This window comes from Pantoea sp. M_10, from assembly GCF_008631515.1.
Lineage (GTDB): Bacteria > Pseudomonadota > Gammaproteobacteria > Enterobacterales > Enterobacteriaceae > Pantoea > Pantoea anthophila.
In genome coordinates this window covers 227,905-340,965 of sequence record NZ_VWUL01000001.1, presented here as the reverse complement: position 1 = coordinate 340,965, position 113,061 = coordinate 227,905, and the positions used below count along the sequence as shown (strand labels likewise).

Here is a 113,061-nt window from a genome sequence, read left to right as displayed (position 1 = left end):
CTGGCGGACGGTGATACCACTGAGCAGGTGCTGCATCAGGTTAAGGAAGCCCTTAAACAGGGTGCAACGCTGTGCCAGATGGGCACCATCGGGGTGGAAAAAACGGACGCGCTGATCGCCTTTTTCGCAGAGGACCGTCCCGATCTGCTGTTTATTGATGCGCCGGTTTCCGGCACCAAGGCACCGGCCGAAAACGCACAGATTCTGGTGCTCGCCAGTGGCGATCAGAGCCGGGCGCAGGCGGCAGAAGCGGTGTTTGCCGCCATCGGTAAAGGTACGCAGTGGCTGGGCGAAGCGGGTAAAAGCAGTCGTATGAAGCTGGTGATCAACAGCTGGCTGATTGGCATGATGCAGAGCCTGGCAGAGAGTACCCAGCTGGCAGCGCAGTTCGGCTTCTCCACCGACGATCTCTGGCAGGTGCTGGAGGGCGGTCCGCTCGCGGCCCCTTATGCAAAAATGAAGCTGGAGATGATGGCCCGCGATGACTACACCCCGCAGATGCATCTGGTCTGGGCGCTGAAGGATGCCCGACTGGCGCTGGATGCCGCAGAAACGCCGCTGCCAGCGCTGGAGAATATTTCCCGGCTCTGGCAGCAGGCGGTTGATGAAGGACACGGTGAAGAGGATCTGGCGGTGATCTACCGCTATCTGAAAGCGCAATGAGCCAGCAGCCGGTTGACTTCAGCCATCGTCCGCTGGTGCCGCTGGCGCACGACTACCTGCACGGTGCCAGTGAGCCCTGGCACCACCATACCTGCGCACAGCTGATCCACACGCTGAGCGGCGTGGTGCGGGTGGAAACGGAGTATGGCAGCTGGATCGTGCCACCCAGCCGCGGCGTCTGGCTGCCCGCGTTTACCCGTCATGCGTTGCAGATTACCGGCAGCGTCGCGGCGCGCACGCTGTTTATCGATCCGCTGGCACGCGCCGATCTGCCCGCCAGCTGTCAGGTGGTGCAGATCTCGCCGTTGCTGCGTGAGCTGATTGTTACCGCACTCGCGCTGCCGGTGCATTACGAGGCAGGCAGCCGGGCTGAGCGGGTAATGGAGTTGATTCTGGATGAAATTCGCGGTATGGATGTGCTGCCATTTGCGCTGCCAACGCCACACAGCGCCCGGCTTCAGGCGCTGTGTGAGCGGATCCAGCAGACCCCCGGCGAAAACTGGACGCTACTGCGCGCCAGTACCCACCTGAACGTCTCGGGCCGGACGCTGGCCCGCCATTTTATGCGCGAAACCGGATTGCAGTTCAGCGACTGGGTGCGACGCGCCCGGCTGGCGATCGCCCTGACGCGACTGGCGCAGGGCGATGCGGTGCTGCGGGTGGCGCTGGAGCTGGGCTATGAAAGCCCCAGCGCCTTCAGTGCGATGTTTCGTCGTCTGCTGGGCGTGTCACCGACGGACTACTTTCCGCCGCCAGAAAGCAGCCCGCCGCGCTGAGCAGTGCCTGCAGGGCCGCACGAGTCGTGTCGTTGTCGATGCTCACACCCCAGGCCCGCACCCCACGCGCATCCACACAGCTGATATAGGCCACGGAACGGCTGTCACTGCGCCGCCCCAGCGTATGTTCATGATAATCCTCAATGGTCAGATGAAGATCGAACGCGCCAGCGAGGGCATTGACCGCCGCCGACAGCCAGCCATTGCCCCGGCCGGTGAGCGTCACCGGACGCTCCTGACAGCGGACGCTGGCGCGCATCTGCGTCTGTCCGGTGCTGTCGCTCTGGCTGTCAGCCTGCTCCAGGGTGATTGCAGGCTGCGTCACACCATAGCGGCGGCAAAAGAGCTGCCACAGCGCGTAGTGCGTCATCTCTCCACCGTGCCGGTCTGTCTCCTGCTGCACACAGCGGCTGAAATCCTGCTGCAGGGCACGCGGCAGCTGTAAACCGTGATTCTGTTCCAGCAGCCAGGCGGCTCCGCTTTTGCCTGACTGGCTGTTGACACGGATCACCGCCTCATAGCTGCAGCCGATGTCGGCCGGGTCAAGGGGCAGGTAGGGCATCTGCCACAGCGTCTCCTGCTGTTCGGCGCGAATGGCGAACCCTTTTTTGATCGCGTCCTGATGCGAACCGGAGAAGGCGGTGAAGACCAGCTCCCCCGCGTAGGGATGGCGGGGATGCACCGGCAACTGGTTGCAGCGGGTCACCACCTCAATCACCTCCTGCATTTTGCTGAAGTCGAGATGCGGCGAAACGCCCTGCGTGTAGAGATTCAGCGCCAGCGTGACCAGATCGACATTGCCGGTGCGCTCGCCGTTGCCAAACAGGCAGCCTTCAACCCGGTCAGCGCCCGCCAGCAGAGCCAGCTCCGCGCAGGCGACGCCGGTGCCGCGATCGTTATGCGGATGGACGCTGATACAGACGGCATCGCGGCGGCTGAAGTGGCGACAGAAATACTCGATCTGATCGGCATAGACATTCGGCGTATTCACCTCCACCGTGGCGGGCAGGTTGATGATCATTGGCCGCGTGGCATCGGGCTGCCAGACATCCGCCACCGCCTCGCAAATCTCCAGAACGAACGCCGGTTCGGTGAAACAGAACGTCTCGGGTGAATATTGAAAGGTCCAGTGGGTTGCCGGCTGCGCCTCGCATCCGGCGCGGATCTGCCGCGCGCCTGCGGTGGCGAGGGCGATAATCTCCGCTTTGCTCTGTTTAAAAACTCGTTCGCGAAACAGCGGTGCAGTGGCGTTATAGAGATGCACAATGGCGCGCGGCACCCCCTGCAGCGATTCGAAGGTGCGGGCGATCAGATCGGCGCGCGCCTGCGTCAGCACCTGCAGCGTCACATCCTGCGGAATGCGCCGCTGTTCAATCAGATCGCGAACGAAATCAAAATCTGTCTGCGATGCTGAGGGAAAGGCGACCTCGATCTCCCGGAAACCGCAGCGCAGCAGCAGATCCCAGAAGGCCATTTTGCGCTCGCGATCCATCGGTTCCGCCAGCGCCTGATTGCCATCGCGCAGATCGGTAGAGAGCCAGCGCGGTGCCTGAGTGAGCTGGCGTGAAGGCCACTGACGATCGGGCAGCGACATCAGCGGGGCGGGACGGTATTTATCAGCGGGTTGCGTCAGCATAGGGTTCTCCTTGTTTTTTTATCAGTCTGCCGCCAGCGCCTCTCCGCCGCGCGCGCAATGCTGACAACCTGATGCGCAAAAGTGACAACACACAGCAAGGTGAATATGCAAGCAGCGCTGTTCCGCCTGAAGACGAAGAAGGCTGAAAAGGGAAGGCTGTGAGTTGATGTCAGATGGGTGAGCAACAGGCGCTGTAGTCAAAGACGATGCCTGCAGCGTGGGCTGGTAAGATTACGTCGGGATCAGTGTCGTTCTCACCTGAGGACAATCAGAGTCAGAACAGCGAGCGCTGTGCCGAGATAGCAGATTCCTGCAAACATCCACAGACGCACTAACGAGATCATCCAGCGGCTGACGGTGAGTCTGTTTTCGCCGAAAAAGGAGTAAGCAGGACTCTCCTTGCTGAGGGAGGCTATTGGTTTATTCCTGCTGAGATTAATGAAAAATCTGCACACCTGATATGCGCCAAAAAAACCGGCCATGTGATAGAACGAACAGGGTGGCGGAAACTGATATTTCTCCAGGAACAGGGAAATGAGTCTGTCATACGCTTTTCTGTTAAAAGCGTACAGGAAGAAAGAGATGAAAATCAGAAAGCTACCAGCGAGGCCAGAAATCAGCCCCGCTCTTGAGATATAAAACTCAGTCACCTGTTGACCCCAGTAAATAATCCACTTCAGACCGGCGCATAAGAAATGTTCTCTGCACTCTATCCTGAAATATTCAGGACAACACCCTGTGTGCGCTCCGGTTTGATGAATCTGCCAGGCGGGGGTAGCATGATCGCCTGTTTCTCCGGGTGAACACTTATGCTGATTTTTGACGGTCACAACGACCTGCTGCTTAACCTCTGGCTGCACCATCGCGATGCGCCTGTGCAGGCGTTTTATCAGGGTATTGAACGGGGCCACCTCGATTTCCCGCGCATTCAGCAGGGGGGCTTTGGCGGCGGGCTGTTTGCGATTTTTGTGCCGCCGCAGGAGTACATTGCCCGCACCGTGCCAGCCCGTGCCGGTGAACCCTGGCAACCGCTTGAGATCATGTGGCAGCAGCTGCAGATCCTGCAGCAACTGGCCGATGAATCAGGGGGCCGGGCGCGTCTCTGCCGCAGCGTGGAGGAGATTGCAGAGTGCCGGGCGGCGGGTGTGCTGGCGATGGTGGCGCATATCGAAGGGGCCGATGCGCTGGATGAAGAGGGCGAACAGCTGCACGCTTTCTGGCAGGCGGGGGTGCGCAGCATCGGGCCGTTCTGGAATCTGCCTAACCGCTTTGGTCAGGGCGTCAGCGGCAGCTTCCCCGGCTCACCCGATACCGGGCCGGGGCTGACCCCGGCCGGTGAACGGCTGATCCAGCAGGCCAGCGCGCTCAATATGATGATCGACGTCTCTCACATGAATGAAAAGGCCTTCCAGGACACTGCCCGGATCGCCGCTGCGCCGCTGGTTGCTAGCCACTCTAACGCGCACGCCCTCTGCCCGCAGCCGCGCAATCTCACGGATGCGCAGCTGATGGCGATCCGCGACAGTGGGGGGCTGGTCGGCATCAACTTCGGCAACGCGTTTCTGCGGACGGACGGTAAACGCGATGCCGACACGCCATTAACAGAAATTGTTAAGCATTGTGATCACCTGTTGAGGATAATGGGCAGCGACCATGTGGCCTTTGGCTCCGATTTCGACGGCATCACCCCGCCGGATGCGCTGGGGGATGTCGGCGGGATGCCGCGTCTGCTCGCAGCTTTCCGGGAAGCGGGCTATGATCAGACACTGACAGAGAAGCTGGCATGGGGAAACTGGCAGCGGGTTTTACGTCTGACCGGGCTGTGATAACAATTTCCTTACGTCCGGACTTGATCCCGACGCGCCATTGGCGCACCATCTGCCTGGAAATTGTGACAGTGCTCTCATTTAATCGCTGTCACGCTGATTCCAGGCAGCTAAATTACTGTTAATAAAGAGGATATAAATTATGTGGAAAAAACCAACCTTCGTTGATCTGCGTCTCGGTCTGGAAGTGACTCTCTACATCTCCAACCGTTAATCGTTATGCCCGCCTTCTGAGCGGGCATTTTTTCAACTTCTGGTTTTTCTCTATGTTTATCAAAATCCTCGGTTCGGCCGCGGGTGGCGGGTTTCCGCAGTGGAACTGCAACTGCGCCAACTGCCACGGCGTGCGAAACGGCACGATTCAGGCCAGCATGCGTACACAGTCGTCGATTATCCTCAGCGATAACGGCGAGGACTGGGTGCTGTGCAATGCCTCTCCCGATATCAGTCAACAGATCCTGCATACGCCCGAGCTGACCCGCAAAGGGGTACTGCGCGGCACCGCGATAGGTGCCATTATCCTGACCGACAGTCAGATCGATCACACCACCGGGCTGCTCAGCCTGCGTGAAGGCTGTCCGCATCAGGTATGGTGCACCCCTGAGGTGCATGCCGACCTCAGCACCGGCTTCCCCATTTTTCCGATGCTCAGCCACTGGAACGGCGGCTTACAGCACCGGCCCATTGCGCCACTGACGCCGTTCAGCGTTGATGTCTGTCGCGATCTGGAGTTTACCGCGATTCCGATCATCAGTAACGCGCCGCCATACTCGCCCTATCGCGATCGGCCGCTGCCGGGTCACAACGTGGCGCTGTTTATCGAAAACCGCGCCAGCGGCCAGACGCTGCTCTATGCACCCGGTCTGGGAGAGCCTGATGACGTCATCCTGCCGTGGCTGCACAGGGCAGACTGCCTGCTGATTGACGGCACCGTCTGGCAGGATGATGAGCTGCTCGCCACCGGCGTAGGCCACAACACCGGCAAGGCGATGGGCCATCTGGCACTGGCAGAAGAGCAGGGGCTGATGGCGCTGCTGGCGTCGCTGCCGGCAAAACGCAAAATTCTGATCCACATTAACAACACCAATCCGATCCTTAACGAGCAGTCACCCCAGCGTCAGTTTCTGACAGAGCAGGGCATCGAGGTGAGCTGGGACGGAATGGCGATCCACCTTCAGGGCTAAATCATGCAGATCACCGAAACGCTGTCGCCACAGGCTTTTGAACAGGCTCTGCGCGACAAGGGTGCGTACTACCACATTTATCACCCTTATCACATTGCGATGCACAACGGTCAGGCGACCCGCGAGCAGATTCAGGGCTGGGTGGCTAACCGCTTCTATTACCAGACCACCATTCCGCTGAAAGATGCGGCGATCATGGCGAATTGTCCCGATCCGGCTACCCGGCGCAAATGGGTGCAGCGCATCCTTGACCATGACGGCAGTAATGGCGAAGAGGGCGGCATCGAAGCCTGGCTGCGGCTGGGCGAGGCGGTCGGTCTGACGCGTGAGGAACTGCTGTCGGAGCAACACGTGCTGCCCGGCGTGCGTTTTGCGGTGGATGCCTACATTAACTTTGCCCGCCGCGCCAACTGGCAGGAGGCCGCGTGCAGTTCCCTGACCGAGCTGTTCGCGCCGCAGATCCATCAGTCGCGCCTCGACAGCTGGCCGCAGCACTATCCATGGATTAAAGAAGAGGGCTACTTCTACTTCCGCAGCCGCCTGGGTCAGGCGAACCGCGATGTGGAACATGGCCTGGCGCTGGCGCTGGACTTTTTCACCACCGCAGAGAGCCAGAACCGCATGCTGGAAATTTTGCAGTTTAAGCTCGATATTTTATGGAGCATGCTGGATGCGATGACCATGGCTTACGAGCTGAAACGTCCGCCTTATCACACCGTCACTGACAAGGCGGCGTGGCACACCACCCGACTGGTATAACCGATGAATGAAAACTCGATTGCCGTGTTTCGTCGCGGCTACCGCATGCAGTGGGAAGCCGCCCAGGAGAGCCACGTCGTGCTCTATCCGGAAGGGATGGCGAAACTGAATGAAACCGCCGCCGCCATTCTTGAGCTGGTGGATGGCAAACAGGATATCGCCGCGATTATCGCGACGCTCGACAGCCGTTTCCCGGAAGCGGGCGGCGTGGGTGCAGACGTTTTAGAGTTCCTGCAGTCAGCCTATGAACAGAAGTGGATACAGTTCCGTGACCCCGCATAAACCTGGCGTAAATCCGCCGCTCTGGCTGCTGGCCGAGCTGACCTATCGCTGCCCGCTGCAGTGTCCTTACTGCTCGAATCCGCTCGACTTTGCGCAGCAGGAGAAGGAGCTGACGACGGCGCAGTGGATTGAGGTGTTTCGCCAGGCGCGCGCCATGGGCAGCGTGCAGCTCGGCTTTTCCGGCGGCGAGCCGCTGACCCGTAAAGATCTGCCGGAGCTGATTAAGGCCGCGCGCGATCTCGGCTTCTATACCAACCTCATTACTTCCGGCATCGGCCTGACAGAGAATAAGCTGGATGCCTTCAGCGAGGCGGGTCTGGACCATATCCAGATCAGCTTCCAGGCGAGTGATGAAACCCTGAATGCCGCGCTGGCAGGCTCGAAAAAGGCGTTTCAGCAGAAGCTGGAGATGGCGAAGGCGGTGAAGGCCCACGGCTATCCGATGGTGCTCAACTTCGTGCTGCATCGCCACAACATCGATCAGATCGACAAAATTATCGACCTCTGCATCGAGCTGGAAGCGGATGACGTCGAGCTGGCGACCTGTCAGTTCTACGGCTGGGCGCAGCTGAACCGCGAGGGCCTGCTGCCCACGCGTGAGCAGATCGCGCAGGCGGAAGCGGTGGTAAACCGTTACCGTGCGCGCATGAGCGACAGCGGCAGCCTGACCAATCTGCTGTTTGTGACCCCGGACTATTACGAAGAGCGGCCCAAGCCCTGCATGGGCGGCTGGGGTGCCATCTTCCTCAGCGTCACGCCGGAAGGCACCGCGCTGCCGTGTCACAGTGCGCGCCAGCTGCCGGTGGAGTTTCCGTCGGTGCTGACGCAGAGTCTGGACGATATCTGGTACAACTCGTTCGGTTTTAACCGCTATCGCGGTTTCGACTGGATGCCAGAGCCGTGCCGTTCCTGTGACGAGAAAGAGAAAGACTTCGGCGGCTGTCGCTGCCAGGCGTATATGCTGACCGGCAACGCCGACAACACCGATCCGGTCTGCAGTAAATCACCGCATCACGGAAAAATCCTTGAGGCCCGCCGCGAGGCGGATTGCAGCGACATCAGGATTGGTCAGCTGCAGTTCCGTAACCGCAGCAACTCACAGCTGATCTACAAAACCCGGAACCTCTGATGATAACGCGCGGCCTGACGATCAATGGCCTGACGATTGAGCTGGTGCATCACGCCGACGCCAGTCAGGCCGCGGCGCTGATTCAGGTGGCGGGAGGCAGCCACGACGAGCCTGACCGCTGGCCAGGCCTGGCGCATCTGCTTGAGCATCTGCTCTTCACCGGCAGCACCGGCTGGCCTGATGAAGGCCGGCTGATGAGCTGGATCCAGGCGCAGGGTGGCAGGGTTAACGCCACCACGCAGGCCCGCCGCAGCGCCTTCTTCTTTGAGGTTACGCCATCGCTGCTGGCTGACGGGCTGCTGCGATTGCAGGATATGATTGCCCATCCGCTGCTCGACAATCAGGCGATCGGGCAGGAAGTGGCAGTGATCGACGCAGAGTATCAGCTGTTACAGCGCCATCAGCCGACACGCACGGAGGCGGCACTGCTGCACGCCGCCACATCACCCCCCGCATTCCGCCGCTTCCAGGCAGGAAGTCGCGCCACCTTTGGCGATGATCTCCCCGCTCTGCAGCGGGCGCTGCGCCAGTTCCACCAGCGCTATTACGTTTCCGGCAATATGCGGCTCTGGCTGCAGGGACCGCAGACGCTGGATGAGCTGGAGCAGCTGGCGCGGGATTTTGCCGCCGGGCTGCCGTCCGGTCACGCGCAGCAGGATCTGTCGCCGCCCGGACTGACAGGTGAGGCTGTCTGGCAGCTGGCGGAGGGCGCACCCGCGGCGCTGTGGCGCAGCTGGCTGCTGAACAATAGTGACGGTGTCACGTTGTGGCGTGAGTTTCTGCTCGATGAAGCGCCCGGTTCACTGCTGGCGACGCTGCGCGAGCGGAAGCTGGCGGAGGCGCTGGATCTGCAATGGATCTATCAGGCCGATGACGCGCACTGGCTGGCCCTGAAGGTGGAGACCGACCAGCCTGAGCTGACAGACAGCGTGATCGATGACTATCTGGCCGCGCTGCGCCAGACCACTGAATCGCAGCATCAGCACTATCAGCGGCTGGCACAGCAGCGTTTTGCCGCGCTCGCGCCGCTGGATCAGTTACGCCAGCGCGCCTTCGGCTTTGCGCCGGATGAGACGGAGTCTGCGTTGCCGCGGCTGCTGGCGTCGCTCTGCCGCGCGCCGCAAAGCTGGCTGATCTGCTCGCCGCAACCGGCGGCGGAGAATCTGGTCACGCAGGGGTTCAGCCTGCCGCTCTCCCCACGGAATGCGTTTCCCCGCACGAAGCCGTCCCCGGCCTCATTCACCTTTTATCCGCTCAGCAGCGTCGCCACCGCTGAATCTCTGCCTGCCACAGCGGTAGTCTTACCGCATCATCAGCCTGACGACGGGGACGCTACGCTGATCCTGCGCCCGGAGTTCTGGACAACCTTTACGCCGGAGAGGGGCCTGGCGCTGGAAAAACGGCTGCGTCCGCTGTTTGCCGCGCTGCGCCATCAGGGCGGTCATGGGCGCTGGCAGGAAGTGGAGGGGGTGTGGCAACTGACGCTGCAGCTGCCGCCGGATGCGGCGGTGGCCGACAGGGCGCTCAGCCTGATGGTGCCTGCTCTCACGCCGCCTGCCGAATCCGGGCCGACTCCGCCTGTGGAGAGCATCGCCATTCGTGCGCTGCTGCAGCAGTTACCCTATGAGCTGGCGGTAAACGTTGCGCCCGGCAGCTGGCGGGCGGCACTGAAAGGGGGCAACGCGGCGCTGCACGCCCTGATCGCCCGGCGGCTGAGTGCGCTGTCGCTGCCGGTCAACCCGGCCGCGCCGCCGACGCGCATGACGCCCCGGACCGGTCTGACGCGTCTGCCCCATGCCAGCACCGATAATGCGCTGCTGCTCTTTATCCCGCTGCAGCAGAGTGAACAGCTGGCTGCGCTGCGGGCGCTGGCCCTGATCTACGAGCCGCGCTTTTTCCAGCGCTATCGGGTCGAACAGCCGGTGGGCTACGTGGTCAGCAGCCGCTATCTGCGCTGCGCCGACGAAGACGGGGTACTGTTTGCGCTCCAGTCACCCGACTACAGCGCGCTCTCCCTGCTGCGCTACTGCCGCAACTTCCTGCGCTCGCTGACGCCGACGCTGGGCGAGTGCGATCTGGTGGCACTGAAAACCCGCCTGCTCAGCAGAGAAAACGATCAGCCGCTGGCACGGCTGCGTCAGGAGAATGGCCTGGCCGAACCCGATGCGGCGCAGATCCAGGCGCTGGATCTCAGGGATCTGCAGCAGCTGCATCGCACGCTGATGCAGGATCGCCGCCGCTGGCGGGTGCTGTTCACGGACGGAGAACGGACGCAGGCCTGGCAGAGAGTTGCTGAATTTATTTGAAAATTACCGACAAATCTCTTCACTGTCTAAAACGGGAAATTTGCACCACACTTAGTGCACTTTTGTCCGCATAAGGAATTGACCGTGAAGAACTTCAAACGTATTGCACTGCCCCTGTTAGCCGCTGCGACCCTGTATGCTCCCCTGTCCCAGGCTGAGGCGATGCACTACCAGCTGAACCCTGAGCATACGTCCGTCATCGTTGCCTGGAACCACTTCGGCTTCTCCAACCCGACCGCGGATATCCCGGATGCCACCGGTACGCTGGTGTTTGACAAAGATCATCCGGAAGCTTCACGCGTTGACGTGACCCTGCCGGTCAGCAAAATCGACAGCCACGTTGCGGCACTGACGAAAGAATTCAAAGGCGCGGACTATTTCGATACCGCGAAATACCCGACGGCCACCTTCCACAGCACCAAAGTGGTCGCGAAAGGCGACAACAAATTTGATGTTGAAGGTAACCTGACCCTGAAAGGGATCACCAAACCGGTTACGCTGCACGCTACGCTGAACAAGCAGGGCGAGCATCCGATGGTGAAGAAGCAGGCGATTGGTTTTGATGCCACCGGCACCATCAAACGTTCTGACTTCAAACTGGATAAATATGTGCCAGCGGTCAGTGACGAGGTCACCCTGACTCTGTCTACCGAAGCCTACGCGAAGTAACAGGCTGGCGGCGCAGCCCGTGCGGCTGCGCCACGTTTCTCACGCTGTCAGCCAGCCCTGCAGGCTCTCCAGCGTGACAGAGGCCCCGCCACAGACGATAACCAGCACCTTCTCTTCCGGCTTAAAGCTAATCTTCCCGTCATAGAGCATCGACAGCGACACGCCGCAGGCAGGTTCTGTCAGAACACGATGATCGTCCAGAAAGCGGCGACAGGCGTTCACGGCTTCATCATCGGTCACCACCATCCCCCGGACGTCTGAACGGCGCGCCACCGTAAACGCATTTTCACACACCTGGCTGGCCGCCAGCGTCGTGGCAATCCCGCTGACGCTCTCCAGAGTGACCCGCTCGCCCGCCTTCAGCGCGGCGTTAAGGGAGGCGGTTCCCTCTGTTTCCACCGCATAAACCGGAATATGGCCGAGCTGATGTTTTTCCAGTCCCTGCATCACGCCGGAGAGCAGGCTGCCACCGCCTGTCGACAGGATGACGGCATCCGGACGCAGCCCTTCGTCGATCACTTCATCCACCAGCGTACTGATGCCGTCCCACAGCAGCGGGTTGTCAAAGGGGTGAATATAGATATTCTCCGCTGTCGCCAGCGACAGGGCATACGCATTCGCTTCACTCCAGACCCTGCCGTGGACGATGAGCCTGGCGCCTTCCTGTTCAATAAGCTGTCTGGCGCGCGCCGAGGTGGTTTCAGGCACCACCACCGTGACCGGCAGTCCCAGCCGGCGGCCACTGTGGGCCACGGCAATACCCGCATTGCCGCCGGAGGAGCTGATAAAGGCTTTTGCGCCCTGCGCGGCGTAATGGCGGCAGATGTGGGCCGCACTCCGGAGCTTAAATGATCCGGTCGGCTGCGCTGATTCCATTTTCAGCCAGACATGGCTCCCGCTGTGCTGACTGAGTGGCAGGGAGTAAATGAGCGGGGTGCGGATAGTGATTTCCATGCGTCTTATCCTGGTCAAAGGCGTTGATGACAAACCGGCTGACTGTCAGGCCGGTGGTGCGGGAGAGCAGCGTCGGACAGAGGAGGCGTCCGCCTCGCTGAAGATAAGGCGCACGATTCTCCTTACAAATCATCATGCTTCTGCTGCATTTTCTGTCGGCTTTAATCGTTATACAGAAGAGTGTTACCTGTTCGCAACAGCGATGCTGAATCTGATTAACATGACGATGGGCAGGGGATATCGGCATCCTTTTATCCGCCGGCCGGCGGCGAAACCGGGAAAAATGAGGTGAAAGTCACAAATTCGCAACGTCACTGTCGCGCCTGATTCCGGCTTTTTCCGCCGTTCTCCCCATCCCGCCAGCCCGCACGCTAACCCGATGATTTATATCGATTCGCCTCAGATGTAATAAGTCGGAATAGCGTGATTCACATCACAAATCATGCGCCTCACAACCCGCTGTCAATATTCCGGCCAGTGAAAAACCGCTCATAAATGTGACCTCACCTGCAAAGTGCAACTCCGCTTACCGGAAGAATGACCCTCAGCAGATTCAGCCAGCGAGGAGAGGATGATGCGGATTGGAATGGTCATCAGTGGCGGCGATGTCACCGGGATTAATAATTTTGTTTTCCAGATTGGCCGTCTGACCCAGGCCGGGATGGTGATATTTGACGGCGGCATTCCCGGCCTGCTGGCCAATAACCACCGTGAAATCAGCCAGCGCGATCTGCTGGACTTCTCCATCGCCGCGATTCCGGTCATCCAGTCGGGACGCACCGAAAAAAAACTGGTGCAGAGCGAGTACGAGCTGATTGCACGCCAGCTGAAAAACGCCCGGATTGACGTATTGATTCTGGCGGGCGGCGACGGATCGCTGCAGTTTCTTCACACGCTCTCACAGAGCGGGGTGAACTGCTTTGGTGTCGGCATGACCATCGACAACGATGTTTTCGGCAGTGACTACACACTGGGCTTTTCCACCGCCTGCGAGCAGGTCTTAAAAGAGGTGGCGAAGCTGCGTAATACCGGGCGCGCCTTACCGGGCCGGGTATTTATGGTGGAGTTGCTCGGCGGCTACTGCGGTGAATTGACCCTGCAGTCCGCGATTAAAGCCAACGCGGATATTGCGCTGATCCCGGAGTGCCAGATCCCGGTGCCGCAGCTGGCGCAGCGCATTACCCGGCGGCTGGAACAGCAGAACAGCGTGGTGATTCTCTGTTCAGAAGGTTACACCCGGGAATATTCGCCCGGTTTTCAGGGCGCTATCGACACCTTAATCAAACAGCTTGAACCCCTGATTGGCGTTCGGATCCGTAAAACCATTCTCGGTTACGGACTGCGTAATGGTGACCCCACCTGCGAAGAGATTTATCAGGGCACCATTATGGCCAGTGAGGTGGTGCGTTGTATTCAGTCAGGCATGCGGAATAAAGCGGTCATTATTAACGGCAGCAATAAACCGATCCCGATTGATTTAATAAGCATGCAAAAACGCCTGGTCGATATTGACGGGCACTATTACAAACTCGCTAAACAACTCAACATCGTGTGAGGAGAAGAACATGCTGAAAATATTATGTGTCTGTGGTTGTGGATTAGGCTCCAGTTTTGCCATTGAGATGAGCGCAAAGGCCGTTTTAAAAAAACTGGAAATTGAAGCCGATATCGATCACACCACCATTTCAGAAGCGAATGCTTTTAAGTCAGATATGATCCTGACGCAAAAAGCCTTTGCCGATGTATTAAATGCGGATGCCACGCCAGAGCAGATTAAACGGGTCATTATTCTTAACCGGCTCACCGATAAAGCGGAAATAGAGCAGAAGATCCTGGCTTTTTTAAAAGAACGCAACCTGAAGGTCGCCGCCCATGAATAGTGTGATTGATTTTCTGGTCAAAGATCTGCTGGGACAGGCATCGATTCTGATCGCCTTTATTGCCCTTATCGGTCTGCTGCTGCAAAAAAAATCGGCAGGGAAGGTGATGGAAGGCACCTTTAAAACCCTGCTCGGATTTTTAATTATGATGGCGGGTATCAATATTATTGTCGGCACGCTGACCTTCCTGAATACCATCTTTACCCACGGCTTCGGCATGCGCGGTTATATCACCGATGTGGCCGCCATTGCCGGGCTGGCAAACCGTGAGCTGGGGTCGGAAGTGGCGCTGACGCTGCTGGCGATCTTTATCGTCAACATCATCATCGCGCGCCTGACGCCCTTTAAGTACATCTTCCTGACGGGACAGGCACTGCTCTGGATGGCGACGATCGGCGCCGTCATCGGTTACAAAGCGGGACTGACCGGCCTGCCGCTGATCCTGACCGGCGGCATCTTCGGCGGCATCATGGCGGTCATCATGCCTGCGCTGGCGCAGCCGGTGGTGCGGCGCATTACCGAGTCGGATGATGTCGCGCTGGGTCACTTCTGCACCATTGGCTATCTGGTCACGGCTGCGGTCGCCAGAGTGGTCGGCAAAGGCTCCCGCTCAACCGAAGATCTGAAGCTGCCGGATAACTTTAAGTTTCTGCAGGACACCTATCTGTCGATGGCGCTGGTGATGGTGCCGATGTATCTGATCCCCGCCCTGGCCGCCGGCCCGGCCTTCATCGCTCAGTACAGCAACGGCATGAACTACCTGATGTACGCCTTTATGCAGTCGATTCAGTTTGTTGCCGGGGTGTTTGTGCTCTACAGCGGCGTTCGCCTGCTGCTTAACGAGCTGGTGCCTGCGTTCCGCGGTATCGCCATGCGGGTGGTGCCGGATGCGAAACCGGCGCTGGACTGTCCGGTGATGTTTCCTTACGCCCCTAATGCGGTGATTGTCGGCTTCCTCGCCACCACGCTCGGCTCCATCGTCGGCATGCTTCTCTTCCCGATGATGGGTCTGGCGATGATCCTGCCGGGTCTGCTGACCAACTTCTTTGCCGGGGGCACCGCCGGGGTCTTTGGTAACGCCATGGGCGGGCGGCGCGGCGCGATGATCGGCGGCTTTGTTCACGGCCTCTTTATCACGCTCCTGCCCGCCATCCTGGTGCCGATGCTGGAAAGCTACGGCTTCACTGGCGTGACCTTCAGCGATTCCGACGTCATCAGTACCGGACTGGTACTCGGCCACGCTTTCCAGAACAACTGGCTGTTTGTCGCCCTGTTTATTGCCTTTGTTACCGCGCTTGCCTGGTTTGTTAATGGCAAATCCACCCGACCTCACGAGGAAAAAATCCATGAAACTTTATAATTTCGCCGAGCTGCTTCAGCTGGCTAAACAGCGTGACTTTAAAGCGGTGGGATCTTTTAATCTGCACTGTCTGGAGATGCTGCCCGCCTATTTTAAAGCGGCAGAGAAAACCAGCAGCCCGTTAATGATCCAGATCTCCACCGGTACGGCGAAATATCTCGGCCATAAGCTGCTGGTCGACGCCATTAAATCGCTGTCAGAGAGCACCGGCGTGCCGACGTGTCTGCATCTCGATCACTGCTCGGATTTGACGGCTATTCAGACGGCGATCGACGCCGGCTTCAGCTCTGTCATGTATGACGGCTCTCATCTGCCGATTGAGGAGAATATTGCCAACACCCGTCGGGTGATCGATATGGCGCGACCGCACAACGTCTCGGTCGAGGCGGAGCTGGGGGCGATTGGCGGCTCGGAGGATGGCAAAAGCCTGGAAATGGAGGCGATTGCGTTTACGCCGGTGGAGGATGCGCGTCGCTTCGTGGAGGAAACCGGCGTCGATATGCTGGCGATCTCCATCGGCACCGTGCACGGGCTCTACACCGGCAAGGCGCACATTCAGCATCAGCGTCTGGCCGATATTACGGCGGCCACCCGCACGCCGCTGGTTCTGCACGGCGGCACCGGCGTCAGCGACGAAGATATGCGGCTGGCGGTGAGCAGCGGGATTGAAAAGGTCAACGTCGGAACGGAAATGAACGTTCAGTGGGTGGCACAGTGCAAATCAACCTTTGAAAAAGGAAAGGTCAATGACAGCGTGCGTAATTTCCTGGTGCCGGCAAATGACGCGGTGACCAACGTGCTGGTGGAGAAGATGCAGTTATTCCGCTGAACGCCGGATCGGTTATCAGTCAGTCGTAACGTTTTTATTTTCATGCCTTAACTGAACCCCTGAAATAATCCGGGGCAGGAGAGCCTATGTTTGGATTTCTGAAAAAGTCACCAGCGGGCGAACCGGTCAGCCCGCAGCAGCAGGACCATCTGGCGGAACTCAGCCGCGGAAAAATAACGCAGCTGGAGCAGCAGCTGGCTATTAATCCGCGCGATGGCGCAACGCAGAAAGAATTAATGCTGGAATATAACCGGGCGTTAAGCTTATTTGCGAAAAGCCCTCGCTACCGCAATGAAATCGATGCGCTGTTTGTCAAAATAGATGAATTGCGCAATGTGGTTCGCCAGTCGATCTGAGGAGAGCGGATGACCATTAAGCAGTTATTACAGGAGGCCGACGCCATTCAGACCGGCATTGACGCCACGGACTGGCGTCAGGTTATCGCCCTGGCCGCGGCTCCGCTGGTCAGCGGCGGCTATCTTCACGCCTCCTATCCGGAGGCGGTGATTGCCAATACGCTGACGCATGGCGCGTACTATGTCTTTGAGGAGGGAATTGCCATTCCTCATGCGCGACCGGAAGCCGGGGTGATCCGCGACTGTTTCAGTCTGATCCTGCTGAAGGAACCGATCTCCTTTGCGGGCAGTGACAAGGCGGACATTGTGATCATGTTTGGTGCGCGCGACAGTAACGCGCACATCGAAGAGGGGATCCGGGCCATTGTGTCGCTGCTGGAGGATGAGGAGACGCTGGTCAGGTTACGTCAGGCCAGCAGCGCAGCGGAGGTCATCGATATCTTATGACGCTGACAAATACGGTAAAACGGGTGGTGCTGGTGAACGGCATCCCGGCGTCGGGTAAAAGTACCCTGACGCAGGCGCTCTCTCACCATTTTGGCTGGCCGGTACTGACGCTCGACGCGCTCAAAGAGCCGTTTATGCGCTGCTTTACCCCGGTTGACCGCGCGCGAAACCGGCAGCTGGGCTGCGCGGCCTACCAGGCGATCTGGAACATTGTCGGCCAGGCACCGGCCAGTCAGATCTGGCTGATCGACGCTTGGTTCGGGTTTCAGCCGCGTGCGCTGCTGGAGCAGGGGCTGAAACAGGCCGGCGTGGAGGAGGCGCTTGAACTGTGGCTGAAGATTGATCCGGAGGTGGCGGTGGCGCGCTATCAGGCACGGCTGTCGCAGCGGCTGCCGGGACATCCCGGTGCCGAGTATCTGCCGGAGCTGCGCCAGCTGGCGCGTCAGGCCAGGCCGATGGCGCTGGGGCCGGTCTGTGAGACTGACGCCTGCGCCCGGGACGACACGGCCGTTATTCACTGGCTGCAACATCAGCTGACCAGAACCCGCTACACTTCAGCTCATCATGAGCGACGTGAGGAGCGGCAGGATGACATCACCCCCCTATCTGCAAACCGGTGAAAGTGCCGTGCTCTATGACGGCGTCTGTAAGCTGTGTAACGGCTGGGTTCAGTTTCTGCTGCGCCACCGGCTGGCGCGGCAGGTTCGTTTTGCCTCGGTGCAGAGCGAGCAGGGCAAGGCGCTGCTGCGCTGGGCCGGACTGCCGGAAGAGAAGATCAGCACCATTGTCTACATTAAAGGTGACCAGCACTGGCTGCGCGCGCAGGCGGTATTCCGCGTTATGCAGCATCTCCCTCTGCCGTGGCGCGGGCTGGCGGTGCTGCGTCACTTCCCCGACACCCTCAGTAACTTTGCCTATGACCGCATCGCGTTAAACCGCTACAGGCTGTTTGGCCGTTACAGCAGCCAGCATGCGATTGTCCCCGATTATCCCGGACGTTTTCTGCATCAGGTTGATGCCCCGCGCTGAAGTGCGAAAGGTGGCTGTGGGCGGCACTGAGATCAATGATATCCTTGGGGTTATTGTTGCTGCCCATGACCACAGCACGCCTGTGCTGCCAGACAACGGATAGAGGGATGCATGCCGGTTAACTTCGATCTCAACGATCTCTACGCGTTTCGCGCGCTGGTGGAGTTTGGTAACTTTCGCCTGGCGGCGGAATCGATCTGTCTCTCCCAGTCGGCGCTGAGCCGCCGGATCGATAAACTGGAAACCGCACTGGGGATCAAACTGTTTGAGCGCACCACGCGCCGCGTAACGCTGACGCTGAAAGGGCACGCGTTTGCGCAGCGCTCAGACAAGCTGCTGACAGACTTCGAAGAGGTGATGGCCGATCTCAGTGAGGTCAGCCTGGCCCGCACCGGGCTGATTACGGTCGCCTGCGTGCCGTCAGCGGCCTACTACTTCATGCCCAATATCATCCGGCTGTTTCAGGTGCGCTACCCCAGAGTGCGGGTGAAACTGATCGACAGCAGTGCGGCCAATGTGTATGACGCGGTGATTGGCGGGCAGGCGGATTTCGGCATCAGCTTCTCCAGCCGTTCGCAGCCGGATGTCCATTTTCAGCCGCTGAGGGAGGACCCTTACGTGGCGGCCTGTCGGCGCGATCATCCGATTGCCGGAAAAAAGAGTCTGAGCTGGCAGGCGTTTTATCAGTATGAGTGGATCGGGCTGGATAAGACCTCCGGTAATCGCAATCTGCTGGATCAGGCATTGCAGGCGATCGTGCCGGAGAAGCCCTGTGTCTGCGAAACCCGGCACGTCACGACCATGCTGGGGATGGTTGAGGCGGGGCTCGGCATTGCTGCCGTCCCCGCCATGTCGATGCCGGGTTACGATCACGCCCTGCTGACGGGTGTGCCGTTAACCGACCCGGAGGTGAAACGCACCATCGGTCTGCTGCGCAAAAATGGCCGGATGCTGTCGCATATCGCGGGCGAACTGGAAAACCTGATTACTGAACAGTATCAGCTTCTCTGACCGGTTTTGAGGCCGTCACGCTGTGCAGTCCGCTGGCCAGCACGGCCTTCTGGTTTTCCGGCGACGCGAGCCAGTGGAGCAGCTTACTCGCCTCATCCGGCTGCCCGGAGGTGCGAACCACGGCACCGGCAAAGCGGGTGGTGTATTGCAGCTTCGCCGGCAGTTCTCCAATAAAGGTGACGCCTGACACGGGCAGCAACTCACTCACCTGCTGAAACCCGATACTGTATTTCCCGGCCGCCACCTCTGACGCCACCGGAATGCGCTCAACCTTCACGGCTTTATTCCTGACCTGATCCTCAATACCCAGCCGGCTGAAAAGCTGGCTGCTGACATATTTGCCGCTGGCGCTGTCGGAATAGGCGATGGAACCGGCCTTCAGCAGGGTGGCGCGGAGTTCACTTTCGCTGCCGATCTTAACCGGCGTCGCCCCCTGTCTGATGACCGCGCCGATGCGCGAGTCGGCGAGTTCTACCCGGGAACCCGGCAGCGTCTCACCTTTTTTCTCCAGTCCGGTCAGCGCGTCGCCGACCATAATCACCACATCGGCCGGTTCACCGCGCGCCAGTCGCGCCGGGATCGCCTGTGGAGTCTTGCCCATCGACGGACCGGCAACCGTATGAAGGGTGATCCCTTCCTGCCGGGCGAAGCGCGGCGAGAGGGTATCCCAGGCCGCTTTAAACCCGCCGGAGATCATCACCGTCAGTTCTTTGGCCTGTGCACCGGCACTGCCCAGCAACAGGGGGATTAACAGTAAAGCAGATTTCATTCTCAGTTCCTCAGCTAAAGGTCTTACCGGCGTGGGATAACGCACGGCTGGTACGGCGATAGAGGTAGAGGGTGGCCAGCAGGGCGCAGACAGCCGCAAAGCTCATCCAGTAGCCGGGCGACGCTTTATCGCCGGTCAGCTCAATCAGGCCGGTGGACATCACCGGGGTAAAGCCGCCAAACAGGGCAGTCGCCAGGCTGTAGGCCAGTGAAAAGCCCGCGACGCGCACTTCAGCCGGCATGATTTCGGTCAGGGCCGGGATCATCGCACCGTTGTAGAGACCGTAGATCATCGAAAGCCACAGCAGCACGCCCAGCATCATTGAGAAGCCCGGGGCCGCCGCCAGCAGGCTCAGCGCCGGATAGCTGGTCGCCATCGCCAGCAGGGTCATCGCCACCAGGATCGGCTTACGGCCAAAGCGGTCGGAGAGCGCGCCGCCGATCGGCAACCAGATAAAGTTCGATACCGCCACCAGTAACGTCACCAGCAGGCTGTCAGAGGCGCTAAGCAGCAGCACTTTCTTGCCAAAGGTCGGGGCGTAAACCGTGATCAGGTAAAACGCGGTGGTGGTCATCGCGACCATCAGCATGCCGGCAATCACGACCTGCCAGTTGGCGAGCAGAATACGGAACACCTGCTTCACTTCGGGATGGCTGCGACGATTGTTGAACTCCTGCGTCTCTTCGAGCTTACGGCGCAGCACGAAAATAAACGGCACGATCAGACAGCCAAACAGGAAGGGAATACGCCAGCCCCACTCGCGGATTTCACTTTCTGCCAGTACGGCGTTGAGGATAAAGCCCATCGCGGCGGCGACCATAATGGCTACCTGCTGGCTGCCTGACTGCCAGCTGGTGTAGAAGCCTTTACGGCCTGGTGTGGCGATCTCAGCCAGATAGACCGACACACCACCCAGCTCGGCACCGGCCGAGAAGCCCTGCAACAGGCGGCCGATCAGCACCAGCAGCGGCGCCCACAGGCCAATGCTCTGGTAGGAGGGGATCAGCACGATCAGAAAGGTGCCCGCCGCCATAATGGAGAGCGTGACGATCAATCCCTTACGACGGCCGACCTTATCGATGTAGGCTCCCAGCACGACCGCGCCGATAGGGCGCATCAGGAAGCCAGCCCCAAAGACGGCAAAGGTCATCATCAGGGAGGCGAACTCACTGCTGGCCGGAAAGAAGGTGTGAGCGATATAGGTGGCATAGAAACCGAACAGGAAGAAATCGAACTGTTCGAGGAAGTTGCCAGAGGTCACACGGAAAATTGCGCCAATCCTGGCGCGGTGAGTCATGGGTGAGGTGGTCTGCATCAGAAGCTCCAGTAAGGTATGACGCTTTTTGCCGCGCCTGTGACTGAAGAGTGGATCAGCGCCCGGCGCTAAATAAGTGCAAAATGAGAATCAATTGATGTGTCAGCCGCATGATTGCCCAGCGTTATCAATTTAAAGGCTTACGATTCAGAAGGTTGGACAACTGCGCGTTTTCACTGCTTCTGTTACCGGTGCTGGAGTAAGTTTGCGGAAATGTGACAGGATTCATAGGCGTGTTACAGGTTCTGGCGGGGGATGCATCTGTTGTCGTGCCGCCAGAAGCGGGTCTGGCGGCAGGAAAAAACGGTCAGGTCATGTTATGCATTGACGCGGGGTGACACCGAAAATCTGTTGCAGATGGCGGAGCCCCGCCACGGTGAAAGCCACTTCCCGATAGCCTGCCTGCCGGGTCAGCCAGCCCTGCTGTTCAAAGCCGGTCAGCAGCGCGGCGCCCGCGTAGCCCCCGAGATGAAACTGCCGCTCACTCCAGTCCAGGCAGCCACAGCACGCTTTGCGCCGTCCGGGTTGTGACAGGTCAATCTGCAATGCCAGAAACTGCTGTCTGCCGTGAAGCGTGACCGCGCTGCCTTCGGGCGTGATCCAGCCCTGATGCACCAGTGAGGCATAGATCTGCACCGCAATTTCACCTGCCAGATGGTCATAACAGGTGCGGGCGGTGCGAAGCGCGCGTGGCGCTGTGCTCTCAGGGGCGGCAATCCGTTGCCACGACACGCCCATCATGTTCTCAATCAGCGTGGCGATATCACTGCCATTCAGCCGGTAATAACGGTGACGGCCCTGCGCCAGGCACACGATCAGCCCGCTATTCATCAGCCGGGTCAGATGTGCGCTGGCGGTGGAGGGCGCGACATCCGTGACGGCACTGAGCTCCGTGGCCGTCCATGCGCGTCCATCCATCAGCGCTGACAGCATCCTGACCCGAGAGGGATCGGCCATCGCGGCGGCGACACCGGCAATGGCGTTTTCCAGCGCGTCACTGTCGTCGGGGGCATTATGGGGTTGCGGTGTTGCCATCGGAGGATACGGCCCATTCTGTAGTCAGCCCGGCGGCTGAGAGGTTGTTGTCGGTGATCAGGATTAGCCGGTTGGCGTGGTCACTGTACTGCACCAGGATATTTATCCCTGCTGCGGCCAGGCGTGTGGTAATGGCACCCAGTTCGCCGGGACGCTGCTGAGGGAGCCGGCGGATGAGTGGAACATGGACGGCTTCAACCGCGATTCCTTCCGCTTCCAGCACCCTTCGGGCCCGTTCACCCTCTGCCACCAGAAAATGAGCGTGGCTCAGTGTCCCGGAAGAGAACATGCCACCGCCTTCCAGTCCTATTCCCTGATCGCCCAGCAGCGTGGTAAGCCGGGAGAGCGTGCCCGGGCTATTTTGCAGGATCACATGAATGTCGAACATATTACATTTCTCCCGGGTTAAACGCATACTCTCTGACGAGGGTGACGATGCGCAGATGATAAGCAGCAAAAAGCGTCTCATGGCCTTCGCGCTGCAACCTGATGGCACAGATTACGCTTCCAGGCCCTGATCGACTCTTCATCGCGCCACCAGGAGAGTGAAAGGATTTTTTTCTCATCGGTCAGGCTCTGAAAACGCTCCAGAGAGATAAATCCCTCGTTTTCCATCAGCAGCGGTTTAAGGTCCGCCGCCAGCTGCCTGTAACGCATCTGGTGTTCCGGCAGGGCTTCAGCTTCAAATAGTACGGCAATCATTGCGCTTCTCCTTGGGGGTGATAGCCGGAAAATAGCGGGCGGGACGCGTCAATGCTTCAGCCTGAAACGAAATAAGTCCGTACGGGAGGACAATCCTGCTCTCATGAAGGCACAGGATCCCGGCTGATTAACCGTGCCGTACCAGGTTAAAACCCTCATCCTCGTGCGGCGGTTCGAAGAAGCGGGTGATGAGCGCGAACTGCTCTTCCGTGGCGGCAAAGGCGTGGCTGCCACTCTGGTTACGGGCATGCAGACGCGACAGACAGCGCGCATCCGGCACATCCAGATAGTGCAGACAATGGTCTGCCTGGGAGCGCTGAATCACCGAACGCATCCAGTCACGATTCGCGCGGGTATTGGCAGGAAAATCAAGCACCACCGACACACCTGCGTTAAGCAGCGCCACCAGATGAGGTGTCATTGCTGTTCTGAGTTTTGCTGCACAGCGCACGTAATCCGCCACCGACTGCATCTCCTCCTGCCAGAGCGCGGCAAGCCACTGATCCTCGCTGATCACCACACACCCTGGGGACGCGCCCAGCTCAGCGGCCAGCGTCGATTTTCCTGAAGCTATTTTTCCACACAGCAGATGCAGTGTGGCCTGGGAAGTGTCCATTGTGCTGTCACTCCTGTAGCAAAGAAGGTCTTTGAGGATTAACCCAGTGAAGAGAAGTGGGAACCTGTAAGGCTGATTCGGAATTCAGGCTAACAAAAGCGGTGAGGGCTGAGCAATATCAGGAGAGACGAATGAGGGGCAGAACGGGGTGTCGTGTGCCTGGCTTCTTCCAGGGCTGCGGGCGTTATGCCGGATGCGTTTACGCAAATCGCTGTGCAGATCGATCTGCGCCTGAACCCGGAGAGGAGTCAGGCGAGAAGCAGAGAGAGGAACGCGGAGCGGGAACAAAAGCGAGCAGACATCATTTCCGGGCCATCAGCATGGTCAGCAGTTCACGGCAGCACGCTTCTTCTTCGGCACTGTCTGCGGAGGCGAGATAGCGCAGCAGTTCCATGCAGCTTTTTTCCTTGCCCGCTTCAAGTAACTCCTCGATCAGGAAATTAAGTTTGTCCTGTTCAGAGGCAGCAAAAGAGGAGCTGAACCCGGTTTGGGTCGGGAGAGTGGGATTGACTGGCAGAGTCAGGGTGTTTTGCATCGGCATATTATTGTCCTGTTTCGGGTTAAAAAATGCACTGGTGTTGCTATTAAACTTATACAGCGATCCTTATTTTGTACAGAAATGGGATGGATTGATTTTTAACCCGGGCCTAAGCGCAGCGCGGGATGCAGAGGAAATCCCGGCTAATCATTCAGTTATCCGACAACCCTTTTCAGAAATTTTTTTCTCTGTTCCGACCTGAATTCACCTCACACGACGGCAAAAAACTTTTCATTCACGCTCTTCCCCTGATCGCTGATTTAAGTGATAGTAACGCCGCTTTACATTAATAATTCTCATTATCATCTGTGTGGGTTTTTACAATGAAAAAATGGTTTTTCGCGCTGGGGATGCTCACGCTGTCAGGAATGGCGTCGGCCAAAATGATTACTGATGTCGCAGGCCGTCAGGTTGAGGTGCCGCAGGAGGCGAAGCGCATCATTCTGGGTGAGGGGCGTCAGATCTATCTGCTGGCAGCCTTTGACACCGACGCGCCCTTTAAGCGGGTCATCGGCTGGCGGGACGATCTCCACAAGGCCGACTGGGACGGCTATCAGGCTTATGAGAAACGCTATCCGCAAATCAGGAAACTGCCGACCTTCGGCGGGGCGAAAGATGGTACCTTTAACATTGAGCAGGCGTTAACCCTGAAGCCCGATCTGGTGCTGATGAATCTGGAGTCGAAAGCGGCCACGGATGAAGGCAAGCTGACAGAAAAACTGCAGGCGGTCGGTGTGCCGGTGGTGTTTATCGATTTCCGTGAAGCGCCGATGGTGAACGCGGAGAAAAGTATCCGCATCATGGGCGAACTGGTGAACAAACCGGCGCGGGCGCAGGAGATCATCCGGTTCCGTCAGCAGCAGATTGAGCGGGTCACCTCGCGGCTGAAGAACTTTACCGGCTATCGCCCGAAAGTGATGATCGACCGCGCCGGTGGCTACAGCGATGAGTGCTGCATGTCGTTTGGTAATGAGAACTTCGGTCAGATGGTGGAGATCGCGGGCGGACGTAATATTGCCAGAGATCTTATCCCCGGCACCTTCGGCACCGTGAACCCGGAGCAGATCATCGCCAGTCAGCCCGATGTGGTGGTGGTCACCGGGGCCAACTGGAAGAACTACAATACCGTGGGCAAATGGGTCGGCGTCGGGCCGGGCGCCAATGTGACCGAGGCGACGGCGCGTCTGAAGGCGCTGATGATGCGCGATGCGTTTAAAACCCTGCCGGTGGCGCACAATGGCAACGTCCACGCGATCTGGCATCAGTTCTACGACAGTCCTTATCAGTTTGTGGCTATCCAGGCGCTGGCGAAGTGGCTGCATCCCGATCTCTTTGCCGATCTCGATCCCGACGCAACGTTCCGCGAATTTCATCAGAAGTTCCTGCCGCTGCCTTACCAGCCAGGCTACTGGGTGACGTTGCCCGCAGATAAACCCTGACTGACCGGCGATGACAGGGATGTCATCGCCAGCATTACACTTCCCGCCGAATAAACCCGCTCTTTCCCTTCAGATTTACTAACCTTTTACAGGCGCGGCCTCGTTTGCTCTGAGCAGCATGACGTGTCGTCGTCCGCATTCACGCTAAAAATGGAGAGAAACATGCGCAATACCTCGGGAAGATCGGCCTTTGCCGTGACGCTGTACGCTCTGCTGGAACCGGTGCCGCTGGGCTTTTTTGTTGCGGCCTGGCTGTTCGACATTTTCTACAGTCAGACCTTTGTGCAGTTCTGGACTGACGCCGCAGGCTGGCTGATTGCGCTGGGACTGATTCTGGCCATTGTGCCGCGACTCATCGCGCTGGTTTATCTGTTTCGCGGCAGTGACAGTGCGGAGAAGAGCCATTTCTGGCTCTGGCTGGTGGCGGTTGTGATCGCTGTCATCAATGCGTTTATTCACAGCCGTGATGCCGCCGCGGTGATCCCGCTGGGCGTGACGCTTTCAACGCTGGTGGTGGCGCTGCTGCTGCTGGCGAATGTGCAACTTGCGTTACGTCAGCGTAGCGCTTAAGGAGGAGCCACCATGAAGATACCGCATAAAACGCTGCTCGCGCTGACCCTGGCAGCCCTGCTGGCAGGCTGTGATGATGGCGCACAAATCGACCCCCAGAAGCAGACCGGTCCGAATCCTGAACTGCCAAAGGCGAAGAGTTTCTTTATGCCGCCGATGCAGGTGCCGGAAGGCACGCCCTGGAAGGCGGGTGAGATGCCCAAAGTGGCTGACGGGCTGAAGATTGAAAAGATCGCTGACAATCTGCAGCATCCGCGTCAGGTCTATGTCCTGCCGAACGACGACGTGCTGGTGGCGGAATCAAACGGCCCGGCCAAACCGACGACCCGTCCGAAGCAGCTCATCATGGGCATCGTACAGAAAGCCTCAGGTAAGGGCGGTGCAGGCGGCAACCGGATTACGCTGCTGCGCAAGGTGAACGGCAAATGGGAGCAGCACCGCTTTATTGAGAATCTGCATTCCCCGTTTGGCATGCAGCTGATTGGCAACACGCTCTATGTCGCCAATGCGGACAGCCTGGTGAAGTTCCCGTATCGCGAAGGGGAAACCGAGATTCGCACCGCGCCGGAAGAGGTGACTGAACTGCCGGGCGGCCCGATTAACCACCACTGGACCAAGGCGCTGCTGGCCAGCCCCGATGGCAGCAAGCTCTATGTCGGGGTCGGTTCCAACAGTAACGTCACCGAGAACGGCATTGGCGCAGAGTATCGCCGTGCCGCGGTGCTGGAAGTGGACGCCGCCACCGGCGCCAGCCGCATCTTTGCCAGCGGGCTGCGCAATCCAACCGGCTTACAGTGGGAACCTCAGAGCGGCAAACTCTGGGCTATCGTCAATGAGCGTGATGAAATCGGCTCGGACCTGGTGCCCGACTACATGACCTCGGTGCAGGACAAAGGGTTCTACGGCTGGCCCTACAGCTACTTTGGTCAGCATGTTGATACCCGCGCCGAACCGCAGCGTCCCGATCTGGTGGCGAAGGCGATCAAACCCGATTACGCCCTGAGCTCACATGTCGCCCCGCTGGGTCTGCTCTTCTATGGCGCAGATAACATGCCGCAGTATCGTGGCGGTGCCTTTATCAGTGAACACGGCAGCTGGAACCGGACTCCGCTGAATGGCTACAAAGTGGTGTGGGTGAAATTTGAGAACGGCAAACCGGTGGGGCAGCCGCAGACGGTGGTCTCGGGCTTCCTGACGGATGATCAGAAGCAGGTGCGGGGATTGCCGGTGGGTCTCGCCAGCGACAGAGAGGGGGGTGTGCTGATTGCGGATGACGCAGGGAACACCATCTGGCGAGTCAGCGCCGCCAGGTAATCCGGACGGGTCCGTTTTCACTGCCGGAAAGCAGGCATAAAAAAAGGATTTGGCATCGCGCCAAATCCTTTATTTTTTTGTTCGCTACCCGGCTGGTAACCGCGCTGCGAACGGGGTGCTCAGCACTCTCCACAGAACAGATTGTAAAATGTGCGGCTAAGGATTTCAAGTTTCGCCAAAATACTGTATGTTTATACATGTGTTGAGTGTTGAGCCTCGCCTCATTGTCGACTGGCCGCTCCCAGGGGCACGGTTTTAAAATCCCGGCAGGTATCAGGTGGTGCTGGCCTGTGGCTTTAACCTTGAGTGCCGCTCAGCCCTCTCCACAAAGATGTGCTTAGGCGCCCGGCGGGTAGAGTCAAAGCCCTGGTTGCCGAACAGCGCGCTCCTTTAAAAGGAGAAGGAAAGTGATGGAACTGACTAAGCTGATTCTGGATCTTATCCGGGTCATCTTGCAGATCATCGTTGCCCTTATGCAACTGACCGGTCACGCAGGTTAACCGGAACTTGAAACAAGGCGGAGCTAACCACTCCGCCTTTTTTCTTTGTCAATTCTCTGTCATGCGCAGCGGGTAAGGTGGGGCGACAAAAGCACGCCAGCGGGGCGTGGCTTACCTGACCGGAACGATTATGTCTCTTGCCGCCGTTATGCCTGCCCGGCTTGCGCACACCCGGATCGACGACAGTGTGCGGATGCGGGAAACCACCGTGGGACAGCAGTGTGAAATTCTGGCGCACAGCCTGCTGGAATACAGCGAGCTGGGTGACTTCTCCTATGTTGGCGAACACTGCTGCCTGGCGGATACCCGCGTGGGGCGCTTCTGCGCCATCGCGAATCAGGTGCGCATCGGTGCGCCGAATCATCCGATGGATCGCGCCTCACAGCACCGCTTTACCTACTGCCCGGAGTATTATCACGCCAGCGCCCGCCGCGATCAGGGCTTCTTTACCACCCGCCGGGCCGACCGGGTGGTGATAGGCAATGACGTCTGGATCGGGCATGGGGTGATTGTGCTGCCCGGCGTAACCGTCGGTGATGGTGCGGTGCTGGCGGCGGGCGCGGTGGTGACCAGAGATGTCGCCCCCTACAGCGTGGTGGGGGGCGTACCGGCGCGTCCGCTGCGGATGCGCTTTACCCCTGCGATTGCCGCCCGCCTGCAGCGCATAGCCTGGTGGAACTGGCCGCTGGAGAAACTGCTGGCGAACCTGCCTGACTTTCAGCACGGCGATATCGACGCGTTCTGCCAGCGGCACGGAGAGTAGTGAGCAGAATGCGCTGAAATTGTTCCGCCATCGTCAGCGGGTCATCGCCGAGGGATAATCGACCTAGCGGACCTGTCGTTATCATCACATTTTCGAATGACAGGTTGCCTTGTAACTTTCCGGTGCGCATGACACCATCGATACATGTATAGACATGTATCTTCAACCGTCGTACTGACTGATCTCTTTTCACTCAACGCATCTCTCACTGTTCCAGCGAGGACTCTATGTCGGTCAAACCCTCTGTATCAGACTATCCAGGCGCAGAGAAACCGCGCCTGTCGGAAACCCGCTCGATTGATTACATTCCCTTGCAGGAGCGTCACGGTCATCCCTTCAGTCAGTTCACGCTCTGGTTTGGCGGCAATCTGCAGATTACGGCGATCGTGACGGGTGCGCTGGCTGTCGTACTGGGTGGCGATGTGGTGTGGTCGCTGGCCGGTTTACTGGTGGGGCAGATCTTAGGGGCGGGGATCATGGCCCTGCATGCGATTCAGGGACCGCGCCTGGGCTTACCGCAGATGATTACCAGCCGTATGCAGTTTGGCGTCTTTGGTGCCGTGATCCCGCTGGTGCTGGTCTGTATTATGTATGTGGGCTTTTCAGCCAGCGGGACGGTATTAGCGGGACAGGCGCTGGCCAGACTGATTCACGTCAGCAACGCCACCGGCATGGTGGTGTTCAGCGTCCTGATTGTGGTCATTGCGGTACTGGGTTATCGCGTCATCCATCAGCTGGGAAAACTGGCGAGCGTGATTGGCGTGGCAGCCTTTGCCTATCTCTTCATTACCCTGTTTACCACCCATGATTTATCGGCGGTGTGGCAGAACCGGCACTTTACCCCGGCAAATTTTCTGCTGGCGGTTTCCCTTTCTTCCTCCTGGCAAATCGCGTTCTGTCCCTACGTCTCCGACTATTCCCGCTATCTGCCCGCGCAGATTTCCGCGAAGAAACTCTTCAGTGCCGTTTTTTTTGGCACCGTACTGGGCACCCAGGCGTCGATGACGCTGGGGGTGATCGTGGCCGCGATTGCCGGCAGCGCGTTTTCAGGCAATGAGGTCGGCTATATTGTGAGTCTGGGCAGCACGGCCACGATGGCGATGGTGATCTATTTCGCGATCTGCTTTGGCAAGATTACCTTTACCACGCTGAATGCCTACGGCAGTTTCATGTCCCTGACCACCATTGTCTCTGGCTTTCGGCAGCAAACGACGCTGAGCCAGGGCGGGCGCATCCTGTTTGTGGTGCTGATGGTCACGCTGGCCTGCGTCATCGCTCTGCTCAGTGAACCGGCCTTTCTGAAATCCTTTACCCACTTCCTGCTCTTTCTGCTGGCGTTCTTTGTGCCCTGGAGCGCCATCAGCCTGACGGATTTCTACCTCGTTACCAAAGGCCGCGTCGATATCCCGGCACTTTCCCGGCCCGAGGGACGCTATGGACGCTGGAACCTCACCGGCATCGTGGTCTACTTTCTGGGCGTGGCGGTGCAGTTGCCGTTTATTGACAACCCTTTGCACCATGGCTCACTGACGTGGATTTTTGCCGGCAATGATGTCTCCTGGATCATCGGCTGGTGTGTCACCGCACTGCTATGGCTCGTCGCCAGCCACTGGGATCGCCGCGGCACGCCCTCTGCGGGATAAAAAAAGCCGCCCTGAGGGGCGGCTTTTTTGACTGTCGTGCTGAGATGGTGCGGGTGCGCCCCAGCGGCTGACCTGTCAGGCAGCAGAAACGTCCGCGGTGCCGCCCTCAGTGTCAGCCACCAGCGGTTTTTCCGGCTGCAGCAGCGTCATGGCCAGCATGCTGCCAAAGGCGATAAGCGCCGTCACGGTGAACATCGCGTTATAGCCGTAATACTCCGCCAGCCAGCCGCACAGCATCGGTGAGATAATCGCCGCCAGATTGGCAATCGCCAGCGTCATGCCGCTGAAGGTGCCTACCGAGGCTTTCGGGCTGACATCGATCACCACCGACCAGTAGACATTATTCACCAGCGCATTGAGTGCGTTGCCCAGGGTCATCAGCGCAATAATGCCTGCGGCCGACTGCATATAGGGGATCGCCATAAAGCAGCAGGCGGTGCCGCAGAGCGTCACGGCGGCGAACAGGTTGCGCGCCAGCCGCAGGTTATGGAAGCGCGCCAGCAGCGCGTCGGCGATGCGGCCGCCCAGCAGGACCGTCAGGCAGGCACCGCTCCATGGGATCATCGCCACGTACCACAGCGAGTGCAGATCGTAGTGGAAATTATCCTGCAGATATTTCGGCATCCAGGTCACCAGCGTGAAGGTGATGTAGAGGAAGGAGAAATAGCCCAGCGCGTTGCAGACCAGCGTCCGGCTGGTGAAAAAGCGCCACCAGGGCAGCGGCACACTGTCGGCCGCGCTGCGGCGCTGCCCGGCGTGGATCAGCGCGCGCTCGGCCGGATTGGTGGCGGCGCTCTTTTCCGGGCTGTCGCTGAAGGTCCGGGCAAACAGCGCCATCGCCAGCAGGGAAAAGACCCCCAGCAGAATAAACATCATGCGCCAGTCATGGGTCAGCAGCAGCAGGCCCACGGCGATTGGGGCGGTCAGCAGCGCGCCGACCTGGGTCGAGAGCAGGCCGATGCCCAGCGCAAAGCCACGCTCGTTGTCGGGTGCCCAGTGGGCAATCGCCTTGTTCATCAGCGCGTAGGCCGGGCCTTCGGAAAAGCCGAACAGAATGCGCAGGGCGGCAAAGCCCATAATGGCTGAGCCGCCAAACAGTGCCATACCTAGCTCACCCGCCCAGGCGGTGGCGATCTCCAGTAACGACCAGAGTACGCCCGCCAGCAGCCAGACTTTTTTGGTGCCGATGCGGTCAGCCAGAAACCCGCCGCACAGCGAACCAAACAGATAGCCAAAGCCAAAGTAGCCCAGCACGGCGCCGAGCTGCACCTTACTGAAATGGTATTCTGCCGCAATGGCGTTGGCTGCAAATGAGAGGGCGCCGCGATCGATATAGTTAATCAGCGCGATCAGGAACAGCAGTGAAAATATGGTGTAACGGTAACGGCTGGGTGTCATCTCACTTCTCCTGATTGATAGTTTCAGGAGATCTGAAGCAAAATTGATGCCGGAAAAGCGCATCGCCCGGCAAAGCCCGGCGGGCCGGGGAGCCCGCCTGCCACATCAGGCAGTGATCGCGCTAATTATTCGCCTGCGCATCAATGCAGTGCAGCCACTGCCTGCCGATGGGGAGTCTCAGGCCGCGTTATGGTGAGTCGTGCTGACATGTGGCAGTGGAACCACGACCGCGACCACCGCGGCATCAGAACCCGGCTTTGCCGTTGGCATTTCGCCAACGTGCTGCAGGATCTGCTGCTGATAGGTCGCATCTTCCACCGTGGTCTGTTCACCCAGCAGTACGCCCGCCTCATTCACGTTTTTGCCTTCGACTTTCATTTTATGTGTGGCGCTGGCCAGCATCCACTCATATTCAATATCAACGTGTCCGCTATCAATACAGCGAATACCGTGCTGACTTAAATCATAGGCCAGCACGGTAGCGGTCGGGCCTAATGAAATTAAGACCAGATCAAAGCTGACCGCCTGCGCTAATACCGTGTCAAAAAGACGATCGTAAACGGAAAAGGCATTACGGTTCAGCGTGGTAATACGTTTCACCTCCAGGGCACCATCCAGTAAATCGTTGCCTAATCCCAGACGCGTTCCGCTGCCTTCCACAATTAATACCCGGCGGTTCTGATAGAGCTGTTTAAATTTATCAAATATCGTCCGGGATAACTGTTTGCCTTTATAGTCGTGATAAGGGCGGGTCACGGAGGTATTTCCATAGCGGTACTGACTATTCAGCAGCGCGTCATAATGCCTGAAATAAAAGGATTTATGGAAGAACCAGAACAGGGCCGATCCACTGCGCATATTACGGGTGGTGCGAAAGGCATCGGGCAGGCAGATCAGACAGTTCGGGTTGGCCTGCAGATCCTGCTGCAGCAGGGCCTTGAGCCGCGCAGAGAGGTTCGGATCAAAGGGCTGAAAGCCGATGTTTTTATACCAGGTCATCTCCAGTTCACCGTCACCATAACGGGCCAGCGATAATTGAGGATTACGCAATAACAGGTCAATCGTCTCTTCTATCGACATAACAGAATAACGTTTTACCCGCGCCTCGGCGGCAGGGTAACGAATCGCGGCGTGTATAAATTTAAACGGAAAACGAAGCTTGCGATAAATCGCATTCAATGCGGACATAATTACCTGCCTGAGTTATTGCTGCATGAAAAAAATCCTGCCTGCTGGCCGGATAAACTGGAAAGATAATGCTGATATATATCACAGATAAATGAAGCGGCAGTCTGCGGAAAATCTTAAATCGTTTTCAGTGTCTGAATCCCTTCGTTAATTAATGTATCCGTTATTTTTTTTACTGACCGGGTAAGCAGAGCTGGGATAAATAAACCCCCGATGTAACCGGCAAAAAAATTATCATGCCGTGCCAGTCGGGATTATCTGTCTGGTAAATCATTCTTAACAGAACCGTTGCCGATATTAGCAATAAGATTAAACCCTGAACAGGGATTAAAAAGCATTATGATTATTTGACACTCCTTTTAATTCAGCGATGACGCATAAGTGAGCATTACTGAAGCCCGGCTTGTCTGATATTTCTCCACTTTTGAACAAAAGGTGCGATAACCTGCGGCCTGAGGTTAATTTATTGTGATGAATATCGCGTTATTGTCCCTTCCGGAAGCAGAAAAAGCGGCAATACCGGTCTGGATCGGGTGCGGTTAAATAAAATTCATTAATGATTTACGTCTGTACACGTTTTTACATATTTCATGTGTAAGTTAAAATCTCGTTGAAATTATGTTTCACGTTTAACGTTTCTGACGCCGCTAATGACCCGAGGAAGGATCATGATCAATAAAATAACCAGTATAATCACGGTGATATTTGCTGTTGCCCTGATTTACATGGGAGGACAACTCCTGCTGGCAGGAGGCAGCGCATTTTATGCGCTGATGGGTGTGGGCGTACTGCTCAGCGCAGTTCTGCTATGGATGAAAAAACGCAGCGCGCTGACGCTCTATGCGCTGCTGATGTGGATCACACTGTTCTGGATGATCCGGGAAGTGGGCTTCGATAAGTGGCAGTGGATCCCGCGCGGGGATCTGTTCGGGGTGCTTGGCGTCTGGCTGGCGCTGCCCTGGGTGGTACGTCCTCTGTTTCAGGGGCAGCGCCGTTTTCATCCTTTTCTGGGCGGCTCGGTTATTGTGATGCTGCTGCTGGTCGCCGGCCTCTGCTTCTACGATCCGCTGCCGCAGCAGGGCACCATCACGACAGCACGAAACAGCTCCGTCAACGGCGGCGCGGATGAGGAGTGGCGCGCCTATGGCGGGACAGCAGAGGGTCAGCGTTTTTCGGCGCTGAAACAGATCACCAAAGATAACGTGAAAAATCTGGAAGTGGCGTGGACCTATCACACCGGCGATCTGCGTCAGGAGGGCGATGCCACCGAGTACACCTTTGAAGCGACGCCGCTGAAAGCTAATGGCATGCTCTACTTCTGTACGCCGCACAACGAAGTGCATGCGCTTGACCCGGAAACCGGGGCGGTGAAATGGAAAGCCGTCCCGGATAAAAACCGCTCCTGGCTGCAGCAGCATCAGACCTGTCGCGGTGTGAGCTACTTCGATGCCGGTCAGCTGGTGCAGCAGGCGACGGAAAGGGCACCGGCCCTCTGCCGCAAGCGAATTTTTAACGCCACCACCGATGCCCGCCTGCGGGCGCTGGATGCCGACACCGGCAAACCCTGCGCTGACTTCGGCAACAACGGTGAGGTGGATCTGCGCGCTAATATGGGCGAGCTGCGCCCGCACGCACTGATGCAGACGGCCGCACCGCTGGTGGCCGGTAATCTGGTGATTGTGGGGAGTTCGGTCATGGATAACGGGTTCAGCACCGGCAATCCGTCAGGTGTCATCCGTGCCTATGATGCGGTCACCGGGCGTCTGGTGTGGAACTTCGATCCGGCTAACCCGGAAAAGAGCGCGCCTGTTGCTGATGCGGTCATCTATCCGCAGGATACCCCGGTCGCCTGGGCAACCCTGAGCGCCGACCTGAAGAACGGCCTGGTCTACGTACCCTTTGGTAATGCTTCACCGGATGAAGTTGGCACGGCTCGCGATCCGGCCAGCAATACCGAGAAATTCCGTGATGCGCTGGTGGCGCTGGATTTGAAAACCGGTGCTTTCAGATGGCGTTATCAGAGCGCGAACCACGACCTCTGGGACCGCGATAATCCGTCGCAGCCCTCGCTGGTGGACATCAGCTACCAGGGCAAGCCACAACCGGCGGTGATCCTGCCGACCAAAACCGGCAATCTGTTTGTGCTGAACCGTCTGACCGGCGAGCCGGTTTATCCGGTTAAGCAGGTGAAGGTCTCCACGGACGGTATCCCGGGCGAGCAGTATGCGGCAACCCAGCCGGTTTCCGGCCTGAACTTCATTCCGCAGCCGCTGACGGAGAGCGCCATGTGGGGCATTACGCCGTTTGACCAGATGGCCTGCCGCATCACGTTCCGTGAGCTGCGCTATGATGGCAATCCGTGGACGCCGCCAACGGAGAAAGGATCGCTGATCTTCCCCGGCAACATCGGTGTCTTTAACTGGGGCTCTGTCGCTGTCGATCCGCAGCGTCAGATGCTGATAGCGACCCCGGTGCGTCTGGCCTACAAATACAACCTGATTAAACGCACGCCGGAAACGGAAACGCAGCGAACCTTCACCAAAGATGGCACGCCATACTGGAATGAGAACTTCCACGGTGACTACGCGATCCATATTCAGCAGATGGCTTCCGGGCTGGGCATTCCCTGCATTGCGCCGCCGTGGGGACGGATGGTGGGGGTGGATCTCACTACCGGTAAAACCGCGTGGCTGCGCCGCGTCGGCACCACCAAAAACCTGAAGACCAGTTTCCTGCCTGGCCGCTTCCCGCTGGGATTCCCGATGGGCATGGTGGCGCACGGTGGGCCGCTGCTGACGGCGGGTGATCTGGTGTTCCACGGTGCGACGGCGGATAACTTCTTCCGTGCTTACGACAGCACCACCGGCGAACTGCTGTGGCAGACGGAGCTGAGTGCCGGTGCGCAGGCCACGCCATCGACCTTTATGGGTAAAGATGGCCGGCAGTATGTGGTGATTGCGGCGGGGGGGCATGGCTCGCTCGGCACCACGGCGGGCGACAGCGTGGTCGCTTTCCGCCTGAAGTAACCTCAGAGACTGAGCGCCATACGGGCGCTCAGTCTCTCCCCGGTTTTGTCGGTGACTTTCTTAGTCGCCGACCTTCACTACGGTCTTGCCGAAGTTTTTGCCGTTCAGCATATCGATAAACGCCTGTGGCGCGTTCTCTAATCCCTCAATCATGTGCTCGCGATAGTGGATCTTTTTGCTCTCCACCAGCGGCGTCATCGCCTTCAGAAACTCAGGGTAGCGGTCGCCGTAATCCTGGAAGATGATAAAGCCCTGCATACGGATACGACGCTTCAGGATACCCGCCATGATCAGGGAGGTTCTGTCCGGGCCTTCCGGCAGCTCGCGCTGGCTGTATGCCGACACCAGACCACAGACCGGCACGCGCGCGGCGGTGTTCAGCAGGGGGAACACGGCATCAAAGACTTTACCGCCCACGTTTTCGAAATAGATATCGATGCCATCCGGGCAGGCGTTCTTCAGCTGCTCTTCAAAGTCAGCACTGTGGTGGTCGAGGCAGGCATCAAAGCCCAGGGTTTCGATGGCATAACGGCATTTTTCTTCACCGCCCGCCACACCGACCACGCGACAGCCTTTCTGTTTCCCCAACTGGCCCACCGTTGCGCCGACCGGACCGGTTGCGGCGGCGACCACCAGGGTTTCACCGGCTTTCGGCTGGCCGATGTCCATCAGGCCCATATAGGCGGTAAAGCCTGGCATACCGAGAATGCCCAGCGCCCAGGAAGGGTTGGGCAGGTCGTTGCCCAGCTTCGCGATCTCTTTGCCATCGGAAACGGCATACTCCTGCCAACCATTCTGCGACAGGACCCAGTCGCCTTTCTGAAACTCGCTGTTTTTTGATTCAGCCACCTGACAGACGGTGCCGCCCACCATCGGCTGATCCAGCTCTGCTGGCGGGGCGTAGGATTTCCCCTCATCCATCCGGCCACGCATGTAGGGATCGAGCGACAGGTAGATCGTCTTCAGCAGAATTTCACCCTCTTTCAGTTCCGGCACGGGCTGCGCCACATGGCGGAAATTCTCTTTGGTCGGCTCGCCTTGTGGGCGTGAAGCCAGTAACCAGGCGTGATTCTGAGGCGCGTGTTCAGTCATATTGTCATCCTTTTATGGCCTGGCAATGCACAGGGCATCGCCGTATGAATACCGGAAAAGTGTAGATGACGGAGAGGGGAATGCCTTTAGCACGATGAGCGGCAGACCGTTCCCCTCATCAGCGATTGCAGCGTTGCGGGCGGGGTGACACAGCGTCTGTCAGGCGATGACGGCCCCTTGCCCGGACGGCGTGATATTCACATTCGCTTGCAAAATCGCGCCCTGATTAAACTGCTTCGCGCGATTCTGCAGCGCATCCGGGGCCACGGGACGGGCGGATGAGTATGATAGAACTCAGTAAACAGAGAGGAGAGAGAACCATGCACATTCAGCACATGCGAATCGCACGGCCGGTTACCAGCCTGACAGAAATGTCTCAGCGCTATTGTCACGGGTTAGGATTGCAGAAAATCGGTGCCTTTACCGACCATGAGGGATTCAGTGGCGCGATGCTGGGCGCGCCGGGTCTGGCCTGGCATCTGGAATTTACGCAGTCACTTACGCATCCCCTGACGCCGTCACCGTCGCAAGAGGATCTGCTGGTGCTTTACCTGCCGCATCGGCCTGACTGGCTGGCCCGTTGCGCCGCGATGGATGAGGCAGGATTCCGGCGGGTGCCTTCTTTTAATCCTTACTGGGATCGGCAGGGCGTGACATTCAGTGACGATGATGGTTATCGTGTGGTGATTCAGCATGCAGCCTGGCATGTCGAAAGCTGATCTTTTAATGAAACGGAGTGTCCCCTGAACATACTTTGCTTCCACACCGCGGCCAGTAACATTGCGATTTTCGATGCTGCTGCCGCCTCGCTGGCGCGTCACACCCCGCCGCTGAATCATCTGGTCATGCCTGCACTGCTGGCTGAGGCCGAAGAGCGCGGCGGGATGGACAGTGACTTACGTCTGCGGATGACCCGCCTGATCGAGGGACTACTGCCGCAGTTTGATGCCATTCTGATCACCTGTTCGACGCTGGCCCCGGTAGCCGACGATTTCCCCGTGCAGGAAAGGGTCATGCGCACCGACAGAATGCTGGCGGAGGCGCTGCATCGCCAGGCGGGGCCTGCGGTGGCGCTCTGCGCGGCAGAATCGACCGTGGCGGCCACCCGGGCGCTGTTCTGTCAGCCCGGCACGCAGGTGAACACAGAGCTGGTGGCGGGGGCATGGGATGCCTTTAAGGCGGGTAACACGACCCGCTATTTTGACCTGATTGCGGCGGCGACAGAGCGGGCCTATCAGCAGGGCGCGGTGGCGGTGGCTCTGGCGCAAAGTTCAATGACGCCGGTGGCGCAGCGGTTTCCCGCCGCGCAGCGTCCGCTCACCGGCCCCGATCTCGCGCTGCAGGCCTGCTACGATCTCAGATAACGGGGGGGTACGGCAGCCTGGTTTCGACGAGGGCGAAATCATGGATGCCAGGACCATCATGCTGCTGCAGCATCTGCGGCTGAAGGGCATTTTATAAGTTAACCGGCAGACCCCTGTATAAGCGGTCTGCCGGGAAAGGCTTACTGATCCTGGGTCAGAATGCCTTTTACGTCATGCGGTTCGGAGCGCAGATACTGAGGTGGCACCTGCACCTTGCCATCCAGCGCGGCGGCCGCATGCCATGGCCAGCGCGGGTCGTAGAGGATCCCGCGCGCCAGAGCCACCAGATCGGCTTCGCCCTGTTGCAGCAGATCCTCGGCCTGCTGTGGCTCAGTGATCAGGCCGACCGCGATCACCGGAACGGAAACCTGCTCACGGATATCGCGGGCAAACGGAACCTGGTAATTAGGGCCGACGCTGATTTTCTGATCTTCCGACAGTCCGCCGCTGGAGACATGGATATAGGCGCAGTTCAGCGCTTCCAGCTCACGCGAGAAGGCGATGGACTGGTTGATTTCCCAGCCGCCTTCGACCCAGTCCGTCGCGGAAATGCGAACGCCTACCGGCAGTGAGGCCGGAACCGCGTCACGAACCGCTTTGAACACTTCCAGCGGGAAGCGCATACGGTTCTCCAGCGATCCGCCATACTCATCGGTGCGCTGGTTCGACAGCGGAGAGAGAAACTGATGCAGCAGATAGCCGTGCGCGGCATGGACTTCAATAAGATCCAGCCCCAGACGCTCTGCACGCAGGGCGCTCTCCACAAAGGCCTGCTTCACCCGGGCCAGGTCATCGGCGTTCATCGCGACCGGTCTGACTTCATCCGCGCTGTAGCTCACGGCTGACGGGGCAATGGTCTGCCAGCCGCCGGCATCCGGTGCAATCTGTTTGCCGCCTTCCCAGGGCACCGCGCACGACGCTTTGCGTCCGGCATGGCCCAGCTGAATGCCCACCGGAATCGAGGAGTAGCGGCGCACATCCTCCAGCACCGTTTTCAGTGCGGCTTCATTCTCATCATTCCACAATCCGAGATCGCCGGGAGAGATGCGGCCGATGTCTTCGACCGCCGTGGCTTCGATAATCATCAAGCCTGCCCCGGAAAAAGAGAGCTGACCCAGGTGGATGCGGTGCCAGGCTGTGGCATTACCGGCTTCGGCTGAGTACTGGCACATCGGCGCAATCACAATGCGGTTATCCAGCGTAAGGTCGCCCAGTGAGACAGTGGAAAAAAGTTGGCTCATGTGATCTCCATGGTGTTATGACGAATGTGACAGGCAATAACTATAGCGGGGGATTGAGGAGACCGTGGGTAATGCAACGTGACATTTTGTGATTGTGTCCCGGTTCAGACCCTGCTGTGACAGCCACAGGGTCTGAAGCGTAACGTTACACCTGCGCCATTCCGCCATCAACAAACAGTTCTGTCGCATTGATAAAGCTGGCGGCATCTGACGCCAGGAAGGCAACGGTTCTGGCCACCTCCTGCGGCTCACCCAAGCGACCCAGCGGTATCTGCGCAGCCAGCGCATCAAACAGGTCCTGACGCTGATCATCACTGACCAGCCCGCCCAGGCCCGGAGTACGGACAGGGCCGGGACTCACCACATTCACCCGGATGCCGCGATCTTTCAGATCCAGCGCCCATGAACGGGCAAAGTTGCGCACGGCGGCTTTACTGGCGCTGTAGACACTGAAGGCCGCGGTACCCTGAGCTGAGGCGGTAGAGCCGGTAAGAATAACCGACGCGCCATCAACCAGCAGTGGCAGCGCTTTCTGTACCGTAAACAGTACGCCGCGTACGTTGGTGTCGAAGATACGATCGAAATGCGCCTCTGTGATCGCCCCCAGCGGCAGCATGTCGCCCCCGCCGGCGTTGGCGAACAGGATATCCAGATGGCCCGACTGTGACGCAATCCGGGCATACACGTCGTCGAGATCGTGCAGCTGTGACGCATCGGCCCGGATACCGGTGACCGTTCCACCGATGTCCGCGACGGCGGCTTCCAGTTCCGCCTGACGGCGACCCGTAATAAAGACCTGCGCGCCCTGTGACGCCAGTTCCCGTGCGGTGGCCAGGCCAATTCCGCTTGTTCCGCCTGTGACCAGGGCAATTTTTCCTGCGAGTGATGCGCTCATAAAGTCGTCTCCGGAGTCGGTCAGTGAATGAGGATAAGCTTCCCGGTCAGCGTCGCTGCCGGACAGGGGGCCACTGTAAAAGAGCGGGATTGACGGATAAATCCGCTAAAATGAAAATGACTATCCACACGGGTGGACAATAGGGGCAGAGAATGGATCAGTTGCTGGCGATCAGAGCTTTTTCACGGGTGGTAGAGAGCGGCAGTTTTACCCGTGCCGCAGATACGCTGAACATGCCGAAAGCGACGGTGAGCAAGCTGGTGCAGGAGCTGGAGGCGCATCTCTCCGTCAGGCTTTTACAGCGCACCACACGGCGAGTGACCGTGACTGCGGAAGGGCGGGAATATTATGAGAAGGCGCTGCGTATTCTGCACGACCTTGAGGATGTGGATGCCTGTTTTAATGCACTGCGCAGTAAGCCACGCGGGCAGTTACGCATTGATGTCGGTGGTTCGACTGCCCGGGACGTTCTGATTCCGCTGCTGCCCGATTTCTTTGCCCGCTATCCTGACATAACGCTGGATCTCGGCGTTTCGGATCGTCCGATCGACCTGATCAGTGACAATGCTGACTGTGTGATCCGCGGTGGTCCGCTGATGGACTCCTCACTGATCGCCCGTCTGATTGGGCACGCCACGCTGATCACCTGTGCGACGCCCGCCTATCTGAAAGCCTTTGGCGTACCGGCCTATCCGGATGAACTGCGCAACGGTCACCGGCTGGTGAGCTATCTCTCTCCGCAGACCGGCAGGCCATTTCCGTTTCGGTTTGAACGTGACGGGGAAAAAATCGAAGTAACCAGTGCGCATCGCATTGGCGTCAATGAGAGCAACGGGCATCTGGCTGCGGGGCTGGCCGGGCTGGGGATCATTCAGACGTTCAGCTATTCGCTGTCGTCGATTCTGCGGCAGGGTGAGATGGTGGAGATCCTGCGCGACTGGCGTCCTGCCGGGTATCCGTTTCATCTGGTTTATCCGCAGAACCGGCACGTCACGCAACGCCTGCGGGTGTTTATCGACTGGCTGGTGGCCTGTTTTCCGGCGCGGATAGCGGGAGAGGCCCAATCCGGCACCTGAATGCCGGATTGGGCAGAATCAATCAGTTGCCGCGATAGGTTGAGTAACCAAACGGGCTCAGCAGTAAGGGAATATGGTAGTGTTCACCGCTGGCTTCCATGTTGAACTCCACCGGGATCTCCGGGAAGAAGGTTTTCTGGCTGCTCTTCTTATAAAAATCACCGGTTTTGAATACCACGCGATAGCTGCCGGCGCTGGCCGTTTTGTCCTGCGGGAACAGGGCGCTGATGCGGCCATTGTTATCCGTCACGCCAGAAGCCAGTTTCACCCAGTTATCCTGCTGCTTCTGATCCAGCTCGACTTCAATGCCCGCGGTGGGCTGACCGGTCTGCAGGTTGAGCACGTGTACGCTCAGTGGATTTTTCGCAGCGGCAGGCTGAGCGGCGACAGCAGATGCGCCAGAGGTCATCAGTAAGGTGGCAATCAGAGCCGTTGTCTTTTTCATCAATGTTTCCTTTATTGACTGTTGGAGTGCGTGTTGTTGTGCTGAAGCGTAATCGAGCTGAGGCGAAAGGGACATTTAACGGCGCTAAATGTGAAATTTCCCAGAAGTGCATGCCTTTTTAGTTACATCATACATTCTCTCTCATTACCTGAGTTGAGCTCTGTGCTGAAGTCGCTAATCAGGATGAAGCGGCGGCCAGAAGGTATGTAAAAGGAGAGGGCAGCAGAATCGCAGGCCGGGAAAACAGTGACAGAAAGCGTGAAAGCGTGAAAGCGTGAAAGCGTGAAAGCGTGACAGCGTCACAGAAACTCTTCAGGTGTCAAAGATCCATTCTGTTGCAGCTCCCGGATTGTAGCCCCTGGCGGGTGATAAAATCCAGCTGATTCAGAGAGATGAGACGATTCAGGGCCATGCTCACCGAACGGCCCGTAAACCACGCGGTTTGCGTCATCAGGCTGGTATGCCTGCGCGACACACGCTGAATGCATTGCCTGTCAGGGCGTCATTTGCGCCCGTTACTGAACTGGCCGTGAAAAAGAATCCATTGCCAGCAGAGGTAGCCAGGATGCATTTACCCAGGATCTTACCGGCATCTTTATCCGCAAAGCAGCAAAGTCACGCACGCACGCCAGAAGCGCTGGCTTTCAGGGACGCCGGGAATAATGGTGATGGCTGTGAAAAAAGAATCATCCGGGGAGGTGGGCGTTTTTCGGAGAGTGCGAAGACCTTGATAAGCCTTCAGTGCAGGCAGCACAAAACAGTGGAAGCGAAGAATCGCCTGATGTTCATCAGCAGACGTGCCGGAAGATGAATACACGGAAAGATATCGTCTCTAAGGGAATTGCCGGTATCGGGTTGACCGGGAATCATAATTGCCTCATCGGGCGGGCAGGAACGAAGTCGGCAGCAGCATGGCAGGGAACGAGATAACGCAGCCACAGCCGTTATCAGATATCCTATTTAACATAATATACATTATACGCATCTTTTCCATTATCAGGGTTGGGCTTCGCTGTTTACCTTCCGGCACCGATCCTGGCTGTTTTTTGCCTGGCCGTAATTCTCTGTGCAACTCAGCCTCATCTTCTCACCGCCACGCATCCGCTTTTCTGAATGGCTTATGGTTTGCTGCGCATCCGTCCGGCATTCTCTTCGCAGCCTGATTCACTCACTCTCTTCAGTGCCCGATGCCGAAGATATCACATCCGGCTTCATCTTTACGGCTAAGTGAATGAATTGAGCGCTCACGACATATTGCGCGCTCAGTTTTTCAATCGCTCTCCGCCTTGCTCTTGATTGTGCGTCTGGTCTGCACATCTCTGCGCTTTGCTCGTTTAACGCCATCCGGCGGCTTTCCGCACTCCGCCAGAGACGTCGCTACGTGAAAATTAGCGCTCTTATCAGGGCTGACGGCCACAGAAATGCTGTAAATGCGTCTCCTGAACGCCTGCTTTTTACTCTCGCTCAGCGGCGCGAACAACGCCTGCTCCTGTACACGTCCGCGCATCGTCATGATAAGGCCTGCCGCATCGGCCGCGCCTGTTGATGACCTGCAGAGATCGGTCAGAGACAATCGGTTTTGATAAGACGTTTACGGGAGAAAAAACAACATAACATCCCTGCTCTGTCTGTTCAGTAATCAGCCTTACTGGTTTATTAAAACCGGCCAGAGCAGCCAAACGTCAATGCGCGGCAATTATTTTATACAAAAGCTGAATAATCATTTCCTGCGTAAAATTAAATCTTGCCGCCAGTGATAAACATGGTTCCGGGCGAGATGCGATCGCTGCGCCTGATGCTGACTTCACGCGATGCGCTGCCCGCCGGTAAAGAGAGCCTCTTCTGGCTGAATATTTACCAGATTCCGGCGCTGAAAAAAGCGCCTGACGCGGCTGAACGCAGAGTCGTGCTGCCGCTGCGAATCCGGCTGAAGATTCTTATCCGGCCTGCGGGACTTCAGGCGCCTCAGGCGACCGACCCGGAAAAGCTTCGTTTCACCGTCACGGGAGATAAAATCACGATAACCAACCCGACGCCCTGGTTTATGAGCCTGAACGTCAAACCTGAAGGTCAGGCAGCGATTAAAAACCTGATGATCGCCCCGCACGCGGAACTACAGGCAGAGAGTCAGGCCGCGCTCTCTCCCGGAACGGCGCTCAACTATACGGTTATCAACGACCAGGGCATTCCGGTTAACTACACAACTGTCCTTAAGTAAATGTTTTGCAGGACAATGGCGTCCCGGCACGCTAAAGTTGCCTGTTTCGGTTTGCAGTCTGGATGAGGGAAAATGAAACGTTTATTTGTTTACGGCACGCTCTGCCCTGGACGTGAAAATGCGCATATCCTGGAGAACATCGGCGGAGAGTGGCTCGCCGGTTCCGTCACGGGCACCTTCTATGAACGCGGCTGGGGGGCAGCGGCTGATTTTCCTGGCATTATTCTGGATGAGCACGGCCCGCAGGTGCCGGGTTTTCTCTTTACCTCCGATAAGCTGGCGGCTCACTGGCCGATGCTGGATGCGTTTGAGGAGGGCTATGATCGCGTCGAAGTGTGCGTCTCTACCCACGATAATCAGCAGCTCAGCGCCTGGATCTATCAGCTTCAGCCCCGTGAACAGTGCTGATACCCCCTGTTCTGCAATTCGCGCCCTGCTTCCGGGCGCGATTCTGTCAGCCCGCTTAGTCTGATCCCCCTCTCTTTTCTGTCAGTCCTGATAAACAGGCATGATGCTGAATTTCAGTTATAAAAACAGATCTAATGTATGATGTAACTAAAATAGATTGCCGTTAAGACCTGTTCCGGGCCACCAGCCTCTTCAGACCACCAGCCCGCATTTCTGCCCTTTCATTCCGGCCAGCGCTGATGCGGAAACAGCGAAACCCGGATGTTAAACAGGTGGATCAGGGGCGCGACTGCCTCACTATCCTGCCGGGCCAGGGTCTCCAGACGCAGCAGCAGCAGATCAAGCTCCTCCAGCAAATCCTGATGCGGTTTTAACTGCAGTGACTTCATCTTGCGCTTCAGATAGAGCCCCAGCTCGTGAAACATCTGCCCGCTATCAATCCCATGCCGCTCCAGCACCTCGCGATAGCGCGCATAAAAGTCATAGCAGTTCGCCCCCAGCCAGGTTTCCGTAATCAGATAGCCCCCCACCACGATATCCGGCACCGGGTCGAGCCGTTTCCGCGGCAGAATGATATTCACCCTGTCGAGCATGCGTGCAATAAACTGCTGCCGTGACAGCAGCGTGGCGGCGTTACGCTCCACCATTTTGATAAACCCTAACAGATCGCGCAGGCCGCGCTGTACCGCTCTTCGCGCTATCCACGAAGGCCGTTTGTTGCGGATCAGCGCCGTCAGCACAACGGCAAACATAATCCCCACCATCGAAGAGATCGCCGCATTCAGGGTAACGATAAGATTGGGCACGAAGTGGTGACTCAGTCCAATAAAGCCGGGGATCTGAATCGCCACGCTCAGCCCGATCAGGTTGGTGGCCGGATTCGCAATCACCAGGCTCAGCAGCATCAGACCGGGCAGCAGACAGATCATCAGCGCCTGTAAGGTGTTCGCCTGCGGGATGAGAAAAGCGATGTAAAACAGGCTCACGACCAGCGCAATCATCACCCCTTTGACAAACAGCTTCATCGGCGTCACCGGCGAATCGACACCGGCAAAAAACGAACTGATAATCGCCGCCATCAGCGGTGCATTCGCCCCGTCGGCCCAGCCGCTGCCGATCCAGAAGAGACTGGAGAGAAAGGTCGCCAGAAAAGCCGTCAGCGCCGACAGCCTCAACAGCCCTTTGTCGATATGGCGATGCTCACGGATATTACGGATAGCCGCCCCGTCGCCATGACTGTAGAGATCCCCGGCACGGGCGCTGACATTCTCATAGGCATCGGCAATGCGCACAAAGTTGGCCAGCCGCTCCAGCAGACCAATCAGCAGCAGGCTCTCTTCGGTCGCCAGCTCCCCTGCCCGCCACGACTGCTCAAGGCTGGCCTGCCCGGCATTGATCGCCTCACGCAGTCCGTTGATGTCATTGACGCGATCGTGATGCAGCCATAACAGAAACTGCTGGAACACATCGGTCACGCACGCTGGAAAACGAATGTTCAGCTCCGCCAGTACGCCCAGCCGTGACTCAATCGCGGTGAGCGTCGGCAGCAGATAGGTCAGATGCTGATACTGCACGCTGACCAGACGGATGACGTTACGCGCCGCCTCCCCCTCATAGACACAGTGGGTCAGCAGTGTTTCAACGTTCAGCGGATAACCGGCCATCTGAATCAGGATATCTTCCCGCTCCAGCGATTTGTTCTTTGCCATTCCGCTGATCAGCTCATCGCATAGCCTGCGCGCGTTCTGAAACCAGAGATTTACGCTCTGGCCGAGCAGATGATGCATCGACACCGGAAACACCAGCCGGTGAACCAGGGTGCTGCAGAGAATGCCGAGCGTGATCTCCTCAATGCGTGAAATGACCGTATTGATAATGGCTGACGGCGTATCCACGTCGGGAAAGCCCATAATGGCGGCGCTATACCCGCCCAGCATAAAGATGTAGCTCTTCGGCGTGCGGTCATGCAGGGAGAGATAGAGGCAGACCGTTACCCACAGTGACACGCAGAGGCTGAACAGAACCGGCGACTGCACCGTTTCGGGGTAGATCAGCAGAATAAAGAGGCCCCCCAGCAGCGTACCCAACAGACGAAACAGGGATTTCGACACAGTTGAGGCCGCATAGAGCTGTGAAGTCACAAAGACGGTCGTGAGCGCCCAGGCAGGTTTTTCGAAGTTAAGAAGCAGCGCCACAGAGAGTGCAATAAACGCGGCAAGAGAAGTTTTGCAGGCAAACAAAACCGCGTTTTTGGTAAACCATTTCATCGAATGAGAGCAACCAGGAGCTTTCTGAGGCGCGTATCCTGACAGATGCGCCTGCGTTTTACTCTCAGTTAACTTATACAAATTATTACCGGCCTGACGGGGCCGGTTTCAGGGGAGACAGGTCTGTTTCGGGCGGGATGAAAAGCGGTTAGCGACGCGTCAGCGCCAGACGGATGCCCAGCCCGATAAAGGTGGCACCCACCACCCGATCGAGCGCCTTCTGCAGAGTCTGATTCTTCGCAACGGCGCCGGCGGCACCGCCTGCCAGCAGGGCAAACAGCACATCCGTTATCAGGCCCGTCAGCGCATAGGCCAGACCCAGCAGCAGAAAGGAGACGGCATGATGATCGCCCTCCACCGTCACAAACTGAGGAAAGAAGGCGATGAAGAACAGCAGCACTTTGGGATTGGTTATTGAGGTAATAAAGCCGCGCAGCAGCAGCTGACGGGTTTCGGTCTGTGCGACCGCCTCCACTCCCTCCGGTCTGACGACGTGACGGACGCGGAACGTCGCCACGATCATCTTCGTCCCCAGATAGATCAGGTAGGCTGCGCCCGTATATTTGATGACGGTGAACAGCAGCGGCGAGGCCGCAATCAGCGCCGTTAAGCCCAGCGCACTGGCAATTGCATGCGTACAGCTTCCCAGCGCCACGCCCGACGCCGAGAGAACACCGGCCTGTCGCCCCCGAGCCACACTTTGTCCGACAACATAAGCGAGATCGGGGCCCGGCGTAATGCAGAGCAGCACCACCGACGCCAGAAACAGCGGAAAATGAACAATATCCAGCATGAAGACTCCTGACAGCAATAAGATTTAACCTTTCGTTAACTTATCAGCCCGGACGCCCTTTTCCAAATGCCATCATCCTCTTACCGGTGCGCGCGCTCTCCATCACGTTCTGTGCCGTAACCGCTCCAGCATGATCAGTGAGTGACTGAAAATGGCGTCGGCGATGTGCTGCGGAAAATCGGCGGGCAGCGCATCCCGCACCGAGATTACCGCCTGGGGAAAGGCCCGGATAAAGAAGTCAAAGATCTCCTCCATACTGGCCGGATCAAAACTGACGCGCTTTGCCGTGGCGATAAAATGGCGCGGATAGATTTTGTCGATCGCCATCTTTTTACCCTTGGTGGCGCACAGCCCCATCGCCAGTTTCAGCGCCCGCTTGTTGAGGCCGGTGCCACCCAGTACCGGGTAGGCTGAGATGACGTCATAAAATGGCGTCAGCCGGTAACTGCCGCCGCGCTCAATAAACAGGGAGAAGTTTTTTGCATGGCCATCGGTTGCGCCGATCAGCCACTGGAAAACCTGAAACTGCATAAAGCGGTAGCGATCCGCTATCGCCTGGCTGGAGCCCATCAGCAGCTGCATGATCGTCTCTATGCCCGGCCCGCCGTCTGACTCATATTTGGTTGAGGATGGCAGCCCCAGCGCCTGGCAGATATCCTCCTGCGGCAGCCGGATCAGCCGGGTCTTATCGCGGGACCAGCGCCGGTCAAACCGCTCCACCGCCAGCGCCCGCATCGCCCCGGCGCGGATAATGGTCGCCTGCGGCACCGCCATTCCCAGCGCCCGGGCCAGCGCCAGACAGAGATACTCATTCTCCACGCTTTCGCGCATATCCAGGGTGGCGGCAGGCTGCTTAATCTCCCCGATGGGCAGCTTGATGATGTGGGAGGTGGGCGTCGCCCCGGCCGGAATGCTCCAGCCCTCATCGGTCAGCAGCAGGGCCGTTTTCTCCTGCGCGCCGGCCACCGAGATGCGAAAATCGGTCTCTTCACGCAGCATCCCCAGTGGAATGTCGGACTGATAGGCCGACAACACCTTCTCCAGCCGCGCCTCATCCAGCACCTCATAGCGTGCCTGCAGAGGCGGCAGCGGCATCTCCGGCGGCAGCAGCATGGTCGCGCCGACGCTGTCTCGTCCCACCTCCTGCAGCAGATCAAACGGCTGGCGGGATTTTATCTGATAGCGCGCCACAATCCGGTCACGGATCGCCGGGCTGTCAGGCAGCAGGTTATCGAAAAAGTTAATCACGGCGGCGGAGGTGATCGGCCTGACCTGCAGCGGCATAGAGAGGGAAAGGGGACGCGCCAGCGGACTACGCAGCCAGCCTGCATCATACTCAAACTCATGTGCGCCGTTTCGCTGCCGGGTCAGCACCCCCACCCGCTCGCCGTTCATCCAGGCCATCAGCTTCTGCATCACCAGTCATCCTCGCCATTGAGTGGCGCTGGCGCCGGTGTCGCTTTTTCCTGAACCTCCAGGCTCAGCTCCAGCGACTGCAGCAGCTTAAACAGCGTAGCCAGTGAGGAGCTGTCAGGTGCATTTTCAAAGTGAGAGATCGTCGCCTGCTTCAGGCCCACTTTTTTTGCCAGCTCACTCTGGGTCCAGCCGTTGCGCTGGCGGATAAGTTTCAGCCGGTTTGCCAGCTGAATCGGACTATATATCATGGGTGACTCCTTCTGGATCACAGAGGGTAAGCATAGCGCAGCCGTATTATCCCCGAAAGGGTATAAATGTGTTTTTATCCTCTTTAAGGGATAAATTGCCCTTTATACCCTGAAGAGGATAAAGAGAGTTTTATCCCTTATGAGGGATAATTCAGGACGCAGAATCCACGGAGAAAAGAGGAAGAGAATGAGCAGATTCAGCATCACCCATCAGATCAGCGAGCAGGACCGCGAAGCACTACTGGCGGGACTCGGCGGGTACAACCGGCAGTTTATCCAGACTGAGAACTGGGGGCCGCTGTCGGTCATGCATCGCGACACACAGGGGACATTACGGGGCGGATTAATCGCGTCCCGCAAAGGAAACTGGCTCTGTATCGATTTTCTGTGGGTGGACGAGACGCTGCGGGGCAGCGGTCTGGGCAGTGAACTGCTCAGCGCGGCGGAACAGGCGGCGGTGACGGACGGATGTCTCTGTGCGCTGGTGGATACGTTCAGCTTTCAGGCGCTGCCGTTCTATCAGAAGCAGGGATATCAGCAGCAGATGTCCCTGCCCGACTTTCCGCAGACCGGCATGCAGCGTCACTATCTGACGAAGAGACTCCGGCCGGCATAACCACACCGATCCGCATCGCGCTGGCGTGACAGGGTCACAGCCCGGCGATGCGGCGCAGGTCGGCTTGGGCACCGGGTGCCACGGCAAGAACCTGCGCACCGCGGGTAAGGCGGTCGCCTTCAGTATTAAACGGGTGATACCAGCCGCCCGCCTCTTTCACCAGGCAGTAGCCCGCCAGACAATCCCAGGCGTGCATATAGGGCTCGTAGTAACCCACCACCCGTCCGGCGGCCACCCATGCCAGCATCAGCGCGCCGGAACCCAGTCGGATAAAGTTACCGCCTGCCGTCAGCAATGCGGCCACGATCTCGCCAACCTGCTGCGGGGTCACGTGACTGTTCGCCCCGAATCCGGTGACGTGGTTTTGCAGCGTGCGCGCCGGATCGACGGCCAGACGGCGGCCGTTGAGCGTCGCGCCCTGCCCCAGCGCCGCGACGTAGCATTCATCATAGAGGGGGGCAAAGATCACCCCGATGACTGGCAGGTCGCCGCGCAGCACGGCCACCGAAACACACCAGTTTGGCATTCCGTTCAGAAACGGGCTGGTGCCATCGATAGGATCGACCACCCAGGTGTAGTCCGATGCTCCCGGCTGCAGACCGCTCTCCTCACCCAGAAAACCGTCATCGGGAAAGGCGGCGCGGAGATGGGCCGCGATCTGCTGCTCCACGTCACGATCGGCAATCGAGACCACATCCTGCAGATCATATTTGGTTTCCACCACCAGCGTCTCGCGACGGTTAAAGTAGGAAAGCGCGGTCGCGCCGCCTTCACGGGCAACGGCCTCAGCGACAGCCAGACGCGCCATTATTTCATCATGTGATGCCATGCCAGCTCCTCAGTTTTAATCAGATTCGTGCGCGATCAGGGCCAGCCCCTGCGCCCTGAAGTTAACGCCAACCGTGGTGGCGAGCGGGAGACGCTGCTCCATCAGCGGATCGATAATGAACAGCGCGCCCATTTCAGTGGCCACTTCATATTCGATATGGTCACCCAGCCAGGTACTGTGGGTGATCTCCCCCTGCAGTGCCCCCTGTCCGTCGCCGGAGAGGGTTATGAAGCGGGGCCGCACCGCCAGCTGAGCCGGGCCGGTCCGCACTCCCGCACCGGGCAGCCGGAAGCGCTGCGTGCCGAGACGGACCAGCGCCTCTTCCGCGCCGGCCTGCTCTACCTCACAGGGTAGAATGTTCGCTTCCCCCATAAAGTCCGCGATAAAGACCGAACGGGGGGAATGGTAAAGCGTCTCCGGCGTCCCCTCCTGAGCAATATCCCCCTCTTTCATGACAATAATCTTATCGGAGACCGCCAGCGCCTCCTCCTGATCATGGGTGACATAGACCGCAGTAAAGCCGAGCCGCTGCTGCAGATCGCGGATATCGGTGCGCACCTGACGGCGCAGACGCTCATCCAGATTCGACAGCGGTTCATCGAGCAGCAGCACCTGTGGCTCCAGCACCAATGCGCGCGCCACCGCAATGCGCTGCTGCTGCCCGCCGGAAAGCTCCGAGGGCAGCCGCTGCCCCTGACTCTCCAGCCCCACCAGCTTCAGCCCCTCACGCGCCCGATCCTGCGCCTCGCGCCGGCTCATCCCCGAGGCGTTCAGCCCATAGAGAATGTTGTCGAGGGCGTTCATGTGCGGAAACAGCGCGTAGGATTGAAACACCATCGCCACGTCCCGCGCGTTGGCGGGCAGATGGGTAACATCCTTACCACCTATCAGGATCCGGCCCGCGTCAGGGTGCTCCAGCCCGGCCAGCAGCCGCAGCGTGGTGGTCTTGCCGCAGCCGGAGGGCCCGAGCAGCGTCACCAGCGTGCCGGGCTCCACGGTGAGTGACAGATCCGGCACCGCACTGAAGCCGGCAAAACGTTTTGAGACATGGTCAAAAACCACCGATCCGGCCTGATGTGTCGTCATACGGTGCTCTCCTGAGTCAGGGTGGATGCAGAGGGAGTGGCGGCGAGGGCCGCCGGTCGGGTGACACGGCGCAGGCGGCGTTCGCCCACCAGCAGCTGGAAGAGACCAATAATCAGCAGCATCACCAGGATCAGGACCGAGGAGTAGGCAATGGCGACGCCATATTCACCGTTCTCCACCAGCCCGACAATGTACGAGGTCGCCATGTTATACTGCGCGCTGACCAGGAAGATCACCGCGCTGATGGAGGTAATGGCGCGCACAAAGGCATACACCAGCGCCGCGCTGATGGCCGGTTTCAGCAGCGGCAGCACCACCTTGCGCAGGGTACGGAAACTGGTTGCGCCCAGCGTGAGTGACGCTTCATCCAGGCTTTTATCCAGCTGGCTCATCGCCGCAATGCCGCCACGCACCCCGACGGGCATGTTACGAAAGACAAAACAGGCAATCAGGATCATCGCGGTGCCGGTTATCTCCAGCGGCGGCAGGTTATAGGCCATGACATAGCTCACGCCGATAACCGTACCGGGAATGGCAAAGCTCAGCATCAGCATGAACTCAAAGGTCTGCCGTCCGGCAAAGCGCTGACGCACGATCAGCCAGGCGGTCAGCAGCCCGACAATCGCCGTGAGGGGGGCCGCAATCAGGGCAATCTCCAGCGTCGTCCAGAAGGAGTTCCACGCCACGCCCTGCCACACCAGCTCCCCCTGAGTGAGGGTGACACGGAAGGCGCGGATGTAGTGATCCAGCGTCAGGCTGTTGTCGAGCCCCCAGGAGTGGACAAAGCCACCAATGAGGATCATGCCGTAGATCACCAGAGTAAAGAGCCCCCATGGGATCACCATCCCGTATACGCCAAATCTGACCGGACGCGGCAGCATGGCATGACGGCCGCCGTCGCCTTTCCCGGTGACGGTGGTAAAACTTTTCCCGGCAAGCCAGAGACGCTGCAGCAGAAAGGCCGCCAGCGTGAAGGCCAGCAGGATCATCGCCAGCACCGCCGCGCGGCTCGGGTCGTTTTGCGCGCCGACCACTGAAAAGAAGATCTCCGTAGAGAGCACGCCGTGACTGCCGCCCAGCACCATCGGATTGCCGAAGTCCGCCATGCTTTCGATAAAGCTGATCAGAAAGGCGTTGGCCAGCCCCGGAGCCATCAGCGGCAGCGACACGCGGGAGAAGGTCCGCCAGCGGCTGGCTCGCAGCGTCTGCGACGCCTCCTCCAGTGAGGGACTGACGCCCTCGACCACCCCGATCAGCACCAGGAAGGCCACCGGCGTAAACGAGAGCACCTGCGCAATCCAGATCCCGGTCAGCCCGTAGAGCCAGCGTCCCGGCGCAATGCCGAACAGCGACGCCAGCGACTCGGTGACCACGCCAGAGCGGCCAAACAGCAAAATCAGCGCCAGACCGATGACAAACGGCGGCGTGATAATCGGCAGAACGGTGAGCATCCGCAGCGCTTTCTTACACGGCAGTGCCGTGCGCGTCGCCGCCAGCGCAAACGCCAGCCCCAGCAGCGTCGAGCCGCTGGCCGTCATCAGCGCCAGTCCCAGCGTTCGCCAGGCCGTCCCGCAGTTGCCGCCGGTAAAACAGCCGAGGCTCCAGATGGCCGGGTCCTGCAGGCTGGCGATCAGCCCATCGGGTTTAAAGCTGCCATCACTGTCCTGCACCGCGGCGACAAACAGGCTGAGCACCGGATAGAGCACGAAGGTGGTGACCAGCGCCACCAGCAGCACAATTGCCGCCACCACAAAGGCATCGCCTTTCAGGACACCGCGCTCTGCCAGCGCAAAGGCAAAGATCAGCAGAAAAACGGTCAGCAGCAGTAAGGCCCCCGCGCCCATGGCGGGCTGTCCCTGAGCCAGCGGCCCGGTAAGGTGCTCCAGCCACAGCCAGTTCCAGCCGCTGAAACCAATGGCATGCCCCTCCAGCAGCAGAAACAGGATGCCGGAGACGCTGAACAGCAGCAGCAGCGTGCTGCGGGTCCGGCCGGGAGGCAGAAAGGCGCAGGCGGTAACGCCTCCCCACAGCGCCACGGCGACCAGAAGCCAGGGCTGCTGACCGAGCTGCCACAGGGCCGGTGCACTGTTCTCCTCCGCAGAACGAAAGAGCCAGTCACCCGCAAAGAATCCCTGCTCCAGGCTGTACCAGGGCAGCAGCGTCAGGGCCACGGCCCCCGCCAGCAGCGCGCCGGTTAAACGGCGATTGTGCGCATTCATACATCACCTCGATTGGAGAAGCGGACAACTGGCTGATGCCACCGCAGTTCGGCCCGTGCCCGGCGTCTGACGGCCGGGCCGTGCCACGCTTCAGTGCGCGCTGGCACCAATCTCTCTGTCCCAGCGCCCCAGCAGCGCCCTGCGTTTCGCCGAGTCGCCATAGGTTTTGAAGTCATAATCGATCAGGCGGATGTTCTCGAAACGCGGCGCATACTCGGAGATTTCCGCCTGACGGTTGGAGGGCAGCTGGAACGATTTCGCCTCTTTCATATGGGACTGCGCATCCGCACTCAGCGCCCAGTCATACCAGGCCCGGGCATTCGCCAGGTTGCGCGCCCCTTTGATAATCGACATGGAGCCAATCTCATAGCCGGTGCCTTCACAGGGGGCGACAGGTTTGATCGGGAAGCCTTCAACTTCCATCGCAACCGCATCGTGCATAAAGACAATCCCGACGGTGGTTTCACCGCGCGCAGCCGCTTTTACCGGTGCCGAGCCGGACTTGGTGTATTGCGAGATATTGGCGTTGAGCTTCTTCAGGTAGGTAAAGGCGTCATCTTCCCCCATGATCTGCACCAGCGTCGCCAGCGTGTTGTACGCCGTGCCGGAGGAGTTGGGGTTGGCGATCTGAATCTCGCCCTTAAAACCGGGATCGAGCAGATCCGCCCAGCAGGCAGGCACCTTCAGCTTTTTCTCCGCCAGCAGGCGGGTGTTGTAGCCCCAGCCCAGCGCACCGGCATAAACGCCAACGGTCCGGTAACCGGAAATCTCCGCCACCTTTTGTGACCAGGGCTGCTGCTGGTCAAGTAAAGGGGACTTGTAGGGCTGGCTCAGCCCCTCTTCTGCGGCCTGCATGTGCGGATCGCCGGTGCCCGCCCACCAGATATCGGTGCGGGGATTGCGCGCCTCGCTGCGGATTCGGGCGTAGGCTTCACCGGCTGAGAGCCGCACCATGCTGAGCCGGATATCGGGATGAGACTGGCTGAACAGCGTGGTCATCTGTTCACACACCACCACATCGGCGGAGCAGATCATATTAAGGCTGCCCGCCGCCGTGGCCGCAAACGGCAACACCGGGCAACTGACGATAACAGCAGCGAGCAGAGAGGAATAACGCATGGGGATCTCCTTGAGGCCGGATGATGAGGGCGTGCGCCAGCTTTTGCACATGTGTGCAAAGTAGTACGGCGACCCTGCCATGCTGTCAATTCACTTGTTGAGCAATTGTCAGTCGCTGTCACAAATTTGAAACATTCAATGCCCTGTTATCTTTTGCACACCCTTGCATTTTCAGGCAGACTCAGTGCGGTTAACGGCAGGATGAGGAGAGAAGATGCAGCAGCCCAGGGCAGTGGTGAGTGCACAGGATGTGGCAGATCGGGCGGGCGTCTCGCGCTCGGCGGTCTCCCGCACCTTTACACCGGGGGCCAGCGTGTCGGACGCCACCCGGCAGCGGGTAATGAAAGCGGCGGAAGAGCTGGGTTATCACGTCAATCATCTGGCGCGCGGCCTGGTACGAAACCGCAGCGGCATTGTCTGCCTGATCGCCTCAGAGGTGGATACGCCCTACCGTGCCAGCCTGGTGCGCTGGATGACCCAGTATCTGCAGGAAGCGGGCAAGGTGGCGATGCTGATTAACACCGACCGGTCGGATGAGCGGGTTTCCGCCGCGCTGCAGCAGGCGATCCATTTCCGCGCCGACGCCTCGATCATTCTCTCCGGCATGCCTGACAGTGGCATTACCCGGCTCTGCTACCGGCACGGTCAGCAGCTGGTGCTGATTAACCGCGACGACGCCCTGCCCGGCACGCTCAGCCTTAACCTCGACTCCCGTCCGGCGGCGGAAATGGCGGTTAACGCCTTTCTGCGCGCAGGCTGCAGCCGCATCGCCTTTGTGAATTCGCTGGCGGGAACGCCGAGCCTGCTGAAACGCGAAGCCGATTTTCTGACTGCGGCGCAGCAGGCCGGCATTGCCGTGCAGGTGGAACGGTTCGGCAGCACCTCCTATGAGAGCGGACAGATTCTGGCGCAGCGTCTGCTGACGCGCAGCGTCCGCCCGGATGCGGTCTGTTGCGCCACCGACCTGCTCGCCTGCGGCTTTATGGATGAGGCGCGTCACCGTTTTGCGCTGCGTATCCCGGAGGATCTCTGCATCATCGGACACGACAACATCGCGCAGTCGGGCTGGAGCGCCTACGACCTCACCACCTTTGCGCAGCCGGTAGAGCAGTTCGCCCGCGATGCGATTGACTGGCTGGTGGCGGCGGAGGCGCAACCGGAAAGTCTCCTGCCGCGAGCAGAACAGCCGCAGGCACGGAAAATATATCCGGTCGATGTGGTCTGGCGGGGATCGGTGCGCGGCGGATGAGCGCCATTATTTATTTTCAGCCGGTACGTTATTTCTCAGCGAAATAATTGAGTACCGGTTTTACGCTTCGCTTTAAATAGTGCTCTTCTGCCCGGAAAAATATTCGGCCGCTTCGCCCCGCAATCGCGATTTCCTGTCTACGCTTTATCTGCATTATTAATTTACTCTGGTTTTATCTGCTCAATGAATCAGCAGTCAGATGTGACAAACATCACATTTGTGCCAGGCTTACAGTCTCAGATAACACTGTTCAAGGAGCATACAATGGCCACACCCACTAACAAGACGCTCGATCTGGATCATTTTCCTAAGCCTCCTTTTGAGGATCAGCCCCAGCAGGCGCCAGGCCTTGCCAGCAAAATGGTTCCGGTTCCCGATCACGGTGAAACCAGCTACCGTGGCACCGGTCGTCTGACCGGCCGCAAAGCGCTGATCACCGGCGGCGACTCCGGGATTGGCCGTGCCGTTGCGATTGCTTATGCCCGTGAAGGCGCCGATGTGGTGATTAACTACCTGCCGGAAGAACAGCCGGATGCCGATGAAGTGGTTAAATTAATCGAAGCGGAAGGCCGTAAAGTTTTCGCTATTCCCGGTGACATTCGTTCAGAAGAATTCTGTCAGAAGCTGGTCAAAGAGGCGGCCGACAAATTAGGTGGTCTGGATATTCTGGTTAATAACGCCGGTCGTCAGCAATTTAATGAGTCCATTCGTACCCTGAGTACAGAAGATTTTGACGCGACGTTTAAAACCAACGTTTATGCAATGTTCTGGATCACCAAAGCGGCGCTGGAATATCTGCCACGGGGCGCATCCATTATTAACACCTCGTCAGTGCAGGCGTTTAAACCCAGCGATATCCTGCTGGACTATGCGCAGACCAAAGCGGCGATTGTGGCCTTTACCAAATCCCTGGCGAAACAGCTGGGCGGCGACGGCATCCGCGTCAACGCGGTAGCGCCGGGTCCATACTGGACCGCACTGCAATCCAGCGGCGGGCAGCCTATGGAGAAAGTGAAGCAGTTTGGTGCCGACTCCCCGATGGGCCGTCCGGGCCAGCCGGTTGAAATCGCCCCGCTCTACGTCACCCTGGCCTCGACCGAGAGCAGCTACTCCTCCGGTCAGGTCTGGTGCTCTGATGGCGGCACCGGCACCCTGTAATCCCCTTCTGGTGGCCGCGTAAAGCGGCCATTTTTTTGTCCTGCCTCTCTCCCCCTCCGAATCGTTGTGCCTGGTATAAGGAAAAAGAACATGGAAAACCCGGTTTTTCATTCGCCGGTCAGAAAAGAAGGTTTTGCGGGGCTGGGCGACTATGCCGCCATTGGTGAAGGCCGTTCGGTGGCGCTGATTGCGCCGGATGGCTCCATTGACTGGTGGTGTGCCCCCAATCTCGATGCGAAACCGCTGTTTGATCGCCTGCTGGACGCCGGGCTGGGCGGCTACTTTCAGGTCGTCCCGCGCGGCAGCTATCAGGTTACGCGACGCTATCGTGACAACAGCAACGTGCTGGAAACCCGCTTTGACACCGACAGCGGCGCCGTCCTGCTTACCGAATCGATCAACAGCACGCTGGCGGGCCGTCTGCCCTGGTGTGAGCTGGCCCGCCGCATCGAAGGCGTTGAGGGCGAGGTGGAGTTGCAGATCACGCTGCGCTTCGGCACCGCCGCTGAAACCCGTTCCCCTTGGGTGGCCGACAATGAGAAAGGCAAGGTGTTTCACATCGCCGAAACGATGGCGATGTTCCGAACCAGCGACGACATCACCATTACCGAACTGGATGATGAACAGGTCTGCGCCACGCTGCGCACCACCGCCGGTTCCCGCTCGCTCTGCGCCCTGCTGATCACCGAAAAGGAGCCGCTGGCCGTACCGCCGCTGGAGGCTATCGACCAGCGGATTGAAACCAGCCACACCGGCTGGACCAGCTGGGTGGAGAGCCTGAGTTATGACGGCAGCTACCCGGCGCTGGTCAGGCGCTCTGCCCTGTCGCTGAAGTTTCTCTGGTACTCCCCGACCGGCGCGCTGGCCGCCGCTGCCACCACGTCGCTGCCGGAGGGCATCGGCGGCGAGAAAAACTATGATTACCGCTACGCCTGGGTACGGGACGCCTGCCTGATTATCAAAGCCTTTGTCTATCTCGGCGCGCTGGAAGATTGTAAGGCGGCCTTCTCCTGGCTGTCGCAGACCATCATCCGTCATGGCGTCAGGCTGCGCGCCTGCTATACCCTGAATGGCGATGAGGTGCCCGCCGAGCGTTATCCGCCCCTGAGCGGCTATCAGCACTCTCAGCCGGTGCGCATCGGCAACAATGCCCGCGATCAGCTGCAGCTCAGTATGTATGGCGATATGCTCATGACCGCGCAGCGCTTTATTGAAGCGGGCCACGTGCTGGATATCACCACCTCACGCCTGCTGGGCGACCTGGCGAACTGCTGCGCCGACAACTGGCGACAGAAAGATTGCGGCATCTGGGAGCTGCCGGAGCTGCAGCACTATACCCACTCCAAAATGGCCTGCTGGATAGCGCTGGATCGGGCGGTGGCGCTGGCGGAAAGTAAACATATCGAACCGACCTGGCTGGGCCGCTGGCAACGGGAACGTGACCGTATCCGCGACTGGATTGAGTCGCACTGCTGGTCGGAAACGCAGCAGGCTTACCTCTTCTACGTCGGCAGTGATGCTCGCCTGGACGCCTCGCTGGCGCTGGTGCACAGCTATGGCAATGCGGTTAATCCGCAGCGGATGCTCTCCACCTACCACGCTATCCGGCAGAAGCTGGGCGACGGCAGCGCCATGCTCTATCGCTACAGCGGCGTCAGGCAGGAGGAGAGTACCTTTCTCGCCTGCGCCTTCTGGCTGGTGGAAGCCTGGGCGGAAATGGGTGACCGGGATCGGGCGGAACAGGCGATGCAGGAGATTCTGGCGACGCTGGACGGTCAGGGCAACGTCGATATCTTTAATGAGATGTATGACGTCCGCAGTCAGAGCTGGCGTGGCAACATGCCGCAGGGACTGAGCCATCTGGCGCTGATCTGCGCGGCACAGGCGCTATCGGAATCAAAAGGAGAGGTTTAAGAGAGGCATCAGGGCGACTATTGCAGCCGGAAGCGCGGGTCGAAGAAAAACGGCTCCACTACCGCTTTCGCAATGATGCCCGCCGCTGCCGGATGACGGGGATTGAACAGCGCATTCCACTCACCGGTCAGCGTGCTGGGCACTTTGAGTATCAGGCCGTTCTCCGGGCTGGCGAGCCACTCATCGCCGATCTGCCGGGTGGACGCAGGCGCGGGATCGGCCTGCCACTCATCCGGCAGCGCCGTCAGTGCCAGTTCGGTGATCAGGGGCTCCGGCACGCTGATCGCGATCATGCTGTAGTCGCGTGACAGATCCTGAATGGTGAGATGCACCAGCGCTTCCAGCACGCAGAGCGCCCGGCTCGACCCCAGGTAGACACAGACCGACCCCACCGAATTCCAGCGCCCGCCATACGTCCGGGCGCCAAAACCATCAAAGGCGGTCATCGCATATTCACGCTTCACCAGACGAAAAAAGGGAACCGCCATCAGGTGATGACACCGTGCTCGAGCTGGCCGATCAGGTTTATCACCGCCTCCGCCCCTGCCACCGTGGTGGTCATCTCCGCCGGTTTTTTTCCGCCCAGCGCTTTGGCGGGCGTTTCCAGCCACTGCACCAGACGCGCCCTGTCGTCGCGGAACAGGTTGCTGGCGGCAGAGAGAACGCGAATCAGCATGTAGATGCGTCCGCTCTGGTCGGGCGAAAAGGTCTGCGCCGGATCTTTCACTTTGCGGTTGTAGGTGGTGCGATCGATACCCGCCAGACGGCACAGCCACCCCTCGTCGAAGGTGGACAACGACGCGGTGCGTTTCAGCACGCCGCTGCTGAATCCTGTCGCGATACGCTGATGCGCATCCGGCAGGGTTTCCGGCAGGTTAAGAGCATGCAGCAGCGACGCGTGGCGGCGAGGCTGAGCGGGTGTGTAGATGGCGATGGACATAGCAGCCCTCCTGTTCATTTGATTTTTATTTTAGCGCAAATGAACAGAAGGCACCACCGCAAGTCCGGCGCGTATCCGTCGTTACTCTGCTGCGCCCTGCTCCAGCGCCTGCATAATCTGCCACGCCGCCCTGATGCGTAGCGGATTGGGGTAGCTCTTGTTGGCCAGCATCACAATGCCGGTGTTCTTCTCCGGGATAAACGCGATATAGGCACCAAACCCGTTGGTCGAACCGGTTTTATGCACCCAGCTGGCGCGTCGGGAGGGCCCGACCGGTTCCACCCGGGTCACCGGTTGCGGCTTCAGCGCCACGCCATTCTCACTGTCGGCGATCAGCGTGTCAGCACTGACGGGCCAGTCATAGATCTCCCAGCCCAGACCCTGATAGAAACTGGCGGTTCTGAAGTAGCGCGACTGCGCCGTGCGGATGGCATTGCGCAGCACGGCATTGCCGGCAGAGAGGCCGTTTGGATCGCTGTTGGCCTGCATGAAGGTGAGCATGTCGCGAGCGGTCGATTTAACCCCATAGGCTTCGGCATCCAGCATGCCGGGAGAAACACGCACCGGCTGGCCATTTTTGTAACCCCAGGCGTAGTTAACCATCATCGACGGCGGCACGGTAATAAAGGTGCGTGTCAGGCGCAGCGGCTGAAACAGCGATTTCACCATCGCCGCCTCAAAGTCCCCCTTCACCATCAGCGCGCCGAAGAGACCGATACTGGCGTTGGAGTACTGGCGAACCGTACCGGGTGCCGCCTGCGGTTGCCACTCCTGATAGAAGCGAAGCAGCGACGCCTGATCGGTGACCGCCTCCGGCAGTTGCAGCGGCAGGCCGCCCGCCGTGTAGGTCGCCAGATGCAGCATCCGGACCGGACGCCACTGCGCCCCTGTCAGCTGCGGCCAGACCTTCTGCACCGGCTCGTTCAGGCGGAGTTCACCGTTGCGGATCAGAATCCCCGCCAGGGTGCCGGTGAAGGTTTTACTCACCGATCCCAGCTCAAACAGCGTGTTTTCTGTGACCCGGCGGCCCGAATCGGTGTCGGCCACGCCCGCATTCACAAACTGCGTCCGGCCTTTGTAGAGCACCGCCACCGACATACCGGGGATCGCCTGCTGCTCCATCAGCGGTTCAATCGCGGCTTTAACCAGAGAAGTGACCTGCTGTGAAGAGAGATCGGCGGCGACACAGCGGACAGAAAGCGAAAGCAGAACAAAACAAAACAGAGACTTTTTCATTAGCAACGAAGAGGGTTCACCGGGTCAGATTATTTACACTGGTCAGCACATGCCTGCACGCAGATCTGCGCCTGCGTACTGCAGGCACCGCTGTCGCGGGTATTACAGTGGGAGCGTTCGACATAGCAGTTGGACTGACAGGCCGCCAGATCGCAGCGGGCCGCCGCAGGGGTCAGCTGAACCAGGGGGGCGCGGGCCGGAAAAGGCGAAGCGGGCTGAGCGAAAGCGCTGCTGCCCAGTAATCCGGACAGCAGCAGCGTGATGATGCGTTTCATAAGAGTTCTCCTGTAGGACGCTACCCCTAGTATGGCCAGTCTGGCGGGCAGCGTCAGGGAAATCTTATCAAATTGAGACCACAGGCGGGTGTTGGGTGGCATTTATTACGCCACGGGTGTAGATATCGTTCAGTCTGGCGATGTAACGCTGGGTATCATGCTGCTCTTTGATGCGCAGGATCGCCGCCTCGCCTTTCTCCTGCAGCCGTTCCGGCTGCTCAACGATCTCCAGCAGCGTCGCTTTCAGTCCCTCCACCAGCGACCGGCGCAGCTGCGATTTCTGCTCCGGCGTGGTGATGCTGTATTCGCGATCGGCGTTCAGCGGACTGGCGATGACCCAGCCCGCGCTGGCAGGATTGATCTCCGGCAGGGCCCGCACATTACTGGTGATCACCGGACAGCCGTTAGCCTGCATCTCCAGCACGGAAAAGCCGTAGGTCTCCTGCCAGGTCGGCAACAGGCCGACGTCGCTCTCGCGGAACAGCTGCATCAGTTCACGGTTATCCATCCGCGCCTGATGCGTGAAACAGCGGTAACGGGCGATGCGGCTCTCGATGCCACGATAAAAGGTGTCATCATCCTGAAACTGGCGATGGGCGACGTTGTGACGTTTGGTAAGTTCGCCGATCAGCTGCACGTCCAGCTGCGACTCCTCCAGGCAGCGCTCTTCAATCAGCTCACTGATCGCCAGCACCACTTCCGCCCCGCCTTTGCGATAAAACTCATTACCGGCAAAGACCAGCTTCAGCACACCCGGCTGGCGTGGCGCCTTATGCTGCACAAACAGCGTCTGGGGCGGATGCAGCACCAGCGTTTTCCGCCGGATTTTCTGCGCCTCATCCGGGCTGAACAGCTTCATCTGAATATTCAGCGTCGCGTCGGAGATGGCAATCAATCCGAGGCAGTTCTCTTTTAACAGATGAGGAATTAAGCGCTTCAGCTCCGGGTTATCCCGCTTGGCGACGCCAGGCACCGGCAGCACGCGCGGCAGCTCGGTTTCAAACGAGGCGACCCACTTCTGGTGGGTGATCGCAACTTCATTGAACAGATGGAGGATGTCAGCCCGTGAAGCGCCTGAAAACGGCACCGGCTGAAAGACGAAGGTTTTATTTTTCTTAAGCAGGCGGGTCCGGAGGGGATTAATAAAATAGAACAGATTGCCTTTTTTCAGATTGATATATTCGTTTGCCGGATTCACTAAAATATTACGCTGCTCCGGATATTGATTATTCGTAATTCCAATTTTCATGCACGCTCTCCAGAGTCCTTGTATACGGCATCATCTATAGCATGCAGCTGCGGCTGTTTCGTCTGAGCAATATCCTAAAAAGGCCCGCGTGGCGCGGCCTCTCCGCTTTTGCTAATGATTTCTTCCGGTGATAAAGCAGGCATAACAGCGGTCTTTTCTCAGTTTCGTAACACCTGTGTTTTTTTGTGTCAGGCTAACCCCTTGTTGAATATCCCGCTATTTGTACGGGCAATAAACGGACCATTTGTTATGTGAATGTTTAATTATTTGTGAAAATTAATATCGCCTGAAATGACGCATATAGTTTAAAACTTTTAAACAAACGAAACAGAAAGCAGACGGTTCCCCCCACGCGCTGATGATTACGCCAGGTGGTCAGCCCGCGGCCGATGAAACAAATGATACAGCGCACCCGCGACTGCACCACGCTGACCCGCTGCTTTGCCACATCATGGTGCAGTTTCGGGTGTCAGGCCCTGCGCCATAAACGCCCTTTCACCTCCCTAACCCAATGAATTAATACTTAATTATCAACCTGCACTCTGAATGCGCCGGCCTGGTACAAAAGTTGCAGCAACCTCTCTATGCAGACAGGAGAGCATTATGAAAGCAATCGTGATTGGTGGCGGGATTGGCGGTATGAGCAGTGCCATTGCGCTGGAAAAAGCCGGAATAGAAGTTGAGGTGTTTGAAGCCGTGCAGGAGATGAAGCCGGTCGGCGCAGCGATCTCTATCTGGCCTAATGGCGTAAAGTGCCTGAATGCGCTGGGCATGAAAGAACAACTGCGCGCACTGGGCGGCAACATGGCCTATATGGCCTATCACGACGGCGCAACCGGCGCGCCCCTGACCCGCTTCAGTATGGCCCCGCTGGTGCAGCAGGTCGGCGAATATCCCTGCCCGGTGGCGCGTGCTGAACTGCAGGCGATGCTGATTGATACCTTTGGCCGTGAACGGGTGCAGTTTGGCAAGCGGGTCATCCAGGTCGAAGAGACCGCAGAGGGCGTCATTGCCACCTTCACCGATAACAGTCAGGCGCGGGGCGACTTTCTGATTGCCGCCGACGGCACCCATTCGGTGGTGCGCGAGTATGTGCTGGAGCAGAAGCTGGAGCGTCGCTATGCCGGTTACGTTAACTGGAACGGACTGGTGACCATTGATGAACGCATCGCGCCTGCCGATCAGTGGACGACGTTTGTCGGTGACGGCAAGCGGGTATCGCTGATGCCGGTCAGTGGCAACCGGTTCTACTTCTTCTTTGATGTGCCGCTGCCGAAAGGATTGCCGCAGGATCGCAGCACGGTGAAAGCCGATTTAACCGGCTATTTTCAGGGCTGGGCTGAGCCGGTTCAGCAGCTGATCGCGGCCATCAATCCTGAGACCACCAACCGGGTTGAGATCCATGACATCGAACCGTTCAGCCGTTTTGTAAAGGGCCGCGTCGCCCTGCTCGGCGATGCGGCGCACAGCACCACCCCCGATATCGGTCAGGGCGGCTGCGCGGCGATGGAAGATGCGGTGGTGCTGGCCGCGACGCTGGCGTCTCACTCACTGGGGATCGAAGATGCGCTGCTGCGCTATCAGGCGCGACGGGTGGAACGGGTCAAAGATCTGGTGCTGAAAGCCCGTAAACGCTGCGAGGTGACCCACGCGCACGACCCGGCGATCACCGCGGCGTGGTATCAGTCACTGAAAAGCGAAACCGGCGAGCGGGTGCTGGCCGGTATGTGTGAAACCATCGAAGGTGGCCCGCTGGGCTGACATCCTGAACCGGGCTGTCAGTGAGACAGCCCGTCACCTTACTCCTCCGCCAGACCGCGATTTTTCAGCATCGGCTCCAGCTGAGGCGCGGCGCCCCGCCAGCTTTCATACAGCGTTTTCAGATCGCTGCTGTTGCCCCGCGACAGAATTTTCTGCCGGAAGATCTCGCCGTTTTCCCGCGTCAGCCCGCCATGCTCCACAAACCACTGATAGCCATCGTCCGCCAGCATCTGCGTCCAGATATAGGCGTAATAACCGGCAGCATAGCCGCCGCCCCAGATGTGCTGGAAATAGCTGGAGCGATAGCGCGGGGGCACCGCCGCCAGCGCCAGGTTGTCGCTCTGCAGCGACTGCTGCTCAAATCCCGCCACGCTTTGCGGTGCGCTGTCCGGCGTCAGGCCGTGCCAGTGCTGATCCAGCAGGGCGGCAGCCAGCAGTTCGCTCATCTCATAGCCTTTGTTGAACTGAGCGGCGCGGACGATCTTCTCATGCAGCGCATCCGGCATCGCCTCCCCGGTCTGATAGTGACGGGCGTAGTGACGGAACAGCGACGGCTCGCTGGCCCAGTGCTCGTTAATCTGCGACGGGAATTCGACGAAATCGCGCGGGGTTTCGGTGCCTGAGAGACCCGGATAGCGCTGCGTGGCAAACAGGCCGTGCAGAGTATGACCAAATTCGTGGAACATCGTGATCACGTCATCCCAGCTCAGCAGCGCCGGCTCACCGGCTGGCGGTTTCGTGTAGTTGCAGACGTTGTAGATCACCGGTTTGCTGTCGAGCAGCGTCGACTGGTTTACAAAATTACTCATCCAGGCGCCGCCGCCTTTGCTGTCGCGCTTAAAGAAATCGGTGTAGAAGAGCGCCAGCGGGGTTTCATCAGCATCGAAAATCTCATAGACCTGCACATCCGGGTGATAGACCGGCAGATCCTGACGCGGCGTAAAACGGATGCCATAGAGCCGCGTTGCCGCCTCGAAGACGCCATTGTGCAGCACCGCGTTCAGCTCGAAATAGGGTTTGATCTGGCTCTCATCCAGATCGTAACGGGCACGCCGCACCTGTTCGGCATAAAAACGCCAGTCCCAGGCCTGCAGGAGAAAATCGCCCTGCTGCTGATCGATCGTCTGCTGTATCGCGGCGGCTTCCCGTTCCGCACGGGCGCGCGCGGCAGGCACGATGTTGCGCATAAAGGCCAGCGCCGCCTCAGGGGTTTTGGCCATCTGATCCTGCAGCTTCCAGGCGGCATAGCTGGTAAAGCCCAGCAGCCGGGCCTGCTCCGCCCTGACCTGCGCCAGCCGTAACACCAGCTCGCGGGTATCGTTGTCATCCCCTTTTTCCGTGCGCGTCACGCCCGCCTGAAACAGCGCTTCACGGGTCGCCCGATCGGAAAGACTCTGCAGCGCCGGTTGCTGCGTGGTGTTCTGCAGCACCAGCAGCCAGCTGTTTTCCAGCCCGCGCGCCCGCGCTTCCGCCTGCGCCACCGCGAGGTCGGCTGGCGAGAGCCCCGCCAGCTGCTGCGCATCCCGGACCACCAGACCGCCCGCCTGCGTCGCCGCCAGCAGTTTATTGGTGAAGCGGGTGCTGAGACGCGCCGCCTCCTGATTCAGCGTTTTGAGCTGCAGTTTCTGCGCCTCCGGCAGGTTAGCTCCCGCCAGCTGAAAGCGCTGCCAGACCACCTCGACCAGCCGCTTTGATTCGCTGTCAAGGCTTGCGCGCTGCAGATAGACAGCGTCAAGCCGGGAAAAGAGCGGCCGGTTGAGCATGATGTCATCGTTAAGTGCGGTGAGCTGCGGCGCAATCTCCTCATCCACCTGCTGCAGCAAAGGGCTGGTATGCGCGGAGGTCATGGCGCTGAACACCAGATTGACCCGGTTGAGCAGTTGTCCACTCTTCTCCAGCGCCTCATAGGTGTTGGAAAAGGTGGGAGCCTCGCTGTTATGGGCAATCGCATCGATCTCCCGGCGCTTTTCCGCAATGCCCGCCTCAAGTGCGGGCAGGAAGTCCTGCTCTTGGATCTGATCAAAAGGGGGCGCCTGATAAGGCAGTGTGCTGACGCTGAAGAAGGGATTCTGACGGGCGTTCATGGTTCGCTCCTGATGGGCATCGCAAAGGCCTATCCTGACAGGTTGCGGCTGAGGCGACAACTCAGGCGATGCGCTGCTGATAGACGCTGATTATTTCACCTGCAATCGCCACGGCGATTTCGGCGGGCAGCTTGCCTTTGACGTCAGGCAGACCGATCGGACAGCGCAGCCGCGCCAGCGGTTCACTGCCAACGCCACGGCCAGCGAGCCGGTAGCGAAAACGCTGTTTTTTCGTTTCTGAACCGATCACCCCGGCATAGGCAAAGTCGTTGCGTTTCAGCACCGCTTCGCACAGCGCAAAATCGAGCGGATGGTGGTGGGTCATGATAATGAAGTAGCTCCCGGCGGGAGCCTCCGCCACGCACTCGATCGGTTCCTCCGGCTGATGCGTCACCACACCGGCAGGCACGTGGCCGAACTGACCGGGACGACTGTCGATCCAGTTGATGTGACAGGGTAACGTAGAGAGCAGGTTCACCAGCGCCTGGCCGACATGCCCGGCGCCGAACAGATAGATTTCCGGCTGCGCCTGCAGCAGAGGCTCAAACAGCAGTGTGGTTTTGCCGCCGCAGCACTGGCCCAGTCGTGCGCCCAGGCTGTACTCCTCGGTGTGGGGCGCGCCTGCCCCGCTCTCCAGCATCAGCCTGGCCTGGGCGATGCACTGAAACTCCAGATGACCGCCGCCAATGGTGAGGAAGCTCTCCTGCTGCGTCACCACCATTTTGCTGCCGCTGTCACGCGGCACCGAACCGTGCTCGCTGAGCACGGTGACCAGGACGCAGCTCTGCCGCTTCTCCCGCAGCTGATGCAGGACGCCTATCCAGTCATGGTAAATCATGTTCTGCTCCTGCCAGACGCTGCACGCCCCAGAAGATCCGCTCCGGCGTGGCAGGGGCATCCAGATGAGGGTGCTGCCGGTAGTCGGCGACGCTGGCGACCGCATCCTGCAGCGCACACCAGGCGGCAATGCCCAGCATAAACGGCGGCTCACCCACGGCTTTGGAGTGAAACACCGTATCCTTTGGATTCCTGCGGTTCTCCACCAGCGTGACCCTGAGATCGGCTGGCACATCACTGATGGCCGGAATTTTGTAGCTCGCCGGTCCATCGGTCAGCAGCTGACCTTTGTCGTTCCAGACCAGCTCTTCACAGGTGAGCCAGCCCACGCCCTGCACAAATCCCCCTTCCACCTGACCGATATCGATGGCCGGATTCAGCGAGGCCCCGACATCATGCAGGATGTCGGCACGCAGCAGGCGCGATTCGCCGGTTAAGGTGTCGATCACCACCTCGCAGCAGGCGGCACCGTAGGCGAAGTAGTAGAACGGCTTGCCGCGCCCCGCCAGCCGGTCGTAATGGATCCCCGGCACGCGGTAGTAGCCGGTGGCGGAAAGCGGCACCTGATTCAGCCACGCCAGCTTTGCCACCTCGGCGAAGGTGTAATGCTTCTCACCGGCGCGCACCACGCCGTTGCGGAAACTCACCGCGCTGGCATCACACTCATGCAGCCTGCAGAGCATCTCCGTCATTCTGTCACGCAGGATCTCGGCGGCATTCTGCGCCGCTTTGCCGTTGAGATCCGCGCCGCTGGAGGCCGCGGTTGGCGAGGTGTTAGGCACTTTACCGGTGTCGGTGGCGGTGATCTGGATCTTATCGACCTCAATCTGCAGCACCTCGGCGACAATCTGGATCACTTTGGTGTTCAGTCCCTGGCCCATCTCGGTGCCGCCGTGGTTAAGCTGCACCGTTCCGTCGGTGTAAATCAGGATCAGGGCACCTGCCTGATTGAGAAAGCTGGAAGTAAAGGAGATGCCGAATTTCACCGGCGTCAGCGCCAGTCCGCGCTTCAGCAGCGGGCTGCGGGCGTTGAAGGCGCTGATCTCCGCCCGGCGCGCCTGATAGTCGCTGCTGGCCTCCAGCTGCGCCGTGATCTCATCCAGCAGATTATCCTCTACCTGCTGGTGGTAATGAGTGATGTTGCGCTCCTGCTTGCCATAGTAGTTACGCTTGCGCAGTTCCAGCGGGTCCAGCCCGCGTTCCCGCGCGATGTGATCCATAATCTGCTCGATGGCCACCATTCCCTGCGGGCCGCCAAACCCGCGATAGGCGGTGTTAGAGGCAGTATTGGTGCGGCAGCGATAGCCGGTGATCCGCGCATCGCCAAGGTAATAGGCGTTATCGGCATGAAACATGGCACGATCGACAATCGATCCGCTGAGATCCAGTGAATAACCGCAGTTTCCCGCCAGATCGATTTTGATACCGCACAGCCGGCCATCCTCCTCCACGCCCGCCTCATAACGCACAAAGAAGGGGTGACGTTTGCCGGTGACACGCATGTCGTCGCGGCGGGATAGTCGCATCTTCGCCGCCCGCCCGGTCTGACGGGCGACAATGGCGCAGAGGCAGGCCACACCGGCCGCCTGCGTCTCTTTGCCGCCAAAGCCGCCGCCCATACGCCGCATATCAATGGTCACCTGATTCAGGCTGATGCCCATCACCTCTGCCACCAGCTTCTGCACTTCGGTGGGGTTCTGCGTTGAGGAGAAGACCTGCAGCTGGTGATCTTCGCCGGGGATCACCATCGCCGTCTGGGTTTCCAGGTAAAAATGCTCCTGTCCGCCGATGTGAAACGCGCCGCTGACCCGATGTGGCGCGCGTGCCAGTGCCGCTTCCACATCACCGCGCTGATGCACGTGCGGTTCCTGAACGAAACTGCGCTGCGCCAGCGCCTGCTCCACATCCAGCAGCGGTTCCAGCACCTCATAGTCAATCACTGCGGCGGCGGCACCGAGGCGGGCCGCCTCGGGCGACTCCGCCGCGACGGCGAGGAGGATCTGCCCCAGATAGTCGACTTTGTCATGCGCCAGCAGCGGGTCGCCCGGCTCCAGCGGCCCGACATCATTGATACCGGGAACGTCCTGCCAGGTTAACACGCTGACCACGCCCGGCACGGCGTAGCAGGGCTGCACGTCGATGCGCACAATCCGCGCATGTGCATGCTCGCTCAGGCGCGGACAGATATGCAGCAGACCCGGCAGCTCCGGCTTGTCGTCGATGAAGCGCGCTTCCCCGGAGACATGTTTTTCCGCGCTTTCATGGCGGTTACTGCGGCCCACGCCGCTCTGCAGATCGGCGGCATACTGCGCCTTGATTACCGCTTCGTTGAGTTCAGGACGGTTATGAGACATAGCGGGTCACCTCGGTACAGGTTATTTCGCCGTTATAGCGATGAAGAAAGCGGCGCAGCAGGTTACGCGCCATCTGCAGCCGATAGGCGCTGCTGGCACGAAAATCGGAGAGCGGCTGGAAATCGTCGGCCAGTGCGGCCGCTGCACGTGACACCGTCACGGCATTGAGGGGCTGACCAATCAACGCCTGTTCACAGTGCTGCGCCCGCTGCGGCGTGGCCGCCATGCCGCCAAAGGCGACGCGGGCGTCGGTCACGATGCCCTGATCGGTGTGCAGGTTAAAGGCGGCAAAAACGGCTGAGATGTCGTCATCCAGTCGTTTGGAGACTTTCCAGGCGACAAAGTCAGGTGACACCGTCACCTTATCGATGCGAATCGCGCGGATAAACTCGCTTTTTTCCAGCAAGGTCTGCCGGTAGCCGGTAAAAAAGTCGTTCAGCGGCAGGCAGCGCTGCTGCTCGCCGCGTTGCAGTATCAGGCTGGCGTTCAGCGCCAGCAGCATGGGCGATGCGTCTCCGATCGGGGAGGCGTTGCCGATATTACCGCCCAGCGTGCCCTGCAGACGGATTTGCAGGGAGGCAAAGCGTTGCAGCATCTCGCTCACGCCAGGGATGCGGCTGGCCAGAAAATCGCTGACCTGTTGCAGCGACGCGCCTGCGCCCAGCAGATAATGGTCATCAAATTCACTGCAGACTTTGAGCGCGGCGACCTGCTCCAGGGCGATGAGCAGCGGCAGTCTTTTATGCTGCTGGGTGATCTGCAGGCTGAGATCGGTGCCTCCGGCAATCAGTACCGCTTCGGGATGCGCCAGATAGATCTCCGCCAGCTGCGCCGGGGTTTTGGGCAGGAAGCAGCGCCGCCCCGCTGCGCCCGTCTCCTGCATCTCCGGGGTCGCCAGCGCTTCAAGACGCTGCACGGTCCCCGCGGCGCTGTGATCAAACTGATCCGTCACCGGCTGCGAACAGAGCTGCTCGGCGGCCGCCATGATGGGCCGGTAGCCGGTGCAGCGGCAGAGATTGCCCGCCAGCGCGGTTTCCGCCTGATGACGATCCCAGCCCGTGGCATTTTTTTGCAGCGTGAACAGCGACATCACAAAGCCCGGCGTGCAGAAGCCGCACTGCGAGCCGTGGCAGTCAACCATCGCCTGCTGCGCCGGGTGCAGCGCCCGTCCGTGACGTAAATCTTCAACCGTGATCAGCTGTTTACCCTGCAGCGTGGAGACCAGGGTCAGGCAGCTGTTGACCGTTTCATACTGCATCCTGCCATCCACCGCTTTGCCCAGGGTGACGCTGCAGGCGCCACAGTCGCCTGAGGCGCAGCCCTCTTTGGTGCCGGGCCGCTGCTGGCGGGTTCGCAGATAGTTAAGGATAGTGAGATTGGGGTCGAGCGCGGTTTCGCTGACCAGCTGGTTATTGAGCAGAAACTGGATCATGCGGCTTGCTCCTGTGCGTCACGCTGCCAGACCGGGCGACCGGCCACCCAGGTCTGGGCAATATTGCGGTCGTCGCCCAGCGTCATTAAGACAAAAAGTTTTTCCCAGATATCTTTGCTGTTGCCGATGCGCAGCTGCTGCAGGGCAGAAACTGCCGGATCGAGCACCACAAAATCCGCCTCTTTGCCGGTGTTGAAATTCCCGATGGCGTGGTCGAGATCGAGTGCCCGCGCCCCGCCCAGCGTCGCGTGATAAAAGGCTTCGGCGGCGCTGAGCCGGTAGTGCTGCAACTGGCCCACCTTGTAGGCTTCGCCCAGGGTCTGCAGCATGTTAAAGGTGGTGCCCGCACCGACGTCGGTGCCCACCCCCACCTTCACGCCCTGCTGCCAGCTGCGTTTCAGATTAAACAGGCCGCTGCCGAGGAACAGGTTAGAGGTGGGACAGAAGGCAATTGAGGAGTCAGTGTCGTGCAGACACTGCCACTCCTTCTCTTCCAAGTGCAGGCAGTGGGCAAACACGCTGCGGCGGCCGGTGAGCTGATGATGGTGGTACACATCCAGATAGCCGTCACGTTCCGGAAAGAGTGCTTTTACCCAGGCCACCTCCTGCGGGTTTTCGCTGAGATGGGTGTGCAGCCAGGTGTCGGGAAACTCCTGACGCAGCTGCTGCACTTTTTCCAGCAGCTGCGGCGAAGAGGTCGGGGCAAAACGCGGCGTCAGCGCATAGCTCAGCCGGCCACGCTGATGCCAGCGTTCAATCAGTGCCCGGGTCTGCTGATAGCTCTGTTCCGGGGTTTCCGTAAGGTTGTCGGGCGCATTGCGATCCATCATCACTTTCCCGGCAATCAGCCGCATGTTCAGCGCTTCGGCGGCGCTGAACAGCGCCTCGACCGACTGCGGGTGCACGGTGCCAAAGACCAGCGCGCTGGTGGTGCCATTGGAGAGCAGCTGATGCAGGAAAAAGGCGGACATCCGGGCGGCATGATCCGGGCAGTGATACTGCGCCTCCACCGGGAACGTGTAGTGATTCAGCCACTCCAGCAGCTGTTCGCCAAAGGCGCCGATCATCTCCGTCTGCGGATAGTGTATGTGGGTGTCCACAAAGCCCGGCACGATCAGCCGGCCGCGCAGATCAGTGACCGGCAGACCCGCCAGCTTCGCCTCAGCCGTCTCCCAGCTCTCCAGACCGGCTACACGTCCGTCACGCAGCAGCAACACGCCATCCTCCAGGTAGCGGGCCTGTGTCGCCAGATCGTCGGGATGATCCATCACGCCGGTGAAGTCAAAGAAGCTGGCGCGTATCGCCGTGTCGGTTGCTGGGTGCATGCTGTTTCCTTTCTGAAAGCGCAATGTGGTGGTGCAGTTAACTCTCTGTTTAACTCTTTGCAACCTGCGTGCCAGATTTACTCTGCTTTAAAATATATAAATATCAGGTGCTTAGATAAACTCACGCCTGTTGCGCAACAAAAAGCCTGTTGAAAGCATAGCAACCGTTTGCTTTCATGTCGCAATCGGTTGCGAAGCGCAATTGCCGATTCTGGCGGCGTTTCTGACGCGCAGGCTGGCTGCTGCCCTGCCCCTTAACGGTGCAGTGCGCCCCGAAAAGGCGCAGGACGTTGCCCGTAAAAGGGGTTTACCCCCCTGCCCGTTTTTCTGCGCGCAGAAGCCGAAATGGCATGCTATGGTGAAGCCATCGACGTTGAAAATGGCATAAGGAACAGTGAGATGATTATTTTTGTCACCGGTGCGACGGCCGGTTTTGGTGAAAGTATTACCCGCCGCTTTATCAAAAACGGGCACAAAGTGATCGCCAGCGGACGCCGCGCCGAACGCTTAAAAGCGCTGAAAGATGAGCTGGGTGAGAATCTTTACACCGTCCAGCTGGATGTGCGGAACCGCGCCGCCATCGAAGAAGCTGTGGCGCAGTTACCGGCGGCGTGGCGCGCTATCGATATCCTGGTGAACAACGCCGGTCTGGCGCTGGGCATAGAGCCCGCGCACAAAGCCAGTGTGGAAGACTGGGAAAATATGATCGATACCAATACGAAAGGCCTGGTCTATATGACCCGCGCCCTGCTGCCACAGATGGTCGAGCGTAACGTGGGCCATATCATCAATATCGGCTCGATTGCCGGTAGCTGGCCCTATGCCGGCGGCAACGTCTATGGGGCCACAAAGGCGTTTGTGCGGCAGTTCAGCCTGAACCTGCGCACCGATCTGCACGGCACCGCGCTGCGCGTGACCGATATCGAACCGGGGCTGGTGGGCGGCACCGAGTTCTCTAACGTCCGCTTTAAAGGTGATGATGACAAAGCTGGTCAGGTCTATGAGGGTGCCACCGCCCTGACCCCGGAAGATGTCACGGAAGCGGTTTACTGGGTGGCCACACTGCCAGCGCACGTCAATATCAACACGCTGGAGATGATGCCGGTCAGCCAGACGCTGGCGGGCCTGAAGGTGCACAAGCCTTAATCCTCTGCGCGCCAGCTCTCCCGGCTGGCGCTAGCCACGTCCCCAGCCCAGAACGATAATCAGCATGCCGCTCAACGCGATCAGTGCGCCACTCCAGTCCCAGACGCTCAGCTTCACGCCATCCACCACCCGCAGCCAGAGCAGCGCGGTGAGCACATAGACGCCCCCATACGCGGCATAGACCCGGCCGCTGGCGGCAGGATGCAGGGTCAGCAGCCAGACAAACAGCACCAGGCTGGCCGCCGCCGGCAGTAAAAGCCAGACCGGGCCGCCTTTTTTCAGCCATAACCACGGCAGAAAGCAGCCCGTGATCTCCGCCAGGGCGGTGATAAAAAACAGCAAGGCGGTTTTAATCAGCACCCTTACCTCTCCTGAACTTAAACAAACCACGCACCACTGGTGAGCAAAGAAACGGCGATGATATACTAGCCGGACCCGCTGCAACAGCCGTCCCGGATGGCGATGTTGGCGATAACGAAAGGATAGTCTGATGAAAAAAATGATCCCTGCTCTGCTTCTGGTTCTGCTGTCTGGTACCGCCATCACGGCGGGTGCGACCACCAACCGCCTGATCATCGAAGATGGCAGTTCTGCCCTGAGTAACGAAGCGGCTCGCCAGAATAAAGAGCAATGGAATGACACGCGGATGCTACGCAACAAGGTGAACAGCCGCGTAGAAAAAGAGTTTGATAAAACCGACCGCGCGTTCGACACCCGCGACAAGTGCGAGCAGAGCCTCAATCTGAATGCCTACTGGGAGCCTAACACCCTGCGCTGTCTGGACCGCCGCTCAGGCCGCCCGGTCACTCCCTGAATTTGCGCTATAGTAATGACGGACGACTAACATAAGGAAGACGTGATGAAGCTACAGAGGGTTTTGTTCACCGCAGCGTTGTTCTCGCTGCCGCTGATGGCGCAGGCTTCCTGCGAATCGGTAAAAGCCGACATCAGTCAGAAAATTGTTCAGAACGGCGTGCCTGAATCGGGCTTCACTCTCGACATCGTCGCCAACGATCAGGTCGATCAGGCGGGCGGTCAGGTGGTCGGGCATTGTGAAAACGACAGCCAGAAGATTGTTTACAAGCGCACCGGCCGGGATGACGAGGCCAGCGTGCCCGCCAGTGCAGGCAGTTCTCAGGACGCGCCTGCGCAGCAATAAACCTGTGTTAATCAGGGCGACGGTCTGTCGCCCTGCCGTTTACTCCGCCAGTTCCGGCCGCTGACGCGGCATCATCCACGCCACACCCAGCGCAAACAGCGCAATCACCAGCGCCACCACAAACACCCAGTGCAGTGAGGCCGCAATCGCCTGCACCATCTCCTGCAGCGCCTGCGGCGCCAGCTGCTGACGGCTGGGTTCAGACATAATCTGCTGCACCGGATCGGCCACCTGCGGCAGCCGCCACTGCAGATTGAGATTGAGCACTGCTCCCATGATCGCCGTGCCCACCGCCGAACCGATCATCCTGCTGAACATCACCGAGGCGGTACAGATGCCGCGAATCTGATAGTCCGCCTCGTTTTGCACGGAGACCAGAAACGTGGTGCTGGTCATCCCCATGCCGGTGCCAATCAGGAAGGCGGTAAAGCCCGCCTGATAGAGTGAGCTCGCGGGCTGAAGCAGCAGCAGTAAGGCGCTGCCGCTGACCAGCAGCAGCGCGCCGAGCTGGGCGGTAAAGCGATAGGAGGTCAGCAGCATCAGCCTGCCGCTCAGGGTGCTGGCCAGCGGCCAGCCAATCGACATCATTGCCAGCGCGCTGCCCGCCTGTAACGGCGTGCCGCCGCGGATCCCCTGAATCCAGGTCGGCAGAAACGCACTGATCCCCATCATGGCCGCGCCGATAATCAGGTTGCCCGCATTACCGGCAATGATCAGCCGGCTGCGCCAGATCACCAGCGGAAACAGCGGTGCCGCGGCCCGCTGCTCGTGGCGTTTCAGCTGCCAGCCTGCCAGCAGTGAACAGAGCAGAAAAGGGATCAGCCAGTATCCGAGCAGCTCGGCCTGCAACAGCGCCACCAGCAGCGCGGAGACGCAGAGCATCAACCAGCCGCTGCCCGCGAGATTGAGGGGAGCCGATTTCTCCTCCTGCTGATGCGCCGGTAACCAGCGCGCCAGCATCAGCATACTGATCAGGCCAATCGGCAGATTGACCCAGAAAATCACGGACCAGCTGAAGTGCTGCACCAGCCAGGCACCGGTCAGCGGCCCGACGATGGCCGCCACTCCCCAGACGCTGGAGAGCCAGCCCTGAACGCTGGCGCGCTCGCGCGGCGAATAGATGTCCGCCACGATGGTGGAGCTGATCGGCATGATGGCGCCCGCCCCCAGCCCCTGAAACGCCCGGAACAGGATCAGCCAGGTCATGGAGTGGGCGAAGCCACACAGCACCGATCCGATCAGGAAAAGGGAGGTGCCGGTAAAAAACATGGTTTTACGCCCCACCTTATCCGCCAGCCGGCCATAGAGCGGCACGCTGACCGCCTGCGTCAGCAGATAGATGGAGAAGACCCAGCCAAACTGCGAAAAACCGCCGAGGTCGGCAATGATGGTGGGCATGGCGGTGGCCACGATGGTGACTTCGATAGCCGCCATAAACATCGCCAGCATGCAGGCAATCAGTATCCAGTGGCGGTGTCCGGTCCGGAGTTGTGCGCTTTCAGTCATAGGGTTCCTTTTTTATCAGCAAGGCTAGCTGAAAATCAGCCCGTGCAGTTTCCTGAACGTGCGCATTTCCTGCACCATCTGTGACGGTGTCACTAAAAGTCGATGAATTTTTTTTATTGACGCATCAGCCCAGTGGCTACGCGGCCTTAACACCATTTTAACCAGTTTCTCACTCGCCTGAGAAAGGCTGAAAAGCTGGCTTGCCGGGTAAAGGGCTGCTATAGCAGTAAAGCATCTTTCTCAGTGTTCACTGAAAAAGAGTAGGTAAATACGCATTTTGTCTACATTTTATCGCAGTTTCGGTTTTGGGTGCGGCGGCCTTTTTTGCTGCATCTGTCGGACTGTTTAGCGCTGTTATAACAATTGAGATCGTTATCAGGGAGATTCTCCTATGCAAAATGCTTCACTGGCTCGACGCGCCGGTCTGGCACTGCTTGCAGTGGTCGCAGTGATTGCGGTGTTGATCTGGGGCCTCGGCTGGGATCAGCTGGTCGCTCGTAAGGTCGACCTGCTTTATCTCGGGCAACAACACCTCTTCTTAGTGTTCTGGTCAATGCTGTTCGCCCTGCTGGTCGGTATTCCCAGCGGCATCCTGCTCAGTCGCCCGTTTGCCCGCCGCTGGGCCGAGTATGTGATGCAGATTTTCAACATCGGTAACACCCTGCCGCCGCTGGCGGTGCTGGCTCTGGCGATGGTCATTATCGGGATTGGCGACCGTCCGGCGCTGATAGCCCTGTTTCTGGCCTCGCTGCTGCCTATCGTCCGCAATACCTTCTCCGGCCTGAGCGCCGTTCCCCCGTCACTGATTGAAGCCGCCAACGGCATCGGTATGACTAAACTGCAGCGTCTGCGCCGGGTGGAGTTGCCGAATGCCCTGCCGGTGATCCTCTCCGGCGTGCGCATCGCAACGGCCATCAATGTCGGAACCGCCCCGCTGGCGTTCCTGATCGGGGCCAGCAGCTTCGGCGAGCTGATCTTCCCCGGCATCTATCTGAATGACTTTCCGACGCTGATCCTCGGCGCTGTTGCTACCGCACTGGTGGCACTGGTGCTGGATATGTTGCTGGCTGCACTGGGCCGCTTACTGAGTCCGCACGCGGCGGTCTGACCACAAGGAGCTTTGCAATGCTAACGCACTGGATAAAGAAGAGCGTGGTGGCGCTTACCGCAACGCTGCTGCTAAGCCAGACGGCACAGGCGGCTGCCCCGCTGGTGATGGCGACCAAGAGTTTTACCGAGCAGCATATTCTCTCCGCCATGACCGTACTGTGGCTGAAAAAGAAAGGCTTTGAGGTGGTGCCCAAACGGAATATTGCCACCACCATCGGCCGTAACGCGCTGCTGAATAAGCAGATCGATATGGTCTGGGAGTACACCGGGACCTCACTGATTATCTTCAACCACATCAGCCAGCCGATGTCCTCTCAGCAGGCCTATGAGACGGTGAAAAAACTGGATGCAAAACTGGGGCTGGTCTGGCTTGACCCGGCACCGATGAACAACACCTACGCCTTTTCCATGACCCGGAAACGGGCCGAAAAAGAGGGTATCAGTACGATGTCGCAGCTGGTCGCAAAGATTGAGCAGGTGCGGAAGACCGACCCGGACCATAACTGGCGACTCGGGCTGGACCTGGAGTTTTCCGGGCGTAGCGACGGCATGAAGCCGCTGCAGAAAACCTACGACCTGGCGCTGGATCGCCCGCAGATCCGGCAGATGGACCCCGGACTGGTCTATAACGCCATTCGCGACGGCTTTGTCGATGCCGGTCTGATCTACACCACCGATGGCCGGGTAAAAGGATTTGACCTGAAAGTGCTGGAAGATGATAAGCATTTCTTCCCCAGCTACAACGTGACGCCCGTGGTGCGTCAGGATGTGCTGGCAAGCCATCCGGGTCTGGACACCGCGCTCAATCAGCTCTCGGCGCAGATCACCGATGAGGCGATTACCGAGCTAAACAAGCGGGTCGACATCGATCATCAGTCGCCGGAGAAAGTGGCGCGTGATTTCCTTCAATCCAAAAACATGCTGTAAGGAGGCACTGTGGATACCCTTCACTACATCATGGATAACTGGAATACCCTGCTGACCCTGAGCTGGCAGCACAGCTGGCTGGTGCTGGTCGCGGTCGGACTGGCGATTGTCATTGGCGTGCCGCTCGGCATTCTGATTGTCCGGGTCCGGTGGCTGGCGGCCCCGATCCTCGGCATCGCCACCGTGGTGCTGACCATCCCGACCATTGCGCTGTTTGGTCTGATGATCCCGCTTTTTTCACTGATCGGTCAGGGCATCGGTGCGCTGCCCGCCATCACCGCTGTGTTCCTCTACTCCCTGCTGCCGATTGTGCGCAACACGCACACCGCACTGGAGAACCTGCCGGGCGGTCTGCGTGAGGCGGGTCGTGGTATCGGTATGACCTTCTGGCAGCGTCTGCGCTGGGTGGAGATCCCGATGGCGCTGCCGGTCATTTTTGGCGGCATCCGCACCGCCGTGGTGATGAACGTCGGCGTCATGGCGATTGCCGCCGTGATTGGAGCCGGCGGCCTGGGCCAGCTGCTGCTGGATGGCATCAGCGGCAGTGATATTCGCATGTTAATTGCCGGGGCACTGATGATCTGTCTGCTGGCTATTGTTCTTGACTGGCTGCTGCACCGTTTGCAGCAGGCGCTGACTCCTAAGGGGATTCGATAATGATCACGCTGGAAAACCTGACGAAAACCTTTACCCAGAAAAACGGTACCACCAACAAAGCCGTCGATAACGTCAGCCTGCATGTGCCAGCCGGTGAGATGTGCGTCCTCCTGGGGCCATCGGGCTGCGGAAAAACCACCACCCTGAAGATGATTAACCGCCTTATCCCTGCCACCAGTGGCCGGATTCTGATCAATGGCGAAGATACCAGTACACAGGACACCACCACCCTGCGTCGCAACATCGGCTATGTGATCCAGCAGATTGGACTGTTCCCGAACATGACCATCGAAGAGAACATTACCGTGGTGCCGCGCATGCTGGGCTGGGATAAGAAGCAGTGTCACGAGCGCGCGACCGAGCTGATGAGCATGGTGGCGCTGGACCCGACTAAATTCCTGCATCGCTATCCGCGAGAGATGTCCGGCGGTCAGCAGCAGCGCATCGGGGTGATTCGTGCGCTGGCGGCGGATCCACCGGTGCTGCTGATGGATGAGCCTTTCGGGGCGGTTGACCCGATTAACCGTGAAGTCATTCAGAACGAGTTTCTTGATATGCAGCGTCAGCTGAAGAAAACCGTAATGCTGGTGAGTCACGATATCGATGAGGCGCTGAAGCTCGGCGACCGGATTGCGGTGTTTGGTCAGGGTAAGATCGTGCAGTGCGCCAGCCCGGATGAGCTGCTGGCCACACCGGCGAATGATTTCGTCGGCTCGTTTGTCGGTCAGGACCGCACGCTGAAGCGCCTGCTGCTGGTGCAGGCGGGGGACGTTACCGATCAGCAGCCAACCATTACCGTGCGTCGTTCTACGCCGCTGGAGGAAGCCTTTGGCACCATGGATGAGAACGATATGCGCTCGATTACCGTGGTCGATGAGGATGGCAAACCGCTGGGCTTCGTGAAGCGTCGCGAGGCGCGCAACGTCAGCGGCCGCTGTGAAGAGCGCCTGCACACCTTTAAGGTGACCGGCAAAGCGGAAGAGAACCTGCGCGTGGTGCTGTCAAAGCTCTATGAACACAACACGGTCTGGATGCCGATTGTTGATGAGGAGGGTCGCTACAGCGGTGAGATTTCGCAGGATTATATCGCCGACTACCTGAGTTCAGGCCGCACGCGTCGTCGTCTGAATACGTAGACTCCTCTGTAGATGAAAGGGCCACACGGCCCTTTTTTGTTACCGTGGACAGGCCCGAATTAAACCGCAATAACGTTGCTTAAGGCGAAGGGAACAGGGTCAGAAGAGGAAAGCGTCCCGCGCCAGGGATGGCGCGGGCCGAGCCTGTCATGGATGACATCTTTTGCGTCTTTCCGATCTGACCCTGTTCCCTGCGCAGGTGCGATCTTACAGCAAGCCGGGCCACAGGCTGGCAACCCGTCCCGCTGGCGGATTCCTCTCAGCCGGTCATCCCTCCGTCAGCGTCTCCGCCTCAACCTCTTCCACCGTCCGCGCCTCATCCGGCAGCACCAGATTCAGCACAATGGCCAGGATGCCACCGGTAGTGACTGCATGACCAAACAGGCTGCCGATCAGCGGCGGGAACTGCTTCAGCACGTCCGGCACCGCTTCCACACCCAGCCCGATGCCGAAGGCGATCGCGACGATCAGCATCTCGCGGCGACCAAGCGGTGTCTGGGTCATCACCCGGATACCGGCCGCAACCACGCTGCCAAACATCACCACGGTCGCGCCGCCCAGTACCGGCGGTGGGATCTGCTGCAGCAGGGAGCCAACCGCCGGAAAGAGCCCCAGCAGCGCCAGCATAATACCCAGCAGCATTCCCACGTAGCGGCTGGCAACGCCGGTCATCTGGATGACACCGTTATTCTGCGCAAAGGTGGTGTTTGGAAAGGCCGAGAAAACCGCGGCCAGCACGCAGCTCAGGCCATCGGCGACAATACCGCCCTGCAGCCGCTGCTGGAAAGGCTTACCGGTGATCGGCTGTTGTGAAATCAGACAGTTGGCCGTCAGATCGCCCACCGCTTCAATCACCGCGATGACAGATACCAGCGCGATAGGCAGAAAGATGGTCCAGTCGAAGGCGAAACCAAAGCGGAAAAAGGCTGGCAGCACCAGCCAGCTGCTCTCCGGCGCGGCCTTCAGCTGCAGATGGCCGGTTAACGCCGCCGCCACACACCCCACGGCGATACCCGCGACCACGGCAACCAGCCGCGCCCAGCGGTTTCGCGAGCGGTTCAGCGCCACAATCACCAGCAGCGTCAGCGCACCCAGCGCCAGATTTCCCGGCGCGCCAAAGTCCGTGGCATTGTGACCGCCCGCCCAGTCGGTGATGCTCACTTTGATCAGGCTGATACCAATCAGCGTAATCACTGTGCCGGTGACGACCGGCGTCAGCACCTTACGCAGCGCGCCGACGCAGCGGCTGATGACCACCGGGATCAGTGCCGCTACCAGGTTACAGCCAAACAGCATCGCCAGAATCTCTTCAGGCGAACCGCCACGCCCCTTGATCATTAACCCACCCGACAGGATCACACCCAGAAACGCAAAGCTGGTGCCCTGCAGACAGATCATCCCGGCACCGACGCCATAAAAGCGCCGGGCCTGCATAAAGGTGCCCAGTCCAGAAACAAACAGGGACATGCTGATCAGATAAGGAATATAGGCCTGCAGTCCCAGCACCGAACCGATAATCAGCGGCGGAGTGATAATGCCGACGACGCTGGCAAGCAGATGCTGCAGTGCGGCAAAGAATGCCGGTACGGGACCAATGCGGGCTTCAAGCCCATATAACAAACCTTTCTCGTGCGAGTGCGACATGGTGGTGCTCCAGCTCTGTGTGGTTAGCGGAGTTAATGCATTTTCTGCGCCATCACGTCGGGGATTCGCGGTTAACGATCCAGGTCATTCAAATATAAGCGGAAATAGTTGCAGCAAACGGGTCGCGAGCCTGAAACTTTAGGCTCACAACCCGCTCAGATGACTTGTTTTGTTTCAGTATCAGGCGATCTTTGCACTCACAGCGTGCAGATCGGGCTGCTTCAGCAGAGAAATATCGATCCAGGAGGTCAGATCGCGCTGTTCAGGACGGGGCAGATAAGGAAGTTCACCCAGCAGCGGTGCCGCAATCTTTTCACGCAGCACCTCAATGATGTCACTGTAGTGCGCCAGCCCCGGATTGACGCGATTAGCCACCCAACCTACCAGCGGCAGGCCATCGTGCGCGATGGCTTCCGCGGTCAGCAGCGCATGACTGATGCAGCCCGACTGGATACCCACCACCAGCACAACCGGCAGCTGCTGTTCTGCGACCCAGCGCGAGAGCGGACGTCCGTCGTTCATCAGACTGCGCCAGCCGCCGGTGCCCTCCACCACCACCCGATCGGCCTGCTGCGTCAGATGTGTCAGACCCTGAGTCAGCCGGGAATAGTCGATCATCTGGCTGGGGTGGGTGCAGATCTCCTCCTCCTCAAACACCAGCGGATTAATCGCCTCATAAGGCAGGTCGATGGATGAAGCGCTTTGCAGAACCTGTGCATCTTTGTTACGCAGGCCATCAGCGGTTTTGACCGCGCAGCGCGCGACAGGCTTATAGCCGACGGCAGTGACGTTGCTCTGAATAAAACATTGCAAAAGGGCGCGGGACACCACCGTTTTGCCTGTAGCCGTATCGGTGCCGGTAACAAATAGTCTGTTCACTCCACTTCTCCTCTCAAAGCGTTGCGGCTAATCGGTGATTAGCCCTGCTGCGAAACGGCATTTTAAGGAATCCAGAATGAGAACAGATTGCGTTAGCGCAAGTTCAGGCCCGCTTAACCTTGCAACAGTTTTACTAACAGGTGTCCGTTATAGAGAGCGTCTTTGATCAGCGCGGCGGCACCGAGTGTGCCCGGTTCGCTGAATTCGGTGGGGGCCAGCTGAATGCCCGCACTGTAGGCAGGCAGGGACTGCTGCAGAATAGTGTTGCTCACCGCCGGAAACAGCACCTCTGCCGCCGCATTCAGCGGAGAACCGATAAGAATATGTTGTGGATTAAAAATATTAACCATCATCGCCAGAATCCGGCCTGCATGATGACCGACGCTGGCTATGGTATCGCGCGCCAGGCGATCGCCCGACAGGGCGGCCTCACATAATGATGACAGCGTCAGCTCCTGACGATTAAGCAGGCTGTCGGGCTGGGCCGCCAGCCGCTGCGCCGCCAGCGCCAGCAGACTGCCGGTGCTGGCGACCGTCTCCAGACAGCCGTGGTTGCCGCAGTAGCACTGCTGACCATAAGGATCGATTTGCGTATGGCCGATCTCGACCAGCGCCCGTCCCCGCTTATGCAGCAGCTGGCCGCCGCTGATCACTCCGGCTCCGACCGTTTCATCGATCACGATCTGAATCACATCCTGCGCGCCGCGCGAAGCGCCGAACAGCGACTCCGCCAGCGTCCAGGCGGAGATATCGTGCTGCACAAACACCGGCAATCCCGTGTGCGCCCCCAGCGCATCGCCCAGCGGCATATCACGCACCTGATAGCCCGGCAGCCGATGCACCACACCTGACGCGGCGTTAATCAGCCCCGGCAGCGTGATGGCGATGGCCGTCAGACGCTCCAGCTTTTTCTGATGACGGATAAAGAAGGCATCCACCTGTTCAATCAGAGCGGTCAGCAGCGGCTGAGCGGATTCATCGGGCAGCGGCAGGCTCTCTTCGGCCAGCGCCTGACTGCTGAGATCGCGCAGCGTAAAGGTCATGGCACCGCGATGCAGACGAATGGCCAGATAGTGCCAGGCCTCCGTGTCCAGAATCAGCCCGATGGCCGGACGGCCCCGACTGCCGGGTTCCTGAAACTCCGTCTCCTGCACCAGATGCGCGTCCAGCATTTCACGCACAATTTTTGTGATGCTGGCTGGCGCAAGCTGGGCACGGCGGGAAAGTTCGATACGCGAAATGGGACCATAACGGTCAATCAGCTGATATACGACACCTGCATTGGTCTGCTTGATCTGGTCAATATGGCCAGGTTGACTGTCCGGATTCACAACCCTGCTCCCGGTTATTTTCGCGCTTCTAAATAAACATGCGCCATGGTGAGGCAGATCAGGCAACAGCGTCAAATATTTGATTAGAAATGTGATTTATCGCACATATTGGCCTCTGTCAAAGCGTGCTTCCGGGCCGGTTTTCCCGCAGTAGCGCCATCATATTCGCCATCGGTGCGGTGATTTCGCGGCTGGCTGACCAGACCAGCCACAGCTCTGAAATGGCATCCTCTTCCGTCAGCGGCAGCCAGACCAGATCGGCCAGCTGCGCCCGGCGGAAGGAGGCGGGCAGGATGGAGACGCCAAGACCGGTTGCCACCAGCCCCAGAATGGTCATCGCTTCCCCCACTTCCTGCGTGATATAGGGCTGGATCTGATAGCGATGCAGCAGCGCCAGGATATCGCTGTAGAGCGCAGTTCCGCCCTGGGCATCAAAGAAGACGAAGGGTTCGGCGGCCAGCGCGGTGACGGAGATCGCGCCGGCATCGGCCAGCGGATGCGCTTTGTGCACCACCGCACACAGCGGCTCGCTCATCAGCAGCTGATGCGCGAGATCGGCGGGCAGCGGCGTGTTGCGCATTACGCCAAGATCGAGCCGCCCCTCATGCAGCGGGGCCAGCTGCTGGCGGGTATTAATTTCCTGCATCTGAATATGCACCTGCGGCCAGCGCTGGCGAAAGCGAAACAGCGCGTCGGAGACCACCGCGGTAAAAGGCGCCGAGGAGGTGAACCCGATTCGCAGCCCGCCCTCTTCTCCCCGGTGCAACCGGGCTGCCCGGTCGGCCGCCTGCTCAACCTGCAGCAGGATGGCGCGGGCATCGTTCAGCAATTGCTGTCCGGCAGCGGTCAGCTGAACGCTGCGGTTGGTCCGGTTAAAGAGTCGGGCGCCGGTTTCTGCCTCCAGTTGCAGTATCTGCTGACTGAGTGGCGGCTGGGAGATGTTCAGCCGCCGGGCCGCGCGCCCGAAATGGAGCTCCTCGGCCACCGCAATAAAATAGCGCAGGTGACGCAACTCAATATTCATATCTGAAACGTCTCATTTAAGATTATTAATATATTAGACATCATAATGATGCCCGCCTAAGCTGACGACAGGTTTTTTTACCCTTAAAGGAAAGTGTGTGAGTCACTCAACAGAGGCCGCCGCGGTAAATGACGAGGCGGGTCGTGTGCCTTCAGAACCGGTGGCTGCGTCAGGTTATATCCGTCGGGGTTCGCGGCAGTTTATGCGCGTGACGCTGGCGCTCTTCTCCGCCGGTCTGGCGACCTTTGCCCTGCTCTATTGTGTCCAGCCGATCCTGCCGGTGCTCTCGCATCAGTTTGGCATCTCACCGGCAACCAGCAGCCTGTCACTCTCTATCTCAACCGGCCTGATGGCGCTGGGCCTGCTGGTGACCGGGCCGCTTTCGGATGCTATCGGCCGCAAATCGGTGATGGTAACAGCCCTGATGCTGGCCGCCATCTGCACGCTGATCTCAGCCACCATGAGCAGCTGGCACGGCATTCTGATCATGCGGGCGCTGATGGGGCTGTCGCTCAGCGGGGTGGCGGCGGTGGGCATGACCTACCTCAGCGAGGAGATGGATGCGCGGGTCGTCGCCTTCTCTATGGGGCTCTATATCAGCGGAAACTCTATCGGCGGCATGAGCGGGCGTCTGCTGAGCGGTGTGCTGACCGACCTCTTCTCATGGCGGATCGCCGTGGCGGTGATAGGGCTGTTTTCGCTGGCTTCGGCGCTGATGTTCTGGAAGATCCTTCCCGCGTCACGTCATTTCCGCCCCATCACGCTGCGTCCGCGCAACCTGCTGATTAACTTCCGGCTGCACTGGCGCGATCCTGGCCTGCCCTGGCTGTTTGCCGAAGGGTTCCTGCTGATGGGTGCCTTTGTCACGCTGTTTAACTACATCGGCTACCGGCTGCTGGATGCCCCCTGGCATCTGAGTCAGGCCGTGGTCGGGTTGTTGTCGGTGGTCTATCTCACCGGCTCGTGGAGTTCGCCGAAAGCGGGTGCGCTGACCAGCCGACTGGGACGGGGACCGGTGATGCTGGGTGCTACCGCCATTATGCTGCTGGGACTGCTGATCACGGCGTTCAACTCGCTCTGGCTGATCCTGCCGGGGATGATGCTGTTCACCGCCGGTTTCTTTGCCGCCCATGCGGTTGCCAGTGGCTGGATTGGCCCGCGCGCACGCCGGGCGCGCGGCCAGGCCTCATCGCTTTACCTGTTCAGCTATTACGTGGGTTCCAGCGTCGCCGGGACGCTGGGCGGTCTGTTCTGGCATAACTTTGGCTGGCACGGCATCACGCTGTTTATCAGCACCCTGCTGCTGCTGGCGTTGCTGGTGGCCTGGCATCTGCACCGCAAAAAGCTCTGAGTTTCCTCTCTCTGCCAGGCCCGGATGGCCTCACCAGGCCTGGCAGCACAACACGCTGACTGTCGCTCATCCTCTTCGCTGAAAATCCCCCGCGAAAAAACCCCACAATTCCCGCTATAATCGGTTTTATTGAATCATTTCATCTGCTTTGCCTCTTAACACGGCAACAAGGAACGTCTGTGGCTCTCTACTACTACGTCAATAAACAATCGGGATATAACGATAATCATGTGGTGCATGCTGCTGGCTGCCCGCATCTTCCCGACATGGAAAACCGACTGTTTCTGGGCAGTTTTTATCACGTCAATGCCGCCATTCTTCAGGCAAAAAAATATTACGTGGGGGCTATCGGCTGTGAGAACTGCTGCCCGATTAATGCCAGCCACCTGCCGGAGACGCCGCTCAGCGTCGCCCAGAAACATACGCCGGGGTCACGCTAAGCTGTCGGATGGTGTCGGCGTGAAATTTACTTACCGCTGCGCTAATTTGTTAAGCATCAGCGCCGTTTTCCGTTATGTTACTCTTCCTGACTCTTTTTGATGGAAAGCACGATGCGGGATAAGTTTGCGCGTTCTCAGATCGCCCTTCACTGGCTGACTTTTTTACTGGTCGTGACAGCCTACGCCACCATTGAGCTGCGCGGCTTTGTGCAGCGCGGCTCCTGGCAGGGGTACGCCATGATCATCACCCACTTCAGCGCAGGTGCGACCGTTCTGGTGCTGATGATCGCCCGCCTGTTTCTGCGTACCCGTCATCGCACGCCACCCATTACGCCAGCCGCGCCGCGCTGGCAGACCGGGGTGGCTCATCTGACGCACACCCTGATCTATGCCCTGTTTATCACCCTGCCGATCCTCGGCCTGTCGTCGCGCTACCTCAAGGGGCGGGAGTGGTGGCTGTTTGGCATCAGCATGCCGGTTGCACCGGAGCCCAATTTTGACCTGGCGGATATGCTGATCGACTGGCATGAAACCCTGGCACCGCTGGGATACTGGCTGATCGGGCTGCATGCGGCGGCGGCGCTGTTTCATCACTATCTGCTTAAAGACAATACCCTGCTGCGCATGATGCCGCCTCGCCGCGATCAGTAATCTCATCCCGTCGCCCCTGAACGGGGCGATAAAAAAATTTCCGCCCTAAAAGCCGGTTATCAGGTTTCGCTTCCCGCTTTATTCACTACAATGGTCTGTAATTTGTGACGCAGGTCACTTTCGCTGGATGTCTGCCACATCCGAATTCGCTGTACTGACAGATTTGACACCTCATGCAACCAACAACTGTTTCACGTAAAACTGCCTGGCTACGCGTGGTCTTGCTGGCCATCGCGGCTTTTGTATTTAATACCACCGAATTTGTACCGGTGGGTCTCCTTTCGGACATTGCGGCTGACTTTTCCATGCAGACGGCGGATGTCGGGATCATGCTCACGATCTACGCCTGGGTGGTCGCGCTGCTGTCACTGCCGCTGATGCTGCTGACGCGCAACGTGGAGCGGCGACTGCTGCTGGGAGTACTGTTTACGATCTTTATCGTCAGTCACGTTCTGTCGACCTTCGCCTGGGACTTTCGGTCGCTGATGGTTTCACGCGTCGGCATCGCCCTCTCTCACGCGGTGTTCTGGTCGATCACGGCTTCACTGGCTATTCGCGTGGCCCCGGCCGGAAAGAAAACGCAGGCGCTGAGTATGCTGGCGACCGGAACCGCACTGGCCATGGTGCTGGGGGTGCCGATTGGCCGCGTGGTGGGTCAGTATCTTGGCTGGCGAACCACCTTCGGCGCGATTGGCCTGTCGGCACTGGTACTGATGATCATGCTGGTACGGATACTGCCGCGTCTGCCCAGTGAACACACCGGCTCACTGAGCAGCGTGCCGATGCTGTTTCGTCGTCCGGCGCTGGTCAGCATGTATCTGCTGGTGACCATTGTGGTGACCGCGCACTACACGGCTTACAGCTACATCGAGCCCTTTATGCAGAGCGTGGCGCAATCCAGCGGCAATTTCACCACCCTGCTGCTGCTGCTGTTTGGCTCTGCGGGTATTCTGGGCAGCGTGCTGTTCAGCACCCTGGGCAATAAATTCCCTTCCGCGCTGCTGATTGCCGCGATTGCGCTGATTACCCTCTGCATGGGACTGCTGATCTTTGCTGCGGTTCGTCCGACGGCGATCGCTATTCTGTGCATCGTCTGGGGCATGGCGATGATGATGATTGGACTGGGTATGCAGGTGCGGGTGCTGTCTCTGGCGCCGGATGCAACGGATGTGGCAATGTCACTCATGTCCGGCATCTACAATATCGGCATAGGCGCAGGCGCGCTGCTGGGAAGCCAGGTCAGTCTCTATCTGAATATGTCGGAAGTCGGCAACGTCGGGGGGATGATCGGTCTGGTGGCGTTACTGTGGTGTGTCTATATTTTTCGCCGTTATCCTCAGCTTCGCAGTAATGGCTAAGACCGGCGCGGAGAGGATAAAAAAAGGCTTCAGATAAGCAGGTTATCTGAAGCCTGTTTCTCTTATTTATAGAGAATGGCGGTGCCATGCAGGTTGTTGCTGCCAGAGGTCGAAGTGATGCGGAAAGACTTTGCACCCGCATCGCTGGCCTTTTCTGACAGTTGCTGCTCAAGCGAGGTCAGATTGCTGCTCCCCGTCGCGCTGATGACGCCCACGCGTTGCTGATCAAGAGGCGTGCTGCTCACCTGCTGCGCCGCCACGCTGGCGAATGAGAGGCCGCTGAGCAGGGCCGCGGCCACTATCATGCTGATACGTTTCATAACGAACCCCTTCTTCATTTTCTGCCGGATGCCCGGTTACTGATAAATCACAGCCGTGCCGTGCAGTTTGTTCTGACCGCTGGTTGAGGTGATGCGGAACGATTTCGCACCGGCTTCATCCGCTTTGGCGTTGAGCTGCGCTTCGACTGAACTCAGGTTGGTGCCGCCCAGCACAGAGATGGTGCCGACAGGCTGCTGATTAGCCGGTTCGCTGGTAACCAGGTCAGCGGCAGACGCGCCAAAAGTCAGTGTGGTGAGTGCCAGAACAGCCAGGGTAGTTTTGATGGTTTTCATAATCTTCTCTCTTTTCAGTGATCGTGTTCAGTGGGTCTGAAATCGGTTGTCGCTATTTAATTAACGACCGTTAAATAAATGATAGCCCCCGATCAGGCTGGCCGTCAATATTTATTTAATGAGCGTTATTTTAATCGCGAAGTGGCGTGATTATGGGCTTCAGCCCCTTTTCTGACTTAACCATAGGGGCGATAAAACCGGGCTGGCGCACAAAATGGCAACCCCAGAGGACGGCCTGCCTCTCCGCCCTTGCACATTTTTATAATGATCGGTAATTTAATAGAGTGTTCCCCAGTCAGAGAGGATGTATGAGTCAGGTTCAGGATTGCGATACCCGGAAATGCCGTGGCCGTCCCAAAGTGTTCGATCGTGAAGCTGCGCTCGATAAGGCACTGACCCTGTTCTGGACCCACGGGTACGAAGGCACCTCGCTCGCCGATCTGGTGGCCGCAACCGGTGCTAAAGCACCGACGCTCTATGCGGAGTTCGTCAATAAAGAGGGATTGTTCCGCGCCGCAATGGAGCGCTATGTTGAGAAATTCAGCGCCTGGCGTGACGCGGCACTGGGCGATGATAAGCTGGCGGTCTCTGAGGCGGTAGAGGCCTATTTCCGCGCTACCGCGGCCTGCTTTACCGAACGCGATTCGCCCGGCGGCTGCTTCTTTATCTGCACCTCAAGCGCCCTGTCGGCGGCTTCCGCGGATATTGCGGCCATGCTGCAAGAGCAGCATCAGTCACAGGAGCAGGTTTTAAAGGATTTCCTCTGCTCGCGTCAGCAGCGTGGTGAACTGGGAGAGTCAGTGGACATTGCTGCGCTGTCGCGCTATCTGAGCTGTCTGCTTCAGGGCATGTCAGTGCGGGCGCGGGAGGGTGCGGAGCGCACAGACCTGGAGAGTATTATCGATACGCTGATGGCGATGTGGCCTACCCTGACAGGACTGTGTCAGGCTCAGCGGTAAGATTCAGGGCGGGATTCCCGCCCTGTTGCACGTTCAGCTGAGAAAGAAGACCGGCCGGAGCGGCTGACTGATAGGACTGTTGTCCGCATGAGAGGGCATCAGATCCTTCATGGAGGCCCACCAGCGCTGACAGACCGCCGTTTGCGCCACCGCGTTCCAGCGCGCTTCCGATTCAATCTCCACGCTGGCAAAGAGCAGATGCCGCTCCTCATCCAGCCAGATGGCGTAATTACGGGCACCATGTGCTTTCAGCGTTTCAGCCAGTTCGGGCCAGATAGGTGAGTGACGACGCTCATACTCTGCATGGCAATCCGGATTGACCTGCATCACAAAGGCTTTACGCAACATGGGCAGGCCCCGCATCCAGTGCTGGTTGCCAGGGCGTGACACCAAAACGTTTACCCAGCGCGACCAGCTGTTCTGTGGTGATGCTCTGACGTATCCCGCCCATCGACAGCACCTTAACCATCACTTCAGATGATTTCTCGGCGGTGTCAATCAGCCCAAACGTCTCATCGAGCGTCGGGCCGGTGCCAAAGACGCCGTGGAACGGCCACATCACCAGCGTGTGCGACTGCATCTGCGCCGCCGTCGCGGCGCCGATCTCATCGGTGCCGGGCACCATCCAGGGCAACACGCCCACGCCATCCGGGAAGACCACCAGACACTCGGTGCTCCCCTCCCACAGCAGGCGGGTAAAGCGCGCCGAATCCATCTCAACCACATAACTCAGGGCCATAAAGTGGGTGGCATGACAGTGCATAATCACCCGATCTCTGCCGCCGCTGACCGCCTTGCGCACCGCATGCGACTGAAAATGTGACGCCAGCTCCGAGGTCGGCAGCCCGCCGTTGACCAGCCCCCAGTGAATTTTGCAGGAGAGCCCCTGGCTGTCGACCTGCAGCAGTGCCAGGCAGTCCGCGGGGTCCAGCTGAACGTTGCGCATAAATTTTCCCGACCCGGTCACCAGAAACCAGTCGTTTGCCAGCGCCGGGGCGGGCTGACTCAGCTCGAAACAGCGAGGCTCCTGGCAGAAATCAGCCCTGTAGGGACTCACCTCCTCCTCACTCAGCCGTAGGCTGACGTTGCCACCATTGCGTTCATCCCATCCCTTCAGCCACATGTCGCTGGTTGCCTTAACCATTCCCTTTACAAACTCTGAAGCAAGAATGCTTTGCATAATGAAATCCCTTAACGTTGGCTCAAAATCTGCTGTTCATAATGGCGCACATCACTTAACCAGCTGGCGTCAGCCGGAACGTCATGACGCAGGCACCAGGCTTCCCACACCGCCTGCCACGGCAGGGATTTCTGCTCTTCCAGCCAGACCAGCCGCGCGGTGTAATCTCCGCCATTCTCAGCCTGACGCAGACGATCGGTCGGCTCCAGCAGGGCGCGCAGCAGCGCCTTCTGGGTGTTGCGGGTGCCGATAACCCAGGCCGCAATCCGGTTTATCGACGCGTCAAAGAAATCGAGGCCGATATGCACTTTGTCGAACAGCTGGTGACGGACGATCTCACTGGCAATAGCCTGCGTTTCATCATCTAGCAGCACCACATGATCGCTGTCCCAGCGCACCGGACGGCTGACGTGCAGCAGCAGGCGCGGCACATAGAGCATGGCGGCGGAGATCTTGTCGGAGATCACCTCGGTAGGATGGAAATGGCCCGCATCCAGGGTCAGTGCCGTCTGACGGCTGGCGGCGTAGCCGAGATAAAACTCATTTGATCCCACGGTGTAGCTCTCTGCGCCGATACCGAACAGCTTGCTCTCTACCGCATCGATGTGATGCTGCGGGTTGAGTTTTTCCGCAATGACCTCATCCAGTGCGCTCATCAGACGCTGACGCGGCGCCAGCCGGTCGACGGTAATGTCCTTCATGCCGTCCGGTACCCAGATGTTCATCACCGAGGGCGTGCCCAGCTGCTCACCAAAGTGGGCGGAGATGCGGCGACTGGCTTTGCAGTGGTCGATCCAGAACTGGCGCACGGTTTGATCGCTGTGCGACAGCGTAAACCCGTCAGCACTGAGCGGATGTGAAAAGCAGCTGGGGTTAAAATCGAGCCCCACGCCCCGTTCCCTGGCCCATTCGACCCAGCGCGCGAAATGCACCGGCTCAATAGCGTCCCGCTCAACCGGCCTGTCGCTCTCCAGATAGAGTGCATGCAGGTTCAGGCGCTTGAGGCCGGGGATCAGCGACATCGCCTTATCGATATCACCGCGCAGTTCGCTGGCGTTGCGTGCACGTCCCGGATAGTTGCCGGTCGCCTGAATGCCGCCGGTGAGGGCGGCCTGCGGGTTTTCAAATCCCCGCACATCGTCGCCCTGCCAGCAGTGCATGGAAACCGGGATTGTGTCGAGCTGGCGAATAGCCTGTTCAGCATCAACCCCAATATCGGCATAGCGTTGTTTAGCCAGTTCAAAGGCCTGTTCTGTCTGCTTAGTCATAAGCGGGTTCCTCTGCGGGTTGACTCAGCGTCGCGAAGCGGGCCTGACTGGCCGCGAAGACGTCTGAAATGTGTGGTTCGAATGTTTCGAGGGGGAAGGTGTTCATCACGCAGTTGCGGAAATCGGCGACATCCGTCAGTTCGCCGAGGGCAATCAGCTGGCAGCCGACGTTACCCAGCGTGGAGGCCTCTACCGGCCCGGCCAGCACCGGAATCTCACAGGCATCCGCACAGAGCTGATTCAGAAAACGATTCTGGCTGCCACCGCCGACCACATGCAGCCGGGTGAAGGGCTTCCCGCGCAGCGCGGCGAGTTCGCTGATGACCTGACGGTAGAGCAGCGCCAGGCTGTCAAAAATGCAGCGGGCCAGCGCAGCGGCGGATTGCGGCACGGGCATGCCCTGCTCTGCGCAGGCTTTCTGAATCTCGCTGACCATGTTGTCAGGATTGATAAAGCGCGGATCGTTGGGGTTAATCAGCGAAAGACAGGCGGGCTGACGGGCGGTCTCAGCGATCAGCGCACAGAGGTCGTCAATCTGCCGTTCAGCACAGAGACGCTGCAGCAACCATAAACCCATGATATTTTTCAGGACGCGATAGCCTTCAGCGCCGCCTTCGTTGGTAATATTGGCGCGCAGTGCCGCCTCGCTCGCATAGGGTTGCAGGCTTTCAAAGCCCATCAGCGACCAAGTGCCGGAGCTGAGATAGGCGGCATCCTCCTGCAGCAGCGGCGTGGCCAGCACTGCGCTGGCGGTGTCGTGGGTGGCCACCGCAATGACCGGCACCGCCTCGCCCCGCTGACTCCGCCAGTGTCCCACTGTGTTGCCCGGCGCCTGCGGCTGACCGAACCAGCCTGCCTCAATTCCCGCCCAGCCAATTAAATCGCGATCCCACTCGCCGCTGTGAATATTGAGCATCTGGGTGGTGGTGGCGTTGGTGTACTCCCAGTTGAGGTTGCCGGTCAGGCGGAAGTGCAGGTAATCCGGGATCATCAGCGCATGTGCCACTCGCGCCTGCCAGTCAGGCTGCTGCTGATGCAGGGCGCGCATCTGATAGAGCGTATTGAAAGGCAGAAACTGAATGCCGGTTTTTGCATAGATGGCGCTGTGGCCCAGCTCCTGCTGCGCCTGCGCCATCAGGCCGTGGGTGCGTGCATCACGATAGCTGACCGCTTCACCCACCGGCTCACCCTGCGCATCCAGCAGCACCATATCCACGCCCCAGGTGTCGATGCCGATACTGTCCGGCACGATCCCCTCCTCAACAGCCTGCTCCAGCCCGGCACGGATCGCCTGCTCCAGCATCGCCAGATCCCAGCAGTCATAGCTGGCACGACGCAGACGCCGGTTTTCAAAACGGCGGATTTCACGCAGATCCAGCTGGCGCTGCGCGTCATCCCAGCGGGCGAGCATGACCCGGCCGCTGGATGCGCCGAGATCGATAGCAATGATATTTCGCCTGGTCATGGTGGCTTTTCCCTGTGATTAAGTGGTCACAGAGTAAAAATCGGGTCGCCTGAACACCTTCCCGGCAGTGCCAGCGGCCGGGGTGCCCTGGCAGACCTGCAAAGAATGTCGTGAGAGAGATCACAGAGGCAGCAGTGAGCACGATGTGACCCCTGCCGCAAATCTGTTAACTACCGGGGATTTCTTGAAAAATCAGCAGGATTCCTGCTGAGACGTGCTGAAAATTCAAGGTAAGGTAACGGCGTCCTGATTAGACTGCGTTGCAGTTTTGTTAATCAGTGAGGGACGATCATGACTCTGTTGCACAGTGCGGATTTTTTTCCTGACGGCGATTACGCGATTGCGATTGAACCCCGCATTCCCCAGGCCCCCTTTCCGGAGCATCATCATGATTTTCATGAAATCGTTCTGGTTGAGCACGGCGCCGGGATTCATGTGTTCAATGGTCAGCCACAAACGCTCTGCGCCGGCTGTGTCTGCTTTGTCCGCGATCACGATCGTCACCTTTATGAACAGACGGATAACCTCTGCCTGACCAATGTGCTCTATCGCAGCCCCGGCGCGTTCCGTTTTCTCTCCGGATTGCAGGCGCTGCTGCCGTGCGAACGGGATGGGGATTATCCTTCTCACTGGCGCATCAATCAGAAGGTGATGGCGCAGGCCCTGAGTGTGGCAGCGCAGATGCAGCAGCACGAGGCCTGGTCACTGGACAGGCAGGCGCGGCAGGAGCAGCTCTTTTTACAGCTGCTGGTGCTGTTACGTGAAGCCTGTCGTGATGGCGGTCGTCAGGATCAGGAGGCGCGGCTGCATCGCCTGCTGGACTGGCTGGCGGATCATTACAGTGACGAGATTGTCTGGGATGAACTGGCCGACCGTTTCTCTCTGTCGCTGCGAACGCTGCACCGACAGATGAAGCAGCAGACCGGCAGTACCCCGCAGCGTTATCTGAACCGTCTGCGCCTGTTACAGGCGCGTCACCTGCTGCGTCACAGCGATCTGCGCATTACCGACATCGCCTTCCAGTGTGGATTTGGAGACAGCAACCATTTCTCTACCCTGTTCAGGCGCGAATTTGGCTGCGCCCCGCGAGCGGAGCGCCAGCAGATGAGGTAAAGGAGCCGACTATGGCGTTGATACTCAGTCGTGATGACTATTTTCCCGCCCCCAGTTTACCGGTGGCGGTTGCCGAAAGGATGCCACAGCCCTCTTTTCCGCCGCACCGACACGAGTTCAGCGAAATCGTCATCGTCTGGCGCGGTAATGGCCTGCACGTCCTCAACGATCGCCCCTGGCTCATCACCTGCGGCGACCTCTTTTTTATCCGCGACAGCGACTGCCATAGCTACGACAGCGTTAACGATCTGGTGCTGGATAACATTCTCTACTGCCGCGACCGCTTTGGTCTGGCGCTTGACTGGGATAGCCTGCTGCCGCCACAGGGCCCCGAAGCCCCTGGCTGCTGGCGTCTGACCACCCGCGGTATGGGGCTGGCGCGCGGTGTGATCAGCCAGCTGGAGCGTGAAAGTCGCAAGAGCGATCCCCTGTCGGTTCAGCTCTCTGAAGCCCTGTTTCTGCAGCTGGTGCTGATTCTGCGGCGTCACGGCTACGCCGCCGATCGCCCCTGGGTTCTGCCGGAGGGGGAACAGCTCGATCTGCTGATGTCAGCGTTGCAGGGGGCGATTTCCCGGCCGTTTGATCTGGCAGCGTTCTGCCAGCAAAACCAGCTGAGCGAACGGGCGCTGAAACAGCTTTTCCGTCAGCAGACCGGGATGACCATCGGCCATTACCTGCGTCAGTTACAGCTCTGTCAGGCAAAATATCTGCTGCGAACGCAGGCGTGCCTGATCAGCGAAGTGGCGGCCCGCTGCGGCTTCGATGACAGTAACTATTTTTCCGTGGTTTTCACCCGTGAAACCGGCCTCACGCCCAGTGCCTGGCGTCAGCGATTTCTCCCCTCCGGGCCAGCGCTGAAAAGCGCCGAACCGGAATAACACGGGCGTCAGACCAGAGCGCTGAATACCGCAGCGCAAAAGTACAAAGCGCAGGGAACAGGGTCAGAGGAGGAAAGCGTCCCGCGCCAGGGACGGCGCGGGCCGAGCGGCCATGGATGGCTTAAGCGACTTTCCGATCTGACCCTGTTCCCTGTGCAGGCACGATCTAACCGCCTGAGAACACCCGGAACGAGCCTGTCAGACATGCCCGTTCTCCTCCGCGCCGCAGGATGCCTGCGGCTTACGCTGCCATACCCAGCCCAACGATGTTTGCCGCGATGATAATGACCACGCAGCCAATCGATAACACACTGACCGGGCGGCGGCCCGCTGACTTCCACTCTTTCAACAGCAGGCCTACCAGTCCCCCGCACAGCACATACAGGCTCATGTGCAGCATCCAGCTGACATAGTCATACTGCGGCGGGATTCGGGCGTGGCCCCAGGCGTAAAAGAAAAACTGCAGATACCACATGGTGCCGCCAAGCACGGCGAACGCGGTATTAGCAATAAGCAGCGGCCTGGCGACGGAAAAGTCCCTGCGAACTGACAGATCGGGTCGGGTAGCCAGCCGCCAGAAGCAGAAGCCCAGGTTCACCAGCGCCCCACCGCCCATGATGATCACATAGCTGGGTAACGCCACATAGAGCGGGTCGATCCCCAGATTCGCGGCGGCCTGATGCATCGGCTTCGCGGCATCCATCGCAAAGGACATCCCCGCCGAGAAGATGCCGCACATCACCGCCAGCAGCAGACCCTTTCTGAGATTAAACTCTTCGGCGTTGATCCCCAGCGCCCGCTCCTTCAGCAATCCGGCACGCGACACAATCCCGACGCCAGCCAGGGCCACCAGCACGCCCAGTAAGGTCAGCCGCCCCCCCGCAGAGGCAAATAACTCGCCAAAGCGCCCCTGCAGCAGCGGCGTCATCAGCGTGCCGACCACCAGCGTAATACCAATCGCGATGCCGATGCCCATCGACATGCCGAGATAGCGCATGGTCAGTCCGTAGTTGATATTACCGATGCCCCACATCGCGCCGAAGAGAAACACGGGTGTCAGCTGCGACAGCGTGAAGCTGCTGTAATAAGCCCGGAAGTCGGGCAGCAGAATGGCACTGACCGCCCACGGCAGGATCAGCCAGGAGATCAGGCCCCCCACCGACCACATGGTTTCCCAGGACCATCGTTTTACCTGCTTAAACGGCGCGTAGAAACACGCGGCGCTGGCAGCGCCGACAAAATGCCAGAAAATCCCCGCAATAATGGCACTGTTCATTGTTATTCCCCGGTTTAGTTGAGGTCTGTCGGAAAGCGCTCAGCTTCCGCTCAGCAGGCAGTCTACGGTTTGCATCGATTCCTCAGCCTTTGGATGAATGCCGGAAGCCCGCACGGAGTGGCAATATTGACCCGATGCTGCTGTCAGGGATCACAATTCTGCAGTTGTCAGAGGCCGGGCTGCCTGAACGGGTAAGTGACTTATAATTCACTGTTTTTCCCCTTTCTGCTGTGTGGCGCAGCACAATTCCCGCGTCACTGCCATGCACGCCAACCGCGTGGCAGAGGCGCAAAGAAGCCTTTCATTCCCATCTGCAAGGTCGTATACACTGGGGAAAATTGATCGGTTCAGGGTTCAGGATGACGACTAAGTGGTTAACACTGTTTCTTTCGCAGGCAGTCAGCCGGGTGATGCTGGATGACATCCGCGCGATAGTGCCTGCTGAGGCGCTAAAGGTGTTTGTGAATGGCATGGATGAAGCCCACTACGCCACCATCGAATGTATACAGGCGGAGCAGCACTGCGCGCTGATCGCCTCCGCGATTGTGGTCTGGCGTCAGCTGGGGCATATCGAGCATATTCTGTATAAGAAGGGAGAGGTGTTAAGGGAGGAGACGGAGGCCACGCAGTTTCAGCTCTTTACGCTGCTGAAAACCCATCGCGCAGTGCTGCAGATCTCATGATAAGATTGCGCCCCCATAGTGCTGTTTGCAGCAGGTAGAGTATGAGAATTGGCATCCTGTTTCCGATCGCCATCATTGTGGCAGGCGTCGGCTTTCTGGCGTGGTTTATCGGCAGCGGTCTGGCCATGCCAGGCTCGTAACGGCTAAGGCAGCAGCGTGACGCGCGCTGCCCGTCCCCCGGCGTGGCCGACTACGGGTCACGGTTAGCGCAGCTGACTGTCTTTACTGCCCCGACGGTTGTATAAACTGCTGGTCTGCTGCTGTTTATCGATTTTTTCCTGACAGGCTACGCAGTAGCGTACCCCTTTCAGCGCCTGGCGGCGGGCTTCAGGAATCGGCTCGCCACAGAGTTCACATTCGGTCGCGCTTTCGCCATGACCGAGCGACTGCCTCACCCGCTCGATGCCATCATTGACGGTGCTGTCAATCTGCTCCTGTACTGCGCCTTCTGACGCCCATCCGTTAGCCATGATACACCCCCTTTTTTCATTACATTGCTTCTATAAATCTACAACATATTGACGTTTTTGCCGCAGAGCAGCGCACTATCTGTCACTGGCTGCCAGCCAGATGCCGCCACTGGCACTCAGCATAAGGTCATCCGCCCGCATCTGCTTCACCCTGCCATCACATTAGTGCAACGTGTCGATAGCGGAGAGTTAAGTAAATGACAACACATCATCAACATTACATTAATGGCCAGTTTGTCGGTTCGCAGGGTGACCAGTGGATTGAGGTGATCAACCCGGCCACCGAGGCGTTGCTGTCACGCATCCCCCAGGGAAGTCGTGAGGACGCCCGTCTTGCCATCCGCGCGGCAGAAGCCGCTCAGCCGGACTGGGAGGCGCTGCCTGCGGTAGAGCGTGGTCTCTGGCTGCATAAAATCGCCTCGGCCATCCGTGAGCGCGAACCGGAGCTGACGGCCACGATTGTGGCCGAAGGCGGAAAAACGCAGGGACTGGCGAAGACCGAAGTGCTGTTTACCGCCGACTATCTCGATTACATGGCGGAGTGGGCGCGGCGTTATGAAGGCGAAATCATCAACAGCGACCGACCCGGTGAGCATATCTTCCTGTTCAGAAAGGCGATTGGGGTGACAACCGGGATACTGCCGTGGAATTTCCCCTTCTTCCTGATCGCCCGTAAAGCCGCACCTGCCCTGATCACCGGCAACACCATCGTCATTAAACCCAGTGAGCTGACGCCAAACAATGCGGCGCTCTTCGCCGATATTCTGCAGCAGACAGGCCTGCCCGCTGGGGTGATCAATATCGTCTATGGTTTCGGGCAGGACGTGGGCCAGGAGCTGGCGGCAAACCCGAAAGTCGGGCTGGTCAGCCTGACGGGTAGCGTCGGTGCCGGCATCGCCACCATGCAGGCGGCAGCACAGAACGTCACCAGCGTCTCCCTGGAGCTGGGCGGTAAGGCCCCGGCGATTGTCATGGCGGATGCTGACCTGGAGCTGGCCGTGCGCGCCATCGTCGCTTCGCGAATGATAAACAGCGGCCAGGTCTGTAACTGCGTTGAACGGCTCTATGTGCAGGAGGCGATTTATGACCGCTTTATCAACGCGCTCACGGCGGCTTTTCAGCAGGTGACCCTGGGTGACCCCGCCGAACAGAGCGATATTGATATGGGGCCGCTGATCAGCGCTGCGGCACGGGATCGGGTTGAGCAGAAGGTGGCAGAGGCGGTCGCCGCAGGTGCCAGCGTAGTGCTGGGTGGCCGGCGCGCCGGCGAGAAAGGCTTTTTCTTCCAGCCCACGCTGCTGACCGGGGTTCGTCAGGAGATGGCGATTATGCAGGAGGAGATATTCGGGCCTGTGCTGCCAGTGATGAGCTTTAAAACGCTGGATGAGGCGATAGCCCTGGCGAACGACTGCCAGTATGGGCTGACCTCTTCCCTCTATACGCAGGATCTCAATACCACGCTCTACGCCCTGCGTAAGCTGAAGTTTGGCGAAACCTATGTTAACCGTGAAAATTTTGAGGCCATGCAGGGCTTTCATGCCGGATGGCGCAAATCGGGCATTGGCGGTGCTGATGGTAAACATGGTCTGGAGGCCTATCTGCAGACCCATGTCGCCTACCTGCAGGGCCATTAACAAAACGGGCCGCACAGGCGGCCCGCTTAATCTTTCTGTTCGCGACTCACTGACTGATGTCGACCGGATAGAAGATGTGTTTGCCAAAGGGATCGACCTGATAGCCGCTGACCGATTTGCGCACCGGCTCGAAGATCGTCGAGTGCGCAATCATCACCGCGGGCATCTGGTCATGCATCATCTGCTGCGCCTGCAGATAGAGTGCGGTGCGTTTGCCCTGATCCGGTTCGGCACGCGCTTCGGTAATTAACTTTTCAAATGGCTGATAGCACCATTTCGACGAGTTAGACCCGCCCTGTGCCGACGTGCAGCTGTAAAGCGGGCCAAAGAAGTTATCCGGATCGCCGGTCGCAGTGGTCCAGCCCATAAGTGCCGCCTGATGCTCGCCGCTGCGTACCCGTTTCAGGTACTCGCCCCACTCGTAGCTGACGATGCTGGCTTTGATGCCGACTTTGGCCCAGTCCGCCTGAATCATCTCCGCCATGCGGCGCGCGTTAGGGTTATAGGGGCGCTGCACCGGCATCGCCCAGAGCGCGATCTCCGTGCCCGGTTTGACCCCCGCCTGCTGCAACAGGACTTTGGCCTGCTCTGGATCGTAGTCGTAATCTTTCAGATCCTTGTCGGCGCTCCAGACGCCCGGCGGCAGGATATTTTTTGCGACCGTGCCGGTGCCTTTGAAAATCGCCTCGATGATGGCCGGTTTGTTAATGGCCATCGCCAGCGCCTGGCGCACTTTGACATTGTCGGTGGGAGCTTTAGTGGTGTTAAACGCCAGGAAACCGGTGTTCAGTCCCGCCTTCTGTTCCAGGGTGATATCGGGGTTAGCGCGCATCTTCTCCAGATCGGCGGGATTAGGGAACGGCATCACCTGACACTCGTTCTTCTCCAGTTTGGCATAGCGCACGGAAGCATCCGGCGTAATGCTGAACACCAGCCGATCAATCTTCGCCTTGCCCTGCCAGTAGTCCGGAAACGCCTTGTAGAGAATGCGAGAATCCTTCTGATACTGCACCAGCTCAAACGGGCCGGTACCAATCGGATTCATATCCACCTTCTCCGGCGTCCCCGCCTTCAGCATGGCATCGGCATATTCGGCTGAGTGGATCGAGGCGAAATACCAGGCGAGATCGGCCAGAAACGGCGCTTCAGGATGTGAGAGCGTAAAGCGGACGGTGTGATCGTCCACCCGGTCGATGCTTTTGATCAGGGTGGAGAGTTCCAGACTTTCAAAGTTCGAGTAGGTGCCGCCAGAGACGTTGTGGTAGGGGTTTTTCGGGTCCATCTGGCGCATAAACGAGAAAATTACATCATCGGCGTTAAAGTCGCGGCTGGGTTTAAACGCCTTATTACTCTGAAACTTTACGTTCTGCCGCAGATGGAAGGTATAAACCTTTCCGTCAGGGCTGATCTCCCAGCGTTCAGCCAGACTGGGCACCAGCTCGGTGGTGCCGGGGGTGAAGTCCACCAGCCGGTTGAACACCGGCACGGCGCTGGCATCCACACTGGTCCCGGAGGTGTAGAGCTGAGGATTGAAGTTTTCTGGCGAACCTTCAGAGCAGTAAACCAGGGTTCTGGCGTTCACGCTGCCAGCCAGCGCGACGCCTGCCGTCATCAGCGCTAAGGTGGCTATCTTTGTTTTCATTATCATCCTCGCTTTGTATTGACTTCTGGTGGGCACAATATCTAAATGAATCATTCAGATGCTTCATTGATAGCACGATTCGGCACCTTAGCGAACCCTACCTGTAGCTGACTAATAAGGAATAGTGATGACAGACAAACCTGAGTCGCAGCTCACCGAACGTTTTTTCCGTTACCTCGCCGTCAGCAGCCAGAGCGATGCTAAATCCACCACCCTGCCCAGCACACCGAGCCAGCACGCCATGGCTGCCCTGCTGGCGGAGGAGCTGCGTGCGCTGGGACTGGACCAGGTGGTGGTGGATGAACATGCCACCGTGACCGCCGTGAAGCGCGGCAACCGCCCTGACGCGCCACGCATCGGCTTTATTACCCATATCGACACCGTTGATGTCGGTCTGTCGCCCGATATCCATCCGCAGATCCTCACCTGGCAGGGCGAGGATCTCTGTCTCAACGCACAGCAGGATATCTGGCTGCGCCGCGATGAACATCCGGAGATCGCGCCCTACATCGGTGAGCCGGTGATTTTCAGCGACGGCACCAGCGTGCTGGGCGCAGACAACAAAGCCGCCGTGGCTGTGGTGATGACGCTGATGGCAAACCTCAGCGGCGACCATGGCGATATCGTGGTGGCCTTTGTGCCGGATGAGGAGATCGGCCTGCGCGGGGCGAAAGCGCTGGATCTGGAAACGCGCTTTAACGTGGACTTTGCCTGGACCATCGACTGCTGTGAACTGGGCGAAGTGGTCTATGAGAACTTCAATGGCGCCGCCGCAGAAATCGTGTTTACCGGCGTGCCGGCGCATCCGATGTCGGGCAAAGGGGTGCTGGTAAATCCCCTGCTGATGGCGCACGACTATATCAGCCTGTTTGACCGCCAGCAGACCCCGGAGCATACCGAAGGACGTGAAGGCTATATCTGGTTTAACGAGATTCAGGCCAACGCCAGCCGGGCGACCCTGAAAGCCTCCATCCGCGATTTTGACCTGACCCGCTTTGCGGCACGCAAAGAGCAGTTAGAAGCGGCAGCCAGGGATATTGCGGCGCGTTATCCGACCGGTGAGGTCAGCATCACCATCAGCGATATTTACAGCAACATCAGCAATGCGCTGGGTGAGGATCGGCGGGCGATCGATCTGATCTTCACGGCCTTTGCCGCGCTGGAGATTGAACCCAAAGTGATCCCGATGCGCGGAGGAACGGACGGCGCGGCCCTCTCGGCCAAAGGCTTGCTGACGCCGAACTTCTTTACCGGCGCGCATAATTTCCATTCGCGCTTTGAGTTTCTGCCCATCTCCTCGTTTGTGAAGTCCTATCAGGTCGCGGAGAAACTCTGCCATCTGGCGGCAGAGTAAAGCGGAAAACCGGGCGCATTTCGCGCCCGATTAAGGTCAGGGTTTCGCGCTGACATCAATGCCAGGGAAATACTTCTCCGCCAGCTTTTTAATGGTGCCATCGCTCTGCACTTTGGCAATTGCCGCATCCAGCGACTGTTTCAGCTGGGTGTCATCCTTACGCAGTCCGTAGCCGATGCCGGAGCCGAGAATCGCGTCATCCTCGACCGGTTTGCCGACAAAGCCGAAACCTTTGCCCTGTGGCTTATCGAGAAAGCCGGACTGACCGGCAGCAGACATCACCAGCGTGCCGTCAAGACGCCCCGCGACCATGTCGTTGTAAACCTGGTTCTGATCCTGATAAGAGGTCACCGTCACGCCCTGCGGCTCCCAGTGCTTCTTCGCGTAAGTTTCCTGAATGGACCCCTGCAGAACCCCGATATTTTTGCCCTTCAGACCGTCAGCGGTCGGGGCCAGATTCTCGCCGGTCTTCGCCACTAACATTGTCGGAATACGGTAGATGGGCTGGGTAAAGGCGATGCTTCTGGCGCGGGCTTCAGTAATGTTCATCGCCGAGTTAATCGCGTCAAACTTCTTTGCCTGCAGCGCCGGGATCAGCGCATCAAAGCTGCTCTCAACCCAGTGGCAGGTAAATTTGCCCGCCTGACAGATTGCATTACCCAGCTCAATATCAAAGCCTTCGAGTTCGCCCTTTGCGTTGCGACTTTCAAACGGGGGATATTGTGACTCCACGCCGTAACGTAAATCCTGTGCCAGTGCCTGTAGCGATGTCATCATGCCCAGAGCGAGGAAAAGCGCGTTAAGTTTCTTCATTATTAGCCCCGAAAAGTATTATTTACCCGTTTCCCCTGCTTCACGCTGTCACGTGATTCAGCAGGAAAACGCACTCAGCGCTGCTGCGCCAGCTTCCAGCGTCGCCTCGTCCTTTGCAAAAGAGAGACGAATCAGTTTGTTGTCTGTGCCATCCATATAAAACGCCGACAGCGGAATGGTCGCCACGCCGTGATCGACGATAAGACGTTTTACCATTTCACTGTCGGGTTCGTCACTGAAATGTCCGTAGCTGGCGAGCATAAAGAACGAACCGGCGCTCGGCAGCAATCTGAAGGGCGAATCCTGCATCAGCGCAATCAGCCGGTCGCGTTTCTGCTGATAAAAAGCGCTGAGCGACAGATAATGATCCGGTGTCTGCAGATAGTGTGCGAAGCCCACCTGCATCGGCGTATCGGCGGCGTACATCATGAACTGATGCACTTTAACCAGTTCGCTCATCAGCGCTGCCGGGGCCAGACAGTAGCCCACCCGCCAGCCGGTAACGTGAAAGGTTTTGCCAAACGAGGAGACGATGACGCTGCGCGCAGCCAGCTCCGGATGCGTCGCCATCCCGCAGTGCGGGCGGCCATCAAACAGAATGTGCTCGTAAACCTCATCCGAGAGCACCACGATGTCTGTGTTGCGGATTAAGGCTGCCAGCTGGTTCAGATCCTCAGACGTCAGCACCTGCGCGCTGGGGTTGTGTGGCGTATTGATGATGATCATGCGGGTGCGCGGCGTAATCGCAGCCCGTAATGCCTCCCAGTCGATCGCAAAGGAAGGCACCGCCAGCTTCAGCCCGACCGGCTTTCCGCCCTGCAACCGGACGACTGGCGCATAGCTGTCGAAGGCTGGCTCAAAGAAGATCACCTCATCCCCCTGATGCACCAGCGCGGTGATCGCCATATAGATCCCCTGACTGGCGCTGCCGGTGATCAGCACTTCGCTGGCGGGATCGTATTTCGCGCCATAAAGCGCCTCGACTTTCGTGGCGAGCGCTTCACGCAGGGCGGGCAGCCCCATCATGGGAGCATACTGATTGTGCCCCTCCTCCATCGCGCGGCTGACGGAGGCGACCAGCGCCGGGTCACAGGGAAAACCCGGTGCGCCCTGCGACAGGTTAATCGCCTGATGCTGCGCTGACAGCTGGCCAATCACGCTAAAAATAGTGGTGCCGACATCCGGCAGTTTTGAGTGAACAGCAACAGGCGTTGTCAGGGACATACTCTCTCCATCAGAAACATAGCCGGTCTGATCCGGTAAAAAACTATTCAACGGGCTGCGGCTTGAGTCGGCAAGCGAAATGTCGTCATAATAGCCATGACAAAAATGCATAGCTGAGGTTTATCGTGTCGCGCTCATCGCTGCCGCTTAATGCCATCCACGCTTTTCTGGTGACCGCCCGCCATCTCAACCTGACCCACGCGGCGGGTGAACTCTGTCTGACTCAGGGGGCCGTGAGCCGCAAAATTGCCGCGCTGGAGCAGTGGCTGGGGGTAACGCTGTTCGACCGTCATGCCCGCGGGCTGCGGCTGACCGCCCAGGGCAGCGCGCTGCTGCCGGAATTACGTCACGGATTTGAGATGATGGTGCAGGCCAGCGAGAAGGTGCGGCGCACGCAGGTCAGCATTCGGCTGAAAGCGCCGAGTTGCGCGATGCGCTGGCTGGTTCCCCGGCTGATCGCGCTGGAGCAGCAGCGGCCGGAACTGCACGTGGCGCTGACCACCACGCTGGATCACGCAGCCCGGCTGGGAAACTTTGATGCGGCGATTGTGTATGGCAAGCCACAGCCCGACGGGATCACCCTGTTCAGCGAATCACTGACGCCGGTCATGACGGCGGTTCAGCCCGCACCCGACAACCCGGCGGCGCTGGAGACGATGACGTTTCTGCATCCCACAGAGGACAAACGTGACTGGCAGTGCTGGCTGGCGGCGCAGCAGGTGACGCTGAAGATGCAGCGCAATCAGCATTTTTCCACCATGGACTTAGCGATCAGCGCGGCGATTCAGGGATTCGGGGTGGCGATTGCCGACAGCAATCTGGTGGAGAGTGACATCGCCAGCGGCAGGCTGATTAAGCCGTTCGCTGGCGAGGTGAAAACCGGCGCCGTTTACAGTTTACTGCAGCGGGCGCCGCAGGATGCGCCACCCTTCCTGGCGGAACTGGTGGCGTGGCTGTGCCGGGATCAGAAGGTGACCCAGTCGCCATTATCCACAGGTTTAGCCTGAGCCACGCTCAGCGCCGGCGCTTTCGGCGCGGTGGGCTTGTGGCTGATGACCGGCGCAGGCTGGCTGGTGCCGGAAAGGCGGAACTTCGACACCGACGCCTGGAGCGCTTCCGTCTGCAGGGCGAGCGCACTGGCTGCCGCAGAGACCTCTTCGACCAGTGAGGCGTTCTGCTGGGTCACGCTGTCCATTTCGGTCACTGCCGTGCCAACCTGAGAGATGCCCTTGCTCTGCTCTTCCGAGGCAGAGGCGATCTGTTTCATGATGGCATCCACATCCTGCACCGATTTCAGGATGTTGTTCATGGTGCCACCCGTGGTGCTGACCAGTTCGGCGCCTTTATCCACCCGCTGAACCGACTCTTCGATCAGCGTGGCGATCTCTTTGGCGGCGTTAGCACTGCGCTGAGCCAGACTCCGCACCTCTGAAGCCACCACCGCAAATCCGCGCCCCTGTTCCCCGGCACGCGCCGCTTCAACCGCGGCGTTGAGGGCCAGAATGTTGGTCTGGAAGGCGATACCGTTAATCACGTTGGTGATCTCAGCAATTTTCTTCGAGCTGCCGGAGATGCCATCCATGGTGCTGATCACTTCACTCACCAGCTGACCACCACGCTGCGCTGTCGTGGTCGCGGTCTCGGCCAGCAGGCTGGCCTGGCGCGCATTGTCGGCGTTGAATTTCACGGTCGCCGTCAGTTCCTCCATGCTGGCCGCAGTCTGTTCCAGCGCTGAGGCCTGCTCTTCGGTACGGGAAGAGAGATCGTTGTTTCCGGCAGAGATCTCCGCCGCGCCACGGGAGATATTTTCCGTGCCGTTGCGAATCGCACTGACCGCTTCGCGCAGGCTGTCCTGCATGGCACCCAACAGCGGCACCAGCTTACCGACGCAGTTACGGCCAAAATCGGTCACCGGCTGGCTCAGATCGCCCGTTGCAATGACCGCGAAGTGCGTGCGGATGCTCTCCAGCGGACGCACCAGCATCGCCACCAGATAGCGATCGGTAAACAGCAGAATCAGCAGGCCGATGATCACCGCAATGGTGATAATCGTCTTGGTAATGGAGGTGAGATGATCGACCTCCACGCGGGTGGTATCGAGTTTTTCAGCCGCACCCTGGTTAAATTTGTCGGCACTCACGCCAAAGGCGCGGCTCAGCGGCGGGGTCACGTTGTTCGCCTGCTGGCGATAGGCATCCGGCGACGCCTGACGGGCCAGCTGCAGCTGCGGGGTCACGCCTTCGTCCAGCAGTTTCTGCCAGCTCTGAATCACGCTATCCACCACCTCCGGGTTCATCGGGCCCGGTGCCAGCTGCTTAAAGCGCGCCAGTTGCTGCGTCATGCTGTCCAGCGCCTGCTGCACCGGGGCATAGGCTTCATCCGTTAATGTTTTACCGGCAGCTTTACCTTCCATAACGCGCGACAGGCGCGTCACGACGCGGAAATATTGATCGTTCCCTTTGCTCAGAACCGTCATCTGTTCAACCAGATGACGGTCAACATCGTTGCCTTCGCTCAGCGCGCCAAGCGAGTGGATGCTATAGAGCCCGACGCCGCTCCAGAGTAAGCAGAACAGTCCCAGAATGGAGAGCATCACTGCTCTGATGGTAAAATTTTTAAGCATTCCCATACCAAAATCCTATACACGTTGACCCGCAAGTGTCGGGCATAGGAGGTTTATCGGCATGGAATTGTGAAGATGTAACTGTTTTGTTACCTAATATTTTACAGCGTCCGGATGTCAGATTTCGGTTAAAAAAACGCTACATCAATCAGTTAGGATAAAAAAAGCAGATTTTTTCCATTCGCTTTATTTAATGGTTAGCGAGCTAATCATTAAATCCCCACTAAAGCCTGACCATGCGCGTCATCAGTAACCGGAAGAGGCGCAGACGGGCACGCATAAAGTTTCGCTTCAGCTTCAGGGCGTGCTGGCGGTCGTCACCAAGTGACATTGTCACGTCATTGCCGGGGTGCCACGCGGGCCAGACTACCTCACCGTCCAGCTGATGCGTATATTCCGTGGCGTCGCGGGCAAACCTGAACCAGTAGTCGCTGACCTGCGCCGCAAACGCCCTGTCCGCCTCACTGAACGGCCGGGCTTCGTCGGGATCGGGCATCTGACTGAGCGTATCCAGCACATACGGCACTTCATTACCGTGCCAGGCACCGTGGGGATAGAGGTCGCGGGCGTGCTCAGAGACATAATCAAACCAGTAGCGCCAGCCCGGCATGCCGACACGATACTGCGCCCGCATCACCAGCCACGGCATCAGGCTGAAGGCCATATCGCGCGCCACGGCCCGTCCCAGCAGTCGGTCGTCATGGATGTCATACATCCATTTAAGTGTCCGGTAGGTCAGCCGGTTTTTGTCACGCAACTGATGCAGCACGGCAGTGGCATCCACACCAAAATAGTCCAGCACGCTGGCCTCATCACTGTTGCTGCCCGCCATCAGCGGCAGACGGTGCTGTTTAGCCGCCAGGAAGGTTTTCAGCATCGGCTCGGGCAGGACGGCGTCCCCGGCAATCGGCACCGGCGGGATCGCCAGCGTTCCCTCCAGCGACCAGAAGGCATCGGCAGGCAGCGCGCGCAACTGCTCTGCGGTGACATCAGGCGGCAGGTCAAAATGTCGTGCCACCGCCACACCCTGCTGACGCGCCTTTTTCAGCGGGGTATCGGGCAGGCTGTAGGCGCTCTGAACAATGCCCTTGTGAAACAACCCTTCTGCCAGCGGCGAACAGCAGAGTGACAGCACGCTGCGCGCGCCGGCCGATTCACCGAACAGGGTCACATTGCGACGGTCGCCGCCAAAAGCGGGAATATTGCGCTGAACCCATTGCAGGGCGGCGATCTGGTCGAGCAGACCAAAATTGTTCACCGTGCCGGCAACAGGGTATTCCGCATCCAGCGCGGGATGAGAGAAGAAGCCGAGATGGCCCAGCCGGTAGTTCAGGGTCACCACTACTGCGCCTCGTGACGCCAGGGGTTTGCCGTTATAGGGGGCCAGTCCGCCTGCGCCAATGGTAAAACCACCGCCGTGCAGCCAGACCATCACCGGCAGCGGTCGGGCTGGATCCACATCGGGTGTCCAGACGTTAAGATAGAGGCAATCTTCACTGAACTCGCCAGGATTGCCTCCGCCGACAGCCTCACACCAGGCCCGATTCTGCCAGCCCGAGGCACCAAACTGTGTCGCATCACGCACCTGCTGCCAGGGTGTGACCGGCTGGGGTGGCCGCCAGCGTAACGCGCCCACGGGCGGGGCTGCATAAGGTATGCCTTTGAATACGAAAAGGTCATCGTCCATGCTTCCACGTAACTCCCCTTCGGCAGTCATGATCCTCAGACCTGTTTCGTTTTTCATTCCTGATTCCCTGTTTACTCGTTCCTCCATTATTTGCAGGCCCGTCTGCATTGTCCAGGTTCAGGCGGGATTTGCAGAATATGCTGAACAACGCCCGGCAGCCCTCATCATGCTCAGCAGCCACTTGCGGGAGTCAGGGGCGGTTTCCGATTAATTCTGTTTATCTTTAAAATGGCGGGAGAGTGATGTGGTCGCACAGCGCTGAGGGGTGACTGACGGTTTTCCCCGCCAGCCGGCGCGCCGGACCCCCTGATGGCATTAATCAATCGGGGTAATCACAACGCTAAACCTGTGCAGGCCGGTAAAGCGAGGATTCGCGCTTTACCGGCACGGGTCTGCAGACAACGTGAATCTGCGCTGGATCTATGCCGGGCGTAACCCACACTGCGCCAGCGAGCGCTGCTGGCGCGCTTCGTAAAGCGCCATCTCATCCAGCACCTCACAGCCCAGCGCCGCCTCAAAGGCCTGTCGGCTCGCCTGTCCCGCAGAACGCACCTGCGCCTGGTCCCCCAGGTTAGACTGAAAGATCCCCGCCGCACTGACCGGCAGAAAGTCCTCATAGACGATGGGATCGGCCACCACCCGGCCCTGGGCAATCAGCGTTTCCAGGGATTCGCCCTGAGCGGGCGGTGTCATCATGCCCTTTTCACTCAGGCGATAATGGAACCAGGCCAGCCCCTGCTGACGCAGCGTCCTCTCATCGTCGGGGAAGTCGCGGAAAATCGCGGCCAGGTGCTGCTGATGCTGCTCGTTATCCTGACCGCTGCCCGCCTCACTCAGCAGCCGGTCGTAGAGCGCCCGGCCTTTCGGCGTCAGCGCAACGCCTCGCTGCTCGATTTCCCCGAAGCGCGCAGTGTGGGTGCCCGGATGTCCATCCTGAAAGATGATCGCTTCTTCAAGCGCCCTGAAGCTGGTCTGACGCAGCAGGATCGGCACCTGACGACGTGGCGGCCCCTCGATCAGCGTTTTTGGATCGATGCCGCGCGACGGCATCAGCTGCTGGACACGGTCGATATCCAGCGTGCGCGGCGTAAGATGGTTGATGTGGCAGCCGGGAAAGCAGACCACATCGGCGATCAGGCGATGCTGCTGATTAAGCGCCTGATAGGTCTGACTGTCGACAGGGCTGTGAGGGTGCCAGCGAAATGTTTCCAGCGCTTCGGTAACAAAGGCCTCCGCCTGGTCGGCGGTGAAGCCGCCCTGCTCCTGATGCACCCGCAGCAGCGCCCGGCAGCGGGGAGTAAAAATGTCACGCGCGGCGAGAATCGTTCTCGCCTTCTCGCGCAGCGCGGGATCGTCGATCAGTTCAGGACGCAACAGTGAGGTGAAAACCCGGAAGGGATTGCGACGCAGCGCCGCGTCATCGACCGGTCGGAACGCGGTGGAGTGAACCGGCACGCCTGCCTGAGAGAGATCGTAATAACCCACCGGGGACATGCCCATGACCGCAAACAGCTGGCGCAGCGTGGCGAGTTCATCCGCCGTCCCGACCCGAATGGCGCCGTGACGCTCAATATTGAGCCGGTCAATCTCATCTGCGGCCGTAAGGCGATCTTTCAGCGCGCAATCTGCGTCCAGCGTGCGTTCGTTGACGGTGGCGACCAGCTGCATCAGCGTGCCGTACTGCGGCACCTCCTGCTGATACATTGCTGACATCGCCTGAGAGAAACGGGTACGGATGCGATCCGCACTGAGAAAGTTTTCCATCTTATCCACCTGACACCGTGAGCGTTGCAGCTAATGTAATGCAACGCGCCGGTCTCAGCGGAAAAAATCACGAATCTGTGATCGGCTTAAAGCCGTAACGGTTTTTCAGCAGCAGCATCAGGGTGGTGATCACCGCCGGTATCGCCAGCAGCAGAAAGATCACGCTGAACGACCAGCCCAGAGACATCATCTCTGCTCCCACGAAAGCACTCAGGATCGCCCCGACGCGACCCACAGCATGCATCCAGCTGGAGCCGGTGGCGCGGGCATGGGTGGGATAGTAGCTGGCAGATAACGCATTCATCCCGGTGTTGGCCCCGTTAAAGCAAAAGCCACTGCAAAAGGCGATAGCGCTCATCATACCGACTTCGGCCGGTGAGAAGCCCAGGGCGACAATAAACAGGCCGCCACAGCCGTAGATCGCCGCCAGCGCCAGATTGGCGTTGAAACGATCCATCATCCAGCCCGCAAAGAGCGATCCGAGGGTCCCACCCGCCTGATACATCGCAGTAATGATCGCCGCTTCGGTGACCGACATGCCCAGGGTGTTGACCAGTGAGGGCAGCCAGCTGCCAATCAGGTAGACCATGAACAGGCCCATAAAATAGCCGCCCCACAGCATCACGCTGCCAAACAGATAGCGGCGCGAAAGCACGGTACCGATTGCGCCCCGCACCGGCACGCTGGCTTCCGGTGCGTGAAAGGCGCAGTCGGGTGCGGTTTTGCCCGGCAGCATCCGCTCCAGGATGGCGTGAATGCGTGCAGCCGGCGCGCCACGACCGATCAGAAATCGCACCGACTCCGGCAGACCACGGATCAGAAAAGGGAGCACCAGCAGCGGCAGGATACCGCCCAGCAGCAGGACCGAATGCCAGTCATAGCGGGGCAACAGCCAGGAGGCGGCAAAACCGCCGCTGGCCGCGCCGAAGGTGAAACCGCAGAAGACCACGGTGATAATGAAGGCGCGACGACGTTCGGGCGCATACTCCGCGACCAGCGTGCCAACGTTGGGCATCGCGGCCCCCAGTCCCAGCCCG

Annotated in this window: 109 protein-coding genes and 1 pseudogene (2 of these 110 cut by a window edge); 55 read left to right on the top strand and 55 right to left on the bottom strand. The window is 59.0% G+C overall.

Annotation, left to right across the window (positions count from 1 at the left end; genetic code table 11):
* Together F3I47_RS01675 and F3I47_RS01670 are read left to right on the top strand one after the other, a co-directional pair.
* A protein-coding gene (locus tag F3I47_RS01675; RefSeq protein ID WP_150029605.1) for an NAD(P)-dependent oxidoreductase crosses the window boundary here: on the top strand, positions 1 to 663 show its 3' portion. Its footprint begins 198 nt before the window's first position; the window shows 663 of its 861 coding nt (coding positions 199–861); its start codon lies beyond the left edge, outside the window; its stop codon occupies positions 661 to 663.
* Complete coding sequence (locus tag F3I47_RS01670; RefSeq protein ID WP_058958239.1) at positions 660 to 1,439, top strand: helix-turn-helix transcriptional regulator; 780 nt, start codon at positions 660 to 662, stop codon at positions 1,437 to 1,439. The genes F3I47_RS01675 and F3I47_RS01670 overlap by 4 nt, the downstream gene beginning before the upstream one ends.
* Here the strand turns inward: F3I47_RS01670 and leuA are convergent.
* Both leuA and F3I47_RS01660 read right to left on the bottom strand, forming a co-directional pair.
* Complete coding sequence (gene leuA / locus F3I47_RS01665; protein ID WP_150029604.1) at positions 1,360 to 3,075, bottom strand: 2-isopropylmalate synthase; 1,716 nt, start codon at positions 3,073 to 3,075, stop codon at positions 1,360 to 1,362. The two genes, F3I47_RS01670 and leuA, sit on opposite strands and share 80 nt — an antisense overlap.
* 254 nt (positions 3,076 to 3,329) lie before the next feature.
* The gene (locus F3I47_RS01660) at positions 3,330 to 3,905 is read right to left on the bottom strand and encodes a hypothetical protein (protein ID WP_223812742.1); all 576 of its coding nucleotides are present in this window, start codon (positions 3,903 to 3,905) and stop codon (positions 3,330 to 3,332) included.
* On the opposite strand from F3I47_RS01660, the gene F3I47_RS01655 reads away from it, so the two are divergent.
* The 8 genes from F3I47_RS01655 (at position 3,885) to F3I47_RS01620 (ending at position 11,230) form a co-directional block, all read left to right on the top strand.
* The gene (locus tag F3I47_RS01655; RefSeq protein ID WP_150029603.1) at positions 3,885 to 4,901 is read left to right on the top strand and encodes a dipeptidase; all 1,017 of its coding nucleotides are present in this window, start codon (positions 3,885 to 3,887) and stop codon (positions 4,899 to 4,901) included. The genes F3I47_RS01660 and F3I47_RS01655 overlap by 21 nt on opposite strands.
* Before the next feature lie 142 nt (positions 4,902 to 5,043).
* Positions 5,044 to 5,115 (top strand): pyrroloquinoline quinone precursor peptide PqqA, encoded by a 72-nt coding sequence (pqqA, locus tag F3I47_RS01650; protein ID WP_009090272.1) that lies wholly within the window; start codon positions 5,044 to 5,046, stop codon positions 5,113 to 5,115.
* A gap of 52 nt (positions 5,116 to 5,167) precedes the next feature.
* The gene (gene pqqB, locus F3I47_RS01645; RefSeq protein ID WP_150029602.1) at positions 5,168 to 6,085 is read left to right on the top strand and encodes a pyrroloquinoline quinone biosynthesis protein PqqB; all 918 of its coding nucleotides are present in this window, start codon (positions 5,168 to 5,170) and stop codon (positions 6,083 to 6,085) included.
* 3 nt (positions 6,086 to 6,088) lie between these two features.
* Entirely contained in the window at positions 6,089 to 6,844 is a 756-nt protein-coding gene (pqqC, locus tag F3I47_RS01640) for a pyrroloquinoline-quinone synthase PqqC (RefSeq protein WP_009090267.1), read from the top strand.
* A gap of 3 nt (positions 6,845 to 6,847) precedes the next feature.
* Positions 6,848 to 7,126, top strand: a complete 279-nt coding sequence (pqqD, locus tag F3I47_RS01635; RefSeq protein ID WP_111208444.1) for a pyrroloquinoline quinone biosynthesis peptide chaperone PqqD — start codon at positions 6,848 to 6,850, stop codon at positions 7,124 to 7,126.
* The gene (gene pqqE / locus F3I47_RS01630; protein WP_370462019.1) at positions 7,089 to 8,255 is read left to right on the top strand and encodes a pyrroloquinoline quinone biosynthesis protein PqqE; all 1,167 of its coding nucleotides are present in this window, start codon (positions 7,089 to 7,091) and stop codon (positions 8,253 to 8,255) included. Before pqqD ends, pqqE begins: the two co-directional genes overlap by 38 nt.
* Positions 8,255 to 10,561 (top strand): pyrroloquinoline quinone biosynthesis protein PqqF, encoded by a 2,307-nt coding sequence (pqqF, locus tag F3I47_RS01625; RefSeq protein WP_150029600.1) that lies wholly within the window; start codon positions 8,255 to 8,257, stop codon positions 10,559 to 10,561. Before pqqE ends, pqqF begins: the two co-directional genes overlap by 1 nt.
* An 84-nt stretch (positions 10,562 to 10,645) precedes the next feature.
* Complete coding sequence (locus F3I47_RS01620; protein WP_046101799.1) at positions 10,646 to 11,230, top strand: YceI family protein; 585 nt, start codon at positions 10,646 to 10,648, stop codon at positions 11,228 to 11,230.
* A 39-nt stretch (positions 11,231 to 11,269) separates the two neighbouring features.
* On the opposite strand, the gene F3I47_RS01615 is transcribed toward F3I47_RS01620, so the two are convergent.
* A complete protein-coding gene (locus F3I47_RS01615; protein WP_150029599.1) occupies positions 11,270 to 12,184 on the bottom strand; it encodes a pyridoxal-phosphate dependent enzyme in 915 nt (304 codons plus the stop codon).
* Here F3I47_RS01615 and F3I47_RS01610 point away from each other — a divergent pair.
* The 10 genes from F3I47_RS01610 to F3I47_RS01565 all read left to right on the top strand — a co-directional run bounded on the left by F3I47_RS01610 (position 12,183) and on the right by F3I47_RS01565 (position 19,096).
* Positions 12,183 to 12,476 (top strand): hypothetical protein, encoded by a 294-nt coding sequence (locus tag F3I47_RS01610; RefSeq protein ID WP_150029598.1) that lies wholly within the window; start codon positions 12,183 to 12,185, stop codon positions 12,474 to 12,476. The genes F3I47_RS01615 and F3I47_RS01610 overlap by 2 nt on opposite strands.
* A gap of 282 nt (positions 12,477 to 12,758) precedes the next feature.
* On the top strand, positions 12,759 to 13,739 hold the full coding sequence (locus F3I47_RS01605; protein WP_111208439.1) for a 6-phosphofructokinase: 981 nt from the start codon (positions 12,759 to 12,761) through the stop codon (positions 13,737 to 13,739).
* 10 nt (positions 13,740 to 13,749) lie between these two features.
* Positions 13,750 to 14,064: a PTS sugar transporter subunit IIB gene (locus tag F3I47_RS01600; protein ID WP_009090254.1), complete on the top strand. Its 315-nt coding sequence runs from the start codon at positions 13,750 to 13,752 to the stop codon at positions 14,062 to 14,064.
* Entirely contained in the window at positions 14,057 to 15,424 is a 1,368-nt protein-coding gene (locus tag F3I47_RS01595) for a PTS sugar transporter subunit IIC (protein WP_150029597.1), read from the top strand. Before F3I47_RS01600 ends, F3I47_RS01595 begins: the two co-directional genes overlap by 8 nt.
* A complete protein-coding gene (locus F3I47_RS01590; protein WP_150029596.1) occupies positions 15,411 to 16,253 on the top strand; it encodes a class II fructose-bisphosphate aldolase in 843 nt (280 codons plus the stop codon). Before F3I47_RS01595 ends, F3I47_RS01590 begins: the two co-directional genes overlap by 14 nt.
* Before the next feature lie 86 nt (positions 16,254 to 16,339).
* Positions 16,340 to 16,609 (top strand): hypothetical protein, encoded by a 270-nt coding sequence (locus F3I47_RS01585; RefSeq protein WP_009090249.1) that lies wholly within the window; start codon positions 16,340 to 16,342, stop codon positions 16,607 to 16,609.
* Between the two features lie 9 nt (positions 16,610 to 16,618).
* The gene (locus F3I47_RS01580) at positions 16,619 to 17,056 is read left to right on the top strand and encodes a PTS sugar transporter subunit IIA (protein WP_046101806.1); all 438 of its coding nucleotides are present in this window, start codon (positions 16,619 to 16,621) and stop codon (positions 17,054 to 17,056) included.
* Positions 17,053 to 17,676, top strand: coding sequence for an AAA family ATPase (locus F3I47_RS01575; RefSeq protein WP_046101807.1), 624 nt, complete (start codon positions 17,053 to 17,055; stop codon positions 17,674 to 17,676). Before F3I47_RS01580 ends, F3I47_RS01575 begins: the two co-directional genes overlap by 4 nt.
* A complete protein-coding gene (locus tag F3I47_RS01570; RefSeq protein WP_046101808.1) occupies positions 17,645 to 18,085 on the top strand; it encodes a thiol-disulfide oxidoreductase DCC family protein in 441 nt (146 codons plus the stop codon). Before F3I47_RS01575 ends, F3I47_RS01570 begins: the two co-directional genes overlap by 32 nt.
* A gap of 111 nt (positions 18,086 to 18,196) precedes the next feature.
* Entirely contained in the window at positions 18,197 to 19,096 is a 900-nt protein-coding gene (locus F3I47_RS01565; RefSeq protein WP_140028526.1) for a LysR family transcriptional regulator, read from the top strand.
* Here the strand turns inward: F3I47_RS01565 and F3I47_RS01560 are convergent.
* The 7 genes and pseudogenes from F3I47_RS01560 to F3I47_RS01530 form a co-directional block, all read right to left on the bottom strand.
* The gene (locus tag F3I47_RS01560; protein WP_140925332.1) at positions 19,071 to 19,865 is read right to left on the bottom strand and encodes a substrate-binding domain-containing protein; all 795 of its coding nucleotides are present in this window, start codon (positions 19,863 to 19,865) and stop codon (positions 19,071 to 19,073) included. The genes F3I47_RS01565 and F3I47_RS01560 overlap by 26 nt on opposite strands.
* Positions 19,866 to 19,875: 10 nt before the next feature.
* Positions 19,876 to 21,183: an MFS transporter gene (locus F3I47_RS01555; protein ID WP_276047101.1), complete on the bottom strand. Its 1,308-nt coding sequence runs from the start codon at positions 21,181 to 21,183 to the stop codon at positions 19,876 to 19,878.
* 309 nt (positions 21,184 to 21,492) lie between these two features.
* Positions 21,493 to 22,215: a helix-turn-helix transcriptional regulator gene (locus F3I47_RS01550; RefSeq protein ID WP_150029595.1), complete on the bottom strand. Its 723-nt coding sequence runs from the start codon at positions 22,213 to 22,215 to the stop codon at positions 21,493 to 21,495.
* Positions 22,193 to 22,603, bottom strand: a complete 411-nt coding sequence (locus tag F3I47_RS01545; protein ID WP_009090237.1) for an amino acid-binding protein — start codon at positions 22,601 to 22,603, stop codon at positions 22,193 to 22,195. Before F3I47_RS01545 ends, F3I47_RS01550 begins: the two co-directional genes overlap by 23 nt.
* 1 nt (position 22,604) lies before the next feature.
* Positions 22,605 to 22,917, bottom strand: a pseudogene (locus tag F3I47_RS01540) (antibiotic biosynthesis monooxygenase).
* Positions 22,918 to 23,044: 127 nt separating this feature from the next.
* Positions 23,045 to 23,533: an ATP-binding protein gene (locus F3I47_RS01535; protein WP_150029594.1), complete on the bottom strand. Its 489-nt coding sequence runs from the start codon at positions 23,531 to 23,533 to the stop codon at positions 23,045 to 23,047.
* A 301-nt stretch (positions 23,534 to 23,834) separates the two neighbouring features.
* Entirely contained in the window at positions 23,835 to 24,074 is a 240-nt protein-coding gene (locus F3I47_RS01530; protein ID WP_009090235.1) for a hypothetical protein, read from the bottom strand.
* A gap of 320 nt (positions 24,075 to 24,394) precedes the next feature.
* Here F3I47_RS01530 and F3I47_RS01525 point away from each other — a divergent pair, with 320 nt between their 5' ends.
* The 5 genes from F3I47_RS01525 (at position 24,395) to F3I47_RS01500 (ending at position 30,300) form a co-directional block, all read left to right on the top strand.
* Positions 24,395 to 25,510, top strand: a complete 1,116-nt coding sequence (locus tag F3I47_RS01525) for an ABC transporter substrate-binding protein (protein WP_150029593.1) — start codon at positions 24,395 to 24,397, stop codon at positions 25,508 to 25,510.
* Positions 25,511 to 25,672: 162 nt separating this feature from the next.
* A complete protein-coding gene (locus F3I47_RS01520; RefSeq protein ID WP_046101812.1) occupies positions 25,673 to 26,080 on the top strand; it encodes a DUF2231 domain-containing protein in 408 nt (135 codons plus the stop codon).
* Between the two features lie 12 nt (positions 26,081 to 26,092).
* The gene (locus F3I47_RS01515; protein WP_046101813.1) at positions 26,093 to 27,394 is read left to right on the top strand and encodes a sorbosone dehydrogenase family protein; all 1,302 of its coding nucleotides are present in this window, start codon (positions 26,093 to 26,095) and stop codon (positions 27,392 to 27,394) included.
* A 630-nt stretch (positions 27,395 to 28,024) separates the two neighbouring features.
* The gene (locus F3I47_RS01505; RefSeq protein ID WP_150029592.1) at positions 28,025 to 28,657 is read left to right on the top strand and encodes a DapH/DapD/GlmU-related protein; all 633 of its coding nucleotides are present in this window, start codon (positions 28,025 to 28,027) and stop codon (positions 28,655 to 28,657) included.
* Between the two features lie 227 nt (positions 28,658 to 28,884).
* The gene (locus F3I47_RS01500) at positions 28,885 to 30,300 is read left to right on the top strand and encodes a cytosine permease (RefSeq protein WP_150041124.1); all 1,416 of its coding nucleotides are present in this window, start codon (positions 28,885 to 28,887) and stop codon (positions 30,298 to 30,300) included.
* A 75-nt stretch (positions 30,301 to 30,375) separates the two neighbouring features.
* On the opposite strand, the gene F3I47_RS01495 is transcribed toward F3I47_RS01500, so the two are convergent.
* Positions 30,376 to 31,698, bottom strand: a complete 1,323-nt coding sequence (locus tag F3I47_RS01495) for an MFS transporter (protein ID WP_150029590.1) — start codon at positions 31,696 to 31,698, stop codon at positions 30,376 to 30,378.
* A 177-nt stretch (positions 31,699 to 31,875) separates the two neighbouring features.
* Positions 31,876 to 32,886, bottom strand: coding sequence for a GT-D fold domain-containing glycosyltransferase (locus F3I47_RS01490; protein WP_150029589.1), 1,011 nt, complete (start codon positions 32,884 to 32,886; stop codon positions 31,876 to 31,878).
* A 668-nt stretch (positions 32,887 to 33,554) separates the two neighbouring features.
* Between F3I47_RS01490 and F3I47_RS01485 the strand changes: the two genes are divergently transcribed.
* The gene (locus tag F3I47_RS01485; RefSeq protein WP_150029588.1) at positions 33,555 to 35,912 is read left to right on the top strand and encodes a membrane-bound PQQ-dependent dehydrogenase, glucose/quinate/shikimate family; all 2,358 of its coding nucleotides are present in this window, start codon (positions 33,555 to 33,557) and stop codon (positions 35,910 to 35,912) included.
* 60 nt (positions 35,913 to 35,972) lie between these two features.
* Here the strand turns inward: F3I47_RS01485 and F3I47_RS01480 are convergent, their stop codons facing one another.
* Positions 35,973 to 37,004, bottom strand: a complete 1,032-nt coding sequence (locus tag F3I47_RS01480) for an NADP-dependent oxidoreductase (protein WP_150029587.1) — start codon at positions 37,002 to 37,004, stop codon at positions 35,973 to 35,975.
* Between the two features lie 320 nt (positions 37,005 to 37,324).
* Between F3I47_RS01480 and F3I47_RS01475 the strand changes: the two genes are divergently transcribed.
* Positions 37,325 to 37,723, top strand: a complete 399-nt coding sequence (locus tag F3I47_RS01475) for a VOC family protein (protein ID WP_150029586.1) — start codon at positions 37,325 to 37,327, stop codon at positions 37,721 to 37,723.
* 126 nt (positions 37,724 to 37,849) lie between these two features.
* A complete protein-coding gene (locus F3I47_RS01470; RefSeq protein ID WP_150029585.1) occupies positions 37,850 to 38,368 on the top strand; it encodes a glutamate racemase in 519 nt (172 codons plus the stop codon).
* Between the two features lie 140 nt (positions 38,369 to 38,508).
* Here the strand turns inward: F3I47_RS01470 and F3I47_RS01460 are convergent, their stop codons facing one another.
* Positions 38,509 to 39,609 (bottom strand): NADH:flavin oxidoreductase/NADH oxidase, encoded by a 1,101-nt coding sequence (locus F3I47_RS01460; RefSeq protein WP_150029584.1) that lies wholly within the window; start codon positions 39,607 to 39,609, stop codon positions 38,509 to 38,511.
* 145 nt (positions 39,610 to 39,754) lie between these two features.
* Positions 39,755 to 40,504, bottom strand: coding sequence for an SDR family oxidoreductase (locus F3I47_RS01455; protein ID WP_150029583.1), 750 nt, complete (start codon positions 40,502 to 40,504; stop codon positions 39,755 to 39,757).
* Between the two features lie 152 nt (positions 40,505 to 40,656).
* On the opposite strand from F3I47_RS01455, the gene F3I47_RS01450 reads away from it, so the two are divergent.
* Positions 40,657 to 41,580 carry a LysR family transcriptional regulator gene (locus F3I47_RS01450; protein WP_046101829.1) on the top strand — a complete coding sequence of 308 codons (924 nt, stop codon included), beginning with the start codon at positions 40,657 to 40,659 and terminating at the stop codon, positions 41,578 to 41,580.
* Between the two features lie 22 nt (positions 41,581 to 41,602).
* Here F3I47_RS01450 and uraH read toward each other — a convergent pair whose 3' ends face one another.
* Positions 41,603 to 42,025, bottom strand: a complete 423-nt coding sequence (gene uraH / locus F3I47_RS01445; RefSeq protein WP_111208419.1) for a hydroxyisourate hydrolase — start codon at positions 42,023 to 42,025, stop codon at positions 41,603 to 41,605.
* A gap of 1,753 nt (positions 42,026 to 43,778) precedes the next feature.
* On the opposite strand from uraH, the gene F3I47_RS01440 reads away from it, so the two are divergent.
* Positions 43,779 to 44,243, top strand: coding sequence for a fimbria/pilus periplasmic chaperone (locus tag F3I47_RS01440; RefSeq protein ID WP_255470336.1), 465 nt, complete (start codon positions 43,779 to 43,781; stop codon positions 44,241 to 44,243).
* Positions 44,244 to 44,315: 72 nt separating this feature from the next.
* A complete protein-coding gene (locus tag F3I47_RS01435; RefSeq protein ID WP_140028550.1) occupies positions 44,316 to 44,651 on the top strand; it encodes a gamma-glutamylcyclotransferase family protein in 336 nt (111 codons plus the stop codon).
* A 221-nt stretch (positions 44,652 to 44,872) separates the two neighbouring features.
* Here F3I47_RS01435 and F3I47_RS01430 read toward each other — a convergent pair whose 3' ends face one another.
* The 4 genes from F3I47_RS01430 to hipB form a co-directional block, all read right to left on the bottom strand.
* Positions 44,873 to 46,918, bottom strand: a complete 2,046-nt coding sequence (locus F3I47_RS01430) for an FUSC family protein (protein WP_150041122.1) — start codon at positions 46,916 to 46,918, stop codon at positions 44,873 to 44,875.
* A 148-nt stretch (positions 46,919 to 47,066) separates the two neighbouring features.
* Positions 47,067 to 47,711 carry a LysE family translocator gene (locus tag F3I47_RS01425; protein ID WP_150029582.1) on the bottom strand — a complete coding sequence of 215 codons (645 nt, stop codon included), beginning with the start codon at positions 47,709 to 47,711 and terminating at the stop codon, positions 47,067 to 47,069.
* 102 nt (positions 47,712 to 47,813) lie between these two features.
* The gene (locus F3I47_RS01420) at positions 47,814 to 49,127 is read right to left on the bottom strand and encodes a type II toxin-antitoxin system HipA family toxin (protein WP_140925376.1); all 1,314 of its coding nucleotides are present in this window, start codon (positions 49,125 to 49,127) and stop codon (positions 47,814 to 47,816) included.
* Complete coding sequence (gene hipB, locus F3I47_RS01415) at positions 49,127 to 49,375, bottom strand: type II toxin-antitoxin system antitoxin HipB (RefSeq protein ID WP_150029581.1); 249 nt, start codon at positions 49,373 to 49,375, stop codon at positions 49,127 to 49,129. Before hipB ends, F3I47_RS01420 begins: the two co-directional genes overlap by 1 nt.
* 187 nt (positions 49,376 to 49,562) lie before the next feature.
* On the opposite strand from hipB, the gene F3I47_RS01410 reads away from it, so the two are divergent.
* Entirely contained in the window at positions 49,563 to 49,991 is a 429-nt protein-coding gene (locus F3I47_RS01410) for an N-acetyltransferase (protein ID WP_058957943.1), read from the top strand.
* A 34-nt stretch (positions 49,992 to 50,025) separates the two neighbouring features.
* Here F3I47_RS01410 and F3I47_RS01405 read toward each other — a convergent pair whose 3' ends face one another.
* The 4 genes from F3I47_RS01405 to F3I47_RS01390 form a co-directional block, all read right to left on the bottom strand.
* Entirely contained in the window at positions 50,026 to 50,820 is a 795-nt protein-coding gene (locus tag F3I47_RS01405) for an inositol monophosphatase family protein (RefSeq protein ID WP_150029580.1), read from the bottom strand.
* 15 nt (positions 50,821 to 50,835) lie between these two features.
* The gene (locus tag F3I47_RS01400; RefSeq protein WP_150029579.1) at positions 50,836 to 51,906 is read right to left on the bottom strand and encodes an ABC transporter ATP-binding protein; all 1,071 of its coding nucleotides are present in this window, start codon (positions 51,904 to 51,906) and stop codon (positions 50,836 to 50,838) included.
* On the bottom strand, positions 51,903 to 54,125 hold the full coding sequence (locus F3I47_RS01395; RefSeq protein WP_150029578.1) for an iron ABC transporter permease: 2,223 nt from the start codon (positions 54,123 to 54,125) through the stop codon (positions 51,903 to 51,905). Before F3I47_RS01395 ends, F3I47_RS01400 begins: the two co-directional genes overlap by 4 nt.
* Before the next feature lie 90 nt (positions 54,126 to 54,215).
* Positions 54,216 to 55,244, bottom strand: coding sequence for an ABC transporter substrate-binding protein (locus F3I47_RS01390; RefSeq protein ID WP_150029577.1), 1,029 nt, complete (start codon positions 55,242 to 55,244; stop codon positions 54,216 to 54,218).
* A 214-nt stretch (positions 55,245 to 55,458) separates the two neighbouring features.
* Here F3I47_RS01390 and F3I47_RS01385 point away from each other — a divergent pair, with 214 nt between their 5' ends.
* The 3 genes from F3I47_RS01385 (at position 55,459) to F3I47_RS01375 (ending at position 59,565) form a co-directional block, all read left to right on the top strand.
* Positions 55,459 to 56,493, top strand: a complete 1,035-nt coding sequence (locus F3I47_RS01385) for a LacI family DNA-binding transcriptional regulator (RefSeq protein WP_140925384.1) — start codon at positions 55,459 to 55,461, stop codon at positions 56,491 to 56,493.
* Positions 56,494 to 56,757: 264 nt separating this feature from the next.
* Positions 56,758 to 57,651, top strand: coding sequence for an SDR family oxidoreductase (locus F3I47_RS01380; protein WP_150029576.1), 894 nt, complete (start codon positions 56,758 to 56,760; stop codon positions 57,649 to 57,651).
* 90 nt (positions 57,652 to 57,741) lie between these two features.
* Positions 57,742 to 59,565 (top strand): glycoside hydrolase family 15 protein, encoded by a 1,824-nt coding sequence (locus F3I47_RS01375; RefSeq protein ID WP_046101845.1) that lies wholly within the window; start codon positions 57,742 to 57,744, stop codon positions 59,563 to 59,565.
* A gap of 17 nt (positions 59,566 to 59,582) precedes the next feature.
* Here the strand turns inward: F3I47_RS01375 and F3I47_RS01370 are convergent, their stop codons facing one another.
* The 5 genes from F3I47_RS01370 to F3I47_RS01350 form a co-directional block, all read right to left on the bottom strand.
* Positions 59,583 to 60,053 carry an RES family NAD+ phosphorylase gene (locus tag F3I47_RS01370; protein ID WP_150029575.1) on the bottom strand — a complete coding sequence of 157 codons (471 nt, stop codon included), beginning with the start codon at positions 60,051 to 60,053 and terminating at the stop codon, positions 59,583 to 59,585.
* Positions 60,053 to 60,505: an antitoxin Xre/MbcA/ParS toxin-binding domain-containing protein gene (locus tag F3I47_RS01365; protein WP_009090172.1), complete on the bottom strand. Its 453-nt coding sequence runs from the start codon at positions 60,503 to 60,505 to the stop codon at positions 60,053 to 60,055. The genes F3I47_RS01370 and F3I47_RS01365 overlap by 1 nt, the downstream gene beginning before the upstream one ends.
* Positions 60,506 to 60,586: 81 nt before the next feature.
* A complete protein-coding gene (gene ampC, locus F3I47_RS01360; protein ID WP_150029574.1) occupies positions 60,587 to 61,741 on the bottom strand; it encodes a class C beta-lactamase in 1,155 nt (384 codons plus the stop codon).
* Between the two features lie 29 nt (positions 61,742 to 61,770).
* On the bottom strand, positions 61,771 to 62,016 hold the full coding sequence (locus tag F3I47_RS01355; RefSeq protein WP_009090169.1) for a hypothetical protein: 246 nt from the start codon (positions 62,014 to 62,016) through the stop codon (positions 61,771 to 61,773).
* 67 nt (positions 62,017 to 62,083) lie between these two features.
* On the bottom strand, positions 62,084 to 63,265 hold the full coding sequence (locus tag F3I47_RS01350) for a glycosyltransferase family 4 protein (protein ID WP_150029573.1): 1,182 nt from the start codon (positions 63,263 to 63,265) through the stop codon (positions 62,084 to 62,086).
* Between the two features lie 603 nt (positions 63,266 to 63,868).
* Between F3I47_RS01350 and hpxO the strand changes: the two genes are divergently transcribed.
* Positions 63,869 to 65,026, top strand: a complete 1,158-nt coding sequence (gene hpxO / locus F3I47_RS01345; protein WP_058957933.1) for an FAD-dependent urate hydroxylase HpxO — start codon at positions 63,869 to 63,871, stop codon at positions 65,024 to 65,026.
* 38 nt (positions 65,027 to 65,064) lie between these two features.
* Here hpxO and dcp read toward each other — a convergent pair whose 3' ends face one another.
* The 5 genes from dcp to guaD form a co-directional block, all read right to left on the bottom strand.
* The gene (gene dcp / locus F3I47_RS01340) at positions 65,065 to 67,110 is read right to left on the bottom strand and encodes a peptidyl-dipeptidase Dcp (protein ID WP_150029572.1); all 2,046 of its coding nucleotides are present in this window, start codon (positions 67,108 to 67,110) and stop codon (positions 65,065 to 65,067) included.
* A gap of 61 nt (positions 67,111 to 67,171) precedes the next feature.
* Positions 67,172 to 67,948 carry a xanthine dehydrogenase accessory protein XdhC gene (xdhC, locus tag F3I47_RS01335; RefSeq protein WP_150029571.1) on the bottom strand — a complete coding sequence of 259 codons (777 nt, stop codon included), beginning with the start codon at positions 67,946 to 67,948 and terminating at the stop codon, positions 67,172 to 67,174.
* The gene (gene xdhB, locus F3I47_RS01330) at positions 67,935 to 70,301 is read right to left on the bottom strand and encodes a xanthine dehydrogenase molybdopterin binding subunit (protein WP_150029570.1); all 2,367 of its coding nucleotides are present in this window, start codon (positions 70,299 to 70,301) and stop codon (positions 67,935 to 67,937) included. Before xdhB ends, xdhC begins: the two co-directional genes overlap by 14 nt.
* Complete coding sequence (xdhA, locus tag F3I47_RS01325) at positions 70,291 to 71,733, bottom strand: xanthine dehydrogenase small subunit (RefSeq protein WP_150029569.1); 1,443 nt, start codon at positions 71,731 to 71,733, stop codon at positions 70,291 to 70,293. Before xdhA ends, xdhB begins: the two co-directional genes overlap by 11 nt.
* A complete protein-coding gene (gene guaD / locus F3I47_RS01320; protein WP_150029568.1) occupies positions 71,730 to 73,058 on the bottom strand; it encodes a guanine deaminase in 1,329 nt (442 codons plus the stop codon). The genes xdhA and guaD overlap by 4 nt, the downstream gene beginning before the upstream one ends.
* Positions 73,059 to 73,457: 399 nt before the next feature.
* Between guaD and ydfG the strand changes: the two genes are divergently transcribed.
* A complete protein-coding gene (ydfG, locus tag F3I47_RS01315) occupies positions 73,458 to 74,204 on the top strand; it encodes a bifunctional NADP-dependent 3-hydroxy acid dehydrogenase/3-hydroxypropionate dehydrogenase YdfG (RefSeq protein ID WP_009090152.1) in 747 nt (248 codons plus the stop codon).
* Between the two features lie 30 nt (positions 74,205 to 74,234).
* Here the strand turns inward: ydfG and F3I47_RS01310 are convergent, their stop codons facing one another.
* Entirely contained in the window at positions 74,235 to 74,561 is a 327-nt protein-coding gene (locus tag F3I47_RS01310) for a YnfA family protein (protein WP_150029631.1), read from the bottom strand.
* Between the two features lie 133 nt (positions 74,562 to 74,694).
* Between F3I47_RS01310 and F3I47_RS01305 the strand changes: the two genes are divergently transcribed.
* Positions 74,695 to 75,018: a DUF1283 family protein gene (locus F3I47_RS01305; protein WP_150029567.1), complete on the top strand. Its 324-nt coding sequence runs from the start codon at positions 74,695 to 74,697 to the stop codon at positions 75,016 to 75,018.
* A 45-nt stretch (positions 75,019 to 75,063) separates the two neighbouring features.
* Positions 75,064 to 75,363 (top strand): DUF1161 domain-containing protein, encoded by a 300-nt coding sequence (locus tag F3I47_RS01300; RefSeq protein WP_009090146.1) that lies wholly within the window; start codon positions 75,064 to 75,066, stop codon positions 75,361 to 75,363.
* Positions 75,364 to 75,402: 39 nt separating this feature from the next.
* On the opposite strand, the gene F3I47_RS01295 is transcribed toward F3I47_RS01300, so the two are convergent.
* Positions 75,403 to 76,869, bottom strand: coding sequence for an MDR family MFS transporter (locus F3I47_RS01295; protein WP_150029566.1), 1,467 nt, complete (start codon positions 76,867 to 76,869; stop codon positions 75,403 to 75,405).
* A 391-nt stretch (positions 76,870 to 77,260) separates the two neighbouring features.
* Here F3I47_RS01295 and F3I47_RS01290 point away from each other — a divergent pair, with 391 nt between their 5' ends.
* The 4 genes from F3I47_RS01290 to osmV are packed head-to-tail and all read left to right on the top strand — an operon-like array spanning position 77,261 to position 80,699.
* Positions 77,261 to 77,977: an ABC transporter permease gene (locus F3I47_RS01290; RefSeq protein ID WP_009090143.1), complete on the top strand. Its 717-nt coding sequence runs from the start codon at positions 77,261 to 77,263 to the stop codon at positions 77,975 to 77,977.
* Positions 77,978 to 77,994: 17 nt separating this feature from the next.
* Positions 77,995 to 78,906, top strand: a complete 912-nt coding sequence (locus tag F3I47_RS01285; RefSeq protein WP_150029565.1) for a glycine betaine ABC transporter substrate-binding protein — start codon at positions 77,995 to 77,997, stop codon at positions 78,904 to 78,906.
* 9 nt (positions 78,907 to 78,915) lie between these two features.
* On the top strand, positions 78,916 to 79,563 hold the full coding sequence (gene osmW / locus F3I47_RS01280) for an osmoprotectant ABC transporter permease OsmW (protein ID WP_009090139.1): 648 nt from the start codon (positions 78,916 to 78,918) through the stop codon (positions 79,561 to 79,563).
* A complete protein-coding gene (gene osmV / locus F3I47_RS01275) occupies positions 79,563 to 80,699 on the top strand; it encodes an osmoprotectant ABC transporter ATP-binding protein OsmV (RefSeq protein WP_009090137.1) in 1,137 nt (378 codons plus the stop codon). Before osmW ends, osmV begins: the two co-directional genes overlap by 1 nt.
* A 267-nt stretch (positions 80,700 to 80,966) precedes the next feature.
* On the opposite strand, the gene F3I47_RS01270 is transcribed toward osmV, so the two are convergent.
* The 4 genes from F3I47_RS01270 to F3I47_RS01255 all read right to left on the bottom strand — a co-directional run bounded on the left by F3I47_RS01270 (position 80,967) and on the right by F3I47_RS01255 (position 85,577).
* A complete protein-coding gene (locus F3I47_RS01270) occupies positions 80,967 to 82,343 on the bottom strand; it encodes a uracil-xanthine permease family protein (protein WP_150029564.1) in 1,377 nt (458 codons plus the stop codon).
* Positions 82,344 to 82,523: 180 nt separating this feature from the next.
* A complete protein-coding gene (bioD, locus tag F3I47_RS01265) occupies positions 82,524 to 83,222 on the bottom strand; it encodes a dethiobiotin synthase (RefSeq protein ID WP_150029563.1) in 699 nt (232 codons plus the stop codon).
* A gap of 113 nt (positions 83,223 to 83,335) precedes the next feature.
* Positions 83,336 to 84,553 (bottom strand): ROK family protein, encoded by a 1,218-nt coding sequence (locus tag F3I47_RS01260; protein WP_150029562.1) that lies wholly within the window; start codon positions 84,551 to 84,553, stop codon positions 83,336 to 83,338.
* A gap of 118 nt (positions 84,554 to 84,671) precedes the next feature.
* Complete coding sequence (locus F3I47_RS01255) at positions 84,672 to 85,577, bottom strand: LysR family transcriptional regulator (protein WP_009090131.1); 906 nt, start codon at positions 85,575 to 85,577, stop codon at positions 84,672 to 84,674.
* 202 nt (positions 85,578 to 85,779) lie between these two features.
* Between F3I47_RS01255 and F3I47_RS01250 the strand changes: the two genes are divergently transcribed.
* The 4 genes from F3I47_RS01250 to F3I47_RS01235 all read left to right on the top strand — a co-directional run bounded on the left by F3I47_RS01250 (position 85,780) and on the right by F3I47_RS01235 (position 89,377).
* A complete protein-coding gene (locus tag F3I47_RS01250; RefSeq protein WP_276047097.1) occupies positions 85,780 to 86,928 on the top strand; it encodes an MFS transporter in 1,149 nt (382 codons plus the stop codon).
* Between the two features lie 179 nt (positions 86,929 to 87,107).
* The gene (locus F3I47_RS01245) at positions 87,108 to 87,368 is read left to right on the top strand and encodes a hypothetical protein (RefSeq protein ID WP_009090129.1); all 261 of its coding nucleotides are present in this window, start codon (positions 87,108 to 87,110) and stop codon (positions 87,366 to 87,368) included.
* Between the two features lie 111 nt (positions 87,369 to 87,479).
* Positions 87,480 to 88,019 carry a cytochrome b561 gene (gene cybB, locus F3I47_RS01240; protein WP_150029560.1) on the top strand — a complete coding sequence of 180 codons (540 nt, stop codon included), beginning with the start codon at positions 87,480 to 87,482 and terminating at the stop codon, positions 88,017 to 88,019.
* Positions 88,020 to 88,192: 173 nt separating this feature from the next.
* The gene (locus F3I47_RS01235) at positions 88,193 to 89,377 is read left to right on the top strand and encodes a sugar transporter (RefSeq protein WP_009090127.1); all 1,185 of its coding nucleotides are present in this window, start codon (positions 88,193 to 88,195) and stop codon (positions 89,375 to 89,377) included.
* A gap of 62 nt (positions 89,378 to 89,439) precedes the next feature.
* Here the strand turns inward: F3I47_RS01235 and F3I47_RS01230 are convergent, their stop codons facing one another.
* Positions 89,440 to 89,697, bottom strand: a complete 258-nt coding sequence (locus F3I47_RS01230) for a YdgH/BhsA/McbA-like domain containing protein (protein WP_009090126.1) — start codon at positions 89,695 to 89,697, stop codon at positions 89,440 to 89,442.
* Between the two features lie 36 nt (positions 89,698 to 89,733).
* Positions 89,734 to 89,991: a DUF1471 domain-containing protein gene (locus tag F3I47_RS01225; protein WP_009090125.1), complete on the bottom strand. Its 258-nt coding sequence runs from the start codon at positions 89,989 to 89,991 to the stop codon at positions 89,734 to 89,736.
* A 308-nt stretch (positions 89,992 to 90,299) separates the two neighbouring features.
* On the opposite strand from F3I47_RS01225, the gene F3I47_RS01220 reads away from it, so the two are divergent.
* Complete coding sequence (locus F3I47_RS01220) at positions 90,300 to 90,950, top strand: TetR/AcrR family transcriptional regulator (protein WP_150029559.1); 651 nt, start codon at positions 90,300 to 90,302, stop codon at positions 90,948 to 90,950.
* A gap of 33 nt (positions 90,951 to 90,983) precedes the next feature.
* Here the strand turns inward: F3I47_RS01220 and rhaM are convergent, their stop codons facing one another.
* From rhaM to rhaB, 4 genes are read right to left on the bottom strand one after another with little or no spacing between them, the layout of a single operon-like run.
* The gene (gene rhaM / locus F3I47_RS01215; protein ID WP_150029558.1) at positions 90,984 to 91,298 is read right to left on the bottom strand and encodes an L-rhamnose mutarotase; all 315 of its coding nucleotides are present in this window, start codon (positions 91,296 to 91,298) and stop codon (positions 90,984 to 90,986) included.
* Positions 91,288 to 92,130 carry a rhamnulose-1-phosphate aldolase gene (gene rhaD, locus F3I47_RS01210; RefSeq protein WP_140925414.1) on the bottom strand — a complete coding sequence of 281 codons (843 nt, stop codon included), beginning with the start codon at positions 92,128 to 92,130 and terminating at the stop codon, positions 91,288 to 91,290. Before rhaD ends, rhaM begins: the two co-directional genes overlap by 11 nt.
* An 11-nt stretch (positions 92,131 to 92,141) precedes the next feature.
* Positions 92,142 to 93,398 (bottom strand): L-rhamnose isomerase, encoded by a 1,257-nt coding sequence (locus F3I47_RS01205; protein WP_150029557.1) that lies wholly within the window; start codon positions 93,396 to 93,398, stop codon positions 92,142 to 92,144.
* A complete protein-coding gene (gene rhaB, locus F3I47_RS01200; RefSeq protein WP_150029556.1) occupies positions 93,391 to 94,863 on the bottom strand; it encodes a rhamnulokinase in 1,473 nt (490 codons plus the stop codon). The genes F3I47_RS01205 and rhaB overlap by 8 nt, the downstream gene beginning before the upstream one ends.
* A gap of 291 nt (positions 94,864 to 95,154) precedes the next feature.
* On the opposite strand from rhaB, the gene rhaS reads away from it, so the two are divergent.
* A complete protein-coding gene (rhaS, locus tag F3I47_RS01195; RefSeq protein WP_150029555.1) occupies positions 95,155 to 95,976 on the top strand; it encodes an HTH-type transcriptional activator RhaS in 822 nt (273 codons plus the stop codon).
* A gap of 11 nt (positions 95,977 to 95,987) precedes the next feature.
* Positions 95,988 to 96,854 (top strand): HTH-type transcriptional activator RhaR, encoded by an 867-nt coding sequence (rhaR, locus tag F3I47_RS01190; protein WP_046101868.1) that lies wholly within the window; start codon positions 95,988 to 95,990, stop codon positions 96,852 to 96,854.
* 241 nt (positions 96,855 to 97,095) lie between these two features.
* On the opposite strand, the gene rhaT is transcribed toward rhaR, so the two are convergent.
* Entirely contained in the window at positions 97,096 to 98,130 is a 1,035-nt protein-coding gene (gene rhaT, locus F3I47_RS01185) for an L-rhamnose/proton symporter RhaT (protein WP_009090114.1), read from the bottom strand.
* 359 nt (positions 98,131 to 98,489) lie between these two features.
* On the opposite strand from rhaT, the gene F3I47_RS01180 reads away from it, so the two are divergent.
* Together F3I47_RS01180 and F3I47_RS01175 are read left to right on the top strand one after the other, a co-directional pair.
* The gene (locus F3I47_RS01180; RefSeq protein ID WP_058957917.1) at positions 98,490 to 98,813 is read left to right on the top strand and encodes a hypothetical protein; all 324 of its coding nucleotides are present in this window, start codon (positions 98,490 to 98,492) and stop codon (positions 98,811 to 98,813) included.
* Positions 98,814 to 98,854: 41 nt separating this feature from the next.
* A complete protein-coding gene (locus tag F3I47_RS01175) occupies positions 98,855 to 98,953 on the top strand; it encodes a YoaK family small membrane protein (protein ID WP_008925225.1) in 99 nt (32 codons plus the stop codon).
* Positions 98,954 to 99,016: 63 nt separating this feature from the next.
* Here the strand turns inward: F3I47_RS01175 and F3I47_RS01170 are convergent, their stop codons facing one another.
* Complete coding sequence (locus F3I47_RS01170) at positions 99,017 to 99,283, bottom strand: DksA/TraR family C4-type zinc finger protein (protein ID WP_009090111.1); 267 nt, start codon at positions 99,281 to 99,283, stop codon at positions 99,017 to 99,019.
* Positions 99,284 to 99,480: 197 nt separating this feature from the next.
* Here F3I47_RS01170 and aldA point away from each other — a divergent pair, with 197 nt between their 5' ends.
* Positions 99,481 to 100,917, top strand: a complete 1,437-nt coding sequence (aldA, locus tag F3I47_RS01165; RefSeq protein ID WP_150029554.1) for an aldehyde dehydrogenase — start codon at positions 99,481 to 99,483, stop codon at positions 100,915 to 100,917.
* Between the two features lie 46 nt (positions 100,918 to 100,963).
* Here aldA and F3I47_RS01160 read toward each other — a convergent pair whose 3' ends face one another.
* Positions 100,964 to 102,559: an ABC transporter substrate-binding protein gene (locus F3I47_RS01160; protein WP_009090108.1), complete on the bottom strand. Its 1,596-nt coding sequence runs from the start codon at positions 102,557 to 102,559 to the stop codon at positions 100,964 to 100,966.
* 127 nt (positions 102,560 to 102,686) lie between these two features.
* On the opposite strand from F3I47_RS01160, the gene pepT reads away from it, so the two are divergent.
* Positions 102,687 to 103,913 (top strand): peptidase T, encoded by a 1,227-nt coding sequence (gene pepT, locus F3I47_RS01155; protein ID WP_046101872.1) that lies wholly within the window; start codon positions 102,687 to 102,689, stop codon positions 103,911 to 103,913.
* Between the two features lie 36 nt (positions 103,914 to 103,949).
* On the opposite strand, the gene F3I47_RS01150 is transcribed toward pepT, so the two are convergent.
* Positions 103,950 to 104,726 (bottom strand): ABC transporter substrate-binding protein, encoded by a 777-nt coding sequence (locus F3I47_RS01150; RefSeq protein ID WP_046101873.1) that lies wholly within the window; start codon positions 104,724 to 104,726, stop codon positions 103,950 to 103,952.
* A gap of 57 nt (positions 104,727 to 104,783) precedes the next feature.
* Positions 104,784 to 105,950, bottom strand: a complete 1,167-nt coding sequence (locus tag F3I47_RS01145) for a methionine aminotransferase (protein WP_150029553.1) — start codon at positions 105,948 to 105,950, stop codon at positions 104,784 to 104,786.
* Between the two features lie 125 nt (positions 105,951 to 106,075).
* Here F3I47_RS01145 and F3I47_RS01140 point away from each other — a divergent pair, with 125 nt between their 5' ends.
* On the top strand, positions 106,076 to 106,957 hold the full coding sequence (locus F3I47_RS01140; RefSeq protein ID WP_150029552.1) for a LysR substrate-binding domain-containing protein: 882 nt from the start codon (positions 106,076 to 106,078) through the stop codon (positions 106,955 to 106,957).
* Here F3I47_RS01140 and F3I47_RS01135 read toward each other — a convergent pair.
* From F3I47_RS01135 to F3I47_RS01120, 4 genes are all read right to left on the bottom strand, one after another.
* Complete coding sequence (locus F3I47_RS01135) at positions 106,915 to 108,579, bottom strand: methyl-accepting chemotaxis protein (protein WP_009090099.1); 1,665 nt, start codon at positions 108,577 to 108,579, stop codon at positions 106,915 to 106,917. The genes F3I47_RS01140 and F3I47_RS01135 overlap by 43 nt on opposite strands.
* 217 nt (positions 108,580 to 108,796) lie before the next feature.
* Positions 108,797 to 110,317 carry a carboxylesterase/lipase family protein gene (locus F3I47_RS01130; protein ID WP_150029551.1) on the bottom strand — a complete coding sequence of 507 codons (1,521 nt, stop codon included), beginning with the start codon at positions 110,315 to 110,317 and terminating at the stop codon, positions 108,797 to 108,799.
* A gap of 363 nt (positions 110,318 to 110,680) precedes the next feature.
* Entirely contained in the window at positions 110,681 to 112,024 is a 1,344-nt protein-coding gene (locus F3I47_RS01125) for a VOC family protein (protein ID WP_150029550.1), read from the bottom strand.
* A 67-nt stretch (positions 112,025 to 112,091) separates the two neighbouring features.
* Positions 112,092 to 113,061, bottom strand: partial view of an aromatic acid/H+ symport family MFS transporter gene (locus F3I47_RS01120; RefSeq protein WP_046101878.1) — the 3' portion only. The gene runs 365 nt beyond the window's last position; only the last 970 of its 1,335 coding nucleotides appear in the window; its start codon lies off the right edge, out of view — the gene reads right to left on this strand; it ends in the stop codon at positions 112,092 to 112,094.

Coding starts and splice junctions, on each gene's coding strand:
- pepT (WP_046101872.1), top strand. CDS start 102,687: ATGACAGACAAACCTGAGTCGCAGCTCACCGAACGTTTTTTCCGTTAC.
- F3I47_RS01600 (WP_009090254.1), top strand. CDS start 13,750: ATGCTGAAAATATTATGTGTCTGTGGTTGTGGATTAGGCTCCAGTTTT.
- F3I47_RS01410 (WP_058957943.1), top strand. CDS start 49,563: ATGAGCAGATTCAGCATCACCCATCAGATCAGCGAGCAGGACCGCGAA.
- F3I47_RS01405 (WP_150029580.1), bottom strand. CDS start 50,820: ATGGCATCACATGATGAAATAATGGCGCGTCTGGCTGTCGCTGAGGCC.
- F3I47_RS01285 (WP_150029565.1), top strand. CDS start 77,995: ATGCTAACGCACTGGATAAAGAAGAGCGTGGTGGCGCTTACCGCAACG.
- rhaS (WP_150029555.1), top strand. CDS start 95,155: ATGACTCTGTTGCACAGTGCGGATTTTTTTCCTGACGGCGATTACGCG.
- F3I47_RS01605 (WP_111208439.1), top strand. CDS start 12,759: ATGCGGATTGGAATGGTCATCAGTGGCGGCGATGTCACCGGGATTAAT.
- hipB (WP_150029581.1), bottom strand. CDS start 49,375: ATGATATATAGTCCGATTCAGCTGGCAAACCGGCTGAAACTTATCCGC.
- rhaT (WP_009090114.1), bottom strand. CDS start 98,130: ATGAACAGTGCCATTATTGCGGGGATTTTCTGGCATTTTGTCGGCGCT.
- F3I47_RS01390 (WP_150029577.1), bottom strand. CDS start 55,244: ATGCGTTATTCCTCTCTGCTCGCTGCTGTTATCGTCAGTTGCCCGGTG.
- F3I47_RS01435 (WP_140028550.1), top strand. CDS start 44,316: ATGAAACGTTTATTTGTTTACGGCACGCTCTGCCCTGGACGTGAAAAT.
- F3I47_RS01475 (WP_150029586.1), top strand. CDS start 37,325: ATGCACATTCAGCACATGCGAATCGCACGGCCGGTTACCAGCCTGACA.
- F3I47_RS01590 (WP_150029596.1), top strand. CDS start 15,411: ATGAAACTTTATAATTTCGCCGAGCTGCTTCAGCTGGCTAAACAGCGT.
- F3I47_RS01175 (WP_008925225.1), top strand. CDS start 98,855: ATGAGAATTGGCATCCTGTTTCCGATCGCCATCATTGTGGCAGGCGTC.
- F3I47_RS01575 (WP_046101807.1), top strand. CDS start 17,053: ATGACGCTGACAAATACGGTAAAACGGGTGGTGCTGGTGAACGGCATC.
- xdhC (WP_150029571.1), bottom strand. CDS start 67,948: ATGATTTACCATGACTGGATAGGCGTCCTGCATCAGCTGCGGGAGAAG.
- F3I47_RS01455 (WP_150029583.1), bottom strand. CDS start 40,504: ATGAGCGCATCACTCGCAGGAAAAATTGCCCTGGTCACAGGCGGAACA.
- pqqB (WP_150029602.1), top strand. CDS start 5,168: ATGTTTATCAAAATCCTCGGTTCGGCCGCGGGTGGCGGGTTTCCGCAG.
- rhaM (WP_150029558.1), bottom strand. CDS start 91,298: ATGTTGCGTAAAGCCTTTGTGATGCAGGTCAATCCGGATTGCCATGCA.
- F3I47_RS01225 (WP_009090125.1), bottom strand. CDS start 89,991: ATGAAAACCATCAAAACTACCCTGGCTGTTCTGGCACTCACCACACTG.
- ampC (WP_150029574.1), bottom strand. CDS start 61,741: ATGAAAAAGTCTCTGTTTTGTTTTGTTCTGCTTTCGCTTTCTGTCCGC.
- rhaD (WP_140925414.1), bottom strand. CDS start 92,130: ATGCAAAGCATTCTTGCTTCAGAGTTTGTAAAGGGAATGGTTAAGGCA.
- F3I47_RS01530 (WP_009090235.1), bottom strand. CDS start 24,074: ATGCCGATGCAAAACACCCTGACTCTGCCAGTCAATCCCACTCTCCCG.
- F3I47_RS01470 (WP_150029585.1), top strand. CDS start 37,850: ATGCCTGCACTGCTGGCTGAGGCCGAAGAGCGCGGCGGGATGGACAGT.
- F3I47_RS01180 (WP_058957917.1), top strand. CDS start 98,490: ATGACGACTAAGTGGTTAACACTGTTTCTTTCGCAGGCAGTCAGCCGG.
- F3I47_RS01585 (WP_009090249.1), top strand. CDS start 16,340: ATGTTTGGATTTCTGAAAAAGTCACCAGCGGGCGAACCGGTCAGCCCG.
- F3I47_RS01450 (WP_046101829.1), top strand. CDS start 40,657: ATGGATCAGTTGCTGGCGATCAGAGCTTTTTCACGGGTGGTAGAGAGC.
- F3I47_RS01125 (WP_150029550.1), bottom strand. CDS start 112,024: ATGGAAAACTTTCTCAGTGCGGATCGCATCCGTACCCGTTTCTCTCAG.
- F3I47_RS01580 (WP_046101806.1), top strand. CDS start 16,619: ATGACCATTAAGCAGTTATTACAGGAGGCCGACGCCATTCAGACCGGC.
- uraH (WP_111208419.1), bottom strand. CDS start 42,025: ATGAAAAAGACAACGGCTCTGATTGCCACCTTACTGATGACCTCTGGC.
- F3I47_RS01220 (WP_150029559.1), top strand. CDS start 90,300: ATGAGTCAGGTTCAGGATTGCGATACCCGGAAATGCCGTGGCCGTCCC.
- pqqE (WP_370462019.1), top strand. CDS start 7,089: ATGAACAGAAGTGGATACAGTTCCGTGACCCCGCATAAACCTGGCGTA.
- F3I47_RS01545 (WP_009090237.1), bottom strand. CDS start 22,603: ATGTTCGACATTCATGTGATCCTGCAAAATAGCCCGGGCACGCTCTCC.
- F3I47_RS01615 (WP_150029599.1), bottom strand. CDS start 12,184: ATGGAAATCACTATCCGCACCCCGCTCATTTACTCCCTGCCACTCAGT.
- F3I47_RS01565 (WP_140028526.1), top strand. CDS start 18,197: ATGCCGGTTAACTTCGATCTCAACGATCTCTACGCGTTTCGCGCGCTG.
- F3I47_RS01370 (WP_150029575.1), bottom strand. CDS start 60,053: ATGGCGGTTCCCTTTTTTCGTCTGGTGAAGCGTGAATATGCGATGACC.
- F3I47_RS01525 (WP_150029593.1), top strand. CDS start 24,395: ATGAAAAAATGGTTTTTCGCGCTGGGGATGCTCACGCTGTCAGGAATG.
- F3I47_RS01485 (WP_150029588.1), top strand. CDS start 33,555: ATGATCAATAAAATAACCAGTATAATCACGGTGATATTTGCTGTTGCC.
- hpxO (WP_058957933.1), top strand. CDS start 63,869: ATGAAAGCAATCGTGATTGGTGGCGGGATTGGCGGTATGAGCAGTGCC.
- aldA (WP_150029554.1), top strand. CDS start 99,481: ATGACAACACATCATCAACATTACATTAATGGCCAGTTTGTCGGTTCG.
- F3I47_RS01160 (WP_009090108.1), bottom strand. CDS start 102,559: ATGAAAACAAAGATAGCCACCTTAGCGCTGATGACGGCAGGCGTCGCG.
- F3I47_RS01560 (WP_140925332.1), bottom strand. CDS start 19,865: ATGAAATCTGCTTTACTGTTAATCCCCCTGTTGCTGGGCAGTGCCGGT.
- F3I47_RS01425 (WP_150029582.1), bottom strand. CDS start 47,711: ATGCTGGATATTGTTCATTTTCCGCTGTTTCTGGCGTCGGTGGTGCTG.
- F3I47_RS01250 (WP_276047097.1), top strand. CDS start 85,780: ATGCGCGTGACGCTGGCGCTCTTCTCCGCCGGTCTGGCGACCTTTGCC.
- F3I47_RS01495 (WP_150029590.1), bottom strand. CDS start 31,698: ATGACACCCAGCCGTTACCGTTACACCATATTTTCACTGCTGTTCCTG.
- guaD (WP_150029568.1), bottom strand. CDS start 73,058: ATGCACCCAGCAACCGACACGGCGATACGCGCCAGCTTCTTTGACTTC.
- leuA (WP_150029604.1), bottom strand. CDS start 3,075: ATGCTGACGCAACCCGCTGATAAATACCGTCCCGCCCCGCTGATGTCG.
- F3I47_RS01205 (WP_150029557.1), bottom strand. CDS start 93,398: ATGACTAAGCAGACAGAACAGGCCTTTGAACTGGCTAAACAACGCTAT.
- osmV (WP_009090137.1), top strand. CDS start 79,563: ATGATCACGCTGGAAAACCTGACGAAAACCTTTACCCAGAAAAACGGT.
- F3I47_RS01490 (WP_150029589.1), bottom strand. CDS start 32,886: ATGTCCGCATTGAATGCGATTTATCGCAAGCTTCGTTTTCCGTTTAAA.
- xdhB (WP_150029570.1), bottom strand. CDS start 70,301: ATGTCTCATAACCGTCCTGAACTCAACGAAGCGGTAATCAAGGCGCAG.
- F3I47_RS01550 (WP_150029595.1), bottom strand. CDS start 22,215: ATGGCAACACCGCAACCCCATAATGCCCCCGACGACAGTGACGCGCTG.
- F3I47_RS01400 (WP_150029579.1), bottom strand. CDS start 51,906: ATGACGACACATCAGGCCGGATCGGTGGTTTTTGACCATGTCTCAAAA.
- pqqD (WP_111208444.1), top strand. CDS start 6,848: ATGAATGAAAACTCGATTGCCGTGTTTCGTCGCGGCTACCGCATGCAG.
- F3I47_RS01255 (WP_009090131.1), bottom strand. CDS start 85,577: ATGAATATTGAGTTGCGTCACCTGCGCTATTTTATTGCGGTGGCCGAG.
- F3I47_RS01395 (WP_150029578.1), bottom strand. CDS start 54,125: ATGAATGCGCACAATCGCCGTTTAACCGGCGCGCTGCTGGCGGGGGCC.
- F3I47_RS01290 (WP_009090143.1), top strand. CDS start 77,261: ATGCAAAATGCTTCACTGGCTCGACGCGCCGGTCTGGCACTGCTTGCA.
- cybB (WP_150029560.1), top strand. CDS start 87,480: ATGCGGGATAAGTTTGCGCGTTCTCAGATCGCCCTTCACTGGCTGACT.
- F3I47_RS01670 (WP_058958239.1), top strand. CDS start 660: ATGAGCCAGCAGCCGGTTGACTTCAGCCATCGTCCGCTGGTGCCGCTG.
- pqqC (WP_009090267.1), top strand. CDS start 6,089: ATGCAGATCACCGAAACGCTGTCGCCACAGGCTTTTGAACAGGCTCTG.
- F3I47_RS01135 (WP_009090099.1), bottom strand. CDS start 108,579: ATGGGAATGCTTAAAAATTTTACCATCAGAGCAGTGATGCTCTCCATT.
- F3I47_RS01230 (WP_009090126.1), bottom strand. CDS start 89,697: ATGAAACGTATCAGCATGATAGTGGCCGCGGCCCTGCTCAGCGGCCTC.
- F3I47_RS01500 (WP_150041124.1), top strand. CDS start 28,885: ATGTCGGTCAAACCCTCTGTATCAGACTATCCAGGCGCAGAGAAACCG.
- F3I47_RS01595 (WP_150029597.1), top strand. CDS start 14,057: ATGAATAGTGTGATTGATTTTCTGGTCAAAGATCTGCTGGGACAGGCA.
- F3I47_RS01355 (WP_009090169.1), bottom strand. CDS start 62,016: ATGAAACGCATCATCACGCTGCTGCTGTCCGGATTACTGGGCAGCAGC.
- F3I47_RS01305 (WP_150029567.1), top strand. CDS start 74,695: ATGAAAAAAATGATCCCTGCTCTGCTTCTGGTTCTGCTGTCTGGTACC.
- F3I47_RS01150 (WP_046101873.1), bottom strand. CDS start 104,726: ATGAAGAAACTTAACGCGCTTTTCCTCGCTCTGGGCATGATGACATCG.
- xdhA (WP_150029569.1), bottom strand. CDS start 71,733: ATGATCCAGTTTCTGCTCAATAACCAGCTGGTCAGCGAAACCGCGCTC.
- F3I47_RS01505 (WP_150029592.1), top strand. CDS start 28,025: ATGTCTCTTGCCGCCGTTATGCCTGCCCGGCTTGCGCACACCCGGATC.
- F3I47_RS01460 (WP_150029584.1), bottom strand. CDS start 39,609: ATGAGCCAACTTTTTTCCACTGTCTCACTGGGCGACCTTACGCTGGAT.
- F3I47_RS01365 (WP_009090172.1), bottom strand. CDS start 60,505: ATGTCCATCGCCATCTACACACCCGCTCAGCCTCGCCGCCACGCGTCG.
- F3I47_RS01375 (WP_046101845.1), top strand. CDS start 57,742: ATGGAAAACCCGGTTTTTCATTCGCCGGTCAGAAAAGAAGGTTTTGCG.
- rhaB (WP_150029556.1), bottom strand. CDS start 94,863: ATGACCAGGCGAAATATCATTGCTATCGATCTCGGCGCATCCAGCGGC.
- F3I47_RS01385 (WP_140925384.1), top strand. CDS start 55,459: ATGCAGCAGCCCAGGGCAGTGGTGAGTGCACAGGATGTGGCAGATCGG.
- F3I47_RS01655 (WP_150029603.1), top strand. CDS start 3,885: ATGCTGATTTTTGACGGTCACAACGACCTGCTGCTTAACCTCTGGCTG.
- F3I47_RS01570 (WP_046101808.1), top strand. CDS start 17,645: ATGACATCACCCCCCTATCTGCAAACCGGTGAAAGTGCCGTGCTCTAT.
- dcp (WP_150029572.1), bottom strand. CDS start 67,110: ATGAACGCCCGTCAGAATCCCTTCTTCAGCGTCAGCACACTGCCTTAT.
- pqqF (WP_150029600.1), top strand. CDS start 8,255: ATGATAACGCGCGGCCTGACGATCAATGGCCTGACGATTGAGCTGGTG.
- F3I47_RS01515 (WP_046101813.1), top strand. CDS start 26,093: ATGAAGATACCGCATAAAACGCTGCTCGCGCTGACCCTGGCAGCCCTG.
- F3I47_RS01610 (WP_150029598.1), top strand. CDS start 12,183: ATGCGTCTTATCCTGGTCAAAGGCGTTGATGACAAACCGGCTGACTGT.
- F3I47_RS01235 (WP_009090127.1), top strand. CDS start 88,193: ATGCAACCAACAACTGTTTCACGTAAAACTGCCTGGCTACGCGTGGTC.
- F3I47_RS01300 (WP_009090146.1), top strand. CDS start 75,064: ATGAAGCTACAGAGGGTTTTGTTCACCGCAGCGTTGTTCTCGCTGCCG.
- F3I47_RS01270 (WP_150029564.1), bottom strand. CDS start 82,343: ATGTCGCACTCGCACGAGAAAGGTTTGTTATATGGGCTTGAAGCCCGC.
- F3I47_RS01145 (WP_150029553.1), bottom strand. CDS start 105,950: ATGTCCCTGACAACGCCTGTTGCTGTTCACTCAAAACTGCCGGATGTC.
- F3I47_RS01535 (WP_150029594.1), bottom strand. CDS start 23,533: ATGGACACTTCCCAGGCCACACTGCATCTGCTGTGTGGAAAAATAGCT.
- F3I47_RS01295 (WP_150029566.1), bottom strand. CDS start 76,869: ATGACTGAAAGCGCACAACTCCGGACCGGACACCGCCACTGGATACTG.
- ydfG (WP_009090152.1), top strand. CDS start 73,458: ATGATTATTTTTGTCACCGGTGCGACGGCCGGTTTTGGTGAAAGTATT.
- F3I47_RS01130 (WP_150029551.1), bottom strand. CDS start 110,317: ATGAAAAACGAAACAGGTCTGAGGATCATGACTGCCGAAGGGGAGTTA.
- F3I47_RS01420 (WP_140925376.1), bottom strand. CDS start 49,127: ATGCAGAAGCTGATGGCCTGGATGAACGGCGAGCGGGTGGGGGTGCTG.
- F3I47_RS01520 (WP_046101812.1), top strand. CDS start 25,673: ATGCGCAATACCTCGGGAAGATCGGCCTTTGCCGTGACGCTGTACGCT.
- rhaR (WP_046101868.1), top strand. CDS start 95,988: ATGGCGTTGATACTCAGTCGTGATGACTATTTTCCCGCCCCCAGTTTA.
- F3I47_RS01350 (WP_150029573.1), bottom strand. CDS start 63,265: ATGAAAATTGGAATTACGAATAATCAATATCCGGAGCAGCGTAATATT.
- F3I47_RS01480 (WP_150029587.1), bottom strand. CDS start 37,004: ATGACTGAACACGCGCCTCAGAATCACGCCTGGTTACTGGCTTCACGC.
- F3I47_RS01430 (WP_150041122.1), bottom strand. CDS start 46,918: ATGAAATGGTTTACCAAAAACGCGGTTTTGTTTGCCTGCAAAACTTCT.
- F3I47_RS01170 (WP_009090111.1), bottom strand. CDS start 99,283: ATGGCTAACGGATGGGCGTCAGAAGGCGCAGTACAGGAGCAGATTGAC.
- F3I47_RS01380 (WP_150029576.1), top strand. CDS start 56,758: ATGGCCACACCCACTAACAAGACGCTCGATCTGGATCATTTTCCTAAG.